We start from the raw sequence: 113,794 nt of genomic DNA on the forward strand, positions 1-113,794 counted from the left end.
CGGGTCAGCCATTTCCGGCCCTCCTTGCGCGTGAGGTGAACAGCAGGTATCCGCCGGTCACGGCCAGCAGGAAGAGCAGCAGCAGGACGGACATGGCGGAGCCGGTGCCGAAGTCCCAGGTGAGGAAGGTGGTCTGGTAGATGTGCACGGAGATGAGGTCGGCGGCCTCGGGTGCCGCGCGGCCGAACAGGACGTAGGGCGTGTTGAAGTCGTTGAACGTCCACAGGAACAGCACCAGGATCAGCACCTGGTTGACCGGGCGCAGGGAGGGCAGGGTGATGCGGCGGATCTGCTGCCACATCCCGGCGCCGTCCAGGGCGGCCGCTTCGTAGAGTTCGCGCGGGATGTTCTGCAGGCCGGCCATCACGATGAGGAAGGCGAACGGCCAGCCCTTCCACACCGAGACGGTGAGCAGGGCGTAGAAGCTGTTGTCGCCGATGAGCCAGAAGGACGGCTTGCCGGTGAGGTGGAGCTGGTCGTGCAGGACGTGGTTCACCAGGCCGTTGTCGTGCTGGAACATGAACACCCAGGTGATGACGGCCGCGTAGACGGGCAGCGCGTACGGCACCAGGAACAGGGCGCGCAGGATGCCGCGGCCCCGGAAGGTGTCCTGCATGAAGATGGCGGCGGCGGTGCCGAGCGCCCAGCACAGGGCGACGGAGAGCAGGGTGAAGCCGACGGTGACGGCGAAGGAGCGCAGCAGCGCCTCGCCGGCCGGGGCGTCGAAGTCCACGGCCACGCGGTAGTTGCGCAGACCGGTCCAGGGGGCGTGGCTCCAGTCGCGCAGGGTGAAGCGGGTGATGGACCGGAAGCTCATCAGGGTGCCGATGACCATCGGGACCAGATGCACGAGGAGTTCGAAGACCAGGGCGGGCAGCAGGAGCAGGTACGGGAGCGCGGTGCGGCGGGACCGCCCGGTGCGGCGCGGGCCGCGCGCCGCACCGGGGGTGTCCTCGCGCACCGGTTCCTTCACAACGGTGGAGGTCATGGACGTCAGGCCGCCGGCATCTGCTGCTGGGCCTTCTCCAGCTTGGCCTTGACGGAGGCGGTGGTGACCGCGCGCCCGGCGGCGGCGTCGGCGAAGAGGTCCTTGACCGCGGTGCCGACGGCGGTCTCGAACTGCGACTCGGTGGCGACCTGCGGCAGTGCGGCGGCGCTCTTGGCGAGGGTGTCCTTCAGCACGGCGGTGGACGGCCCGTCGAACGCGGGGTCTGCTTGCGCGGTCTTCACCGGCGGGATGGAGCTGTACGCCTTGTTGAGGATCTTCTGCTCGGCGTCGCTGGTCATGAACTTCACGAACTCGGTGGCGCCGACGAGGTTGTGGCTGTCCTTGAAGACGGCGATGTTGATGCCCGCGGCCATCGAGTTGACCTGGGCGCCCGGTCCGGGGGTGCCCTTCTGGACGGGTACGGGGGCGACACCGTAGGCGTCGTCCTTCATGCCCTGGGACTTGAGGTTGGCCGCGGCGGACTGCCAGAGCAGCATGGCCTGCTTGCCCTTGGCGAAGTCGCTGACGGACTGGTTCTGCGCGTACTCGGCGTTGCCCGCCGGGATGACCTTGTCCTTGGCCATCAGGTCGACGTACTGCTTGACGGCGTCGACCACCTTGGGGTCGGTGAAGTCGGGCTTGCCGTCGGCGGAGAAGAAGTCGGCGTCGTGCTGCTTGGCGAAGACGAAGACGTGGTGGACGTTCTCGGAGAGGTTCGAGCCCTCGGCGCCGAGCACGGACTTGCCCTTGGCCCTGATCCTGGCGCCGTCCGCGACGAGTTCGTCCCAGGTGGCCGGGGGGCCGTCTATGCCGGCGTCGGCGAAGATCTGCTTGTTGTAGTAGAGGGCGTACGCCATCGAGTACAGCGGTACGGCGGCCGGGTCCTTGCCCTCGGCGCCGGTGGAGGCGAGCGCGGGGTCGACGAAGCGGTCCCGTCCGCCGATTTTGGCGAAGTTCTTGGTGTCCCAGGGCAGCAGCGCGCCGGTCGCCTGGAGGGAGGCGCTCCAGGTGTTGCCGATGTTCAGCACGTCCGGGCCCTGTCCGGAGGTGGTGGCGGTGAGGATGCGGTTGAGCAGGTCGGACCAGGGCACGACCTCGACCTTGACCTTGATGCCGGTCTGCTTCTCGAACTTGTCCAGCTCGGGCTGGAGTACCTGCTTGTCCACGGCGACACTGGCGCCCTGGTTGGAGGCCCAGTAGGTCAGCGTCCTGGACGAGCCACCGGCCCCGTCCCCACTGTCCGTACCTCCTCCGCACGCCGTCGCCGCGAGGGCGAGAGACATGACGACGGCGCCTGTGGCCGCGGCTCGGATGCTGCGCATGGCTCCAGCGGTCCCTTTCCGGGAGAGAGAAACCCCGAAAACCGCGTCGGCTCCTCAGGGCTTAATTTAGGACGTGAGTTAATCCTCCGGCGGGGGGTGCGTCAAGGGATGCGGCACGGGTAAGTGAGCGGGTCTCGCCTTCTGGGAAGATCACCCGCCAACTGTTCTTCACCGGAACGCCTTTCAGGGGGATGTCACGATGCCGGCCGCCCGCAACATGGGGACGCTGCTACTGACCGCCGCGCTGCTGACGGGGTGCGCGTCTGCGGAGCATTCGGCCAAGTCGCCCGCGTCTTCGCGGACTTCGGCACCCGCGTCCCCAGCTCCGGCTGCTCCGTCCGTCTCTCCGCCCGAGGTCCGCGACTCCTTCGCCGCTCCCCTGGCCTGGACGGAGAGGCTCCGCGAGACCGTCGGCGCCACACCGTCGTTCCCCGACCTCAAGCGCCACCAGGAACTCCTGCTGGACACCCGCGACAAGGTCAACACCTGGATGCAGTCGCACCCGGAGGACTATCGCTGAGCGGGCGCGGGGGTCAGCCCAGAGGGTCGGCCAGCTTCCAGCCGGCGGCCAGCAGGCGGTCCACCGCCGTGAGGGCGGTGGTCAGGCGGGTTCGGGGGTCGCCGTGGAGTTCCTGCCAGGGGACGCCGGAGGTGGTGAGGGTCTCGCGGAAGCGGTCGGTCATCCAGCCGCGCAGGTGCTCGCCGTCGCGCAGGCCGTCGTCGTCGAAGGGGACGTCCTTGTCGGAGGTGAGCAGGTACAGCGCGCGTGGGGGCATCGCCCGCGCGAGGTCCCGTACCGGCGCGGTCGTGCGGCCTAGGTAGCGCTCCTGCCAGACGGTGGTGGCCAGGGCGTCGGTGTCGCACACGAGCACCGGGCCACCGGTACGGGCGGCCTGCTGCTCGGTGCGGTTCTGGCGGCGGGCGACGAGTTCGAAGTCGGCGTCGTCCCAGTCGAGGTCCGCCACGGTGGGGCGGGGCGCGTCGGAGGCCGCCAGCGCGCGGGCGCGGGCCAGCTTGGCGATGGTCAGCTCACGGCCGTACTCGGGCACCCAGCGGGTGAGCGCGTGCGGGCCGCCTCGGGCGCGCAGGGCCGTGGCGAGGTCGCGGGAGAGGGTGGTGGTGCCCGTCGACTCCGCGCCGACCACGACGACCCTGCGGGCCAGCCAGGCCCGGACCGGCGGTTCGATCTCCGCCCAGTGGGCGACGGGGTCCGCGCGGACCTTCGTACCGGAGACGGCGAAGGTGCCCCGGTCGAGGTCCAGCAGTACGGGGGCGGCGTCGAAGCGGCGGGCGAGTTCGGTGCCGTAGGGCTCGGAGCTGAACACCGCGTCGACGGCGGGCGCGTGCGGTCCCTGGGCGAGGGCCCGGCGCATCAGGGCGACATGCCCCTCCCAGGCCGCCTCGCTCTCGTAGTCGACCGGCAGATCGTCCACGACACCCACGACCGCGACGTGCGGGTCGCCGGCCCAGTGCTCCCGTATCCAGGCGACGCGTTCCCCCAGCGGGATCGACTCCTGGCCGGCCGCCATCACGACGACCGTGACGGCGTCGCAGGCGTCGGCGGCGGAACGGATCAGGAAGTGGTGGCCGGAGTGCGGCGGGTAGAACTTGCCGATCACCAGGCCGTGGGCGAATCGGGCGCTCACGCGGTCACCGCCCTCGTCGGGGGCGCCGCCGACTCTCGGCGCCAGGACCGCCATCCGACCAGGCACATCGCCAGGAAGAGCACATAGACGATGCCGGTGAGGTCCAGCCCCTTGCTGAAGTACAGCGGGATGTAGACGAGGTCGGCGGCGATCCAGAAGTACCAGTTCTCGATCTGCTTGGCGTTGAGCAGCCACTGCGCGGTCAGCGAGAGCGCGGTGGTCAGGGCGTCCCAGAAGGGCGCGGAGTCGTGCGCGCGGGTCAGCAGCACGGTCAGCCCCCAGGTGACCGGCACCAGCAGGGCCAGCAGGACGTACAGGCTGGACCGGGAGGCGTGCCCCATGCGCCGGCGGGACCGCCGCTCCCCACCCCGCAGCCAGACCGTCCAGCCGTACGCGGCGAGCACCAGGTAGACGACCTGGAGCGTGGCGTCCGCGTACAGCCGCGCGCTCCAGAACAGCACCAGGAAGAACAGGTTGTTGGCGATCCCTACGGGGAAGTTCCACACACTCGCCCGTACGCACAGCCAGACGCACACCGCCCCCGTGGCGAACCCGAGCAACTCGGCCCAGGTGACCGCGTCTCGACCCAGCAGGAACAACTGATGGTTCAGCGGCGCGACCAGGCTGCTGAGCGTGTCCGGGACAGCCATGCCGTCCTCACCCCTCCCCGTTAATGTCGATGTGACGATAACAAGCGAGGGTCGGTTCCACAATCCCCGCCCGGAACATGTGCTCCGCTCCCACCGGACGACTGGATTCGGTCTTCGCCGACGCGCCGCCCGATGCTAGCGTCGGCATGATCCACGAGACGGGGGCGGACTGTGGCGACGGCCGAAGTGATCGACCTGGTGGCGCTGGGCGAGGACTTCGTCCGCGATCCCTATCCGGTGTACGCGGCGCTGCGTGAACGCGGTCCCGTACACAGGGTGCGCATCCCGGAGGGCGCGGAGGCGTGGCTCGTGGTCGGGTACGAGGCCGGGCGGGCCGCGCTCATGGACCCGGCGCTGTCCAAGCAGTGGAAGAACGCCTCGCCCTCGTTCCCGCTCTCCAGCCCGGCGGCGGGACCGCACATGCTCAACCAGGACCCGCCGGACCACGGGCGGCTGCGCAAGCTGGTCGTGCGGGAGTTCACCCCTCGCCGCATCGAGCAACTCGCGCCCCGCATAGCGCAGATCACCGACGAGCTGCTCGACTCGATGACGGCGCTCCCGGACGGGCGGGCCGACCTGGTTGACGCACTCTCCTTCCCCCTGCCGATCTCGGTGATCTGTGAACTGCTCGGGGTCCCCATGCTGGACCGGAACGCGTTCCGCACCTGGACGGCCACGGTCCTCACCGACCCCGACCCGCGGGCACGGGTGGCGGCGACGCACGAGGTGACCGCGTACCTGGCCGACCTGGTGGAGCGCAAGCGGCGGGAGCCGGGCCAGGACCTCATGAGCGGTCTGATCCGCACCACCGACGAGGACGGCGACCGGCTGTCCGCGGCCGAACTGATCGGCACCGCTTGGCTGCTGCTGGTCGCCGGGCACGAGACCACGGTCAACCTGATCTCCAACGGCGTACTGGCACTGCTCACCCACCCCGACCAACTGGCGCTGCTGCGCCAGGACATGACGCTGATGCCCAACGCGGTGGAGGAGATGCTGCGTTACGACGGACCGGTGGAGACGCCGACGTACAGGTTCACCACCGAACCGGTGGAGATCGGCGGGACGGTCATCCCCGGAGACGGTCAGCTCGTCCTGGTGGCCCTGGCCGACGCGGACCACGATCCGGCACGCTTCCCCGACCCCGGCCGCTTCGACATCCAGCGCCCAGCCGGCGGCCACGTCGCCTTCGGCCATGGCATCCACTACTGCCTCGGCGCGCCGCTGGCCCGCCTGGAGGCCCGGATCGCGATCGGCGCCCTGCTGGAGCGCTTCCCCCGGCTCACCCTCGACGCCCATCCGGCCGCCCTGACCTGGCGCGAGGGAATGCTCATCCGCGGCCCCCACAGCCTGCCGGTCCGCTGGGACTCCTAGGAGGCACTCCCGGCCGCCCGCGGGTCGTGCCGGCGCACCGACTCCTCGAGCCGTTCGACCAGTTCCGCAGCCATGGTCTTGATGGTCTCCAGCCCCTCACGTCCCCATGGTTGCGGGTCCTGGTCGACTACGCAGATGGTGCCGAGCACCACCCCGGTGCTGTCTATCAGCGGTGCGCCCAGGTAGGAGTGGATGCCGATCGCGTCGACCACCGGGTTTCCGGCGAACCGCGGGAAATCCCGGATGTCCTCCAGCACCAGCGCCCGGCGACGCTTGACGACGTGCGGGCAGATGCCCATGTCGATGTCGCGGGGCATGACGCGGCCGGGCACCGGGTCCTGAAGCAACGGCGGTCCCGCGTGCACCGGGGTGTCCTGTGCGGCGCTGTACAACCCTGCGAAGTACTGGCGATCGGCGTCGAGGAAGAAGTTGACCCCGGCATAGCAGCCGCCGGTGCGCTGTGCCAGCTCCCGTGCGAAGGTGTCGAGTTCCGTATCCGGACGGGCTTCGATGCCCAGCGCGCGCAGCCGCTCGGATCGAGTACGCACCTGTGGGTCCTCCGGGGGGAGGAGCAGATGGCGCACGGCGATCCCGGACTCAGGCCCGGAGGAGGGGTGGGGCGGTGTCGCTGCCATGGGAACTCCTTGTCGTGATCAGGTGCTGGATCAGTTCGAGCAGAACGCGGATGCCCGAGTTCTGGACGCGGGCGTCGCACAGCGCCACCGGCACGTCCTGTCTGAGGTCGAGCGCGGCCCTCACCTCCTCCGCGTGGTAGCGGTGCGCGCCGTCGAACTCGTTGACGGCGACGACGAAGGGGATGCCGCGCCGCTCGAAGAAGTCCACCGCCGCGAAGGAGTGCTCCAGCCTGCGGGTGTCGGCGAGGACCACCGCGCCGAGGGCCCCCTCGGAGAGTTCGTCCCACATGAACCAGAAGCGCTCCTGTCCGGGTGTGCCGAACAGGTAGAGGACATGGGACGGACTGAGCGTGATCCGACCGAAGTCCAGGGCCACTGTGGTGGTGGCCTTGTTCTCCACTCCGTCCAGTCGGTCCGTGGCCGCGCTGACGGCAGTCAGCATCTCCTCGGTGCTCAGCGGCTCGATCTCGCTCAGCGTGTTGACGAAGGTGGTCTTTCCCACGCCGAACCCGCCGGCGATGAGCACCTTGATTCCCATCGGCAGGGCCTCGGCGGGCAGTGGGTCACAGTCGTTTGAGGAGGGCATCGCGTACCGTTTCCAGAAGGTCTCGATCAGGTCGTGCGTAGTGGTCCGCGGAGGGCGGGGGCGCGTGGCCTGCGACCACCGCGCCACCCTCAGCCAGATCGGACAGCAGCACCTTGACCACGGCGGCCGGCACCTGCATCCGGGCCGCGACCTCGGCGACGCTCACAGGGCTCTCGCACAGCGCCAGCACCTGCGCGTGCTCCAGGCCGAAGGTGCCCTGCGTCTGGGCACCCGTGGCCCGCACCACGGTCACGAGCGTGAAGTGGGACGTGGCCCTGGTCCGGCCGTCACTCACGGTGTAGGGACGGACCAGCCGCCCGACCGCTTCGTTGGTCAACGGTCCGTCAGGGAGGACCGGCGTCATCGGTTACCCCACCACGTGCCGCGGCGGCGTGGCCAGGTGCGGGCGCACGCTCTTCACCATCATGCCCATCTCGTAGCCCAGCACCGCCGCGTCCGCCTCGCGTCCGGCCAGCACCGCCAGCACCGCTCCGTGCCCAGCGGTCGAGACGAAGAGCAACGAGGTGCTGAGCTCCGTCACTATCTGTCGCACGTCGCCGCCGTCGTCGAAGTGCCGGCCCGCGCTGCGCGCCAATGAGTACAGCCCACTGGCCAGCGCGGCCAACTGGTCGGCGGCGTCCGCATCGAGCCCTTCCGCTGCCTTCACCAGTCCGTCCGAGGACAGCAACAAGGCGCTTCGGGTGTGCGGCACCCGGTTCACCAGACCTGTCAACAGCCAGGAAAGGTCTTCGCTCGCCACGATCTGTACTCCTCTTTCGGCAGAAGGAAATGGCTTGTCGGACGGGCCTCTCAATGGAGGCCCTCGGGTGTCAGGGCGTCTCCGCTTCCTCGGCCCTGCGCAGTCCGGTCTGGAACGCGGCCATCAGGCCCGGATCGTGCGCGACGTCCTCGGAACTGCGGGCGCTGGGCACCGGGTGCGGCTGTTGGGCGGCGTGGTCCCGACGTCGCTGAGGCAGCCGCGGACGGTCGTCCTCGCCGTCGGCGGGCATCCGGGCGGGCTGCGGTTCGGAGTCGGACACAAGCGGATCCCCGACGACGGTCATCACTGTCGCCGTGAGGTCCGTCGCCTCGGGCTCCACCGGGTCGTGCGGCACCGCGTCCGGGGTCGCGACAGCGGGATGCCCGTGGGCGGGAGTTGCCGGCTGCGGGCCGAGCAGTGCCGTGGGCAACACCATGACGGCCTGAGTACCGCCGTATACGTTGCTCTGCAACTGCACCGCTATGTCATGCCGCTGGGCCAGGAGCGAGACCACGTACAGGCCGATCCGGCCGTCCTGCAGCAGCTCACCGAGGGCGACCTTGCCGGGTGCACCCAATACCGTGTTCATCTGGTTGCGCTCGGCCGCTGACATGCCCAGGCCTCGGTCCTCGACCTCGATCGCCACCCCGGCAGCGACGGGCTCGACCCGCACGTGCACGGTGGTCTGGGGTGGTGAGAAGACCGTGGCGTTCTCCAGCAGCTCGGCCAGCAAATGGACCACGTCGACCACGGCGTGGCCGCTGACCGTTCCGTCAATGGGTGGGACCAGCTTGACCCGGGCATACTGGTCGATCTCGGCGACGGCGGAACGCAGCACGTCGGTCAGGCCGACGGGACGGGTCCACTGGCGGTGGGTGTTCGCACCGCCGAGCACGGCCAGGTTCTCGGCGTAGCGGCGGATCCGGGTGGACAGATGGTCCACCCGGAACAGACCCTTGAGCAGGTCGGGGTCCTCGACCTCGTTCTCCAGGCTGTCCAGCAGCCCGATCTCGCGGTGCACCAGTGACTCGAGTCGACGCGCCAGGTTGGCGAACACCTCGAACTGCTCCAGCCGGGCACTGTGTTCCGTACCGAGCGCACCGGCGGCGGTCTCCAGCACGGCTGCCTCCGCCTCGTGCCGGGCCGCAGCGATCTCGAATCCGAGTCGGGAGACTTGGTCCGGGCCGGTCTGCGGGGGCAGTTCCGGCTGCCGCCGCACCGGGGGCTCTCCGGCCCTCAGCCGACGGAACAGCGACTGCAATTCGGCTCTGCCCTCGGCTGTGGTCCGAATCAGCTCGGCCATCTCGGCACGGTCCCGGTCGGCCGCACGGGACAGCTCCGTCCAATGCCTGGTGACTGCTCGCGCCTCCGCCGCAGCCCTCACACCCGCGATTCCTGCCGCCATGGCGCCGATGAGCGCGACGCCGCCGGACATCGCCACCTGTTCCGCTCGGTCCAGGTGGCCGTCACTGACCAGCGCGGTGGCCACCGCACCGGCCACGGCGACCACGCCCGGTGGCAGCACGGACCACAGCATCTGACGCCGCCTCAGGGAACCGGCTCGCGACTCGGCCGTCACGCGGGCGGTCACAGGCGCTGCCGGCCGGTCGTCCGGCGGCGTGGAAGGATCGGGCATAACAGTCCCTGGACAGTGCGATGATCAGGCCGGGCGCGCACGTTACCGCGCACCGGGACTCCGGTGTCACCCTCTGGAACGCACAGAGATCGAACCGTTGTCCTTTTCTTCACACCCTGAGCACGGACCCCGGCCCGGCCACCCTCCTGCCCTCCCTCGGCCCGTTCTCTGATCCACGGCGGGCGTGACCGCTTCCGACCGAGCGAGCCGGGCCTTCGGCACCGCCACTCAGCATGCGTTGTCAGTGCGCCTCCATAAGGTGGAGCCATCATCCGGACGGACCAGGGTCGTGCCGGGATTCACCCTCGGCAGGCCATGTCTGCCTGCGGAAAAACGCGTTGGGGGCTCCACCGTGAAAAGGGGATGGACACGATGAGCGCTACGGTGAAGGACCGGCTCAAGAAGCACTTCGTGAACCACGTCGCTCTCGTCATCGACAAGTCCGGCTCGATGCGAGGCCACTCGGAGCAACTCGTCCGCGTGGTGGATGAGTTCGTCAAGGGGTTGAAGGAGGAGTCCGACCGGCTCGGCCACGAGACCCGGATCAGCCTCTACGCCTTCGACCACCTGGTCGAGAACCTGGTGTGGGACATGGACGTCAAGCACCTGCCGTCCATGCGGGGCCTGTACACCGTCGAGAACGGCGCGACGGCACTGATCCAGGCGTCGGTGAAGGCGCTCGACGACCTCGGCCACATATGGGAGGAGTACGGCGAGCACAGCTTCCTCCAGGTCGTCGTCACCGACGGCGAGGAGAACGCCTCCGGCGCCGACACGACGGGCGCGCGCCACGACCACCTTCCCGACGGCCGTGCAGTCCTGGACGAGTGGCGGAGCAGGATCGCGGACAAGATGGACAACCTGCCAGACCACTGGACCTCGGCCATCATGGTGCCGAACTCCCTGGCCAAGCGCACCGCCCAGCAGTACGGCTTCCCGACGGGCAACATCTCGATCTGGGACGCGGACTCGGACCAGGGCGTCGAGGAGGCGATCGGCGTCGTCAAGACGGCCGCCACCAAGTTCCTGCGGGACCGCGAGCAGGGCGTGCGCGGCACCAGGGACCTCTTCGCGATGGGCCAGGACCTCAGCGCGGCGGACGTGAAATCCAGCCTCCGGGCCCTGGACGCCGGCAAGTACGTCCTCATTCCGGTCGACGGGCGGACGTCCATCCGCGACTTCGTCACCAGCGCCGGGCATCCGTACAGGACCGGCTGCGCCTTCTACGAGCTGTCCAAGCGCGAGAAGATCCAGGCCAACAAGCAGATCGCCGTGGCGGAGAAGGACCCCGCCACCGGCCGGACGACCGGGAAGGTGTTCACAGGTCCCGCCGCCCGGCAGCTCCTGGGCCTGCCGTCGACGGAGGTCACGGTGACGCCGGGGAGCAACGCGGCCTACACCGTGTTCGTCCAGTCGACCTCGGTCAACCGGAAGCTGGTCCCGGGGACCAAGCTGCTCGTCCTGCTGTAGCCGCCCCGTTTCATCGGCGAGCACACCTTCAGGAGGTCTCTCACGGTGCTGGAGGGAACGGCCTCCTGAGTTTCACCTCGCCGACGGCTGGGGGGATCGCCATCAGCTACTGAAACGCCACGAGGGCCGCGACCGTAAGGTCGAGGCCCTCGAAAGCGTGTCGTCCAGCTCTTTTCGTGGTGTCCGAGGGGGGACTTGAACCCCCACGCCCGATAAAGGGCACTAGCACCTCAAGCTAGCGCGTCTGCCATTCCGCCACCCGGACAAGGTGTCTGTCACCCGGCCGGGGGTGTTCCCCGCGGCGACATGGACAACAATACCAAGGTTTCGGAGCGCCTTTCACCTGCGTATCTGTGCCTTCGGCCACCCCTGGGTCACGGGCAGCGGATCACCTGGCCGGCGTAGGAGAGGTTGCCGCCGAAGCCGAAGAGGAGGGCCGGGTCGCCGGTGCGGACGCTGCCCTGTTCGATCAGCTTGGAGAGGGCGAGCGGGATGCTCGCGGCGGAGGTGTTGCCGGACTCGGTGACATCGCGGGCGACGACCGCGTTCACCGCGCCGATCTTCTGCGCGAGCGGCTCGATGATCCGCAGGTTGGCCTGGTGCAGGACGACCGCCGCCAGCTCGGCCGGGTCGACGCCCGCCTTCTCGCAGGCCCGCCGGGCGATGGGCGGGAGCTGGGTGGTGGCCCAGCGGTACACGCTCTGCCCCTCCTGCGCGAACCTCGGCGGCGTGCCCTCGATCCGTACCGCGTTGCCCATCTCCGGCACCGAACCCCACAGCACCGGCCCGATCCCCGCCTCCTCGCCCGGCGCGCACGCCTCGACCACCGCCGCGCCCGCGCCGTCGCCGACCAGGACGCAGGTGGTGCGGTCGGTCCAGTCGGTGACCTCGGACATCTTGTCCGCGCCGATCACCAGCGCCCGCGTCGCGGCGCCCGCCCGTACCGTGTGGTCGGCGGTGGCCAGCGCGTGGGTGAAGCCGGCGCACACCACGTTGACGTCCATCGCGGCGGGCTCGGGGATGCCCAGCCGGGCCGCGACCCGCGCGGCGGTGTTCGGGGAGCGGTCGATCGCCGTGGAGGTGGCGACCAGCACCAGGTCGATGTCGCCGGGGGCGAGCCCGGCCGCGGCCAGCGCCTTGGCTGCGGCGTGCGCGGCCAGCTCGTCCACCGGCTCGTCGGGGCCCGCGATGTGCCGGGTACGGATGCCGACCCGGCTGGTGATCCACTCGTCGCTGGTGTCGACCATGCGCGCCAGGTCCTCGTTGGTGAGCACCCTGGCGGGCTGGTAGTGGCCGATCGCGGCGATACGCGAGCCGTGCATGTCGGGGTCCCCTCGTTGCTGCCGTGGGTGGCGGGACCCTCCAGTCTGCGCAGTGACTCACGGGTACGGGGGTACGTGAAGCCACAGGAATCGGGCATCCCAGTTGTCGGCTTCTTGCAGACCCCCGTACACCTGGATTCCGCTCGTACGGACGGTGCCCGGCGCGCAGGCCGGGCACCGGTGGGCTCACCCCGTGAAGAGCTGCGTCGCCTTTCGCACCAGCTCGTACAGCCCGTAGGCGAGCGGCGCGCCCACCCACAGCCAGGACAGGGCGATCAGGGGGCGCCGGTCAGGCGGGCTGCTCTCGCTGGGCATCGGGGGCCTCCTTCGCGGCGGGGACGTGGTGACGGGTGTGGACGGGGCGGATCAGCTCGTTGGCGACAAAGCCGACCAGGAGCAGGCCGATCATGATCGAGAAGGAGAGCCCGTACAGCGCGGGCCCGTCCTTCCCCGCGGCCTCCTGGCGGTCGGCGATCCAGTTGACGATCAGCGGTCCGAGCACGCCCGCCGTGGACCAGGCGGTGAGCAGCCGGCCGTGGATGGCGCCGACCTGGTACGTGCCGAAGAGGTCCTTCAGATACGCGGGGACCGTGGCGAAGCCGCCGCCGTAGAAGGAGAGGACGACCAGCGCGCACAGCACGAACAGCGGCTTGGACGTGTCCCCGAACAGGGCGAGGAGCAGGTACATCAGCGCGCCGACGCCCAGGTAGACGCGGTAGATGTTCTTGCGGCCGATGAGGTCGGAGGTGGACGACCAGCCGATCCGGCCCGCCATGTTGGCCGCCGACAGCAGCGCGACGAAGCCGGCCGCCGCCGAGACGGAGACCGGGGTGGAGCTGTCCGCGAAGAAGTCCGTGATCATCGGGGCGGCCTTCTCCAGGATGCCGATCCCGGCCGTGACGTTGGTGCACAGCACGACCCACAGGAACCAGAACTGCGGGGTGCGCAGCGCGCTGCGGGCCGAGACCTGGACGCCTCCGGCCACGCCCGTACCGCCCTGCGTACGCCCGTCCGGCCGGGGCACCCGGACCAGCAGCACGCCGAGCGACATGAACACGGCATACGCCAGCCCGTGCACCAGGAACGCCACCGCGATCGCGGTGTGGCTGGTGCCGAAGGAGTCCAGCATCTGGGCCGACCACGGCGAGGCGATCAGCGCGCCGCCCCCGAAGCCCATGATGGCGATGCCGGTGGCCATGCCGGGCCGGTCCGGGAACCACTTCATCAGGGTGGAGACGGGCGAGATGTAGCCGATGCCGAGGCCGATGCCGCCGACGAAGCCGTAGCCGAGGACGATCAGCCAGTACTGCTGGGTCTGCGCGCCGAGCGCGGAGATCAGGAACCCGGAGGAGAAGCAGACCAGGGCCACGGTCATCGCCCAGCGCGGGCCGTTGCGCTCGACCAGGGTGCCGCCGAACGCGGCGGACAGCCCGAGCATCACGATCGCCAACTGGAACGGCAGCGCGCTCTGGGTGCCGTCGAGGTGGAGCGCGGATTCCAGGGGTGGCTTGAACACGCTCCAGGCGTACGCCTGGCCGATGGAGAGGTGGACGGAGAGCGCGGCGGGCGGTACGAGCCAGCGGCTCCAGCCCGGGGGCGCGACAGGGGGGCTGCTCATGGGGCCGGACGGTAGGTCGGGGCGGGTGGGTTGAGAAGACGGGGCGCGGCGCGTTTGCGGTGAACGGTCGGCTCCGTGCGTCGGGCGGTCGGTGGGAGGGGCTGTCGGGTGGCCGGAAAGCTCTCAGTCCCGTACGGCTTCGAAGCCCAGCCGTCCGACGGTGGTGACCGTGCCGAGGCGGGGGAAGTCCAGCCGTACCGACGCGTCGTGCTCGGCGGCCGTGAACGCGGCCATCGCGTCCTCCACGAAGACCAGTTCGTAGCCCAGGTCGGCCGCGGCGCGGGCGGTGGACTCGACGCCCAGGTTGGTGACGATGCCGCCGAGGACGAGGGTGTCGATGCCATGGGCCCGCAGGTGCTCGTCCAGTCCGGTGCCCTGGAACGCGCCGATGGTCCGCTTGACCACCTCCAGGTCGCCGTCGTGCCGCAGCCCGGCGACGAGACCGCTGCCGGGCGGCTGTTCGGCGACCGCGGGCCGTTCGACCCGGACGAGTACGACGAGTGCGTTCTCGGCGCGGCAGCGCTTCGCCAACTCCTCGCAGGCGGCGAGCACTTCGGCGCCCTTGCGGGGCTCCAGCGGGAGCGCGACGAGGCGGTCCATGAGGTCGATGAGAACCAGGGCGGTGCGCCGGGGGGCGAGCACGGGAGCTGCGGTCATGACGGAACGTTAGCCCTCGTCGGCTGTCCGTGCCGGAAATCCGGATCAACGGGTCCGTGAACGCGACGCGTTCGGCCGTCTACGGGGCGTTGTCGCCGTCCGGCCGCACGCGCGGGCGGGGCACCTGGGCGGCCGGCTCCGGGGGCTCCTCGGGGTCGTGTGCGCGGCGCTTGGCGATGACCGCGCAGACCATGAGCTGCATCTGGTGGAAGAGCATCAGGGGCAGCACGGCGAGGGAGGCGTGGGCGCCGAACAGGACGCCGGCCATGGGGAGTCCGGCGGCGAGGGACTTCTTCGACCCGGCGAACTGGATGGCGATGCGGTCGCCCCGGCCGAAGCCGAGCGCCCGCGCGCCGTACCAGGTCAGCGCGAGCATCACGGCGAGCAGGGCGGCCTCCACGAGGAGCAGCGCGCCGAGCCTCGGCACGCTCACCTGGTGCCAGATGCCCTGGGCCATGCCCTCGCTGAACGCGGTGTAGACGACCAGCAGGATCGAGCCACGGTCGACCAGTCCGAGCACCTTCTTGTGCTTCGCGACGAAGCCGCCGATCCAGCGCCGCAGGAGCTGCCCGGCGAGGAACGGCACCAGCAGTTGCAGCACGATCTTCAGCAGCGAGTCGGCGGAGAGACCGCCGCCGGAGTTGCCCAGCAGTACGGCGGCGAGCAGCGGGGTGACGACGATGCCGACGAGGGAGGAGAAGGAGCCGGCGCAGATGGCGGCGGGGACGTTGCCGCGCGCGATCGAGGTGAAGGCGATGGAGGACTGGATGGTCGACGGCACCAGGGTGAGGAACAGCAGCCCGTGGTAGAGCGGCTGGGTCAGCAGCACCGGGACCAGTCCGCGCGCGGCCAGCCCGAGCAGCGGGAAGACGACGAAGGTGCAGGCCAGGACGGTGAGGTGGAGCCGCCAGTGGCGCAGCCCGTCCATTGCCTCACGGGTGGAGAGGCGGGCGCCGTAGAGGAAGAAGAGGAAGGCGATGGCAACCGTGGAGGCACCGGAGGCCACGTCGGCGGCGATACCCCGCGCGGGCAGCAGCGCGGCCAGGCCCACCGTGCCGAGGAGCAGCGCGATGTACGGGTCGATGGGCAGCCGGCGTTTCACAGGGCTCCGTAGCGTCTCGGTGAGGCGGACGATCTCCATCGTGCCTGGTCGGCGCCGATCACGGAATCCGGCATACCGCTCTGACTGCGATCGCGGTTCGCGATGACCGGGCTACCCTGGCCTCCATGTACGACCCCACGCACCTGCGGACGTTCCTCGCGGTGGCGCAGACGCTCAGCTTCACGCAGGCCGCGCGGCGGCTGGGGCTGCGGCAGTCGACGGTGAGCCAGCATGTGCGCCGGCTGGAGGAGGCCGCGGGCCGCCAGTTGTTCGTCCGGGACACCCATTCGGTGGAGCTGACCGGCGACGGCGAGGCGATGCTCGGCTTCGCGCGGCGGCTGCTGGAGGTGCAGGAGCAGGCCGCGGCGTACTTCTCCGGCCCGCGCGTACGGGGCCGGCTGCGGTTCGGCGCCTCGGAGGACTTCGTCCTGACCCGCCTCCCGGAGATCCTGGAGGGCTTCCGCTACGACCATCCCGAGGTCGACCTCGAACTCACCGTCGAGCTGTCCGGCACGCTCCACGAGCGCCTGGCCGAGGGCAAACTCGACCTGGTCCTCGCCAAACGCCGCCCCGAGGACCCACGCGGCCGCCTGGTCTGGCGCGACGACCTGGTCTGGATCGCCACGGACCGCCTCCGCCTGGACCCGGACCGACCGGTCCCGCTGATCGTCTATCCCCCACCCGGCATCACCCGCGCCCGAGCCCTGGAAACCCTGGACGCCCACTCCCGCCCCTACCGCGTCGTCTGCACCAGCACCAGCCTCAACGGCCTCATCGCCGCCGCGCGAGCGGGCCTGGGCGTCATGGCCCACTCCCGCCACCTGATCCCCCCGGGCCTGGTCCGACTTCCGGACCGCGCGGGGCTTCCGGACCTCGGCAAGGTCGACTTCACCCTCACCCACGCCCGGGCGCGCGGCGCGACGGAGGACGCGGCGAACGCCCTGGCGGCGGCGATCCTGGCGGGCGGGGAGAGGTTGCGGCGGCGGGGCGGCTGAGGAGATCAGCAGGGGTGACAGCAGTGGTCCCGGGCACCGTCCCTGTCTCACGGAGATCAGCACACCGCTGTACCGGGGAAGGAACCCTGAACGGCAGCGCGAGGACATTCCTGACGTCCTGAACATCCGAGATCCCGACCGTGAACATACCTATGACCATCGCGAGTTGCGTACCCGCGGGCGGGACAGCCAGCCGAACCGACGCAAGTCCAGGCCTCCGGTTCGCGCCATCGCCGACTACCTGGGTCTTGACCAGCCGATCTGCCTGATCTGTTGGCAGTCACCAGTGGAGAGAGCCCACGTAGTCCCTGAGTCCCTCGGCGGTTCCAATGACGTACGGAACTTCGCCCTGCTCTGCCCGCGGCACCACCATGAGGCTCCCGACGTCGCAGACGCCGAGGCGTTCTGGTCCTGGGTCGACTACGCCTGCGGGCGGGACGAACTCGTGCGTCACTACGGCTGGTCTCCGGAGGACTTCATCGGCGGCCCCCATTGGGGAACTCTGATGAACGAGTTCCACACGGTCATGGATGCGGCGACCAGCACCCACTTCAACGTCGCCAAGAAGGCCTCTACAGAGGCATGGGCCTTCGAGGTGGCGCGCAGGCGCCTGAAAGACGGGCCGGTCGAGTCCCAGGCCGCGGGTGAGCCTCCAGCGGTGTCGAGCCATCCGTCGGTGGATTTGGCGGAACGTACGGTGCGGAAGGCGCCCGACAGCGATGACGCGCGGAGCCTGGCCGACGCTGCACGCCAGGCCGACATCGCGATCGCGGCAGCGGCACTCGTGCGGGACATCGTCAGTTCGGACGGGGTGTCCAGCGTCGAAGATGTTCTGCGGGGCCTCAAGGAGGAGGTAGCGGATCGCACCGCTGTGTTCGAGCGCCTGGCTGACGAGTTGACGGCGCACGCAGTCTGCCGGCACTGCGGTCAAGCCATAGCCCGCATCGGCGACGCTTCTTGGCGCCACACCGCTGCCGCGCCGATGTCCCGAGGGTGCCGGGCCGCCAGTTTCGACAGGGATGGGGAGTGGGACGATTCCCTCGACCGAGCCTGGAAGGCGACTCCGCCGAAAACGTATCGGTAAGCCGAAAGCGTGCCACGGGGCCGGAAGCATCCCCAGCCCCCTCTCCACCACGCCCCCCCCCGTGACCGGCCCGTACAGATTCGGTGGAGATTACGACCGGGGTACGTACCGACCCGTCAGTATCGTGTCCGGCCCTTCCGCATGTGCGGGGATTTTCCGGGTGGTGTGCGGGAGATACGTGAGGTTTGGCCGGTTTCCGGACCCCTCCCATCCGGCCATTCGGTGGGGTAGCTTTCACGGCGCTGTGCGGAGCGTCGCGGGTCCGTGACGGAGGAGCGAGCAAGAGCGAGATCGGGGGAGCGAGGTTTGCGCGAGTTCACCAACCCTGTGACGGAGAGGGAGTCGGAGCCGCCGGTGGGCGGTCTGGCCGACGCCGTCTTCGACAACGCGCGCACCGACCCGCTGCACGTCGCCCTCGGCCGCAAGGACGATCAGGGGCAGTGGCGGGACGTGACCGCCGCCGAGTTCCGTGACGAGGTCGTCGCCCTCGCCAAGGGCCTGCTCGCGCAGGGCGTCCGCTTCGGCGACCGGGTCGCCATCATGTCCCGCACCCGCTACGAGTGGACCCTCTTCGACTTCGCGCTGTGGACGATCGGTGCCCAGGTGGTGCCGATCTACCCGACCTCCTCCGCCGAGCAGTGCTTCTGGATGCTGCACGACGCCGAGGTCACCTCCGCCGTGGTGGAGCACGAGGACCACGCGATGACGATCGCCACGGTCATCGGCCGCCTCCCCCGCCTGCGCCGGCTCTGGCAGCTCGACGCGAACTGCGTACGGGAGCTGTACGACGCCGGGGCGCACCTGGACGACGAGGTGGTGCACCGGCACCGCCAGGCGGTCACCCCGGACTCGACCGCCACCGTCATCTACACCTCGGGCACCACGGGCCGCCCCAAGGGCTGCGTCCTCTCGCACGGCAACTTCATGTTCGAGGCGGACACGGTGATCCGCCGCTGGGAGTCGGTGTTCCACTCCAAGAAGGGCGACGAGGCGTCCACCCTGCTGTTCCTGCCGCTGGCCCATGTCTTCGGCCGCATGGTGGAGGTCGCCGCGCTCAGGGGCCGGGTCCGCTTCGGGCACCAGCCGCAGCTCCACGCCGCCGCCCTGCTGCCGGACCTGGCCGCGTTCCGGCCGACGTTCATCCTGGCGGTGCCGTACATCTTCGAGAAGGTGTTCAACTCGGCCCGCCGCAAGGCGGAGAAGGAGGGCAAGGCGACGCCCTTCGAGAAGGCGGTCGAGGTGGCCGTGAAGTACGCCGAGGCGCTGGAGGCGAAGGCGTGGGGCCTCGGCCCCGGCCCCTCGGCGGGCCTGAGAATGCAGCACCAGCTCTTCGACAAGCTGGTGTACTCCAAGGTCCGCGCGGCGATGGGCGGCCGTATCCGCAACGCGATGTCGGGCGGCTCGGCGATGGACCGCCGCCTCGGCCTGTTCTTCGCGGGCGCCGGCGTACAGATCTACGAGGGCTACGGCCTGACCGAGTCGACGGCGGCCGCGACCGCCAACCCGCCCGAGCGCACCCGCTACGGCACCGTCGGCCAGGCCGTCCCCGGTGTGACGGTGCACGTCGCCGACGACGGCGAGATCTGGCTGCACGGCGGGAACGTCTTCCAGGGCTACCTCAACAACCCCAAGGCGACCGACGAGACCCTGCACGACGGCTGGCTGGCCACCGGTGACCTGGGCTCGCTGGACGAGGACGGCTATCTGACCATCACCGGCCGCAAGAAGGAGATCCTGGTGACCTCCGGCGGCAAGAGCGTCTCCCCCGGTGTGCTGGAGGAGCGGGTGCGGGACCATCCGCTGGTCAACCAGTGCATCGTCGTGGGCAACGACCGCCCGTACATCGCGGCGCTGGTCACGCTCGACCAGGACGCCGTCGACCACTGGCTCCAGATGCGCGGCAAGCCCCGTCCGACCCCGGCCGAGCTGGTGCGGGACGCCGATCTGGAGACGGAGGTGCGCCGGGCGGTGGTCGCGGCGAACACGCTGGTCTCGCAGGCCGAGTCGATCCGTACGTTCCGCATCCTGGCCCAGCCGTTCACCGAGGAGCACGGGCTGCTGACGCCGTCGCTGAAGCTGAAGCGCAAGGCGATCGAGAAGGCGTACGAGCGCGAGGTGGAAGCCCTCTACCGGTCCTGATCCGGCCCGTCAGGAATGCATATCGGCCCGTGATCGTTGACGATGGGTGTACCACCTGTCCGCAACCGAAGGATCATAGGCTCGTGAGCAGCAAGGTCCCCCCGATCATCCTCAACAACGGTGTCGAGATGCCCCAGCTCGGCTTCGGCGTCTGGCAGGTCCCGGACAACGAGGCGGAGCGCGCGGTCGCCACGGCGCTGGAGACCGGGTACCGCAGCATCGACACCGCGGCGATCTACGGCAACGAAGAGGGCACCGGCAAGGCCATCGCCGCCTCCGGCATCCCCCGCGAGGATCTCTTCGTCACCACCAAGCTCTGGAACAGCGACCAGGGGTACGACTCCACCCTGCGTGCCTTCGACACGTCGCTGGAGAAGCTCGGTCTCGACTACCTCGACCTCTACCTGATCCACTGGCCGCTGCCCGCGCGGGACAACTACCTCGACACCTACAGGGCGTTCGAGAAGCTGTACTCCGACGGCCGTATCCGCGCGATCGGCGTGTCCAACTTCCTGCCCGAGCACCTGGAGCGGCTGATCGCGGAGACGTCCGTCATTCCGGCGGTCGACCAGATCGAGCTGCACCCGCAGCTCCAGCAGCGCGCGGCGCGGGAGTTCAACGCCGAGCACGGCATCGCCACCGAGGCGTGGTCGCCGCTCGGCCAGGGCAAGGGGCTGCTGGAGGTTCCGGCGATCGTCGCCATCGCCCGGAAGCACGGGCGCACGCCCGCGCAGATCGTGCTCCGCTGGCACATCCAGCTCGGCAACATCGTCATCCCGAAGTCCGTGACGCCGTCGCGGATCAAGGAGAACATCGAGGTGTTCGACTTCAGCCTGGACGACGAGGATCTCGCCGCCATCGGCGCGCTGAACGAGGACAAGCGACTGGGTCCCGACCCGGCCACGTTCGACATGGTCTGACATCTGCGCCCCGCAGAGCCGCCCGCCCCTCACGCGAAGGGGCGGGCGGCGTTCAGGGAAGTCATGACGCGGCGGTCGAGCTGGGGGACCGGCCGGCCCGGCGGTTGCTCGCGGAGAACTGACCTCAGCGGGGGCGTACGGCCGTGTAGACGGTGTACGCGTCCAGCACGAACAGGTCGGACCTGTTGTACAGGCTCTCCGGGTCGGTGCGGTCGAGCAGGCGGTCCAGAGTGGCGCGGTCGTCGGCGTCCAGGGTGTCGCCGAGGCCGTCGCGCACCCGGGTGAAGTAGGCGGCGGCGTAGTCACGGGCGGCCTCGTCGGCGGGGGCGGGCAGGTCCAGCAGGAAGGTGCGGGTGCGGGTGGGCTTCAGGCCGGCCGAGGTGAGCAGGGCGGGCCAGTCCTCGGGCTCGGTGACCGCGCCGGGCAGCTCGGCGCGCATCCGGCTGAACCACTCCTCCTCGGCCGCGTTGAGCCGGGACTGAAGGCCGGGGCGGCCGATGCCGATGTCGCGGGGCAGGTAGCGGGCGGGGAGTCCGCCTTCCAGGAGGGCGAGCGTGCCGCCGGGGGCGAGCCGCTCCGCGAACGCGGCGAGCCCGGCCCGCTGGTCCCCTAGGTGGTGCAGGCTGCGGCTGGCCCACAGCAAGTCGGCCGGGAACTCCAACTCATCTAGTGCGTCCGGGAGTTCCCCGGTGATGACGGAGAAGCGGCCGGCCACGCCGAGGCGGGCGACTCGGTCGCGGGCGCGCTCCAGCAGGGGGCCGCTGCCGTCGACGGCGGTGACCCGCGCGCCGGGAAACTCCTCAGCGAACAGGCAGGCGACGACGCCGGGGCCGCTGCCCGCGTCCACGATCAGCCCCGGCTCGGGGGTCTCCTCGGCCAGCCAGGCCATCGACTCGCGGTACAGCGGGGCGAGCAGTTCCGCCTGGGACTCCAGCACCGGGCCCATCTCGGCCCAGTCGATGTCGGTCTGATGCCCGTGCGTGTGCCCGTGCCCGTGCCCGTGCCCGGCGGGTGCGTGGTGGTCGTGCGCCATGCTGGTCAGCCTCTCTTCCCCGGCCCTCTTCCGGCTGCGCCCAGCGTGCGACGGGGCGGTGCCCGACGGCAAGCACTGTTGCCGATACGGCAAGCTCGCGGCGGGGCGGAACGGTTCGGCACCGGTCCGCGTCCTGGGTCAGCAGGGCGCGAGGGTCGTGCCGGAAGGGGGCTCGGTGTGAACGGTTTCGGCCAGTGGGCGGACGGCTTCGAGGCGGAGCGGATACGGAGGGCCGCGCGGCCCGACCCGGACTGGACGCGTGCCGCGCGCCTCGACCCGGCGGTGTGGGCGAGCATCCAGCGCTTCCAGACCGGCGAGGACGGCGACGGCGCCAACCTCACCGCCAAGGCCGAGGAGGCGGGAGACCCCGAATACGCCCGCGCGGTACGGCTGTTCATCGCCGAGGAGCAGAATCACGCCCGCCTCCTCGCCCTGCTGCTGGCGGCGGGCGGCATGCCGGTACTGGCCCGGCACTGGACCGACACCGCGTTCGTCCGGGTACGCCGGCTGATGGGCCTGCGCCTGGAGCTGCTGGTGCTGATGGTCGCGGAGGTGGTGGCCCTGCGCTACTACCGCGCCCTGCGCGACGGCAGCGGCGACGCCCTGACCTCGGAGGTGGCGGCCCGCATCCTCGCGGACGAGGAGCGCCACGTACCGTTCCACTGCGCCCGGCTGCACGACTCGCTGGCCGAACTGCCGCGTGCGGTACGGCGTCCGCTGCTGTCCCTGTGGCGCGGGCTGCTGGCCGGGGCCTGCGTCATCGTGATCGCGGACCACGGCCGCGCCCTGCGCGCGCTGGGCGTGCGCCGGTCCCGCTTCCTGGCCGACGTTCTGGTGTTGTCCCGCCCCATGGTGGCGGCGATGCTGAACCGGCGCCCGGATGTGTGGCCGGACACCACCCCTACCCGGACCGCCGATAGGCGTGCAGGGTGAACACGGGGTCCGCGCGCGGCCGGTCCTGGTCGGGCAGCCCGGCCAGCCGGGCGGCGAACTCCTCCGTACGCGGCTCACCGGGCGGCAGCAGCGTGAACCACCCGCGCCGGAGATCCCTGATCGTCCGGCGCGGACTGCGCCCCTGCCCGACCCCGGTGAACCGCGCCTGACCGGTCCTGACCAGCCCGGCCTCGGCGGCATACGCGTCCACTGTGGCCGGGTCGTCGGCGGCGGGCCGCCGGGGACGCGGCCCGAGCACGGCGTCTATGTCGCTCCCCACATCGTGCGCCTTCGCCTTGTCGACGGTGGTCACATAGGTCCCACCCGGCCGCAACACCCGCGCACACTCCCCGAGCACGGCCCGCAGATCGGCCGGATCATCCAGCAGATGCAGCAACCACACACTGGTGACGACGTCGAACGCGCCGTCAGAAAAGGGCAGTCGCCGGCTGTCACCCCGCACCACGGCCCCCGGCACCCGCCCGGCCGCCTTTTCCACCATGGCAGGCGTGAGATCCACCCCGGTCATCCGCAGCCCGGGCCGCGCCTCAGCCATCCGGCGGGTGACGATCCCGGTGCCACAGCCGTTGTCCAGCAAGCGCCCTTCGCGGTCCGGAACCAGCCCGAGCACGGCGTCGGCGGCAGCCCGGGCACGGGGCTCACCACCACGGAGACGGTCGTAGGACTCGGCTTCCTTGTCGTAGTCGAGCACAGACTTCAGTGTGCCCGCGCTTGCGAAGACCATGTCCCTTGATTTGAAGGGGAGTTCGGGGCTCCTGATGCAGGGCCCCCGGCCCGGTTCAGCCGGCGTCCAGCCCGTCGACCAGGCGGTTGAGGAAGCGGCTGAAGGTGGCTGCGGGGTCCGTGGGGCGGCGGGGAGCGGAGAGGGCTTCCGCGAGTTCGGGGTGGCGGCCGTCTTGGGCGACCGTGGCGAGATAACGAGCCTCTGCGGCGGCCCGTTCGGGGGATCGAGCGGCCCCGGCACGGGTCAGTTCATGGCTGACGTGTCCGGCGACGAAGGCGGTGAGCTGGGCGAAGATCTCCAGCCGGGCGGCGCCGTCGAGGCCGGAGGGGCGCAGAGCGGCCAGGGCGTGTTCGAGGAAGGCCAGGACATGCGGGCCGGGGGTGCGGTGCGTGGACAGGGCGGCGGGGAGCCAGGGGTGGCGCAGCATGTGGTCGCGCTGGAGGTGGGCGATGACCTTGAGGTCGGCCCGCCAGTCGCCGGTCAGCGGGCCGGTGCTGGGCAGCTCGGCGCTGACGTGGTCGACCATCAGCTCCAGCAGGGTGTCCTTGTCGGGGGCGTAGCTGTAGAGCGACATGACCCCGGCCCCCACCGAGGCCGCCACCCGCCGCATGCTGACCGCGTCGAGCCCCTCGGCGTCCGCCAGCGCGACGGCCGCCTCGGTGATCGCCTCCCGGCTGAAGGAGGGTTTACGGCCCCTGCGGGGTTCGGTCGGATGCAGCCAGAGGCGCGCGGGATCGACACCCGCCCCTGCCTCGCCCTGAGCCACGCTCCAGCACCCCATTTCCTGATCTGTCGGCAGTCGGCCCTTGCCAAGGTCATCCAAGCATCCTCTATTCTCGTACACCGTACGGAATATGGGAGGGGAATCATGTCGTTCCGCAAGCCACCGCTGTCCGCACGTCTGATGCGCGCCACTTGGCGTGGCCTGCCGGCGAAGCGGTACGACATCGGCTGGGAGCCGGGGCTCGCGGTGCCCGGCGCCGATGGCAGCGCGCTGCTCACCGATCACTACTTCCCGCGCGCCGAGGGCGACTTCCCCACGCTGCTGGTCCGCTCCCCCTACGGCCGGGGTCTGCCCTGGTCCCCGATGTACGGTCTGCTCTTCGCCGAGCAGGGCTTCCATGTGGTCCTCCAGAGCTGCCGGGGCACGGGCGGCTCCGGAGGCGCGTTCCACCTGTGGCGCAACGAGGCAGCCGACGGACTGGCCACCGTGGCGTGGCTGCGTGAAAAACCCTGGTTCGACGGCAGGTTGGGCACCATCGGCCCCAGCTACCTGGGCTATGTGCAGTGGGCCCTCGCTCTGGACCCACCGCCGGAGCTGAAGGCGATGGTCGTCCAAGTGGGCCTGCACGACCCGTACACCCTCTTCCACACGGGCGGCGGTGCGCTGCGCCTGGAGAACGCCCTCGTGGTCGGCCTCGGCATGACCCACCAGCACCGGGGCATGGCCCCCTTCGCACGGGCCGCCCTGCGCCTGCGACGCCATCTTCGTACCGTCACCATGGCCGAGCCGCTGAGCGGTGCGTACGCCCCCGGACTCGGCGGTGAAGTGGCCTGGTTGGACGAGGTGTTGGCCCACCCGGACGCCGACGACCCGTACTGGGACGGTGCGTCCATCGCCCCCTCGGAGCGCCACCGCGTGCCCACCAACCTGATCACCGGATGGCACGACGCGCTGGCCGACCAGACCCTTGAGCAGTACGCGCGGCTGCGCCGGGCCGGGTGCGAGACCTCGCTGCTCGTCGGTCCCTGGACCCACGCCTCCGCGCTCCAGCAGGGCTGGCCCGAGGTGTTCGCGGAGAGCCTCGCCTGGCTGCGCACCCACCTGTGCGCCGACCCCACCGGGCTACGCCCCACGGCGGTGCGCGTACACATAGGTGGGGAGCACATGGGCGGAGACCATATGTGGCGAGACCTCACCGACTGGCCGCCGCCCACCGGGGAGCCCACTGCCTGGTACCCCACCGGAGGCGGCCACCTCACCCGGCAGCCACCCACCGACTCCGCCCCGCTGATCACCTTCCACTATGACCCGGCCGACCCCACCCCGACCGTGGGCGGCCCCCTCCTCTCCCCCGGTGCCGGACCGCGCGACAACAGCGCGCTGGAGGCCCGTACCGATGTCGTGACGTTCACCGGACCCCCGCTGACCGAACCCCTCGACGTCCTGGGACCGGTCACCGCCCGGCTGGCCGTCTCCACGGACACCGGCCACGCCGACGTCTTCAGCCGCCTGTGCGACGTGGACCCCGAAGGCCGTTCGGTCAACGTCTGCGACGGCCTGGGCACGCTCAACGCCGCCCCCGATGCCCCCTCACACCTCACCGTCCCCATGAGCACCACCGCTCACCGCTTCGCCCCCGGCCACCGGGTCCGCTGGCAGATCAGCGCCGGAGCGCATCCCCGGTACGCCCGCAACCCCGGCACCGGCGCACCTCCGGCCGAGGCCACCACCTTCGTCCCCGTACGCCTCACCCTGCACGCCGACTCCGCCCTGACCCTTCCCGACTCGGCCAACTCCCCTGTCCCCCATGGCTGATTGATCCCCCCTGTGCGAGGAACCTTCGCGTGGCAGACTGCCCGTACGGATCATTGGGGAGGGGTCGGGTGTGAGTGAGCGGCGGGCCGCTCCCACTGTGGGGCAGGTGGTGCTCGGGCGGCGGTTGCAGGAGCTGCGGGAGTCGACGGGGCTGAGCCGGGACGAGGCGGCGCGGGTGCTGCGGGTGGCTTCGGCGACCGTGCGGCGGATGGAGACGGCCGAGGTCGCGCTGAAGATCCCGTATGTGCAGGCGCTGCTGGCCGCGTACGGGGTGGGCGAGGAGGAGTCCGCCGCGTTCGTGCGGCTGGCCGAGGAGGCCAACCAGCCGGACTGGTGGCAGCGCTTCCACGACGTGCTGCCGGACTGGTTCAGCCTGTACGTGAGCCTGGAGGGCGCCGCCCGTCTCATCCGCTCCTACGAGCCCCACTTCGTCCCCGGCCTGCTCCAGACGGAGGCGTACGCGCGGGCGGTGCTGGAGGCCGGGACCATAGGGCAGCACGGCCCGGAGACGGTGGAGCGGCATGTCGCGCTGCGCCTGGAGCGGCAGCGGCTGCTGGAGCGGGGGGACGCCCCGCACCTGTGGTTCGTGATGGACGAGACGGTGCTGCGGCGGCCGGTGAGCACGCGGTCCGAGGTGATGCGCGACCAGTTGGACCGGCTGCTGGAGTACGCCGACCGGGACCGCATCACCATCCAGCTCGCCGAGTTCGCGGCGGGCCCGCATCCGGGGACGTACGCCCCCTTCACCCTGTTCCGGTTCGCCCAGCGGGAGCTGCCGGACATGGTGTTCACCGAGTATCTGACCGGCGCGCTCTACCTCGACTCGCGCGAGGAGGTGGCCGCGCACCTGGAGGTGCTGGACCACATGACGGCGCGGGCGGCCTCCGCGCAGCGCACCCAGAAGCTGCTGCGGGAGTTCCGCGAGAGCCTGTGACCGGTGCCGCGCCCGTCACGTGGAAGACGCGGCACCGGTCGGCGACGGGCTTCAGGCCAGCTCGGCCGTGAGGCTGATGTCGGTGCCGGTCAGGGCCTGGCTGACCGGGCAGTTCTTCTTGGCGTCCTCGGCGGCCGCGCGGAAGCCGTCCGCGTCCAGGCCGGGGACCTCGCCGCGCACGGTGAGGTGGATGCCGGTGATGCCCTCACCGGGCTGGAAGGTGACGTCGGCCTTGGTCTCCAGCCGGGTGGGCGGGGTGCCGGCGCCGGTCAGGCCGTGCGACAGGGCCATGGAGAAGCAGCTCGAGTGCGCGGCGGCGATCAGCTCCTCGGGGCTGGTGCGGCCGTTCGCCTGCTCGGCGCGCGACGGCCACGACACCGGCTGGGAGCCGATGCCGGAGGAGTCGAACGTGACGGTGCCGCTGCCCGACAGCAGTTCGCCTTCCCAGACCGTGTGTGCGGTGCGCGTGGTAGCCACGGTGGTTCCTTTCGCGTGTGTTTCCGTGTTCCGGGTGCTGGTGCCCCCTGGGGCCCCGTGCACCGGGTGTGCCCCCCATCCGATCACATCCGGGGTCACGGCACCGTGAGGACCGGTCCGCGTACTCAGGCCGCCCGGCGCTCGGGGCCGGCGTCGAGCGGCACCTCGGGGCCGTTCAACTCGCCGAGCCAGCGGCGCAGTACGCCGTGCACGCGTTCGGCGCCGGTCAGAACCTCGCCGTCCGACCCGGGCACGGAGAGGGTGAGCGGCGAGAGCAGGAACGGGCGGGACTGCGCGCCGCCGAGGCCGCCGTGGGAGCCGATCTGCTCCTCGAAGGCGTGGATCTGGCCGGTGGCCGGGTCGTGCCAGGAGTTGACCATGATGTCGGCGGTGTGCGGGAAGGCGTGCGTCCGGCGGACGGCGTCGACGGCGCCGGGGCCGAAGCGGGCCAGTGGCCCCGGCCGCTCGTCCAGTTCGGCCAGCGGGATCTCGGTGCCGCAGGGGCCGAGGACCACCCCGTCGTGCTCGGCGCTGCGGACCAGCAGGAAGCCGATGCCGGGGTGGTTGGCGAGGGTGGGGAGCAGCGCCGGGTGGCGGGCGTCGATCTCCTCCTTGGTCATCCGGTGCGGGACGTCCGGGAAGGAGACCAGGCCGAGGTTGCCGGAGGCGAGGACGACGGGCTCGGAGCGCGGGGCGGGCCCGCTGTCCGAGTCGGCCCGGCCGAGGGCGACGCGTACGGCGGCACGGGCCTCGGCTCCGCTCGGGGTACGCCCGGCGCCGCGCGGGACGGGCAGTCCGCTGCCCGCGCGGACGAGGTCGGTGAGGGTGAGCCCGTAGCGGGAGCGGAAGGTTTCGCCGGGGCTCTGGCCGTGGTCGGAGAGGACGACCAGGCGGTAGGGGCGCGGGGCGTGTTCGGCGGCCTTCTCGATCAGCGCGAGGGAGCGGTCGAGGCGCCTGAGGACCTGGCGGGCGTCGCGGCTCTCCGGGCCGGAGTGGTGGGCGACCTCGTCGTAGGCGACGAGGTCGGCGTAGACGGCGGTGCGGCCGGCAAGCAGGTCGCCCATCACGGCGGCGACCACCACGTCCCGTTCGACGACGGTGGCGAAGGCGCGGACGAACGGGTACAGCCCGCCCCGGCCGACGCGCGGGTGCTGCCCGGCGAACCGGGCGCGGGTGGACTGGACGATCTCGCGGCCGATCTCGGCGAAGAAGGACAGCGCGGTGCGCACCGCGTTGGCCGGGTCGGAGAAGTAGGCGAAGTACCCGGCGCGGGAACGGTTCTCCCGCCCCCGGCGGCGGGTGGCGATGGACAGCACGAGGGCCTGCTCTCCCGCGCCGCCGCTGAACAGGTTGCCCCGGCTGGCACCGTCGACGGCTAGGAGTCCGGCCTCGCCGGTGCGGGCCGTCGCGCGGCGCTGCAACTCGGCGGCGGAGGTGGGCCGGTTGCAGACCATGACCTCGCCGCGGTCCTTCTCGTACCAGCGGAAGGCGGGGACGTCGAAGGTGCTGCCGTGCAGGATGCCGAGCTGGCTGGCGCCGGTCTGGCTGGACCAGTCGGTGCGCCAGGCGGTGAGCCGGTGGGTGGGCGGCATGATGCCGTCGGTGGCGAGCCAGCGGGCGACGGTGGGCATCAGGCCGTCGCGGACGGCGGCGGTGAGCACGTCGTGGCCGACGCCGTCGAGCTGGACGCAGACCAGGCCGGGCGTGCTCGCGCAGGGCAGGGTGGCTCTCCGGCGCCGGTCGGCCAGCCGCAGCAGCCGGCGCCGGTAGGCGTCGTCGTCGCGTACGGCGAGCGCGCCGCCGGTCGCGGAGGCGACGGCGGACATCACGGCGGCGACGATGACGGCGGTCTCGGGCGCCACCTCGCCCCGCCCGGAGGGGTTGACGCGCAGGGCGAGCAGCAGCAGGGAACCGTTGAGGAAGAAGACCAGCAGGCCGAGGAAGAGCGCCGGCACCAGCAGCAGCAGCCGTACCAGCGCCGGCCAGACGAGCGCGGACAGCAGACCGAACGCCCCGGCGCCGCAGGCGGCGGTGACGGCGATACGGGTGGCGCTGTCACCGTCGGGCGACTGGAGCCGGAAGTCGGGGAGGAGTCCGGCGAGCAGCAGCATGGTGAGCGTGGAGACCGCCCACACCGTGACGCTCCGGCCGATCTGACCGGCAACCCGTCGCCACCCCACGCCCCGCGCACCTCACGTTCCGGCCCGCCCCGCGGGGCCTGCCCCCACCTTGTCATACCGGGCGGAGGCGCCGGGACGGCTTATTTGCCGTCGTACCCGGCCGTGGGCATGGAGAGCCGCCGGTGCACACGCGCCTTCATCCGGGCGTCGTACGCGGGTTCGGCGCTGCCGACGGTCTCCACCCGGACCCCGCGCCGGGCGCACTCGGCGGTGAACTCCTCCACCGAGGACAGCGCGCGTTCCAGCACACGGACGCTGGGGGCGACGAACACGTCCACGCCGGGGCGTACGCCGTCCCACAGGGCGCCGTGGTCGAAGCGCAGGCCGCCGACGAGGAGTTCGCGGGTGACCACGAAGCCCTGTTCCTCGGCCCAGCGGGCGCACATGGCGTGCTGGCTGCGGGAGTCGACCAGGAAGGGGTCGGCCTCCAGCTCCTCCAGCGGGATCAGGCTGGCGATGGCGGTGATCCGTACCGTCGCAAGCGCGGCCGGGGCACCCCGTAACGGTCCCATGGCGTCCCCTCACCTCCGGGTTTCGCCGCCGACCCTACCGCTGCCCGTAGGCTTCGGGGGAGTCGCGCGCGGAGGTGAGGGTAGTGCCGGTGGAGGTCACCTGGTGGGGTCACGCCACCTGCACGATCGAGGATTCGGACACCCGGGTGCTCACCGATCCCCTGTTCGCCTCCCGGCTGGCGCACCTGCGCCGCCGCCGGGGCGCGCAGCCGCCCGCCGGGGCCCGCCGGGCCGACGCCGTGCTCGTCTCCCATCTGCACGCCGACCATCTGCACCTGCCGTCGCTGGCGCAGTTGGCGCCGGGCACGCGCGTGCTGGTGCCGCGGGGCGCGCCGCGCGCGGTGCCCGGACTGCGCAGGCTGCGGGGGCTCGACCTCACCGAGGTGGTGCCCGGCGACGAGGTGCGGCTCGGGGAGCTGCGGGTGCGGGTGGTGCCCGCGCTGCACGACGGACGGCGGCTGCCGTTCGGCCCGCACCGCGCCCCCGCGCTGGGTTACGTGGTGGAGGGCGAGGCGCGCACCTACTTCGCTGGGGACACCGCGCTGTTCGACGCGATGGCCGAGGAGGTCGGCCCGGTGGACGTGGCGCTGCTGCCGGTGGGCGGCTGGGGGCCGTACCTCGGTGAGGGGCATCTGGACGCGGGCCGGGCGGCGCGGGCGCTGGCCCGGCTGGCGCCGGGCTGGGCGGTGCCGGTGCACTACGGCACGTACTGGCCGATCGGGATGGACGCGGTGCGCCCGCACGAGTTCCACGCGCCGGGCGAGGAGTTCGTGCGGCTGGCGGCCGAGGCCGCGCCGAAGGTGACCGTGCACCGGCTGGGGCACGGCGAGGGCGTACGGCTGGAGGTCTGCCGGTGAGAGGCGTGGGGGGTGCGGCGGTACTGGCCGCCGCCGCGACGACGGGTGCGCCGCTGGAGTCGACGAGTCGGGCGCTCGGTTATCCGTCGCTGTTCCTGCTGGTGCTGGTGGGGGCGCTGATACCCGTGGTGCCGACGGGGGCGCTGGTCAGCTCGGCGACCGTGGTGGCGCTGCACCGGACGGCGCCGTTCTCGCTGGCGCTGGTCTTCGCGACGGCGGCGCTGGCCGCCTTCCTGGGGGACGCGGCGCTGTACTGGCTGGGGCGGCGCGGTCTCGGCTCGCAGAACGGTTCGCGCTGGCTGGAGGCGCTGCGGTCGCGGGCGCCGGAGGAGCGGCTGAACCAGGCGCGGGGGAAGCTGGCCGAGCACGGGGTGCTGGTGCTGGTGCTGTCCCGGCTGATACCCGCCGGCCGGATTCCGGTGATGCTGGCGTGCCTGCTGGCCGAGTGGCCGCTGCGGCGCTTCGCGCGGGGCAACCTTCCCGCGTGCCTGGCGTGGGCGTTGACGTACCAGGTCATCGGCGTGCTCGGGGGTTCGCTGTTCGCCCGGCCGTGGGAGGGGGTGCTGGCGGTGGTGGTGCTGACCGTGCTGGTCAGCGCGGCTCCGGGGCTGGTGCGCCGGGTGCGGGGCGAGGAGCGGTAGGGGAGGTCTGAAGGACGCGGGAGGCGCCGACCGGCAGGTCCCACAGGTCGGTACGGGCGAGGCCCGCCTGCTCCCAGGCCGCGCGGACGCGGGTGAGGGGCTCCATGACGGGCTCGGCCGAGAGCACGAACGTCCCCCAGTGCATGGGCGCCATCCGGCGGGCGCCGAGATCGAGGGTGGCCCGTACGGCCTCCTCCGGGTCGCAGTGGACGTCGCTGAGCCACCAGCGCGGGTCGTAGGCGCCGATGGGCATCAGCGCGAGGTCGATGCCGGGGTAGCGGCGGCCTATCCGCCCGAACCAGTGGCCGTAGCCGGTGTCGCCCGCGAAGTAGAGGCGCTGCCCGTCCTGCGCGGTCATCACCCAGCCGCCCCACAGGCTGTGGCAGGTGTCGGTCAGGGTGCGCTTGGACCAGTGGTGCGCGGGCACGAAGTCGAAGCGCACACCGGAGAGTCGAGCACCTTCCCACCAGTCCAGCTCGGTGACGCGGCTGAACCTCCGCCGCCGGAACCAGCGTCCGAGCCCGGCGGGGACGAACACCGGTGTGTGGCGCGGGAGTCGGCTCAGGGTGGGGGCGTCCAGGTGGTCGTAGTGGTTGTGGCTGATCACGACCGCGTCGACGGGCGGCAGGCTGTCCCAGGAGACGCCGACCGGGGTGACGCGGGCCGGGGTGCCGAGGATGCGGCGCGACCACACCGGGTCGGTGAGCACGGTCAGCCCGCCGATCCGCACCACCCAACTGGCGTGCCCCGCCCAGGTGACGGCGAGGGCGTCGGCCCCGACGCGCGGCAACGGTCCGGGCTCGTACGGGAGTCGGGGGATGTCGACGAGTCCCTCGGGGTCGGGGCGTACGGCGCCCTCGCGGGCGAAGCGGGCCATGGCGCGCCAGCCGGGCAGCGGTGCGGTGAGCCGGTCGTGGAAGGTGCGCGGCCACACCCGGTGTTCGCCCAGCGGCCGCGGTTCGGCCAGCGGCGGTGACGCGGGCGCGAGCGGGGCACGGACGACCACCTCGGGCGCGGCGGCCGCGGCCTCGACGGGGTCGGGGGCGTCCGGCGCGGGTGTGGTGGCCGTCGTGACGGTGGACCCGGACTCATGCGTCTGCCGCGTCATCGAGGAGACTCCCATCGCACGGTGTCGTCACGGAGTTCGCCGAGCACCGCTCCCAGGGTGAGCAACGCGTCCCGGGTGTACGGCGGTTGCGTCGGGTCGGGCGAGGCGAGCGCGGCCTCGCGCTCCTCGTCGGTGCCGCCCAGCAGGGAGGCGGTGGCCAGCCGTACGCGCAGGGCGCCGAGGTCGTCGCCGAAGCGGTGGCCGCCGGGGGCGGGCATGCCGAGCCGGGCGGTGAGGAAGTCCTCCAGTTCCTGCGCGTCCCGTACACCCCGGGCGGCGAGGGGCTCGCGCAGCGGGCCGAGGTCGGCGTAGACGTAGCGCCCGGCCTGCGGGGGCGGGGCGAGCGCGCCGCCCTTGAGGACCGCGCGGTGCACGGCGGCGGCGAGCCGGGCGTGCAGGGTCACGGCGGCCTCGCGGCGGGCGGTGACCGGCTCGGGTTCGTCCAGCGCGTACCGGGCGGCGGCCGCGACAGGGGCGGCGAGGCGGGCGCCGAGCGCGGTGAGCACGTCCAGCACGCGGGCGTGGGCGTCCTGCCCAGCCCCGGTGTCGGGGAAGCGGGCGACGGCGGCGGGCCAGCCGGCCGGGAGCAGCGATCCGGCGAGGTCGGCGACGACGGTGACGTGGTCGGGCAGTATCCCGGCCGGGCTGACCAGGACCGTCTCGTGCGGGTCGTGCACGGTGTCCCGCCAGGTCTCGTCGCTGATCACGTGCAGCCCCTCGGCGGCGGCCGCCTCCACGGTCTCGTGCAGCAGCTCGGGCAGGGGGACGGCGGCGGTGGGGTCGTCCGCGACGGACAGCACCAGCAGCCGGGGGTCGCCGCCCTCGGCGCGGACCCGGCGGACGGTCTCCAGCAGCGCGTACGGGTCGGGGATGCCGCCGCTGTCCGCCGGGATCGGCACCGGGAAGAGGCGTCTGCCGAGCAGCCGGGCGACGGGTGCCCACCAGGCGGCGCGCGGGCGGGGGGCCAGGATGTCGCCGTGGTCCCCGGCGAGCGCGGCGGTCAGCGCCAGCAGCAGCGGGGGCGCGCCGGAGGCGAGGGTCACCCGGTCGGGGGTGCAGGGCAGTGAGCGCCGGGTCCAGTAGCCGCAGGCGGCCTCCAGCAGGGCCGGATCGCCACCGGCGGGCTGGGCCGCGCCGTGGTGTTCGGCTGCGGCGAGGCGGGCGGCGAGTTCCGCGAGGACGGGCAGGCCGTCGGCGGGGAACGGGGGGCCGTAGCGGACCGGGCCGTGGCCCTGGGGTTCCCTCCGCCGCATGTCCGCCTCCGCACGGTCCGTGTGCCGAATCCCCTGCGCCCCCGATGTCTCCGGTCTCCCGCGCCGTGGGGCGGGTGCGCAGGGGGCCTGCTGGTGGTGCCCTCGGGAAGGTGTGTACCCGCCGAACGGCCCGGCATGGCTCGTGTCCGGCGTCGTCCCGGTCACGGCGGCCTCCGGTGCCCGCCGTCAGCGCCCGGCCGGGCGCCTGCGGCCGTACAGCCGGTACCCGGCTCCGGCGGCCGCCGCGGCGATCAGCGCGCCGCCCGCGGCGAGGGCGGGCACCGAGTCGGAGAAGGTGCCGCCGGCTCCGGCCCGCACGCCGTGCTCCACGGTGGGCGGGTCGTCCTTCGCGGGGCCTGAGTCCCAGTCCTGGCCGTTCTCGTCCCCGTCGTCCCAGGCCGGGTCGTCGCCGCCCTGACCCGCCTTCGCGGCGGAGCCGTCCGCGCAGTCCTTCGTCCCGCCGCCCCATTCCGGGCCACCGGTGGGTGCCGCGCTCAGGTACGGCGCTCCGGGCAGCGGGGCGTCGTAGGACGTGCCGGGCGACTTGGGCGCGGAGGCGGCGGGGCCCTCGCAGGGGGCGCCGGACTCGGCGGACGCGGGACCGGCTACGACGAGCGTGGCGCCGGCCAGGGCGGCGGCGGTGGAGAGGGCGCGTACGGTGCGGCGCATGGGGCGGGCTCCTCGGCGGTACGGCGGTCGGGGCACGCGTTCCGTGCCCTCGCTGCCATCAGAGCCCCCTCGGCGCCGCCCCGCCCGCCGCCGGACCCCATTCGCGGGACACGGACGACACCCAACGGGTGACACCGGCCCCCGGAGCGCGCCCCGGCCTCATGCCTCCCCCGGCTCCCCGCAGCCCCGTTCACGGGCGCCCTCACGGGTGCGGCCCGCGCTGACCAGGCGGCGCGGATTGCGGCGCAGGTACTCGCCCTCCAACTGGGCCATGCGTTCGTTGTGGGCGCGCAGGGCGTCGTTCGAGCCGTACAGCAGGGTGTCGTGGCGTGTGCGGTGGATCGTCTCCAGCTCTTTCATGAGCTGCTGGTCGTCCAGTCGGCTGGGGTCGACTCCGGTCATGGTGGTGCCCCCGCTCGTCGTGTCCGCGGTCCCGAGGTTCACTGGTCTTGAGGTCCACTGGTCTTGAGGTCCACTGGTCCTGGGGTCCACTGTACGAAGATCCCGCTCCCCCGGCCTCCGCGCGCGGGCGGTGCCCGTAACGGGGCGGCGGCACAAGAGCGGCGGCACAAGAAAGGCGCGCTTCGGGGTAGAGGGTCGAACATGAGCGCAGATGTCGACCTCACCGCTGTCCCCACCACCGGCCGCAACGTCCTGCGCCGGCTGCTCACGGCCGACGCCCGGCTCTTCGAGGTGGCCGCCCAGCGGAACTGGCCCGGCGCCCAGAAGGTGCTGCCCCGCCTGAGCCGCAGCGCCAACCACGGCGTGCTGTGGTTCGCGGCGGCCGGCGCGATCGCCGCCACGCGCACCCCGAGGGCGCGCCGGGCGGCCGTGCGAGGGCTGGCCTCGCTGAGCCTGGCGTCGCTGACCGTCAACACCCTCGGCAAGCGGTCGGTGCGCCGCACCCGGCCGGTGCTGGACGCGGTGCCGCTGTCCCGGCGGCTCAAGCGGCAGCCGATCACCACCTCCTTCCCGTCCGGCCACTCCGCCTCCGCCGCCGCCTTCGCGGCCGGGGTGGCGCTGGAGTCCCCGGCGTGGGGCGCGGCGGTGGCGCCGGTGGCCTTCTCGGTGGCGACCTCGCGGGTGTACACCGGTGCGCACTTCCCGAGCGACGTGCTGGCCGGGGCGGCGCTCGGGGTCGGGGCCGCGTTCGTGGTGCGGAAGCTGGTGCCGACGCGGGCGGCGGCCCGCCCGGTGGCCCGGCCGCGCGCGGACGCCCCGGCGCTGCCGGACGGCGCGGGCCTGGTGATGGTCGCCAACCGCGCCTCGGGCACCGCGGACCGGGTGAGCGCGCTGCACGACGCGCTGCCGCTGGCGGAGATCGTGGAGTGCGAGCCGGAGGAGGTCCGGGCCGAGCTGGACAAGGCGGCGGCCCGGGCGCGGGTCCTCGGTGTGTGCGGCGGCGACGGCACGGTGAACGCGGCCGCGGAGGTCGCCCTGCTGCACGGTCTGCCGCTGGCGGTGCTGCCCGGCGGCACCCTGAACCACTTCGCGTACGACCTCGGGGTGGAGGACGCGGCCGGTCTGGCCGCCGCCGTCCGCGCGGGCGAGGCGGTGCAGGTGGACGTCGGCAAGTTCACCGCCGACGACCGCTCCAGCGTCTTCCTGAACACCCTGAGCCTGGGCGTCTACCCGGAGCTGGTGCGCGAGCGCGAGCACTGGTCGCCCCGGATCGGCGGCTGGGCGGCCGGGGTGCTGGGCGCGGTGAAGGTGCTGCGCGCGGACCGGCATCCGCTGGTGGTCGAGGCGGCCGGCAAGCGGCACCCGCTGTGGATGCTGTTCGTCGGCAACGGCGTCTACCGCCGCAGCGGCCTGGGCGCCGGACGCCGTACGGAGCTGTCGGACGGCCCGCTCGACGTCCGTGTGGTGCACGGCAACGGCTGGCCGACGCTGCGTCTGCTGGCGGCCGCCGTGGCGGGCCCGCTGAGCCGGTCCCAGGGTCACGCGGCGGTCCAGCTCGGCCGGCTGCGCCTGTCCGGCCTCGCACCGGGCACCCCGCTGGCGTACGACGGCGAGGTGACCTCGGTGTCCGGCACGGTGACGGTGGAGAAGCTGCCGGAGGTCCTCACGGCGTACAGCCCGCACCCGAACGCTTCCTGACGCACCGTCAGTCCGCATCGCGAAACACCGGTCTCAGCATCCGGGTCGCGGGCGTACCGTGACGTCATGCCGGAGACCCGCGAGACCGCCGTCTACACCCATGGGCACCACGAGTCGGTGCTGCGTTCGCACACCTGGCGCACGGCCGCCAACTCGGCCGCGTACCTGCTCGGTTCGCTCGAACCGGGCATGCGCGTCCTCGACATCGGCTGCGGCCCCGGCACCATCACCGCCGACCTCGCCGCACTGGTCCCCGACGGCCGGGTGACCGGCGCCGACCGGGCTCCCGGCATCCTGGAGCGGGCCCGCGCCACCGCCGGGGAGCGGGGTCTGACGAACGTGGACTTCGAGGTGGCCGACGTGCACGCCCTCGGCCACCCCGACGGCGCCTTCGACGTGGTCCACGCCCATCAGGTGCTCCAGCACGTGGGCGACCCGGTGGGCGCGCTGCGCGAGATGGCCCGGGTGACCCGGCCCGGCGGGCTGATCGCGGTGCGCGACGCGGACTACGCGGCGATGACCTGGTACCCGGCCGTGCCCGGCCTGGACGACTGGCTGGACCTGTACCGGCGCGTCGCGCGGGCCAACGGCGGCGAACCGGACGCCGGCCGGCGGCTGCGGAGCTGGGCGCTGGCGGCGGGGCTGAGCGACATCACCGCCACCTCGGGCACCTGGACGTACGCCACCCCCGAGGAGCGCGACTGGTGGAGCGGTCTGTGGGCGGACCGTACGCTCGCCTCCGCGTACGCCGACCGCGCGGTGGGGGGCGGGCACGCCACACCGGAGGAACTGCGGGCGGTGTCCGACGCGTGGCGGGAGTGGGGGCGGCGGGAGGACGGCTGGTTCGCGGTCCTGCACGGCGAGATCCTGTGCCGCACGCCGGCCTGAACAGCAGGGCGGGCGCCGCCTGAGCGACGCCCGCCGTCGAAGGGTTCCGGTCTAGCTGACCACGGCCTCGCCGACCAGCAGCCGGGCGGTCGCCGCGATGTTCGCGGCGTCGATGCCGGCCGCGTGCAACTGCTCGTCGGGCGCGGCGGAACCCGGCATCATCCGCACCGCGAGGCGGACCAGGCGCGGTACGGGCCGCCCGTCGGTGAAGGCTTCCACGACCGCGTCGCCGATGCCGCCCTCCTCGTGGTGGTCCTCGACCGTCACCAGGCAGCCGGTGTCGTCGGCGGCCCGGCGCAGCGTCTCCACGTCGACGGGCTTGACCGAGTACAGATCGATGACCCGGACCTTGATGCCCTCCTCCGCCAGCTTGTCGGCGGCCGTCAGCGCCTCCTGCACGGTGACCCCGGCCGCGACGACCGTCAGTCGGTCCTCCTCGCTGGAGCGCAGCACCTTGCTGCCGCCGACGGGGAACTCCTCGTCGGCGTCGTAGATGACCGGGCTCTCGCCGCGCGAGGTGCGCAGGTACCGGATGCCGTCCAGGTCGGCCATGGACGCGACCAGGCGGGCGGTCTGGTTGGCGTCGCAGGGGTAGAGCACGGTGGAGCCGTACACGGAGCGGAACATCGCCAGGTCCTCCAGGCCCATCTGCGAAGGCCCGTCCTGCCCGATGGCCACGCCCGCGTGCGAGCCGACCAGGTTGATCGAGGCGTCGCTGATGGAGGCCATGCGCACGAAATCGTAGGCGCGGCTGAAGAAGGCCGCGAAGGTGGACGCGTACGGCACCCAGCCGCGTGCCGACATGCCGACGGCCGAGGCGACCATCTGCTGCTCGGCGATGAAGGACTCGAAGAAGCGCTCGGGGTGCTCCTCGGCGAAGACGCCGGTACGGGTGGAGTCGCCGACCTCGCCGTCCAGGGCGACGACGTCGCCGCGCGCGGTGCCGAGCGCGGCCAGCGCCTTGCCGAAGGCGTCGCGGGTGGCGACCTCCTCGCCCTTGTCGAAGCGGGGCAGACGCAGCGGCTCGTGGGCGAGCTTCTCCGGGGTCGCGGCGGGCGGCTCGCTGACGTGGACGCGCAGGTCGCGGGGGCCGCCCAGCTCCTCGATGGCCTCCTGGGCGTCGGGCAGCGGCTTGCCGTGCTTGCCCTCCTTGTCCTCCACGGCGGCGACGCCCTTGCCCTTGAGGGTGCGGGCGATGATCGCGGTGGGGCGGCCCTTGGTGGACTCGGCCTCGCTGTAGGCGCGGTCGATGGCGGCGACGTCGTGGCCGTCGATCTCGACGGTGTGCCAGCCGAACGCCTGGAAGCGGCGGGCATAGGCGTCCAGGTCGTGGCCGTGCCGGGTCTGGCCGCGCTGACCGAGCCGGTTGACGTCCACGATGACGGTGAGGTTGTCCAGCTTGTCGTACGCGGCGGCCTCGGCGGCCTCCCAGACCGAGCCCTCGGCCATCTCGCTGTCGCCGCACACCACCCAGACGCGGTAGTCGGAGTGGTCCAGCCGCTTGCCCGCGAGCGCGATGCCGACGCCGACCGGGAAGCCCTGGCCCAGGGAGCCGGTGGCCGTCTCCACCCAGGGCAGCCGGCGCGGGGTCGGGTGGCCCTCCAGGCGGCTGCCGAGCTTGCGGAAGGTGAGGAGTTCGGCGTCGTCGATGGCGCCGGCCGCCTTGTAGACCGAGTACATCAGCGGGGACGCGTGTCCCTTGGAGAGGATGAAGCGGTCGTTGGCCGGATGGTCGGGGCGTTCGAAGTCGTAGCGCAGATGGTTGGCGAGCAGCACGGCCATCAGGTCGGCGGCGGACATCGAGGAGGTGGGGTGTCCGGATGCCGCGGCGTCCGCGGCGCGGACGCTGTCCACCCTCAACTGCTGCCCGAGTTCGGCGAGTTCGTCGTTGTTCATGGGTCTCCTTTCCGCGGGTCCGAGGCGACTCGGACGGTCCTCGGCGCACCGGGCGGGCTGCCCGGCCCCCGACGGGCCCCGATCCGTCACGGTGTGTGACCGGTCGCGGGCGCCCCGGTGGTGCGGTTCGTCCGAGGTCTTCCGCGTAACCGGGGTCACGGCACCCAAACCACCTTCACGTCACCCGGCCGCCGCGCACGCCACCGATGCGCGGCGACGGCCTGTGCGCACCCGGCCGCCCCAACTAGGCTCGTGCGCATGGAGATTCTTGGCGCGACACTGCGCATCTGCGTCGACGACCTCGAGACCGCGGTCCCGTTCTACGAGCGGCTGGCGGGCGGTACGGCACTGCGTTTCGAGCGCGGTGGGGTACGGGTCGCCGCGATCGGGTCGTTCCTGCTGATGAGCGGGCCGGAGGCGGAGCTGGAGGTGCTGCGCAAGGTGACGGCGACGATCGCCGTGAAGGACGTCGAGGAGGCGCACCGGCTGCTCACGGACCTGGGCGCGCAGATCATCGCGGGCCCGGTGCCGACGCCGGTGGGCCGGAACCTGCTGGTGATGCACCCCGACGGCACGATCTTCGAGTACGCCGACCAGTCGGGGGCCTGAGCCGGGATTCAGCCCCGCATCTCCACGGTCAGCGCCCAGCGCTCGTGGTCGCGCCACTCCCCGTCGACCTGGATCATGGCGGGCGAGAAGCCCTCCAGCCGGAACCCGGCGCCGCGCGCGAGCGCGATGGACGCGGTGTTGCCGGGCTGCACGTTGATCTCCAGCCGGTGCAGCCCGAGCGGCCCGAAGGCGTACCCGATCACCAGCTCCAGGCCCTCCCGCATCAGCCCCCGCCCGGCCGCGTGCGCGAACGCCCCGTACCCGAGCGCCCCGCACTGGAAGCCGCCCCGGACGATGTTGTTGATGTTGATGAACCCGGCGATGTCCCCGCTGTCCTTCTCACAGACCAGGAACCCGGCCCGCCCCGCGTCCCCGAGCAGCCGCCCGGCGTAGGCGGCGTACGCCTCGTCGCTGTCGGGCACCACCAGCCACGGCCGGTGCAGATCCTTGCTCTCCCTGGCCCGCGCGGTGAACTCACCCCCGTCCTCCATCCGGAACCGACGAAGGGCGACACGGGGGCCCTGGGCGAGGTAGTGGGGTGCGGTGTGCGGCATCGGACCAGGGTACGCCGGGCCCCTGGCCGGAAGTCATCGCAGGGCGGGCTCCTCCAGGGTCAACGTGCCTGCGTCCGCGTCCAGTTCGGCAGCCAGGCCGAAGGGGATCGTCAGGGCGTCCGGGCAGTGGCCGAAGCCTGCGGTCTCCAGTACCGGGACGTTCAGGGGGGCCAGGCGGTCGGTGAGCATCGGGCGGAGGGTGTCATAGGGGTCGCAGTCCTGCCAGGAGCCGAGGAGGACGCCGCGGACCCCGTCCAGCCGGCCGGCGCGGAGGAGCTGGGTGAGGTAGCGGTCCAGGCGGTACGTCTCCTCGCCGACGTCCTCCAGGCAGAGGAGGCCGCCCTCGGCGGAGGGGCGGGCGTGCGGGGTGCCGAGTTCCGCCGCGAGGAGGGAGAGGCAGCCGCCGAGGGTGATGCCCCGGGCGCGGCCGGGGACGAGGGGCTTGCCGTCGGTGGTGATCCGCTGGACCTTCTCCGGGGCGAAGAGAGTGGCGTGGAGATGGTCGCGGGCGCGTGCGCTGCCGATGAAGTCGATCCCGGCAGTCATCGGGCCGTGCAGGGTGACGAGGCCCAGGCGGACGGCGAACGCCTCGTGGAGGGCGGTGATGTCGCTGAAGCCGACGAACACCTTCGGGCCGGCCGCGCGCATCGCGTCCCAGTCGAGCAGGTCGGCCATCCGCTGGGCGCCGTAGCCGCCCCGGGCGCAGAACACCGCGTCGACCGCGGGGTCGCACCAGGCCCGCTGGAGGTCCTCGGCGCGGTCGGCGTCGGTGCCCGCGAGGTAGCCGAACTGGCCGTGCCGGTCCAGCACATGGGGTGCGGCGACCGGATCGAGGCCCCAGCCGCGCAGCACGTCGAGGCCCGCCCGCAGCCGTTCCTCCGGGACCGGCCCGCTGGGCGCGACCACGGCCACGCGGGCGCCGGGGGCGAGACGGGTGGGGCGCTCGAGTTGCTTCACGTGTTCAGCTCCAGTTCCGGGACGCCGGGCAGGTCGAAGCCGAACACCTGGGCGTACAGGGACAGTTCCGCCTCCAGTGCGCGGACCATGGTGTCGGCGCGGCGGAAGCCGTGACCCTCTCCGGCGAAGGCCAGGTAGGCGTGCGGGACGCCCCGGCCCGCGACGCGGTCGAGGAAGTGCTCGCACTGCTCGGGCGCGCAGATCACGTCGTCCAGCCCCTGGAGGAGCAGGAAGGGGGCGGTGAGCCGGTCGGCGCGGTGGGTGGGCGAGCGCTCGGCGTAGCGGTCGGGGACCTCGGCGACGGGGCCGACCAGGGACTCCAGGTAGCGGGACTCGAAGTCGTGGGTGCGGCCCGGCCCCCAGGTGGCGAGGTCGAGGATCGGGTAGCTGATCGTGCCGCAGGCGTAGACCTCGGTGCCGGTCAGCGAGGCCGCGGTGGTCCAGCCGCCCGCGCTGCCGCCCCGGATCGCCAGCCGGTTCCGGTCGGCGGTGCCCTCCTCCGCCAGCGCGAGGGCCACGGCCGCGCAGTCCTCCACGTCGACCACGCCCCACTGGTGCCGCAGCCGCTCGCGGTACTCGCGGCCGTACCCGGTGGAGCCGCCGTAGTCGACCTCGGCGACGCCGATGCCGCGGGAGGTGAAGGCGGCGATGGCGATGTCCAGCACGAGCGGGGCCCGGCCGGTCGGGCCGCCGTGCGCCCAGATCACGTAGGGCGGCAACTCGCCACCGGGGCCGGTGACTTCCGGGTGCCGGGGCGGATAGACGTGCGCGTGCACCTCGCGGCCGCCGGGCCCGGTGAAGGTGCGGACCTCCGGCTCGGGGTAGTACGCGGGGTCGACGGGGTCCCGGTGCCGGGCGCCCACCGTGCGGGCGCGGCCGGTGCCGGTGTCCAGCTCGATCACCTCGTACCCGGTGCGGGGACTCGCGCCGATGGCCGCGACCCGGCTGCCGTGGGCGGCGAGGGAGGAGTCGAACTCGGTCCAGGGCCCGGCCGCGTCGGCGATCTCACCGGTCTCGGGGTCGAGTATCCCGAGGACGGCGGACCCGTGTCCGTGCAGCACCGCGAGCAGCCCGTCCTCCAACGGCGCGAACCAGCGCAGGCCCGGTTTCCACAGCGCCCCGGCGAACTCCTCCTGGCGCGGGCACAGCGGTACGCCGTCCCGGTAGAGGTTCCACCAGCCGCTCCGGTCGCTCGCGTACAGCAGCCGTCCGTCCGGCGCCCACTCCACCTGGGCGATGGCCTCGTCGTCGCCCCCGGCGACCGTGCGCACGTCCCGGAACCGGCCGTCGTCACCGATGTCCGCGACGAGCAGCTCGGTGCCGTCCCAGGGCATGCGCGGATGGTCCCAGGCGAGCCACGCGGCCCGGCGACCGTCCGGGGACACGCGGGCGCCGGTGACGAACCGGTGCCGCTCGTCGGTGAGTTCACGCACCGCGGACCGGTCCCCGGCGGCCGACCCGTCCAGCGGTACGGCGGCCAGTACACGTCGTACGTCGCCGCTGCCCTCGCCGGTGAACTCCTCCAGCACACAGCGGACTTCGCCGCGCCCGGGGTCCAACTCCGGCTCGGCCCAGCGCAGTCCCCCGCCGACCTCGGAGAGCGGGGTCAGCGGGACCGGCTCGCCACCGGGTTCGTAGCGGTAGAGCCGCTGGTCGGCGAAGTGGGTGAAGACGACCAGGGGCCCGTCCGTGCCGGGGGCGGCGGTCCAGGGGCGGCCGCCGTACTCGTGGACGCGGTTGCGCACGTTCCACGGCGGCGGCAGCACCGGCTCCTCGGCACCGGCGGCCGTACGGCGCACCAGGGCACGCCGGCCACCCTCGGCGGGCCGGGGCTCGGTCCACCAGATCTCGTCCCCGACGAACCCCACCCACTCGGGGTGGCCGTCGTGCGCGGCGGCGAGCGCCGCGTCGATGGGCGACGGCCAGGAACCGTACGGCTGGACGCGCATCTCTTCCCCCATGTCGTCAGGCCGTCCGCAGGAAGCGGTCGAGGACGCGGACGCCGAACTGGAGCGCCTCGACAGGCACCCGTTCGTCCACCCCGTGGAACAGCGCCTGGTAGTCGAAGCCTTCGGGCAGCCGCAGCGGGGCGAACCCGTAGCCGGTGATGCCGAGCCGGGAGAACTGCTTGGCGTCGGTGCCCCCGGACATGCAGTACGGGACGACGTGCGCGCCCGGCGCGAACTCCTCCACGGCGGCCCGCATCTTGCCGAACAGCGGTGCGTCCACCGGGGCTTGGAGAGCGACCTCGCGGTGCACGTACTCCCAGTCGACATCGGGTCCGGTGAGCCGGTCCAGGGTGGACTCGAACTCCTCCTCGCCACCCGGCAGGAAGCGTCCGTCGATGTGCGCGTGGGCCTCGCCGGGGATGACGTTGACCTTGTAACCGGCGTCCAGCATGGTCGGGTTGGCGCTGTTGCGGACGGTCGCCCCGACCAGCTCGGCGGCCGGGCCGAGCTTGTCCAGCAGCCGTTCCATGTCGTCGAAGTCGGCCTCCACGCCGTACAGTTCCGCCAGCTCGGTGAGTGCGGCCCGCACGGTCGGGGTGATGCGCAGCGGCCACTGGTGCTCGCCGATGCGGGTGACGGCGGCGGCGAGCCGGGTCACCGCGTTCTCCCGGTTCACCTTGGAGCCGTGCCCGGCGCGCCCGCCCGCGCTGAGCCGCAGCCAGCCGGTGCCCCGCTCCCCCGCCGCGACGGGGTAGATCTCGCGCCCGGTGCCGTCGTGGAAGGTGAAGGCGCCGGACTCCCCGATCGCCTCCGTACAGCCCTCGAACAGCTCGGGGTGCCGGTCGGCGAGGAAGCCGGAGCCGTCCTCGGCGCTGGCCTCCTCGTCGGCGGTGAAGGCGATGACCAGGTCCCGGCGCGGCCGCACGCCCTGCCGGGCCCAGCCGCGCAGCAGGGCCAGGATCATCGCGTCCATGTTCTTCATGTCGACGGCGCCACGCCCCCAGACCACGCCGTCGCGGACCTCGCCGGAGAACGGGTGCACGCTCCAGTCGGCGGCCTCGGCGGGCACCACGTCCAGGTGGCCGTGGACGAGCAGCGCGTCGGCGGACGGGTCGGTACCGGGCACCCGGGCGACGACGTTGCCGCGCCCCGGTGTCCGCTCCAGCAGCAGGGGTTCGAGCCCGGCGCCGGCGAGCCGCTCGGCCGCGTACTCGGCGGCCGGCCGCTCCCGGCAGTCGCCGCCGCCCCGGTTGGTGGTGTCGATCCGGATCAGCTCGGAGGTGAATTCGACCACCTCGTCCAGCGCGCGCTGGTCAGCCATACTGCTCCTCCACGGCGGCCGAGGCGATCGTGGTGACCGCCTTGAACGTGCGAATTGCCTCGTACATCGTGCCGGTGGTGTACGCCACCTTCCGCTCCCCGATCCGCGCGACCCCCGGCACCACGGTGACGGCCATCGCCAGATGCTCGGCGTCGAACTCCACGGCGACGGTGAACGGCCCCTGCTCCGAAGGCTCCTGGCGCACCGCGAGCCGCGCCGCCTCCTTGGCCGCCGCCCGGATGTCGGCGGCGGTGCGGGCGGGCGTACGGCAGACGGCCGCGTACCGCGACACATGGTCCTTGACCGCCACCTTGAGGGCCCCGGGCGCATAGCCGAGCGCGTCCTCGCAGGCCAGGTCGTCCCCGGTGACCAGCACCACGGGCACCCCGTACTCCGCGACGACCCGCGCGTTGAGCAGGCCCTCGCTGGCGCGTACGTCGTTCAGCCAGACCCCGGTGATCTGGTTGGCGAGGTAGGTGTGGGCGAGGACGCCCTCCATGCCGGCGCCCGCGTGGTAGCCGATGAACGCGATGCCGTCGACGTCGCCGTGCTGGACGCCCTCCACCATGGACAGTGCCTTGTGCCGCCCGGTCAGCATCTCGACGCGCTCGTCCAGTTGCTCCAGCAGCAGGTTGCGCATGGTCCAGTGGGCCTCGTTGACGAGCACCTGGTCGGCGCCGCCGTCGAAGAAGCCCTGGGCGGCGGCGTTCACGTCGGAGGTGAACATCCCCCGGCAGCGCTCCCACTGCGGCGTCCCCGGCAGCACGTCGGCGGGCCAGGTGACCCCGGTGGCGCCTTCCATGTCGGCACTGATGAGGATCTTCATGCCGCGCAGGTTACGCGCCCGGCCCGGCGGCGGCTACGACCCGGTCCCCGGCCGCCGCCCGGTCCGGGACGTTCTCACTCCCGCGCCAGCACGAACCACCGGGCGGGCAGGTCGATGCGGGTGCCGTCCGGGAAGTGCTCGGTCTGCGGCAGGACCGTCTCCCCGGTGGCCAGTATCTTCAGGCCCGCCTCGGCCAGCAGGCGGGGTATCTCCTCGTCCCCGGCGTCGGCGGGCTTGAGGTCGTGGTGGAAGACACGGCGCAGCTTCGGCGGCGGCCCGGCCGGGCCCTCGGACGCCCGCTTCAGCACATCACGGGACGCGGAGGTCAGTTCCACGACGAAGGCACGGCCCGCCTCCCCGAGCAGCTCGGCCACGGCGGCGGCGACCAGGGGCCGGGCCGAGGGCTCGCTCTGGTGGATGACGGCGCGCATGTAGACGTTGCTGTCCCCGAGCCGGTCGTGCAGCGCGCGCACGGCGTCGGTGTCGGTCAGGTCGAGCTGCTCGAACTCGGCGGCGGCGCCGGCCGTGGCCCGGCGGGCGTGGTCGATCGCCGCGTCCGAGAGGTCGACGCCGACCGCGCGGGCGAACCGGGTGGCGAGGTAGCGGGTCTGGGTGCCGTTGCCGCAGCCGAGGTCCACGATGACGCGGCCGGCGTCGGCGTGCGGCAGGAGGAGGTCGCTGTGCGGCTCGGCGGTCAGCGCGGGGTCGGAGTCCCAGATCGCGTCCCCCCGCTCGTCGGAGGTCTCCCGCCAGAAACTCTCCCAGTTGGAGCGGTAGTCGTCGGAAACGTTCACTGCGATCTCCCCAGAGTCGGTGCCATGATCGGGATATCGCGCCTAGTGCCCTCCGGCAAGGGGTCCAAGGGCACCTTTACGGGATCAGCGCCTGCTCGAACCACACCGTCTTGCGGTGCCCGCTCGCCGTCGCGCCCCACTCCTTCGCCAGCCGGCTGACCACGCCGAGACCCCGGCCCGCCTCGTCGTCCCGTCCGGCGGTGCGCATGTCCGGCAGCTCCGGCTCGTCGTCCGTGACCTCGAACAGCAGGTCCCCGGCGCGGACCACGCGCAGCCCGACGGAGCCTCCCCCGCCGTGCCGCACCGCGTTGGTGACGACCTCGCTGACCAGCAGCAGCGCGGTGTCCACCGCCTGCGGCAGCCCCCACGTCAGCAGGCGTTCGCGGACCAGGTGCCGGGCGCGGGACACCTCGCGCGGGTCCGACTCCAGGTGCCACTGGGCCACGTGGTCGTCGGGGATACCGTTGAGCCGGGCCATCAACAGGGCCACGTCGTCCTTGCGTCCGCCCCGGGTGTTGAGGGCGCGGATGATGGTGTCGCAGGCGGCGTCCATCGAGGCGGCCGGATGCGCGGCGGACTCGCAGAGCGCGGCCAGCCCCTCCCCGATGTCGGAGCCGCGCACCTCGACCAGGCCGTCCGTGCACAGCACCAGCCGGTCGCCGGGCGCGACCCGTACCGTGGTCGCCTCGAAGGGCACTCCGCCGACGCCGATGGGCGCGCCGGTGGGCAGTTCGAGCAGCTCGCTGCCGCCGTCCGCCGCGCGGACCAGCACGGGCGGGATGTGCCCGGCGTTGGCGACCCGCAGCTCGCCGCGGATCGGGTCGTAGACGGCGTAGAGACAGGTGGCGAGGTAGTTCTCGCCGAGCCTGCGGGCCAAGTCGTCCAGGTTGCGCAGCAGTTGGGCTGGTGGGGTCTCCAGTGCGGCCATGGTCTGGACGGCGGTGCGCAACTGGCCCATCATCGCGGCCGAGTTGAGCCCGTGGCCCATCACGTCACCGACGACCAGCGCGGTGCGGGAGCCGGGCAGTTTGACGGTGTCGAACCAGTCGCCGCCGATCCGGCCGAGCAGGGTGCCGGGCAGATAGCGGGTCGCCACGTCGCACCCGGCCATGCGCGGGGCGACCTGCGGCAGCATGCTGTCCTGGAGGGTCTCCGCGACGTTCTCCTGGTACGTGTACATGCGGGCGTTGTCGAGCACCAGCCCGGCCCGGGCGGCGAGTTCGGCGCCGGTGGTGCGGTCCATGCCGTCGAAGGGCAGCCGGTCCGCCCGGCGCAGCAGCACCATGAAGCCGAGCACCACATTGCGCGCCTTGAGCGGGACGATCAGCAGGGAGCGGCCGTTGATGAGGGGCCTGAGGTCCCGCTTCTCGAACTCGCCGGAGATCCGGTTGCCCAGTTCGTCGCTGATCCTCGGGATGAGGACCGGTTCGCCGGTGACCATGCACTGGTAGAACGGCGTGTGCTCGGGGAAGGCGAACGCCTCGCCGACCGGCACGGTGTCGTCCCAGCGGCCGGGTTCGTCGTTGTGCTCGACCCAGACCCGGTGCATCACGGTGCTGGCGTCGGGCGGCCCGTCGGGGAAGCCCTCGCCGGCGAGGACGGCGGCGCGCAGATGGGTGCCGGCGAAGTCCGCGAACCGGGGTACGGCCGCGCTGGTGACCTCGCGGATCGTCTCCCCGAGGTCGAGGGAGGTGCCGATGGCGGAGCTGACCTCGTTGAGGAACTCCAGCCGCTCCCGTACGGCCGCGTACTCCAGGTCGGCCGGGGCGTCGGCCGGGATCAGGGACTCCGAGCGGAGGTGCGGGACAACGCTGTCAGAGCGGCCGGGGCGCCGGGGCACACCCCAGTACGGGGTGACGGGCACCCGTTCGTACTGGCTGAACTCCAGTACCGGGTAGCCGAGTTCGAGGACCTGGGAGACGATGCGGGCGCTGAGTCCGGGGCCCATGTTGGGCAGGATCTCGGGAAGCCTGCGCTCCAGGTCGGCGGCGGTGGGCAGTTCGGTGTGCCGGGCGAAGCCGGGCGCGATGCGTTCGGCGCTCTCGTCCGGGTGGCCGCGGGCCTCGCGCAGCCGGGTGGCGTCGGCGGCGAGCACCAGCAGCCGGGAGGGGTCCGGCCCGACCAGCGGGTAGGCCCACCACAGCACGTCGGTCCGCTCGTCGTCCCCGCGTCCGGGCGGGGTGAGCCGGGCGCGTCCCGCGGTGGGGTAGCCGGTGTGGGCGCCGAGGGAGGTCTCCAGGTCGGGACCGTCCCCGTCGTCGGGCGTGTCGTCCTGGAGGTCGTCGGGGAGGGCGCCGGAGACGGGCAGCAGGTCCGCGACGGGCTGTCCGACGGCTTCTTCCCGGCCGGGGCCGAACATCCGCCCGGCCCCGCTGCTCCAGTGGGACACCAGGCCCGCGCGGTCGACGATCACCACGGCCAGCGGAATCCGGCCCGCCGCGGAGTTCTCCGCACCGCGGCCGGGAGACGCGTCCCGCTCGCTGCCACGGTCCATGGCCCAGGCCCTCTCTCCCCACGGCTGTACGCGAACGATCAATGCCGCCCGCCACTACCGTACGGGGGAGTCACGTCGCCATGTGTGGCAAACCGTGAATTCCGTCCCCCGAGATCCCCGTTGGGTCGAGAGGGCTGACAACCCTCAGTCCTCGTGCCCCAGTTGCAGGTCACGCTCGGTGCGGCCGCCGCCCGCGACCTGGAGGACGGTGGCGACCGGCGGGTATCCGGCCGCGATGACGGTGTACTCGCCGGAGGAGAGGTCGACGAAGCGGAAGGTGCCGTCGGGGCCCGTGGTGAGGGTGTCGACGACGTTCCCGGCCGCGTCGAGCAGGGTCACCCGCGCGTCCTCCACGGCGCGCCCGCCTCCGGCCCGGACGGTGCCCTTGAGCACGGCTCCGCCCGCGAGTTCGACGTCCTGCCGGGTCTCGCGGGACGCCTGGACGGTGACCGGGAGGGCGGCGGGGCGGAAGGCGGGGGCGCTGGCGGCGAGGGTGTACTCCCCCGCGACCAGCTCGCCGATGACGTACCCGCCCTCACGCCCGCTGCGGGTGGCGGCGACGACCTCGCCGTGCACGTTGGTGAGCGTGACGGTGGCGTCGCGTACGGGGCTGCCGTCGGCGGTGAGCACGGCGCCCGCGAGGCGTCCGGCGCCGCCGAGGACCACGTCCAGTTCGACGGGGCGTTCACCGACGGTGACGGAGACGGCCTGCGGCTGGTGGCCGCCGGCCGCCGCGATGAGCACGTAGGAGCCGGCGCCGGGGGTGGCGAGCGCGTAACGGCCGTCGTCGCCGCTGGCGCCCCGGCCGATCTGCACCCCGCCGACGTCGATGAGGGTGAGCGCGGCGCGGGGCACCACGGTGCCGTCGGGGTGCTGGACGGTGCCGCAGACCGCGATCCCGGCGGTGTGCGGCACGCGGGCCTGGGGCGGTACGGGGATGCCCGGCACGGTGTCCGGGTCGGTGGCGGTGGGGGCGTGCTGGGACACCAGGGGTTTCTCCTTGAGGAAGAAGGCGATGATCAGACCGAGGACGAGCACCGGCACCAGGTACAGGAAGATCCGGGGCATCGCGTCGGCGTAGGCGTGGATGTAGGCGTCCCGCAGCGCCGGGGGCAGCGCGTGCACGAGCTGCGGGGTGATCGCCTCGGGGTCGGGCAGCGCGGCCGAGGCGTCCGGCGGGAGGTCCTCGCGCAGGGCGTCGGTGAGCCGGTCGGCGAAGAGGGTGCCGAAGATGGCGGCGCCGACGCTGCCGCCGATCTGCCGGAAGTAGTTGTTGGCGCTGGTGGCGGTGCCGAGGTCGGCGGGGCGCACGGAGTTCTGCACGGCGAGCACCAGGACCGGCATGACCAGGCCGATGCCGGTGCCGAGGACGGCCATCCAGACGCTGTAGGACAGCCGGGGGGTGTCGACCTCCAGCCGGGACAGCAGCCACATGCCGAGCGCGGCGAGCGCGGCGCCCACCACCGGGTAGACCTTGTAGCGGCCGGTGCGGCTGATGAGCTGGCCGCCGACGATGGAGGCGCCGACGATGCCCGCCATCATGGGCAGCATCAGCAGCCCGGACTCGGTGGCGCTGGCCCCGTCGACCATCTGGAGGAAGGTCGGCAGATAGCTGGCCGCGCCGAACAGGGCGACGCCGATGACCAGTCCGACCAGGCCGGTGATGTTGAAGACGGAGTCCCGGAACAGCCGCAGCGGGATGAGGGGTTCGGCGGCGAACCGTTCAGCCACGACGAAGAGGACCACGGCGGCCAGCGCACCCGCGCCGAGGCCGATGATCTCGCGCGAGCCCCAGGCGTACTCGGTCCCGCCCCAACTGGTCAGCAGCACCAGGCAGGTCGAGGCGGCGGCGAGCAGCAGCGCGCCGGGCACGTCGAGCCGGGCACGCTTCCCGGGCTTGGGCAGCTTCAGCACGGCGGCGACCACGGCGAGGGTGACCAGGCCGAAGGGGACGTTGATGTAGAAGCACCAGCGCCAGGAGAGATGGTCGGTGAAGTAGCCGCCGAGCAGCGGTCCGGCGACGGAGGCGAGGCCGAAGGCGGCGCCGATCAGGCCCATGTAACGGCCGCGCTGCCGGGGCGGCACGATGTCCGCGATGATCGCCTGCACGCCGATCATCAGGCCGCCCGCGCCGATGCCCTGCACCGCGCGGAAGGCGATCATCTGGTCCATGCTCTGCGCCCGCCCGGCGAGGGCGGAGCCGATCACGAAGACCAGGATGGCGAACTGGAAGACGCCCTTGCGGCCGAAGAGATCGCCGAGCTTGCCGTAGAGCGGCAGGCCGATGGTGGAGGTCAGCAGATAGGCGGTGATCGCCCAGGACATCTTGTCCAGGCCGTGCAGCTCGCCGACGATCTTCGGCAGCGCGGTGGCCACGATCATCTGGTCGAGGGCGGCCAGCAGCAGCGCGAGCATCAGCCCGACGAAGACCAACCGCACCTGGCGCGCGCCGAGTTCGGGTTCCGGAGCGGGTGGTGGGTCCAGGTGTTCGACCGGAGCCGGCACCGCCTCGGCGACCGGCTCCTCGCACACCAGCGTCGTTCCGCCCACGTACCGCTCCCCTCGCTCACACCTGTCGCACATCCCGCGTTACGCGACAACTGCGAACACATACGGCGAGTTACGGCATGAATCCGGTCTCGGCGGAGATCACCCGAACCGGTGAGGGGAGCGGTGAAAGGATCAACGCTCCCCGCACCGGCCGGTATTCGGAGCGATCAGCTCTCGACCTGCGCGGCGAGCCGGTCGAGCACCGAGTCGTAGATGCGGCCCAGGCCCTTGGGGGCGAAGGTGCGCTCGAAGAAGCCGCCGATGCCGCCGGCGCCCTTCCAGGTGGTGGTCACCACGACACGGGAGCGGCCCTCGTCGGCAGGGGTGACGCGCCAGGTGGTGACCATGGTGGAGTTCTGGTCCTTCTCGACCAGCTCGCCGGGGGTGGGCTCGCTGACCTCCAGCAGGCAGTCGCGCACGCGCTTGCTGGTGGCCTGCAGCTTCCAGTGGACGAGGGTGCCCGCGCCGTCGCCGCCCTCGCGGACCTCGTACTCGCTGAAGTGCTCGGGGAGCAGCTTCGGGCGGGTGGTCCGGTAGTCGGTCAGCGCGTCGAACACCCTGTCGGCGTTCGCCGCGATGACTCGTTCCGTAGTGGCCTCGACCTGCGCCATCGCTCTCCTCCACGACCAGTTTTCCAGCGTTTCGGATCAGCCAACCACCCCGGCATCCCGGCTCCAAATCGGGGTTCCCCCGATCATGGGAACAGATGTTCTATTCTGGGGAACGAGCTACCGAGGAGGCGTCATGCGCTGGGAGAACCTGACCGACGAGTCCGGTGGTCACGGCCGGACCCCCGACGGCGCGCTGTTCGGCGCGGACGCCGTGGTGACCCGTACCTTCGACACGCCGGAGTTTCGCGGCATCACCTTTCACGAGGTACGGGCGCGGTCGATCCTGAACCGGGTGCCGGGCGCGTCCCGGATGCCGTTCGAATGGACGGTGAACCCCTATCGGGGCTGCTCGCACGCCTGTGTGTACTGCTTCGCCCGCAAGACGCACAGCTATCTCGACCTGGACACCGGACTCGGCTTCGACTCGCAGATCGTGGTCAAGGTCAACGCGCCCGAGGTGCTGCGCCGCCAGTTGGCCTCGCCGCGCTGGGGCGGGGAGCACGTGGCGATGGGCACCAACGTGGACTGCTACCAGCGGGCGGAGGGCCGGTACCGGCTGATGCCGGGGATCATCGACGCCCTCACCGAGCGGGCCAACCCGTTCTCCATCCTCACCAAGGGCACGCTGATCCTGCGCGACCTGGACCGGCTGGTGCGCGCGGCCGAGGTCACCGACGTCGGCATCTCGGTCTCCGTGGGCTTCACCGACCCGGCCCTGTGGCGCACGGTCGAGCCGGGCACCCCGGCGCCCGAGCGGCGGCTGGACGTGGTGCGCACGCTCGGCGAGCACGGCATCGGCTGCGCGGTGCTGATGGCCCCGGTGATCCCCTTCCTCAGCGACCAGCCCGGTCAGCTCCGCGACACCGTCCGCGCGATCGCGGAGTCGGGGGCCACCTCGGTGACCCCACTGGTGCTGCATCTGCGGCCCGGCGCGCGGGAGTGGTTCATGAGCTGGCTCGCCGAGCACCACCCGCACCTGGTGACCCGCTACCAGCGGCTGTACGCGGGCGGCTCCTACGCCCCCACCTGGTACCAGCGCCGGGTCACCCGCCAGGTGCACGAGCTGGCACGGGATTACGGCATCGGGCCGACCCGCGCGGGCGCCGGCCGGCGCATCCGCCCGGCCCGGCCCGACGAGCGGCCGGCGGAGCCGGAGCCGACGCAGCTCACCCTGATGTGAGGGCGTTCGAGGGCATCCGGCGACCCGTTCGGGTCAAGTACGGGGCGAACGCGCCGAAGGGGACGGGGATCGCAGGGACGATGCCGCGAGGACCGCAGCCCCCGCGGTCCGCGCCATCCTCCGTCCCGTGGAGTTGCCACGCATGAGAACACGCGCAGCCGTGCTGGGCGCGACGGCCGTCCTGCTGGCGGCCTCGGCCACCGCCCAGCCCGTCCAGGCCGCCCCCGCCCCTGCCGCGCCGGGCCTGACCTGGAAGGACTGCGGCACCGGCGACTACCCGACCCTCCAGTGCGCCTCCCTGAAGGTCCCGCTGGACCACGCCCGGCCGGCCGGGCGGCAGATCTCCCTCGCCCTGTCCCGCGTCCCGCACACCGCGAAGACCTCCCAGGGCCCCCTGCTGGTCAATCCCGGCGGCCCCGGCGGCAGCGGGCTCACCCTCGCCGGGTACATCGCCTCCGCACTGCCCGCGAAGGTGGCCGGGCAGTACGACGTCATCGGCTTCGACCCGCGCGGCGTCGGCAAGAGCACCCCGGCGCTGAACTGCGCCCCGGACCACTTCGAGCCGGTACGCCCCGACACCGTTCCGGCCACGCCCGAGCTGGAGCGGCGGAACCTGGACCGGGTGCGGTCCTTCGCCGCCGCCTGCGGCAAGGCGCACGCGGACGTGCTGCCGTACATCGACACCGTCTCCGCCGCCCGTGACCTGGAGTCGGTCCGCGCGGCCCTGGGCGCCGACCGCCTCAGCTACCTCGGCTACTCCTACGGCACCTACCTGGGCGCGGTCTACGCCAAGCTCTTCCCGGCGCGGGTGCACCGGCTGGTGCTGGACTCGATCGTGAACCCGACCGGCGTCTGGTACGAGGACAACCTCACCCAGGACCACGCCTTCGACGCCCGTCACAAGGCCCTGATGGCCTGGATCGCCGCGCACGACGAGGCGTACGGCCTGGGCACCGACCCCGCGCGGATCGAGGCCGACTGGTACACGATGCGGGCCGCGCTGGCGAAGGACCCGGCGGGCGGCGAGGTGGGCGCCGCCGAGCTGGAGGACACCTACATGCCGGGCGGCTACTACGACGGCTACTGGCCCTACCTCGCCGAGGCGCTGGCCTCCTGGGTCCACGACAAGGACACCGGGCCGCTGGAGCAGGCGTACGAGAACTTCGCCGCCGTCGACGCGGGCGGTGCCAACAACTACAGCGTCTACACAGCCGTGCAGTGCCGGGACGCGCCCTGGCCGCGCGACTGGCGCCGCTGGTCGCGGGAGACCTGGGCGGCCCACCGCAAGTCGCCCTTCATGACCTGGAACAACGCCTGGTACAACGCACCCTGCGCGTTCTGGCCCACGCCCCCGCGCGAGCCGGTCAACATCGCCAACGGCAAGCTCCCCCCGGCGCTGCTCTTCCAGGCCACGGACGACGCGGCGACCCCGTACTCGGGCGGTGTGATGGCCCACCGGCTCCTGGCCCACTCCAGCCTGGTCGTCGAGCAGGGCGGCGGCAACCACGGCGTCACCCTGACCGGCAACTCCTGTCTGGACGACCACCTCACCGCCTACCTCACCGACGGCACGGTCCCGCGCGGGCGAGGCGAGGTGGACGCGGTCTGCGACAAGTCCCCCGCCCCCAAACCCCTGGCCGCCAAAACGGCCCCGGCCGCCTCAAAGGGCTCAACCCTCCACGGCCTACTGGGCTTCCGCCACTGAGGCCGGGCTCAACTCCGCTGCTGCTGACGGGGGATGCGTCCCAGGGCGGTCACGGCGGCCTTGGCCAGGGGCGGGTGGGCCAGCGCCTCTGTCAGTACCCGCTTCGCGCGCGGGTCGGCCAGGGTGCCGAGGCCCTCCACGCAGGCGAGGGCGACCCGGCGGTAGGGGTCGTGGGGGCGGAGGCGGCGTTCGAGGGTGGTGATGAGTGCGGGAACCGACTCGGGAGCCCGCAACCGGACGAGGAGGCGTACCGGTTGCAGCGCGTAGGCGACCCGTAGTTCGTTGGTGGCGAGCGCGGCGGCCGCCCGCGCGGTACGCGGGTCCCCGAGCACGGCCAGCGCCTCGGCCGCCGCCGCACACCGGGGCGGGTCCCGGTGGTTGAGCAGCAGCACCAACGACTCGAACGCCCGCCGGTCCCCGGCGATTCCCAGCCGGTAGGCGGCCAACTCCCGCGCCCACAACGGCTGTCCGGGCGCGGTCAGCACACCGGCCAGCTCGTCGTGGTCCCCGGTGCCCACCAGCCTCTCGTAGGCGGCGCCGCCCCGCGACTCCCGCCGTAAGCGTTCGGTGAGCACTCGCAACTCTTCGTCCACGTACCCAGCGTAGGCGCGCGATGACGGTGAAGGGAGGTACATCACAAAGCCGAGTTGGCGTCCGCCACTGGCGCGCTCGTTACTCACTGGTTAAGCTCAGACGAGCGAGTTACCCACTCGCGCTTCGGCTGGCGACGGTCTGGTGACGCAACCGTCGAGAGCACGACCCGGCTCCGGGACAGGGCCGGTCGGCAAGTTGGTCCGTCCTGGGCGTGTGCGCGCCCGACAGGACAGCACCGGGCGTGTGCGCTTCGCAGCCCGGCAACACCCGCATCCCCGCGCTTCGGCACGCGTCCTCACGCGTGCGGCGCGTTCCTCGTCGTCACCACTCTTCCTGGAGTTCCGCGATGGCCACTCCCCTGTCCCACACCCCTCCCTCCCCGCTGCGGACGATCGCCGTGGTCGGTCTCGGCACCATGGGCACCGGTCTCACCGAGGTCCTGGCGCGGGCCGGCCGCACCGTGGTCGGCATCGACATCGACGCCGACCAGGCCGCCACGTGCGTCAAGGCGCTGGAGCAGTCCACCGCCCGTGCCGTCGAGCGCGGCCGGCTCACCGAGCCCGAGCGCGCCGCCCTGCTGGACCGGGTCACCACCGGAACCGACCTCGCCGCGGCCGCCGACGCCGACCTGGTGATCGAGGTGGCCCCGGAGTCGTACGAGATCAAGCAGCAGATCTTCGCCGAACTCGACCGCGTGGTGCGGCCGGAGGCGATTCTGGCCACCGGCACCAACGCGCTCTCCGTCACCCGGCTCGCCGCCGGTTCGAAGCGCCCCGAGCGCGTCCTCGGCCTGCACTTCTTCAACCCCGTGCAGGCGATGAAGCTGGTGGAGGTCGTGTCCTCGGTGCTGACCGCGCCGCAGGCGGTCACCGCCGTCACCGACCTCGCGGTCGAACTGGGCAAGGAGCCGGTCGCGGTGGGCGACCGCCCCGGATTCGTCGCGGACGGCCTGCTGTTCGGCTATCTGAACCAGGCCGCCGCGATGTACGAGGCGCGCTACGCCTCCCGCGAGGACATCGACGCCGCGATGCGGCTGGGCTGCGGTCTGCCGATGGGCCCGCTCGCCCTGCTGGACCTGATCGGCGTGGACACCGCCCGCCGCGTCCTGGAGGCGATGTACGCCGAGTCCCGCGACCGGCTGCACGCCCCGGCGCCGATCCTGAAGCAGCTCAGCCAGGCGGGCCTGACCGGCCGCAAGGCGGGCCGCGGCTTCTACACCTACGCGGCCCCGGGCAGCGCCGAGACCGTCCCGGACGCCCTCACCCCGGCGCCCGGCAGCGCCGCCACGGCGGGCCGTGCGGTGCGCTCGGTGGGCGTGGCCGGGTCCGGCACGATGGCGTCCGGCATCGCGGAGGTGTTCGCCAAGGCGGGCTTCGAGGTGATCCTGGCCGCGCGCAGCGAGGAGAAGGCCGAGGCCGCCAAGGCCCGCGTCGGCAAGTCGCTGGACCGCTCGGTCGCCAAGGGCCGCCTGACCGCCGAGTCGGCGGCCGGGATGCTGGAGCGGATCACCCCGGCGGGCGGCTACGAGGCGTTCGCGGACGTCGACCTGGCCGTGGAGGCGGTCGCGGAGGACCTGGACGTCAAGCGGCAGCTCTTCCAGGCGCTGGACAAGGTCTGCAAGCCGGGCGCGGTCCTGGCCACCACCACCTCCTCGCTGCCCGTCGTCGCCTGCGCCCGCGCCACCTCGCGCCCGCAGGACGTGATCGGCATGCACTTCTTCAACCCGGCCCCGGCGATGAAGCTGGTGGAGGTGGTGCGCACGGTGCTCACGGCCGACGACACCCACGCCACGGTCCGCGAGGTCTGCGCCCGACTGGGCAAGCACCCGGTGGACTGCGGCGACCGCGCCGGCTTCATCGTGAACGCGCTGCTGTTCCCGTACCTGAACAACGCGGTCAAGATGGTCGAGGAGCACTACGCGACCCTGGACGACATCGACGCGGCGATGCGGCTGGGCGGCGGCTACCCGATGGGCCCGTTCGAGCTGCTGGACGTGGTCGGTCTGGACGTCTCGCTGGCCATCGAGAAGGTGCTCCACCGCGAGTTCCGCGACCCGGGTCTCGCCCCGGCGCCGCTGCTGGAGCACCTGGTGGCGGCGGGCTGCCTGGGCCGCAAGACCGGCCGGGGCTTCCGCGAGTATGCCCGCCGCTGACGGTGGCGGCCTCCGGGACGGGCCGGAGTGGGGCGGGCTGCTCGAACCGGGCGGCCTGACCCCGCCCGGCCGGGGCCCCGCCCACTTCGGGGGCGGGAGTCCCGGCCTCCCGGCACCCGCGCGTGGCACCGCGTCCATGCAGTACGTTCGGGTCATGTCCCAGCCCGTCAGGTCCTCACGTACATCCGCCGCCTCCGACGCCCCGGAGAGCGCCGCGGGCGGCCGCGCCGCCGCCCAGCGGCTGAAGATGCGCCGGGAACTGGCTGCGGCCGCGATGGAACTCTTCGCGTCCAAGGGGTACGAGGCGACCACCGTGGACGAGATCGCCGCGGCGGCCGGGGTCGCGCGGCGCACGTTCTTCCGCCACTTCCGCTCCAAGGAAGAGGCGATCTTCCCCGACCACGACGACACCCTGATCCGGGCCGAGGCGGTGCTCAACGCGGCCCCGGCGCACGAGCATCCGCTCGACACCGTGTGCCGCGGGATCAAGGAAGTCATGCGGATGTACGCGGCCCAGCCGGAGATCTCGGTGGCCCGCTACCGGCTGACCCGCGAGGTGCCCACGCTGCGGGAGGCGGAGATCGCCTCGGTGGCCCGCTACGAGCGGCTGTTCACCCGCTATCTGCTGGGCCACTTCGACGAGCGGGCGCACGCCGACGACGCCAACGACGATCCGCTGCTGGCCGAGGTCGCCGCGTCCGCCGTGGTCACCGCGCACAACCACGTGCTGCGGCGCTGGCTGCGCGCGGACGGCCAGGGCGACGTGGAGGCGCAGCTCGACCACGCCTTCGCCATCGTCCGCCGGACCTTCGGCACGGGTATCGGGGCCGGCCGGAGCACGACGTCCACGGCCGCCCCGGCGACGGTCTCCGCGCAGGGCGAGGTGCTGGTGACGGTCGCCCGTACCGACGCCCCGCTGGACGAGGTCATGCGCACCATCGAGCAGGCGCTCAAGGAGCGCTGAGCGCGCGCCTGACGCTGTGACGACGGCCACCCCTCGGGGTGGCCGTTTTGCCATGTCCGGGCCTGTTTTCTGGCGCCTTCCGGAGCCCGTTCGATCGATCATCGCTCATTTGTTACGTAAAGATTTCATGTGAGAGGAAGTTCTGGCACTCAGTGCCTTGCCGCCTGACACGCGGTGTCATACGTTGAGAGTGTCCGGACGGCCGGCGCGTAGCGAAATCCCGCGCGTCGGCTGTCCCCGCAAGCCACCCGGCTCGCGCGTCCGGACGCCTGCGTCACAGGCAACCTCCCGCGCCACAAAGCGCCGCCGAAGCACCCGCCGCCCAACCGACGGCACACCCCTCGCACCCCCGAGCGCACTTCCCGCACCGACGAAACCCCAGCGCCCCTCCCTCAAGGGCGTTCACCGCCGGAGGCAATACCGTGACCGTGAAGGACATCCTCGCCGCGATCCAGTCGGACGCCACGTCCGCCGACTTCGCCGCCATCCCGCTGCCCGAGTCGTACCGCGCGATCACCGTGCACAAGGACGAGACGGAGATGTTCGCGGGCCTGGAGACCCGCGACAAGGACCCGCGCAAGTCCACCCACCTCGACGAGGTGCCGCTGCCCGAGCTGGGCCCCGGCGAGGCCCTGGTGGCCGTCATGGCCTCCTCGGTGAACTACAACTCGGTGTGGACCTCGATCTTCGAGCCGCTGTCCACCTTCGGGTTCCTGGAGCGCTACGGCCGCACCAACGAGCTGGCCAAGCGGCACGACCTGCCGTACCACATCATCGGCTCCGACCTCGCGGGCGTGGTCCTGCGCACCGGCCCCGGCGTCAACGCCTGGAAGCCCGGTGACGAGGTCGTCGCGCACTGTCTGTCCGTCGAGATGGAGTCCTCCGACGGCCACAACGACACGATGCTCGACCCCGAGCAGCGCATCTGGGGCTTCGAGACCAACTTCGGCGGGCTGGCGGAGATAGCGCTGGTCAAGTCCAACCAGCTCATGCCGAAGCCCGGCCACCTGAGCTGGGAGGAAGCCGCCGCCCCCGGCCTGGTCAACTCCACCGCCTACCGCCAGCTCGTCTCGCGCAACGGCGCCGGGATGAAGCAGGGCGACAACGTGCTGATCTGGGGCGCGAGCGGCGGACTCGGCTCGTACGCCACCCAGTTCGCCCTCGCCGGCGGCGCCAACCCGATCTGTGTCGTCTCCAGCGACCAGAAGGCCGACATCTGCCGCTCGATGGGCGCCGAGGCGATCATCGACCGCAACGCCGAGGGCTACAAGTTCTGGAAGGACGAGCGGACCCAGGACCCCAAGGAGTGGAAGCGCTTCGGCAAGCGCATCCGCGAGCTGACCGGCGGCGAGGACATCGACATCGTCTTCGAGCACCCCGGCCGCGAGACCTTCGGCGCCAGCGTGTTCGTCACCCGCAAGGGCGGCACCATCACCACCTGCGCCTCGACCTCTGGCTACATGCACGAGTACGACAACCGCTACCTGTGGATGTCGCTCAAGCGCATCATCGGCTCCCACTTCGCCAACTACCGCGAGGCGTGGGAGGCCAACCGCCTGATCGCCAAGGGCAAGATCCACCCGACGCTGTCCAAGGTGTACTCCCTGGAGGACACCGGCCAGGCCGCGTACGACGTGCACCGCAACCTCCACCAGGGCAAGGTCGGCGTGCTGTGCCTGGCCCCCGAGGAGGGCCTCGGCGTGCGCGACGCCGAGCTGCGCGCCGAGCACATCGACGCGATCAACCGCTTCCGGAACGTCTGAGGAGCGAAACGTGACAGAGCGTCAGGCGCCGCAGGCGCGTCAGAAGGACCGTCCGTGGCTCATGCGGACGTACGCCGGGCACTCGACGGCGGAGGCGTCCAACGAGCTGTACCGGCGCAACCTCGCCAAGGGCCAGACCGGTCTGTCGGTGGCGTTCGACCTGCCCACCCAGACCGGCTACGACGCCGACCACATCCTCGCCCGCGGCGAGGTCGGCCGGGTCGGCGTGCCCGTCTCGCATCTGGGTGACATGCGCAGGCTGTTCCAGGACATCCCGCTGGACCAGATGAACACCTCGATGACGATCAACGCGACCGCCATGTGGCTGCTGGCGCTCTATCAGGTCGTCGCCGAGGAGCAGGGTGTGGACATCACCCGGCTCCAGGGCACGACCCAGAACGACATCGTCAAGGAGTACCTCTCGCGCGGGACGCACGTCTTCCCGCCGGGACCCTCGCTCCGGCTGACGACCGACATGATCGCGTACACGGTGTCCCACATCCCCAAGTGGAACCCGATCAACATCTGCAGCTACCACCTCCAGGAGGCCGGCGCCACGCCGGTCCAGGAGATCGCGTACGCCATGTCCACCGCCATCGCGGTGCTGGACGCGGTGCGCGACTCGGGCCAGGTGCCCGAGGAGCGGATGGGCGACGTGGTCGCGCGCATCTCCTTCTTCGTCAACGCGGGCGTCCGCTTCGTCGAGGAGATGTGCAAGATGCGGGCGTTCGGCCGCATCTGGGACCAGGTCACCCGCGAGCGGTACGGCATCGAGAACCCCAAGCAGCGCCGGTTCCGCTACGGCGTCCAGGTCAACTCGCTCGGTCTGACAGAGGCGCAGCCGGAGAACAACGTCCAGCGGATCGTGCTGGAGATGCTGGCCGTGACGCTGTCGAAGGACGCCCGCGCCCGTGCCGTGCAGCTCCCCGCCTGGAACGAGGCGCTGGGGCTGCCCCGCCCCTGGGACCAGCAGTGGTCGCTGCGCATCCAGCAGGTGCTGGCGCACGAGAGCGACCTGCTGGAGTACGAGGACATCTTCGCCGGCAGCCACGTCATCGAGGAGAAGGTCTCCGCCCTGGTGGACGACTCACTTGCCGAGATGGCCCGGATCGAGGAGATGGGCGGCGCGATGGCCGCCGTCGAATCCGGCTACCTCAAGGCCCAGTTGGTGGCCTCGCACGCCGAGCGGCGGGCCCGGATCGAGTCCGGCGACGAGAAGATCATCGGCGTCAACATCTTCGAGACGACCGAGCCCAACCCGCTCACCGCCGATCTGGACACCGCGATCCAGACGGTCGACCCGGCCGTCGAGAACCGGGTGATCGAGGCCCTGGGCACCTGGCGGGACACCCGCTACCAGCCGCCCTTCAACCACCCGCGCCCCTGCAAGGCGCTGGAGAAGCTGAAGGAGGCCGCCAAGGGCACGGACAACCTCATGGAGGCCACCCTGGAGTGCGCCCGCGCCGGTGTCACGACCGGCGAGTGGGCGGGGGCGCTGCGCGAGGTGTTCGGCGAGTACCGGGCACCGACCGGCGTCTCCTCCGCCCCGGTGGCGGTGCCCGCCGAGGCCGGGTCCGCGATGGCCGGGGTGCGGGCGCGGGTGGACGCCACCGCGCGCGACCTGGGCGTGGGCAAGCTGCGCTTCCTGGTGGGCAAGCCGGGTCTGGACGGGCACTCCAACGGCGCCGAGCAGATCGCCGTACGCGCCCGTGACGCCGGGTTCGAGGTGGTCTACCAGGGCATCCGGCTGACCCCGGAGCAGATCGTGGACGCCGCCCTGGCGGAGGACGTGCACGCGGTCGGCCTGTCCATCCTGTCCGGCTCGCACGCCCAGTTGGTGCCGGACGTGCTGGACCGGCTGCGCGAGGCCGGGGCGCACGACATCCCGGTGATCGCGGGCGGGATCATCCCGAACGCCGACGCCGAACTGCTGAAGTCGGCGGGCGTGGCCGCCGTGTTCACCCCGAAGGACTTCGACATCACCGGAATCATCGGCCGTATCGTCGACGAGATCCGCACAGCGAACAAGCTCGACCCCCTGGAGGTCCCCGCATGACCGTCAACCGTCTGCGTCCGCGCCGCTCCTGTCTGGCGGTGCCGGGGAGCAACCCGCGGTTCCTGGAGAAGGCGCAGGGTCTCCCCGCCGACCAGGTCTTCCTGGACCTGGAGGACGCGTGCGCGCCGCTCGCCAAGCCGGAGGCGCGGCACACCATCGTCAAGTTCCTCAACGAGGGCGACTGGACGGGCAAGACGCGGGTCGTACGGGTCAACGACTGGACGACGGAGTGGACGTACCGCGACGTCGTGACGGTGGTCGAGGGCGCCGGCCCCAACCTCGACTGCATCATGCTGCCCAAGGTGCAGAACGCCCAGCAGGTGGTCGCGCTCGACCTGCTGCTGACGCAGATCGAGAAGACGATGGGCTTCGAAGTCGGCCGGATCGGCATCGAGGCCCAGATCGAGAACGCCCAGGGTCTCAACAACGTCAATGAGATCGCGTCGGCCAGTCCGCGTATCGAGACGATCATCTTTGGTCCCGCCGACTTCATGGCGTCGATCAACATGAAGTCGCTCGTCGTGGGTGAGCAGCCGCCCGGCTACCCGGCGGACGCCTACCACTACATCCTGATGAAGATCCTGATGGCCGCCCGCGCCAACGACCTCCAGGCGATCGACGGCCCCTACCTCCAGATCCGCAACGTGGACGGCTTCCGCGAGGTCGCCGGCCGCGCCGCCGCGCTCGGCTTCGACGGCAAGTGGGTGCTGCACCCCGGCCAGGTGGACGCCGCCAACGAGGTCTTCTCCCCCTCGCAGGAGGACTACGACCACGCCGAGCTGATCCTGGACGCCTACGAGTACTGCACCTCCGAGGCGGGCGGCAAGAAGGGCTCGGCGATGCTCGGCGACGAGATGATCGACGAGGCCAGCCGCAAGATGGCCCTGGTCATCGCGGGCAAGGGCCGCGCCGCCGGCATGCAGCGCACCAGCAAGTTCGAGATTCCGGAGGCGTGAGCATGCAGTTCGGGCGCACCTACGAGGAGTTCGAGGTCGGGGCCGTCTACAAGCACTGGCCCGGCAAGACGGTCACCGAGTACGACGACCACCTCTTCTGCCTCCTCACCATGAACCACCACCCGCTCCACATGGACGCCAACTACGCCGAGAGCACCACGGACTTCGGCAAGAACGTGGTGGTCGGCAACTACATCTACTCGCTGCTGCTCGGCATGTCGGTGCCGGACGTGTCCGGCAAGGCGATCGCCAACCTGGAGATCGAGTCGCTGAAGCACGTGGCGCCGACCTTCCACGGCGACACCATCTACGGCGAGACGACCGTGCTCGACAAGTGGCCGTCGAAGTCGAAGAACGACCGCGGGATCGTGCACGTGGAGACCAAGGGCTACAAGCAGGACGGCACCCTGGTGTGCGTCTTCCGCCGCAAGGTCATGGTGCCGACCGAGACGTACATCAAGGAGCGCGGCGGCGAGCAGCCGGGCCGCCCGGAACTCAAGCAGCAGGAGAAGTAGGCCATGGCCCGACTCGCCCAGACCGCCGGCCTGACGGACATCCAGCAGGAGATCCTCTCCACCGTCCGCGACTTCGTGGACAAGGAGATCATCCCGGTCGCCACCGAGCTGGAGCACCGCGACGAGTACCCGCAGCAGATCGTGGACGGCCTGAGGGAACTCGGCCTCTTCGGTCTGATGATCCCCGAGGAGTACGGGGGCCTGGGCGAGTCGCTGCTCACCTACGCGCTGTGCGTGGAAGAGATCGCCCGTGGCTGGATGTCGGTCTCCGGGATCATCAACACGCACTTCATCGTGGCGTACATGCTCAAGCAGCACGGCACGCAAGAGCAGAAGGACCACTTCCTGCCGCGCATGGCGGCGGGCGACATCCGGGGCGCGTTCTCGATGTCGGAGCCGGCGCTCGGCTCGGACGTGTCGGCCATCACCTCTAAGGCGGTGAAGGACGGCGAGGAGTACGTCCTCAACGGCCAGAAGATGTGGCTGACGAACGGCGGAACGTCCTCGCTGGTGGCCGTTCTGGTCCGGAGTGACGAAGGACACCCCGAGGGCACCGCACCGCACAAGTCCATGACGACCTTCCTGGTGGAGAAGGAGCCCGGCTTCGGCGAGGTCCGCCCCGGTCTCACCATCCCCGGCAAGATCGACAAGATGGGGTACAAGGGCGTCGACACCACCGAGCTGATCATGGACGGCCTACGCGTTCCGGCCGACCGCGTGCTCGGCGGCGTCACGGGCCGGGGTTTCTACCAGATGATGGACGGCGTCGAGGTCGGCCGCGTCAACGTCGCGGCGCGCGGCTGCGGTGTCGCCCAGCGCGCCTTCGAGCTGGGTGTTCAGTACGCCCAGCAGCGGCACACCTTCGGCAAGCAGATCGCCCAGCACCAGGCCATTCAGTTCAAGCTGGCCGAGATGGCCACCAAGGTCGAGGCCGCCCATGCGATGATGGTGAACGCCGCGCGCAAAAAGGACTCCGGGGAGCGAAACGACCTGGAGGCCGGAATGGCCAAGTACCTGGCCTCCGAGTACTGCAAGGAGGTCGTCGAGGACGCCTTCCGCATCCACGGCGGCTACGGCTTCTCCAAGGAGTACGAGATCGAGCGCCTGTACCGCGAGGCGCCGATGCTGCTGATCGGCGAGGGTACCGCCGAGATCCAGAAAATGATCATCGGTCGCCGCCTGCTCGAAGAGTATCGGTTCCAGGGCTGATTGTCCGGAGACGGGGTGTTATCGCCGAGAAGAAGATCACACCCCGTCGACGCTCTTCGGCCGCCGACTCGGCTTCCTGGCTTGCCCAGTTGCGCCCCGCGCCCGGTACGATCCCCGGAAAGCCGCCGTCCCCCGTCATTGCGCGGCATCATCCGCTACGAAGGTCATCCATGCCCCACAGCCAAACCTCTGCACCCAGCGACAGCCGAGCCGGCGGCGTACGCCTCGCGCGCGGAGCATCGCCGTGGCTCCTCCCGACCGTCGCCACCGCGGCCCTCAGCCTGGCACGGGCCCGCCGCTCGGGCGTCGCCAAGGCCGTCGCCGTGCCCGCCACCGCTCTCGCGGCGGGCATGCTGTGGTTCTTCCGCGACCCGGAGCGCGAGATCACCGCGGGCCGCGTCATCTCGCCCGCCGACGGTGTGGTGCAGAGCATCATGCCCTGGAAGGACGGCCGCACCCGCGTAGCCATCTTCATGAGCCCGCTCAACGTCCACGTCAACCGCGCGCCGCTGGCGGGCACCGTGACGTCGGTCGAGCACATCCCCGGCGGCTTTGTTCCGGCTTTCAACAAGGAGAGCGAGAACAACGAGCGCGTAGTCTGGCATTTCGACACCGAACTCGGCGACATCGAGATGATCCAGATCGCGGGCGCTGTGGCCCGCCGCATCGTGCCGTACATCCCTGAGGGCACGAAGGTCGAGCAGGGTGACCGCATCGGTCTGATCCGCTTCGGCTCGCGTGTCGACCTCTACCTGCCCGCGGGCGTGGAGGTCGACGTCGAGGTCGGTCAGAAGACCGTGGCTGGGGTGACTCGCATTGACCGTGATTGATCCAGAGACACAGGCGGGCTGGGTGCCCGAGGCCGACGAGGCGGGCGACGAGGAGGAGATGCCCCTCTCTATGCGCCTGTCGATAGCGGACACCCTCACGCTCGGCAACGCGACCTGCGGCTTCATGGCGGTGTACTTCACCACCACCGGCATCCTGATCCCGCACCTCACCGGCAGCCAGGAATCCGGCATGGCCCGCCACAGCGCGGCCACGGCGGTCATCCTCATGCTCTGCGCGGCGGTCTTCGACCTCTTCGACGGGCTGGTGGCGCGCAAGCTGCGCTCCTCCCCGATGGGTGCGGAGCTGGACAACCTCTCCGACCTGATCAGCTTCGGCCTGGCCCCGGCGTACTTCGTCCTGGTCTACGGCATGGTCGCGGACGACGCGCACCAGCGGGTGGCGGCGCTCGGGGCGATCGTGGTGCTGCTCGCCGTCGTACTGCGGCTCGCGCGGTTCTCGTGCGTGACGCTGAAGGACGGCATGTTCCAGGGCATGCCGTCGCCGTTCGGCGCGCTGACGGTCGTCTCCATCGTGCTGCTGGAGCTGCCGTTCCCGGCGACTCTGCTGGCCATCGTGGGCATCGCCTGGCTGATGGTGAGCCGGGTCGAGTACCCCAAGCCGCGCGGCCGTCTCGCCGGCGCGGTGCTGGGCTGGATCGTCCTGTCCATGGGGCTGCTGGCCGCCTGGGCCTTCGACGCGCCGGGCGGGCAGCTCCTGCTCCAGGCGGGGTGCGCGCTCCAGCTCGTCATGGGCGCGGTGATCCCGCTGTTCGCCACGGCCCGCCGGGTGAACAACTTCCGCGACAACCGCCGGGAGGCGCGAGCGGCGCAGTTGCCGTAACGCGCGAGTGCTTGGCTTTGGGGCCCCGGACTTTCATGGTCCGGGGCCCCTTTGCTTTGCCGTCGGCGGTCAGGACGGGGACCGCTCGGTGAGGGCTTCGGGCCGGGCGGCCTCGGGGCGGCAGGGCCGGGTCTTGCCTGCGGTCGGGCGTCCGCGCGGGGCGGCACGGAGCGGGGCGGCACGACGCGGGCGGAGCGGGGCGGCACGACGCGGGCAGGGCCGGGGCGGCACGACGCGGGCAGGGCGGCTCGGCGCGGGCAGGGCGGCTCGGCGCGGGCAGGGCGGCTCGGCGCGGGCAGGGCGGCTCGGCGCGGGCAGGGCGGCTCGGCGCGGGGCCGGGCGGCGCGGGTCGGGCCGAGCGGGGCGGCTCAGCGGGCATCGGGGCGCTCCTGCACTCCGGGGCGTCGGTGGGATGGGGTTCGGCGATGCTGCGGCACCGCTCGGCAATGCCCACGACCGCTTCCGCCGCCCGGTCTCCGGCACCCAGTCGGCGTCAGCCTCGGCACAGGTGCCGCTCAGCAATCCCCCCCACCGCTACCTGGCTGCCCGGCCCCCAGCCAGCATCAGCCCGCTGCAGGCACCGCTCGGCAACGCCCGCCGCCGCTACCCCGCCGCCCCGTCTCCCGGCCCCCGGTCGGCGTCAGCCTCGGCGCAGGTGCCGCCCAGCGATCCCCGCCACCGCTTCCCCGCCGCCCGGTCCCCCGGCCCCCAGCCGACATCAGCCCCGCCGCAGATGCCGCTCCGCGATGTCGGCCGCCAGGGTTTCCAGCAGGGGGGCCGCCTGGGTGATGCAGGTGGCGGGGTCGGGGTTCAGGGCGGTCAGCGGGTAGGCCGCTGTGATGCCGGCCCGGTGGAGGGTCTCGGGGGGCAGGGTGAGGCGGCCGCACACCGCGACGACCTCCTTGCCCGCCGCGCGGGCCGCCGCGGCCACTCCGGCCGGGGCCTTGCCGCGGAGGGTCTGCTCGTCCAGGGCGCCCTCGCCCGTGATGACGAGGTCGGCGCGGGCCAGGGCCTCGGCGAAGCCCAGGACGTCGAGCATGACCTCGATCCCGGCGCGGAAGCGGGCGCCGAGCAGGAGGGCCGCGTAACCGACCCCGCCGGCCGCGCCCGCGCCGGGCCGGTCCGCGAGGTCGGGGGCCAGGGCGGCCGCGAAGCGGGTGAGGGCATCGTCGAGGAGGGTCACGTCGGCCGGGGAGGCGCCCTTCTGCGGGCCGTAGACGGCGGCGGCGCCGTGCGGGCCGGTGAGGGGGTTGTCCACATCGCTCGCCAGGACCAGCTCGACGGAGGCGAGGCGGGGGTCGAGACCGGTCAGGTCGGCCTCGGCGAGGTCGGCGAGGCCGCCGCCGCCCGGCCCGACCGGCTCCCCCCGCTCGTCCAGGAACCGCGCCCCGAGCGCCGTGAGCATCCCGGCTCCGCCGTCGGTCGTGGCGCTGCCGCCGACGCCGAGGACGACGGTGCGGGCGCCCGAGTCCAGCGCGGCCCGCAGCAGCTCGCCGGAGCCATGGGTGGAGGCGGTGAGCGGGGCGAGGGTCCCGGCGGGCAGGCGGCGGAGTCCGCTCGCCTCGGCCATCTCCACGACCGCCGTGTCCGCGCGTATCGCGTAGGCGGCGGTCACCGGGTGCCCGAGGGGACCGGCGACCTTCACCTCCCGGCGCTCGAACCCGGCCGCGACGGCCGCGTCCACGGTCCCGTCCCCGCCGTCGGCCACCGGCAGCGTCTCGACCTGGACGCCGGGTACGGCCCTCCGCAGCCCGGCCGCCACATGCGCGGCCACCTCCGCCGCCGTCAGCGACCCCTTGAACTTGTCCGGGGCGACCAGCACCCCGCGACCCACACCGTCCCTCACTCCGTGTCCCCTCACCGCTCGCTCCACCGCCCTCACGGGTCGGCGCGGCGTCCACCCTAGGGGTTGTGATCCACGCTCCCTGGTTACCCTGCCTGGATGACCGCCTCTGACGAGTTCGCCACGTACATCGCGGGTCTGCCGCGCGTCCTGTCCGCCGCCGCCACCCTGTTCCGGGACGCGGAGGGCCGGGTCCTGCTGGTCGAGCCGAACTACCGGCCGGGGTGGGGCCTGCCGGGCGGCACGATCGAGTCCGACGACGGCGAGACGCCCCGGCTGGGCGCGCGCCGCGAGACGCTGGAGGAGATCGGCCTGGACCGCGCGCCGGGCCGCCTGCTGGCCGTGGACTGGGTCCCGGTCCCCGGCCACATGCCGCTGGTCGCCTACCTCTACGACGGCGGCGTCCTCACCGACGCCGACCTCAAGGCGATCCGCCTCCAGGAGGAGGAACTCCTCTCCTGGCGCCTGGTCCCCCGTACCGACCTCCCCGACTACCTCCCCCCGCCCCTCGGCCGCCGGGTCCTCGCCGCCCTGGACGCCCTGGAGGACGGCAACGGCCCGGCGGAACTGGAGAACGGCCACCGGGCGGTCTGACGATGACGGGTTCCTCCCCCGCGGACGACGACGCGTACGCGGGGATCGTGCCGGCGTGTGTGATGAGTGTCGGGGCGGCCGGGGTGGCAGCGGCGGTGTGGGTGCTGCCGTCGGTGCGGCGGGTGCTGGGGTGTGCGACATCCCGTGGGTTGCTCTGAGCCGTCACGAGTCCTCAACTGCGTGGCCAGGCGGTTCGTCCTCTTTCCCGCAGCAGTTCGCGGGCTGACGTAACTTCGGGATTCCTGAAGCGTTCTCACCGTGTCCGATCGGTTCACGATCTGGCTGAAGGTGAGGAGGCTCGGGTTGACGCTGGCTGCCGTACGGGACCTGCGCGATGTCCGGCCGCCGGCCACGGCGGAGGAACTGGAGCAGTTCGAGACCGACGTGCTGGCGGGGTTCGTGCTGGCGCGGGCCTCGGCGGGGCTGGCGGACGGCACGATCCGCGGAGACGTCGGGCACCTGGAGCAGATGCGGTCCTGGTTCGGTCGGCCGCTGTGGGAGATGGAGCCGCCCGACGCCGACGCGTACTTCGGGAAGGTGCTGCGGGCCTCACCGAGCGGCACCCGGCTGGGGCGCTCGCAGGCGCTGACCACGTACTTCCTGTTCCTGGAGTTGCGGCACAAGGTCGAGATCCACCGGATGACCGGTCGGGTGATCGAGTGCCCGATTGACGAGATGAACCGGCCGCGCGGATCGAAGGATGCGGTACTGCGGATTCCGCCGTCCGGGCCGGAGGTCAAGACGCTGTTCGCCGGGTGGGGTGGCGAGCTGGCGACCTGCCGGAAGTTCGCCCCGACTGCCCGAAACTACACCGCTTCCAAGCTGATGTCCCAGGTCGGGCTGCGGGTCAGCGAGGCGTGCAAGCTCGATCTGGCGGACATCAAGTGGGATCTGGGCCGCTTCGGCAAGCTCCACGTCCGCCACGGCAAGGGCGCCCGGGGCTCGGGTCCGCGTGAGCGGATGGTCCCCTTGATCAACGGCGCCGACCGCACGTTGCGATGGTTCATCGAGGACGTCTGGGGACAGTTCGATGACGACCACACCCGCCCCGGTGCCCCGCTGTTCCCCTCCGAGCGCAGATGCGCCGACGGTTCCTCCGGCCGGGTCGGCGACGATGCCCTGCGCGGCGGTCTCAAGGGCCGCGGCCACAGCACATCTGCCTGGCTGGGGCGACAAGCTCACCCCGCACGTCCTGGGGCATTTCTGTGCGTCCGAGCTCTACCTCGGCGGACTCGACCTGATCGCGATCCAGGAAGTCCTCGGACATTCCTGGATCGCTACGACCATGCGATATGTCCATGTCCAGCAGACCCGGGTCGAGGACGCCTGGGTGGCCGGGCAGCAGCGGGCCGCGAAGCGGCTGGAAGGGCTTCTGCGATGAAGTGGAACCTGCGGCTGACCGCCGCGAATAAGGGGATCTGGAAAGCCTCCGATCTCCAGCGGAGCCTGGCCGAGCACGGCCTAGTCATCTCGGCCGGGAAGATGTCCGGGCTGTGGTCCGGCCAGCCGGTCTCTCTCAAGATGGAGGACCTGGACGTCATCTGCGTCGTCCTCGGCTGCGAGATTGGCGACCTCCTGATCCCCGAGCCGGAGAAGGTACACCGCCCCGGCCAGGAGGAGACGGTCCGGGTCGCTGTCGGCTTGGGGACCGCTGCGCCGAAGGTGATCCCCAAGCGCCGGGACGGCCGGTCGCTGCCCCCGGAGTGAGCCGGTGGCACGCTTCCCGAAGGACTACGTCAAGCCCACCAGCTCCTGCCCTGGTTGCCTGGCCTGGGGCGACTTCCGCGGACGGCTCTGCCACACCTGCTACATGTTCGGCTGCGGGCACGACGCGGCGGAATGCGCCGGCTGCCGTCGCGTCCAGCCGCTGAAGTGGGACTACTGCCGCCTGTGCTGGTGCCAGGCCCGCCTTGGTGCGAAGACAGCCGACGGCCAGGCGGCAGAAGGGCAAGACGTGCGGGAGCGGCTTGCCGCCGTCCGGCACCAGCAGCTGTTCTTCGTGGGGATGCACTACCGCAGAAGGCCAACGCCTCCAGCCCGGCGGAAGGGAGGACGGCGTGGCCCCCCGCGCAAACCGCCTCCCGCGCCGACCTGGCCTCCCGACCCCGGCTGGCGGCAGCCGCCGCTGTTCGAGCAGATCCCCCGGCGCTTCGATCGGCTCGACCCGGCCGACGCCGACCTGGCCAGCCCGTGGCTTGCCTGGGCGAAGTACCCCGCCCACCGGTTCGCCGAGGCACGCGGCTGGGGACGCAACATCCGCTTCGCGGTCAACCGCGGTCTGGCCGTCGTCCTCACCGGTCACGTCGAGGGCGACGTCATCCGGCACACGGAGATCTTCTCCCCGCTGCGGACCCCGGACCTGCCCGTCGGCCACATCGTCACAGTCCTGGAGGAGATGGGGATCTTCGAGGACGACAGCGAGCCGTCCTTCGAGCGCTGGCTCGTCGGACGCCTGGAAGGGCTCGCACCCGGCATCGGTTCGGAAGCCGAGCGCTGGACCCGAGCCCTGCACGACGGCGGCCCTCGCAGCCTCCCGCGCAAGGAGGGCACGGTCTGGCTCTCCCTCAACCAGGTCCGTCCGGCCCTGCTGGAGTGGTCGAACCGCTACGACCACCTACGGGAGGTGACCCGCGACGACGTCCTCGCCCACGTCAAGACGCTGCACGGTCACCAGCGGCGTGACCAGCTCGTCGCCCTGCGGTCCCTGTTCACCTGGGCCAAACGGCAGGGGCTGATCTTCCGGAACCCCGCCAGCCGGATCAAGGTCGGGCAGAACGAATACGCCGTGTTGCAACCGCTCCTCCCCGATCAGGTCGAGCGCTCCGTCGCGGCTGCGATGACGCCAGCGGCGCGGCTCGTCCTCGCCCTCGCGGCCGTCCACGCCGCCCGGGTCGGCCAGATCGCCGCCCTCATGCTCGACGACGTCGATCTCGGCAACCGCCGGCTGACCATCGCCGGACGCGCCCGGCCCCTCGACGACCTCACCCTGAAGCTCCTGACGGACTGGCTCGGCCACCGGTGCCGCCGGTGGCCGAGCACCGCGAACCTCCACCTGCTGATCAACAACCAGACCGCCAACACGACCGGCCGGGCCAGCAACCACTGGATCAGTGCTCCGCTGCGAGGACAGGACGCCACCCTGGAACGGCTCCGCGTTGACTGGTAGCTCGAAGAGGCCCTGACCCACGGGCCTGACCCACTCCATCTCGCGGAGGTCTTCGGGCTCGACGAGAAGACCGCCATGCGCTACGCGGACTCCGCACGAGCCCTGCTGGAACAGGCCGCTGAACAGCACCTTCGCTGAAATGTGCTCGACCGGGACGCACCGTGAAGGGAATCATGTGCGTGTGACGTCGACCGAAGCAGTAGCAATCGCTCTACAGGACCATGCCGCCCTCTGGAGTGTGGGGGAGACCAGTGCGAGCGAGGTGGTCGATTCCGCCTGCGCCGCGCTCGTCGCCGGACTCGACACCCCCAACCTTCGGATCCTCGCCGCCTGCACGCGCGCCGAGGCGGACTACGACGTCCACGACCTGCTCCCCCCGGCACTCGCCGAACTCGGCCTCACCCTCCATCCGGTTGGCAGTGAGGCTGGCCAAGAAGCTGCCGTGCGAGCGCTCGCACGGCGCATGCTCGCCGGCGAGTTGAAACCTTGGGAGCTCACTTTCCGGATTCACCGGCGCTACGGGCACGAGCTGCCCCTGGCTGAGCGGCTCGCCGAGCTCGATGACGAGTACGGCATGCTCGAAGACGGCGACGAAGCAATAGCTCAGGTCGATGCCGAGGTCACGGCGGAAGCCCGCCGCCTCGCGGCCCACCCCACAGTTCCCGCCGAACCCACGACTCCACCCAGTTGATACACACGGACCGACCCGCGAGTTCCCGCTGAATAAGCTTCGGTTTGCCTGAACCCACGGAGCTCCCCGGCCTTGGGGAACATCGGTACAGCCGTTGGCGCTGAGATTGATCATGAGGTCTAGCTGCGGATCTCCGCGTTCGGGTGGGGCTGGGCCTGGAGTCGGTCGCGGAGGTCGATCTCCTCGGGGGTGAGCGGGTCTTCTGGCCGGCGGATGCGGACGGGCTTGGGCCGCAGTGGTGGGCCGTCGTCCGCCGCGGCATCTTCGGCTTCGGCCAGCGCCCGGTAGAGCGAGGCGACCGAGGGGTTCTTGCCTGCGTTCTTCCCGGTCTTGATGACCAGCTTCTTCGCGATCTCGGGGACGGGGACGCCCTTGTCCTTGAGCGCGACGGCGAAGGTGAGCATGTCGTCGTCAATGACCTTCGGCCGTCCGCCGTGATTGCCCTTGGCCGCTGCGGTGACCTGACCTTCGAGGGTCTTCTCCCGGATGTAGTTGCGTTCGATCTGCCTGGCGACGGCGAGCACGGCGAAGAACATGGCGCCCATGCCGTTGGGGTCGTAGATGCCGGTGAGTGGGCCGGTGAGGAGTTCGAGCTGGATGCCGCCGGCTTGGAGTTCGGCGGACAGCGTCATCAGCTCGGCGGCGTTGCGCGCGAGCCGCTTGAGCTCGTGGACGGTGAAGATGACCGGCGTCTCGGGTGCGGCTTCCTTGAACTGGCGGGCCAGCGCAAGCGCCTTCTCCAGCTCGGGCCGCACCTTGACGCGGGTGCTGATCTGCTCCTGGAACACCTTGTGGCACTCTGCGCGGTGGAGGGCTTCGAGCTGGCTCGCCAACTCCTGGCGGGCAGTCGAGGTACGGGCGTACCCGATCCTCACGGGCCGCTCGGTGCGGGGCGCGGGCACGACGGCGAGCGCGGGGCCCTGCTTCCACACGCGGCCGGGGAGGCGGTCGGCGGGGACGGGGATCTCCAGTTCCTCACGGAGCGCGGGAACGAGGACGAAGCGCGGGGTGTGGTACTTCGCGGCAGTCTTCCCGCCCCGGGTGCGGCAGGCGCTTCCAGCGGGCGCGTCACAGTTCGGGCAGTCGTGACGCTCTACCGCCAATGCTGCCTGATCGGGCGTGAGATCCATAGCGGCAGCCTCTCAGAAGTGCCTCGCACAACACGCTGGTTTCGAGAGGACTTTTGCGAACGGTGACCTGCGGAGACGTGATCACTTCCGGGCCTCTCGCAGATCTCTCACAGATGTTCATTTGTGAGAATGCCGAGAAGTCGAACGTGCAACCGATCGGCGCACCTTGCCCGGCGCCACGTCGCGGCGAAGACCGAACTGTGTGCTCAGGCGGGCTGACGGAGCGCGCTGACCAGCGCGCGCGGGTCGTCGGCATGGAAGCGGATGGTGTGGGCCTCTTCCGTTGCGCCGAGCGGGCGGGTGAAGGGGAGCGGCCGGTTCAGCTCCAGGGTCACCGAGGTCTGGCTGCCAACGATCAGGTCGAGGACCCCGTCCTCGGAGAGGGTGATCAGACCGCCCTCGGGATAGCGCCGGTCGACCCGGACCGAAGCGACCGCGTCCGGCGGTACGGCGAGGTCGAACAGGGCTCCGTAGCGGATCCGCAGAGAACCGTCGGGGCGCACAACGTGCGGCCGGGTAACGCAGGCGGCGTGCAGTGCCAGCACAAGGACGACGCCGTACAGGTCGATTACCAGGACCACCCGGTGGACTGCCGGCCAAGGGATGAGGAAGGCCAGGCCCACCGTCTCGATCACCATCACGAAGAGCAGCCCGTACATCATCGCGGTCTGGGGCCCGGTGTACGCGGCAGCGAGGTCCCCGGGGCGCACCCCGTGCGTGCCGCGCCGGATCCACCGCCCCAGGGAGGCGAGGGCGCGCAGTTCGTGGAGGACCAGGCGGCGGACCGTCACCGGCACCGCCTCCCGTACGGCGGCTCGCCGCGCCGCCCGCCGGTCCGCGCCGCGGGCGCGCGCGGCGACGTACAGAGAGCGCAGCACCCAGGCTTCCAGCAGCAGCACTGCGAGCACCAGCGCCTCGGCGCCCGCCAGCGCCCACCCGGGCGGCCGGACCCCCGCCACCAGGCAGGCCGCCAGTGCCAGTTCCCCCGGCAGTACGGCGGCTACCGCGATCCGCGCCGCCCGTACGCCCCTTGCCCGGCCGCTCATCCCCGACCCCTCTCCATGAACGCGTCCATAAGTCGGCCCACGACTTCCGCTTGCGCGGGGGTGTACTCGGCGAGCAGCGCCTCCTTGAACCCGGTCACGACCGCCCCGTCCTCGGGGATTGCGGCGAACAGCTCCTTGGGGACGGCTGCCATCAGGTCAGCTGCCAGGGGCGCGATCCGCGGATCGTCGGTGGGGGCATCGGCGAGCGCGTCAAGGCGCTCATACAGTTCGACGACCGCGGGATCGGCGACCAGTGTTCCGAGCAGCGCGAAAATCTCTTGGTTACCGGTGCTGGTGGCGTCCAGCAGCGTGAGGTACTCGCGGTCCTTGGCCGCGCTCGGCGAGTCTGTTCGGGGGGCCTGTGCCAGCAGTGCGGCGAGGGCGGGTGAGACGGGCCCGGTCGCGCCGGGCGGCTCCGTGAGCAGGGCGCCGAGCCGGCAGCGGCGCTCCCTGATGTCGGCTTCCTGGCGGGCCAGGTCGGCGTCGAGTTCTTCCAATATCTCGGTCAGTTCGCGCCCGGCATCGTCGGCGAGGGCGTCGCGCACTTCATCGAGGCTGAGGCCGAGTTCGGTGAGCCGGCGCACCCGGGCGAGCAGGACGGCGTCGCGGACGCTGTAGACCCGGTAGCCGTTGGGGCGCCGCTCCGGTTCCGGAAGCAGCCCGACGTGGTGGTAGTGCCGGATCGCCCGGGTGGTGAGCCCCACGAGCGCGGCGATCTCTCCGATTCGCATGCTGCCAGTAGAAACCCTGCCGTTGCGTCAAGGTCAAGGGGCGAAAGCATCGTCGGGCGCAAAGCGGGTCAAGCGCGTCTACACACCGGCGTGGTACGGCCTCGCCAGCGCACGTAGGCCAGAGTCCGCTCCCGCTACCCTTCGTCGTCCTCGTCGAGTTCCACTGTGTCGGGGTCACGAAGCGGGCGTAGGGCGCCGCCAGCCGGGGTGGAGGCGGTGAAGCTGTAACGGCCCAGGACGTTGAGGTTGCGGTGCTTGAGTGGGGACAGGCGGGCGATGTCCTCGTCCCGGATCTCGTGGCCCTCGGCACGGAGCCGGGCGACGGCGGCGTCGATGTACCGGGTGGTCCAGAGCACCACGGCGTTGAGGACCAGGCCCAGTGAGCCGAGCTGGTCCTCCATCCCGTCCCGGTACGCCTGGTGGATGGTGCCACGCTTGCCGTGGCACACGTCGCGGGCCAGCTTGTGCCGGGACTCCTGCACGGTGAGCTGGCGGTTCATCTGGCGGCGGTAGGTGTCGTCGACCGGGTCGACGACGCGGAGCAGGTGCTCGGTCTTGGCGATCCGGCCGTACTCGGCGAATGCCTGCCCCAGCGGGGTCGGGTGGCCTTCGCGTCCGAACATCCGCAGCAGGTCGTAGGCGCGAACCTGGTTGGTGACCAGGGAACCGGCGACCCGGAGCATGTCCGGCCAGTGAGTGATCACCTTGTTCAGGTTGACCCGGTTGCGGGCCAGCGGCTCCAGCGGCCCGTACGTGCCGGTCTCTATGCCGGGAAGGGACGCGCGCCAGAACCGTTGGTCGTCCAGGTCCTTGAACCGGGGGCTGAAGTTGTAGCCCAGGATGCGGAAGATGCCGAACACGATGTCGCTGTACGAGGCGTTGTCGGTGGCGACCATCTCCGGCTTCACCCCACCGTCGAGGTTCAGCAGGGCATCCAGGATGTGCAGGGAGTCGCGCGGCGTGCCCGGCACCACCATCTGGCCGATGCCCGCGACCTGGTCGTTGACGGCGTTGAGCCAGGTGATGCCGCGCTTGAACCCGAAGTACTTCGGCGACGGGGCAGCGTTGACGGTGCGGACGGGAACGACGAACCTCAATCCGTCGACCGAGGCCAGCAGCCCGTCTCCCCAGTACCGCACGATCGGCACCTGGCCCTGCGCCTCGATCAGTGCGGCGTTCGCCGCGGCGATGGTGTCGGCCCGCAGGTAGAACTGATCGACGTGCACCAGCCGGGAACGGTGAAGCGCCTCATGCGCGGGGTTGATGACCGGGGTCATACCGATGTCGCACGCCTCCGAGACCAGGAGGGCCACCAGTGAGGTGGTCAGGTCCTTCATGCGGGTCGTGCCGTCGCCCAGGTGCACGAACGCGTCCAGGAACCCGGTCCAGCCGTGCACCTCGAACAACAGCTCCGGCAGGTCGATCTTCGGGAGCATCTTCTCCACCCGCCCCCGCAGCCACGTCAGGGACTTCGGCTCGCCCAGCGCGCCGAGCTTCGACACATTCAGCTTCGCCCGGCCGCCCGGCGGGACCTCGATGGTGACCTTCGTGTCCTGCCCAGCCGTCTCCAGCCGCTCCGCCATCTGCTTCCACGCCGCATCCAGCGCCGTCACCAGCGCGGCCAAGTGCTCCTCGACCGGCATATCCAGGCTCAGACCCGCCAGAACGTCCTCCCGCACGGCCTCCCACTCCGTGCCGTCCAGCAGCCGGGCGCGCGGGTCGGACCAGCGGTGCGAGGGAGAGGCGAACACGTCCCGGCGCTGAAGCGCGCGGTGCAGCTGCTCCAGCACGCACACCACGTATGCGTCCCGGTCCACAGCCCCCGGGGGCAGCTCGGCGTTGGCATACACCGCCTTGCGCCACGCGGCCGGCACCAGCTTGTCATCGACCTCGCGCGGCAGCAGCGGCTTGTCCTTCACCCGCCGCCGCGCCAGAGCGGGCAGTCGCTTCACCCCGGCCAGCACCCGCTTCCCGCCGGTCGCCGCGTCCAGCGCCTTCGACTCGCCCAGCAGCGACGGGAACGGCCGCACCGTGTTGTACCGGGTGGCCAGCGCCGCCCGCATCGCGACGGCCGCCGAGTCCTCGTCCTCCGGCACCAGCGAGACCACCAGCACGGCCTCACTCATCACCGCGGCCCGGGGCGCCACCTCCTCCACCGCCCGCCACAGTGCCGCCGCGTCCAGATCCGTGCCGTGTGCCTCGACCAGCTCCAGCTCCTCGAACAGCACCTTCGCCGCCCGCGCCAGGGTCCGCGACGCCTTCTCCAGCTGCGGCAGCGTCGAGAGCCGGTCCTTGTCCGTCGCCCGCTTCGCCGTGCTGATCAGCCTCGTCGCCATCAGCACCGAGAACAGGTCCAGGGCCTCATCGATCGCTTTGGCCTCAAGGTGGCGCATCACCGCGGTGAGCATCGCCGTGCGCTTGGGCTCCGCGGCCCGCTCCAGGCTCGCAGCCTTGGACCCCAGCCCGTAACGGGCCAGCGCCGCGAGCCGGTTCGGCGGGATCTGCGACAGCTTCAACCGCCCCAGCTGGAACGCACCGATCTCGTCGACCCGCTCCAGCGACCGCGCGAACGCCGTGCCCGTCGTACGCGTCGGCGGCCGGCGCAGCCGCTTCAACTCCGAGTACCGGCCGCCCTCCGGCGTCACCAGCGTGGCCACCAGGTCCGCCGGCAGCGCAGGGTCCGCGCGGTGAGCCGCCCTGGCCACGGTGGCGTGCAGCCGCTTCTCCGCGATCGTGCGAACCTCCGACACCTGCCGGGCCAGCACCGAGACACCCGGCAGCAGCACCCGGTTCCGCCGCAGCCAGCCCACCGCCTGGTTGAACAGCGCGACCGGCCCCTCCGCATGGGTCCACGCCCGGCCGTGCAGGAACGTCCGGAACTTCCGCCCCCACTCCGCATCTTCGTATGGGTGGTAGCCGTAGGCGTCCCGGATCTCCCACGCGTGCTCGTACGCCGTCTTCAGCCGCTCGGTGTACCGCTTCACGCACGACGGGTCCTGAATCCCGAGCTGTACGGCCAAGTGCTCGACCACCGGCCACGGCACCACGAGAGGGTCCTCCAGAAACAGCCCCACGTAGCGGACCGTGCACATCTGGAGGGCGAAGCCCAGCTGATGATGCTTCGTACGCCGCAGCGCGATCAGATCCCGGTCGACATCGTCCAGGAAGAAGAACCGCTCCAACTCGGGTCTCGTCGGCTCCTCGGCGAACTTCCCGTACGCCTCAGCCTGATCATCAGTTAAGAACTCCACCGGCATGACGCGGACCGTAGCCAGGCCCCACCCGTGATCGACGATCTTTCGGCGAACCCCAGTTCTGTAGATGATCGCTGTGCTAGCCGACCATGATCGTTCTCAGCGCCAACGGCTGTACCGATGTTCCGAGTGCCGCCAATTGCATCGGATGCGAACTCGCGATGGTCTGTGATTCGACCTAGCAGGATGCCGGATTCATCGCCGTGACCAGGGTGATTGTGGTCCTGAAGCAGCACCTGACGCTACTGGGGCTCAGCTCGTGGTTGCCAGCTGCGTCACTCGTATGGATGGCTGGCCTGCGGATTTGCTGCCCTCTCGCATCGGATGCGGTTTTCTCGCACCTGATGCGAGTGACGGAGGGTGGCGGAATGGTGGGGTTCAGCGGGCCGGTGCCGGGGGCGGCGGGGCTGCATCTGGTCGACGGAGTGCCTCTGCTGCGGCCGGAGGAACAGGTCTTCGCGGCGATGCTGACCGGCTTCGCCAACCAGCAGCTCGCCCGAAATCTGGCCCGGACAACCGTGGAGGGCCGGGAGAACACGGTGAAGGCATTCGCGGCCTACGTGAACGCCTACCCGTGGCTGTGGACGCCGGCGATGGTCGACGAGTGGCTCGGTGACCTGCGCTCCCTGCGGGATTTGAAGCGCTCGACGATCCGCTCGTACTCCGAGGCCGTGCGGGCTTTCTGCCACTTCATTACCGATCCGCTCTACGAGTGGACGGCGACCTGCGAGGAGCGGTTCGGCACTCATCCGGTGCAGGTGGTACACGAGTGGAACACCGCGGTGCACGTCCAGGACAACGAGGCGGACGCGAAGAAGCGAGCGTTCACCAAGGCTGAGCTGCACGCCTTCTTCGCGCACTGCGACGACGAGGTTGCCCGGATCCGGGCCTTCGGCCGCAAGGGCTGGCTGCCCGCCTTCCGCGACGCGACCCTGTTCAAGACCGCCTACGCCTATGGGACGCGACGCAACGAGACGCGCATGCTCGACGCCGCTGACTTCGGCCGCAACCCGCACGGTGGGGAGTTCGGCCAGTACGGCCGCTGCCAGGTCCGCTTCGGCAAGGCCAAGAAGGGCTCGCCGCCCAAACGCCGCGGGGTGCTGACCGTGTTCGACTGGACTCCGGACGTCCTGGACGAGTGGTTCACCGAGGTCCGCCCGCTGTTCGGCACTGACAACAACCCGGCGGCCTGGCCTTCCGAACGGGGCCTGCGGATCGGATGCCAGCGGCTCAACTCCCGTTTCATCGCCTACCGCAAGGCCCTCGGCCTGGACGGCGGACTCGACTTCCACTCCCTTCGCAGGTCCTACGTCACGCACCTGATCGAGGACGGCTGGGACCCGCGCTTCGTCCAGGAGCAGGTCGGTCACGAGCACGCCAGCACCACCTCGCTCTACACCTGCGTGTCCTCGGACTTCCGCACCCGCACCCTGCGGCGGCACCTGGACTCCACCATCGCCGCGGCCCTTGAAACCCAGGCCGGGAGGCACGCATGAAACGCAAGGTCGGCTACATCTGGCGGCTGCGCGAAGTCATGGCCCAGCACCAGATCTTCACCGCGACCGAGCTGGTGCCACTGCTGCGCGAGCGCGGCATCGACCTGTCCGCCTCCCAGGTCCACCGCCTGGTGTCCGGCACCCCGGAACGCCTGTCGTTGCAGGTCATGGCTGCGCTCTGCGACATCCTCTCCTGCACCCCGGCTGCCCTGGTGGCCACCACCGCCGAGAACGCCGGCGTCCGCAAGACTGCCACCGGCGACCTGCCCGCGCCGCCCGCGAACGTCGCGAAGCTCCGCCCCCGCGCCGCCCGCATCCTGCCCGACGCATGACCCGCCCCTACGCCACCGACGAACAGTACGAGCGCTGGTACATGGCCGAGTGCTGCCGCTGCGGCCGCCGCAGGCACAAGGCCGGCACCTGGCCGGACGGATACGTCTGCCGGACCTGCTCGGACCACGCCGTCCGGACACGCGGCACCTGCCCGGGATGCGGCCAGGACCGGGCCCTTCCAGGGCTCCGCCCCGGTGATGGGGCAGCGATCTGTACCACCTGCGCTGGCTTCTCCCAGACCTTCGACTGCTCACGCTGCGGCTTCGAGGGCAAGCTCCTGCACGGGCGGCTCTGCGAACGTTGCACGCTCACGGACCGCCTCACCGCGCTCCTGGACGACGGCACCGGCCGCATCCGTCGCGCGCTGGTCCCGCTGTTCGACCTGCTGGTGGCGATGGACAAGCCCAGGAGCGGGCTGGCTTGGCTGGAGATGCGCCGCGGCCAGCCGGGGAATGCCTCACAGCTGCTGCGTCGGCTCGGCCTCGGCGAGATCCCACTGACCCACGATGCCTTCCATGAGCTCCAGCCCTGGCGGGCCGCCGCTCACCTGGAAGAACTCTTGATGACGTGCGGAGTCCTTCCTGCGGCCGACAAGTACCTCTGTTCCTTCCAGCGCTGGCTTCCCGGGCATCTGGCCGGCATCGCCGACCCCGAGCACGCCAAGATGATCAAGCTCTACGCGACCTGGCGCGTTCTCCCCCGGCTGCGGGCCCGCGCTGAGCGGAGCCACATCACACCGAGCATCCGCCGGTTCGCCGCCGAGCAGATCAAGTACGCGACCGCCTTCCTCCACTGGCTCGGCAAGCGGCACACCAACCTCGCGTCCTGCGGCCAGCTCGACATCGACGCGTGGTGGGCCGAGAACACCGAACACGGTCGCACCTGCTTGCGAGCCTTCCTCAACTGGGCCATGCAGACCCGCCGCTGCCCAGGCTTCCTCTCCATTCCGGCCATGCAGGTCTCCCGGCGGGCCGCAATGAGCGACGACGAGCGCCTCGACGCCGTCGGCCGGCTGCTGACCGACACGGAGACACCGATGAGACTCCGAGTCGCCGGAGTCATCGTGCTCCTCTACGCGCAGCCCGTGAGCCGCATCGTCCGGCTCACCCTCGACGACGTCATCCGCGACGGCGACACCGTGCTGCTACGGCTCGGGGAGTCACCCTCACCGGTCCCAGAGCCGGTCGCCGACCTGCTGCTGGAACACATCGCACACCGCGACAACATGAACACCGCCACCAACCCCGCGTCCCGCTGGCTCTTCCCTGGCCGCAGGGCCGGCCAGCCGTTCCGCCCCGATCACCTGTCCGCTCTGCTGAACGAGATCGGGATCCCGGCCGCAGCTGCCCGCGGCGCCGCCATCCGCCAGCAGCTCCTCGACATGCCCGCCCCCGTGGTCGCGGACGCGCTCGGCTACCACCACAAGACCACCACCCGGCTCCGCAACGAGACTGGCGGCACATGGAGCCGATACGCCCCAGGAGATCACGGAAGGTCACCAGCGGGCTGGACTCCTCGGGGAACCGGCGACAGTTGATTACGCGAGTCCACCAGTACCAAGGCCGGGGTGGGGGTGGGTGGTGCCGGCGGTGGTGCTGGGGGTGGTCGCGGGGGTGCGGTGGGCGACAGGAGGGTGAGGGAATTTCGCTGGTCCGGTGGGGTGGCACCCGCCTAGCCTCGGGGGCATGAGCAAGCCTCTGGTCGCCGTGCTCAGCGGCGCGGGTATCTCCACCGACTCCGGCATCCCCGACTACCGCGGGCCCGACGGGCTGTGGCGCCGGGACCCCGAGGCGGAGAAGCTCGTCACCTACGGGTACTACATGGGCGACCCCGAGATCCGCCGGCGGTCCTGGCAGATGCGGCGCTCCCAGCAGGCTCTGCGCGCCGAGCCGAACGCGGCGCATACGGCGGTGGCCGAGCTGGAGCGCTCGGGGGTTCCCGTGCGGGTCCTCACCCAGAACGTGGACGGGCTGCACCAGCGGGCCGGGCTGTCCGAGCGCAAGGTGCTGGAGCTGCACGGCAGCGTGCACGGCGTGGTGTGCACGAGGTGCCACGCACGCGGTCCGATGGCGGACGCGCTCGCGCGGGTGGAGGCCGGCGAGGACGACCCGCCGTGCCTGGTGTGCGGCGGCATCCTGAAGTCGGCGACGGTGATGTTCGGTGAGAACCTCGACCCGGTGGTCCTCGGTGAGGCCCTGGCGATCAGCAAGGCGTGCTCGGTGTTCGTCGCCGTGGGCAGCAGCCTCCAGGTGCAGCCCGCCGCCGGGCTGGCCGGGGTCGCGGCCGACCACGGCGCCCGGCTGATCATCGTCAACGCCGAGCCGACCCCGTACGACGACCTCGCGGACGAGGTGGTGCGCGAGCCGATCGGCACGGCGCTGCCCAAGCTGCTGCGGAGCCTCGTACCAACGGACGCGGGCTAGAACAGCACCCCCTCCTCGGCCCGCTCCGAGCCGCGTTCGAAGGCCAGCAGCCGCCGCTTGCGGTCCAGGCCGCCGCCGTAACCGGTGAGGCTGCCGTCGGAGCCGACCACGCGGTGGCAGGGGACGATGATGCCGACCGGATTGCGGCCGTTGGCAAGGCCGACCGCGCGGGAGGCGCCGGGGGTGCCCAGGGCGAGGGCGAGTTGGCCGTAGCTCCGGGTCTCCCCGTAGGGGATCTCGGTGAGCTGTTCCCAGACCCGGCGCTGGAACGGCGTGCCGTGCAGGCCGAGCGGGAGGGTGAACCGCCTGATCTCCCCGGCGAAGTAGGCCGTCAACTGCTCCTTGGTCTCACCGAAGACACGCAGGCTGTCGTCGCGCGGGCCGAAGGTGTCGTCGGCCGGGCGGTGCCGCTGGTCGGTCATGTACAGGCCGCACAGGGCGCCGTCGGCGTCCGCGACGAGGGTCAGCGGCCCGTAGGGGCTGTCGGTCACGGTGTGGTGTCGCACGGGAAGTCCTTCAGGCCGGGAGGAAGTTGATCGGGTGGCTGTCGGTCGCCCACAGGTACTGCACGGCGTAGGCCCGCCAGGGCCGCCATGCCTCCGCGCGGGCGGTGAGCGCGGCCGGGGTGGCGGGCAGTCCCAGGGTCTCGGCGGCGCGCCGGACGCCGAGGTCGGTCGGGAGGAAGGCGTCGGGATCGCCCAGGGCGCGCATGGCGATGACGTCGGCGGTCCAGGGCCCGAAGCCGGGCAGCTCCAGCAGCCGGAGGCGGGTCTCGGCCCGGTCGGCCTCCACGCCCAGGTTCAGGGTGCCGTCCGCGAGCGCGCCGACCAGCGTGGTGAGCGTGGCGCGGCGGCTGCGCGGCATGGCGAGCGTCTCGGGGTCCACGGCGGCCAGTGCGTCGGGGTCGGGGAAGAGATGCGTGAGGCCGCCCTCGGGATCGTCCAGCGGCTTGCCGTGCGCGGTGACCAGCCGGGCGGCGTGCGTACGGGCGGCGGCCGTGGACACCTGCTGTCCGAGCACCGCGCGTACGGCGAACTCCGCCTCGTCGACCGTGCGCGGCACCCGGCGCCCCGGCCCGGCGTCCACCAGCGGGGCGAGCACCGGGTCGGCGCGCAGCCGCTCGTCCACGGCGACCGGGTCCGCGTCGAGGTCGAGCAGTCTGCGGCACCGGCTGATGGCCACGGTGAGGTCGCGCAGGTCGCTGAGCGCGATCCGGCAGCCGATGTGGGTGTCCTCGGGCGTGAGGGCGACGATGCCGTGCCCGTACGGCAGCCGCAGCGTGCGCCGGTAGGCGCCGTCCCGCCACTCCTCCACGCCGGGTACGGCGGTGGCGGCGAGGTGGCCGAAGAGGTTGCTCGGGTTCAGCGGGGCGCGGAACGGCAGCCGGAGCGTGAGGGTGCCCGGGGTTCCGGCCGCTCGGGCGCGGGGTGCGCGGGCGCGCAGGTCGGTCGGGGCGAGGGCGAAGACCTCGCGGACGGTGTCGTTGAAGGTGCGGATGGAGGAGAACCCGGCGGCGAAGGCGACCTCCGCCATGGGCAGCGCGGTGGTCTCGATCAGCAGCCGCGCGGTCTGGGCGCGCTGGGCACGGGCCAGGGAGAGGGGCCCGGCGCCCAGCTCGGCGAGAAGCTGCCGTTCGATCTGACGGGCGGAGTAGCCGAGCCGGGCGGCGAGTCCGGGTACGCCCTCCCGGTCCACGACCCCGTCCGCGATGAGCCGCATGGCGCGGGCGACCAGGTCGGCGCGGTGGTTCCACTCCGGCGAGCCGGGGGTGGCGTCGGGCCGGCAGCGCTTGCAGGCGCGGAACCCGGCGCGCTGGCAGGCGGCGGCGCTCGGGTAGAAGGTCATGTTCTCGGCCTTGGGCGGCACCACCGGGCAGCTCGGGCGGCAGTAGATGCGGGTGGTGAGCACGGCGGTGAAGAACCAGCCGTCGAACCGGGCGTCCTTGGACTGGACGGCGTGCACGCAGTGCTCCCGGTCGAAGGCGGGTGCCTCGGTGCTTCTGGTCGCGTTCGGCATGCCTCAAGCATCGGGCAGTACGGCACCGGTGGCTGGCGAGTTTCCGACATGCACGTCTGAGGCGGCCGGGCGGTCGGTACGGATCACGGCAGGGGGCAGCCGCGCCCAGCGGTGTTCAGCGGGGCTCACCGAGTGCTGCCGCCGGACGCAGGTCCTCCTCGAGTTCCTCGCCCGTGGCCGCGGCGGCCAGGGCCCGGCCCAGCCGTGGCGCCTGCTTGAACAGGTTGTGACCGGCGGCGAAGAAGATCCCTCCGGCTTCCCAGACCGCCATGCCGTCCTCGCTCCACGGCAGGCTCGTCACCCAGCAGTGGAGGTGCTCGACGGGCTCGGGGTCGAGGCCGGGCAATGCGCGGGTGACGTACGCGCGGGCGCGGTCGCTGAGTTCCGCCAGTGCCGCGGGGTCCGCGAAGCTGCCGTCCTCCCGCACCTCGACCGTCTGGCTGAGGCCCACCGCGTACCGGCTGTTGCCCGGATAGGGGACCGCGTAGACGCCGACCTCCCCGAATTCGCCGCTGCTGTCCTGCAGGCAGGCGACCCGCTCCGGGGGCTCTCCTTCGACCTGGAAGGTGAGGCGGACGTGGGCGGCCGGCTGTACGGGGAGCGAAAGCCCGACGGTGCGCGCCAGCCGCGCGGTGCCGAGACCGGCGCAGACCACGGCCGTCGCGTACTCTTCGCGGCCGGCGGCGCTGAGCACCTCCACCGTGCCGTGGTCCGTCGGGTGGAGCGAGATGACCTCGTCGGTGACCACGGAGTCACCCAGCGCGTCGGCCAGCCTCTCGACCGCGAGACGAGTCCGGATGGCGCCGCCGCCCTCGTCGAGCATGGCGGGGCCGTGGTAGTCGGCGAGCAGCGGCATGCGGGCGTGCAGCTCGGCGCTGTCCACACTCCGGACCGGTATGCCACCGGCTTCCCGCAGAATGCGCAGCCTTCCCGGTACGGGGCTGCCCAGGGCGACCACTCCGTCCCCGGAGATCAGTTCGGCGCCCAGCCGGTCGGACCACTCGTCCCAGACGGCGCGGCCCTCGCGGGTCAGCTCGACCATGCGGGGGTCGTCGTGCGCATGGCGGAATATGCGGGACTGGCCACTGGACTGCCCGTGGCCCGGAACGCCGCGTTCGTAGACCCGCGCGGTCACTCCGCGTTCGGCCAGTGCGTAGGCGGTGGAGAGTCCGACGATGCCGGCTCCTATCACGGCCACGTCGGGAGCCTGGTCCATGCGATCGCCTCACTTCGCGTCCCGAAGCCGTTCCCCCGCGGAGCGGGGGCCGGGTGCGTCCGTCGCCGTCGCGGACGGGTGGGTGAGTGGGGCCCACGAGCGGCACTGCCGGGCTCGGCGTGACGCGGCGGCGGCCCGCTTCCCTCACCTCCAAGCCTGCGGCCGTCGGGACATCGCCGCGAGGCGGCGGGGGCGGCGCGATGCGGGGACCCTTCTGCCTCCGGCCCGGCCCTGAGGGGCTCCTAGCCGCGTTCCCTCCGGTACCCGGTGATCCACTCGGCGGTCGGCCGGAGCCCGCCGAAGGTGTAGAAGTGCAGCTTGACGGCGCCGTGGCGCGCCGGGTCGTAGCCGGCGGCCAGGTCGTCCAGGAAGCGGTCGGGGCCTGCCGTGCCCATGAGGTTGGTCAGCGAGAGCCCGTACTTGCGGGCGACCGAGGCACCGGTGCCGACGCCGAACCGTGTCGCGTACCCCAGCAGCCGCCGTACCCCCGCCGGGCCGGGTACGCCGACCCGCACCGGGAGGTGCACCCCGCGCCCGCGCAGGGCCTCCAGCCAGGTGAGGACGGCGTCGGCGTCGAAGCCGAACTGGGTGATGACGTCGCCCGCGAGTCCCGCCGCCTCCAGCGCGGCAGCCTTGCCGGTGAGCGCGGACCACAGCGCGTCGTCACCGATCGCCGGGTGCCCCTCGGGGTAGCCGCAGATGCCGACGTGCCGTACGCCGTAGCGCTGGAGCAGGCCGCTGCGGATCACGGAGAGCGCGTCCTCGTACGGGCCCTCGGGGCGGGCGGGGTCGCCGCCGACCACGAACACGTTCTGCACCGCGCCCGCCTCGGCGAGCCCGGCGAGGAAACGTTCCAGCTCGGTGCTGGAGGGCAGCCGCCGGGCCGACAGGTGCGGCACGGGCACGAACCCGTGCTCCCGCACCGCCCGCGCGGCCGCGAGCCGCATACCGGCGTCCTCACCGGCGAGATAGGTGACGTTGATCCGGGTCCCGCCGTCCATGGAGGCCCGTGCCTCCTCCAGCCGGGGCACGTCCTTGCCGGTCATCTCCAGGGAGACACCGTCGAGCAGCGCGCCGCCCCGGCCGGACACCCCGAGAACCCTCTCCATCACCCTCCGCGACCCTTTCTCCACCGGAACCCCGGCCGATGATGCCATGGTGCCTGGGCGGGCCGGATCACAGGTGCCGCGGCTCGGGGCGGCCGGGCGGATTCGAACGCCCGGGGGGCACGTGACCGGGGGTGGGGCCGGTCGTTGGCTGTTCGTGGGGCCGGGGCGGGCGCGGGTGGCCGGGGTCGTTCCGGTGCCGCGTGTCCCGTCGTGCGAACAGCAGGAGCTGCCACCGTGCCGCTTGCCGGACTCCTCCCGAGAATGTGGACCCGACTACCCGCGCTGTGCGCGATATGCACGCTGTTCACGCTGTTCGCCACGCAGTTGGCCGGCGCGCTGCTGCCGAACGCCCCGCTGCTCGTCGCCTCCGGCGCGGCCGGACTCGCCCTCGACGCCTGCCTGCTGCACCGGCACCCGGCCCTGCTGTCCCCGCTGAGCCGCATCCGACTGGACGTGACCGTACGGCAGTTGCTCCGGGACATGCTGATCGTGGTGGCGCTGCTGCGGATCGACGGGATCGATCCGGAGCGGGAGATGCCCCCGCTGCTCGGCGCGCTGAGCGCGTTCTACGTCCTGCACTTCGCCTGCCAGGCGGTCTCCCTGCTGGTCCGCCGCGCCCGGACCCTGCCGGTCGTGACCCGCAACATCGACGTCTCGGCGCTGAACCCGACCGCCGCTCCGCCGCGCATCCTGGCCCGCCGGGCCGGTCACCGCCTGCTCGCGTTCTCCGTCCCGGCGACCGTGGGCCTGCTGATCACCGCCCTTACCGCGCACGGCCGTTGGGGCGCGATCGGCCTCGCCGCCTCGCTCACCCTGATCGGCATGGGCGTCGTCCGCCTGGCCACCTGGCTGCTGCCGGAGAAGCGGGCCGCGAGCGACGAGCGGGTCATGGAGTGGCTGGACGGCTGGCTGGCCGAGTACCGCCCGACCGTGGCGATGTACTTCTCCGGCGGCGCCTCCTCCGCCTACCAGGCCAACATGTGGCTCTCCACGCTGGCCGGGCTGGAACGGCCGCTGATCGTGCTCCGCGAGCGGTTCATGGTGCAGAAGATCGACGCGACGGACGTACCCGTGCTCTGTCTGCCCAAGGTCAGCACGCTGTTCGCGCTGGAGGACTCGACGCTGAAGGCGATGCTGCACCCGGCCAACTCCGGCAAGACGTCACAGGTGTTACGCATCCCCGCCATCAAGCACGCGTTCGTCAACCACGGGGAGAGCGACAAGCTGTCCTCCTGCAACCCCTACGCCAAGGCGTACGACGAGGTGTGGGTGGCGGGCCCGGCCGCGCGGGAGCGGTACGCGCTCGCGGACGTCGGCGTGGAGGACAAGGACGTGGTGGAGGTCGGGCGCCCCCAACTGGCGTCCGTCCGCCCGTACTCGGGCCCGCCCGCCGGCGCGTACACCACCGTGCTGTATGCACCGACCTGGGAGGGCTGGGACGGCAATCCGGGCAACACCTCGGTCGTCCTCGCGGGCGAGCACATCGTCGCGCAGTTGCTCAACGACCCCCGCGTGCGTGTCCTTTACAAGCCGCACCCGATGACCGGCTCCGTGGACCCGCGTGCGGGTGCGGCCGACGAGCGCATCCGGGCACTGATCCACGAGGCCAACGCGAAGCGCTCCGGTGTCCGGCCCGGCCCGGAGGCGCAAGTCGAACTCCTGCGGCGCACGGTCGAGTTGGAGCACCTGACCTCGACCGCTTTTCGTGGCGCTGCGGACGAGTTGGAGCGGATGATGCTCCAGGGCACCCCGGACGGCGACCGCGAGGCCCGGATCGCGCGGGCCACTGCCGCCTGGGAGCGGGCGTACTGGGCGTCGTTCCCCGAGTGGGAGCACCGAATCGTGTCGGGCCCCCGCCCCGCGCTCTACGCCTGCTTCAACGCGGCCGACCTGCTGATCAGTGATGTGTCCAGCGTGGTCTCGGACTGGCTGAGCAGCGAGAAGCCGTACGCCGTGGCCAACACCTCGGGCCTCACCGAGGACGAGTTCCAGGCTGCCTTCCCCACGGTCTCGGCCGGCACCGTGCTCACCCCGGACGCGAGGGCCGTGCGGTACCTGCTGGACGCGGTGCGCGACCCGCGCCAGGACGGCCACGCGGCCGACCGCGCCAAGCTCAAGGAGCACCTGCTCGGCCCGGCCGACCCGCCCTCCCCCGAGCGATTCGCGGCGGCCGTACGGGAGTTGTGCGCCAGGTCCGACGACCGCCGGACCCGCGCCCACACCCGGCCGTCCCCGGCGATCCCTGCACCCCGCACGGCGGACGACGGGGCGTCGGTGCGCCGGGGGACGGAACCGGACGGGTAGGGGCGTCAGTTGACGGACGCGGCCTCGGCCGGGGTGGGACGGGCGGCCCCGCGCCGGGGGTAGGAGAGAACGCCGGTGAGCGAGATCCGCAGCAGGGCGCGCAGTTCGACGTGGAGCGGGATGCTGTCGTCGGTGCTCTGGCTCCACCGGTAGAGCAGCCCCAGGTAGGCGTCGCGCAGCATGTTGCCCGCCAGCACCGGGTCGATGTCGGGGGCGACCTCCCCCCGCGCCTGCCCGGCGAGGATGGCCCGCACGAAGACGTGCCCGGCGTACTCGGGTTCCTCCTGGAGCGGCTGGCCCGACCTGACCCAGGCGGCCAGCATGACCTGGGTCAGGTTGCGCTCGGCCTCGTTGAAGTCGGCCAGCGCGGACATGCAGCGCTCCAACTGGACGGTGGTGTCGTCCTCCTGGTGGGCGAGGGACTTGTCCATGTAGGTCCGCAGCTTGTCCTGACGCTGCTGGGCCCAGGTGGTGACGAGGTCCTCCTTGCGCTGGAAGTGGTTGAAGAAGGTGCCCCTCGCCACGTCCGCGCGCTCGGTGATCTGGTCGATCGTGGTCCGCTCGTACCCCTGCTCGGCGAACAGTTCCAGGGCGGAGGTGTACAGGCGGTCGTGAATGCGCTGCCTGCTGCGTTCCCGGCGTCCGGGAGGGCGGACCAGCTCGGTTTCCTCGGTCGTCATCGGCTCTCTCTAACTCTCGGCCCCGTTCGAGGCGTCTCCGTGACACCTCCCGCAATCCGGCGGCGGCATGACTGCCACCGCCTCACCAGGCCCGCGTCCACGGCGACGACGTTCTCTATACCGTAGTGCATCGATACATCAGGGTTCCAGAACGGCGTCGTGCGGCCGTTCCCCCGTCAAGGGGCGGCCGCACGTGAGCGGGTGGCGCTGTCAGACTCCTGCCCCGGCCAGCCCGGCCGCGATCGCCGCCGCGCTCTCGTCACCCAGGAGCCGGCTGGTGGGGATCTCCACCCCGAAGTCCTGCTTCAGAATGCGCCGGAGCTGAACCGCCATCAGTGAGTCCAGCCCCAGGTCACGCAGGGGGCGCCGGGGGTCGACCCGGTCGACGGTGGTGCCGAGGACCGTGGCGGTGTGGATGATGAGCCGGTCCGCCGCGGGGTGCGCCTCCGGACGTACGGGCGGCGCAGGGCGTACCGGCGGCGCGGCCCGCGGGACCTCCGCGACGCTCACCGGCGCGCCCCCCGAGCGAAGCAGGGCGACCCCCTCGAAGCCGGCCAGCACCCGGCCGTCGGCGCCCGTGAGGACGACGTCGCACCGCCCGCCCTCCGCGTCGGCGTCCGGCGTGAACCGGGCCGTGCTCCAGAACTCACCGGTGGGTTCGTCGGCCAGCAGGACCCGGTCGAAGGAGAGGGGCAGATAGGTGTCCCGGGCGGCGCCGCCGCCGTGCGGCCAGGAGGCCAGCATGGTCAGAAGGGCGGCCTCCAGGGCGCCCACCGCTCCGGTGTCCGCCGTCGGCAGGTGCAGCCGGGCCACCGCCTCGCCCTCGCGCCGCCACATCTGCCGTACGGCGCGCAGCGGCGGGGCGACGGAGTAGCCGCGGGCCTCGGCCCGGCGGTAGAACTCGGCGCCGGGCACGTACTCGGTGCACCGGGTCAGCGCCGTGTCGAGGGTGACGGCCGCCGACGCGTCCACCTCCGGCCGGGCGAGGGCGCTCCCGGTCACGCAGGACACCGGCTCGGCGGAGCCGTCGGTGAGCGCGGCCACCCTGAACTCGTAGGCGTTGTCCGCCCTTTGGTCCAGCCCGATCACCAGCGTCGTGGCGGCGGCCTCCGCGAGGGACGGCAGGGTCCCGCCGATTCGCACGTCCCGCAGTTCCACCGGGCCCGCGCCGACGAGGTCGCGCAGGGTCTCGGCGACCGCCTGGAGGTACAGCACGGGCGGGACGGGTGAGGCGCCGCGCGCCGTGACTCCCGCGCCCAGCGCGGCGACCCCGAGCCGGGACAGCCGGACCCGGCGTTCACCCGGGCCGGACGGCGGAGCGGGCTCGGGTGCGACGCGGTACTCCTCCGTGTCCCAGGCGTAGGAGGGCAGCGGTACGCGCGGGCCGTCGTCGCCGTACCGGCGCCGCCAGTCGACCGGGGCGCCGAGGGCGTAGGCGCGGCCGAGGGCGCGGGCGGTGGCCGTGGCCTCGCTCTGCTGCCGGACCAGCGTGGTCACGACGGTGGGCGGGGCGCCGGCGTCCAACTGGACGTCCTCGATCGCCCGGCCGAGCAGCGGATGCGGGCTGACCTCCACGAACACCGGCCCGCGCTCCCGGACGACCTGCCGTACGGCGTCCGCGAAGCGCACCGGCTGCCGCAGGTTGTCCGCCCAGTACCCGGCGTCCAGGGCGGCGCCGTCGACAGGGGCGGAGCGGACGGTGGAGAACATCGGGATGTCCGGCGCGGCGGGGGTGACCTCGGTGAGCTGGGTCAGCAGGTCCTCGCGGATCTCGTCCATGAGCGGGGAGTGGGAGGCGACGTTGACCTTGACCGTGCGGCACAGCACCTCGCGGCGCTCCAACTCCCGTGCGATGTCCGCGAGTACGCCGGGGTCACCGGCGAGGACGGTGGCGTTCGGGGAGTTCTCCACGGCGACGCACACCTTGTCGCCGTACGCCGTCACGAGGTCGTGGGCCTGAGCTGGGGAGAGTTCGGTGGCGAGCATCGCGCCGCGTCCGGCGAGGCGCTGCATCAGGTCGCTGCGGCGGCAGATGACGCGCGCGGCGTCCCGTACGGACAGCGCGCCCGCGACGCAGGCGGCGGCCACCTCGCCCATGCTGTGGCCCACGCAGACGTCGGGGTCGACGCCGAGGGCCCGCCAGTGGGCGGCGAGAGCGACCTCCATGGCCCACAGGACGGGCTGCACCAGCTCGACCGCGTCGGTGAGCTGGGCGTTCTCGTCCTGGAGCAGGTCGAGCATCGACCAGCCCGTCTCGGCGCGCACCGCCGCGTCGCACTCGGTCAGGGCGGCGCGGAACGCCTCGGACGTGCGCAGGAGTTCGCGTCCCATGCCGGGCCACTGCGAGCCCTGGCCGGGGAAGACGAAGGCGACCTCGCGGGGGCCGTCGAACCCGGCCTCGTGCAGTCCGCCGTCCGGCGTCGGGCGGCCCTCGGCCAGGGCGCGCAGTACGCCGGCCAGGGCGTCGTGGGTGTCGCCGACGGCCCAGAGGCGGAAGGGGTGGTGGTCGCGGCCGGTGGCGGCGGAGCGGCAGATGTCGTCGAGGGCGTGCCGGCGGCCGGCGCCCTCGGGGCCGAGGTACGCCGCGTGGCGCAGGGCCAGTCGGCGCAGCGCCTCGGGCGTGCGGGCGCTGAGCACGAGCAGGTGCGGGCCCGCTTCGGGGGCCGGTGCGGCGGGGCGCGGCTCGGGCACGAACTCACCGATCACCGCGTGGGCGTTGGTGCCCGAGATGCCGAAGGAGCTGACGCCGAGTACGGCCCGCTCCCCCTTGGGCCGCAGGGGGGTGTTGCGGTCGGCCACGGCCACGGGGGCGCCGGTGAGCCGGTCCTGCGGCGCGGTGAGGTGGAGCGAGGCGGGAATGGTGCGGTGCTCGGCGACGAGTACGGCCTTGATGAGCCCGGCGATCCCGGCGGCGGCCTCGGCATGGCCGATGTTGGTCTTCACGGACCCGACCGGAACGGGCGCACCGGAGTGCCCCTGGCCGTTCAGCACCTCGGCCAGCGCCCGCAGTTCGACCCCGTCCCCGACGGTGGTGCCGGTGCCGTGCGCCTCGACGTAGTCCACGTGGTCAACCCCGGCGCTGCGCCAGGCCGTACGGAGCATCGCGGCCTGGCCGGAGACGGCGGGCTGGAGCAACAGGCCGCTGCCGTCACCGTCGTTGGTGACCGCGCTGCCGAGCAGCAGCGCGCGGACCGGATCGCCGTCCGCGAGGGCGTCGGAGAGCCGCTTGAGGAGGACCACACCCACGCCCTCACTGCGCACGAACCCGTCGGCCGAGCTGTCGCCGAACTTGCAGCGGCCGTCCGGGGACAGCATCCGGCCCTGCGAGTAGGCGACCGCGTCGGTGGGTGACAGCACGGCGTTGACCCCGGCGGCCACGGCGAGGTCGCACTCGCCGGTGAGCAGGCTCTGCCGCGCGGTGTGCACGGCGACCAGGGAGGACGAGCAGGCGGTGTCGAGCACCAGGCTGGGTCCGCGCAGGTCGAAGGCGTAGGAGACCCGGCCGGAGGTGACGGCCCGCAGCCGGCCGCCCGCCATGGCCCGTACGTCGGCGGTGGCGGCCCGCCCGGCGGCGTCGGCGTACTCGGCGGTGGCCTGCCCGACGAACACCCCGCCCGCGCTCCCCCGGACCGAGGACGGCGGCACCCCGGCGTCCTCGAACGCCTCCCAGACGGTGTGCAGCAGCAGCCGTTGCTGCGGGTCCATGGTGCGGGCCTCACGGGGCGAGATGCCGAAGAAGGCGGCGTCGAAGTCGTGCAGCCCGGCCAGGAAACCGCCGTGCCGGGAGACCAGCCGGTCCGGTGTGCCGGGCTCGGGGGCGTACCAGGCGCCCACGTCGAACCGGTCCGCCGGGACCGGGGTCACCGCGTCGGTGTTGCCCTCCAGCAGGGCCCAGAACTCCTCGACCCCGGCCGCCCCCGGAAACCTGCACCCCATGCCGATGATCGCGATCGGTTCCCCAGTGGTCATCGCAACTCTCCTCCCCCAGTCGGTGGTTCAAATCTATACCGAAGAACAAACTTGTGCCGGGGTCTTCATCATGAAGTCGTCGTTACAGCGGCATCACATACCGGCCGCCACCTGCGATCCCCAACTTCCGCAGCTCACACGGGTTTACACATCGGTGACCCGCTCGGCGCACGACGTTCACCCGCCGTACGGCAGCGCGATCACTCGACCACAGTCAGCTATTGAACTCCAGTACATGCATGTGCTTCAGTTGCGTCGCCAGCCGCCGGGAGCGCCTGCCGGCGGGAGATCGCCAGGAGCGAGGAGAAGGCATGCTGAAGACGCGTGAGCTTGGCCGCCGGGGGCTGAAGGTCTCCGAACTGGGCCTGGGCTGCATGGGGATGAGCCAGTGGTACGGCACCCCGGACGACCGGGAGTCGGTGGCCACCATTCACCGGGCACTGGATCTCGGGTACACCCTGTTCGACACGGCCGAGGCGTACGGGCCGTACGACAACGAGGTACTGCTCGGCCAGGCGCTCGCCGGGCGCCGCGAACAGGCCGTGATCGCGACCAAGTTCGGCTTCCCGATGAAGCTCAAGGACGGCACGACCGCCGAGGCCGACAGCCGTCCGGAGCACATCGTCGAGGTGGTCGAGGCGTCCCTGAAACGCCTCGGCACCGACTACATCGACGTCCTCTACCAGCACCGCCTGGACCCGAAGGTGCCCATCGAGGACGTGGTCGGCGCCATGGCCGGCCTGGTGGAGCAGGGCAAGGTCCGCCACCTGGGTCTGTGCGAGGTGGGCGAGCGCACCATCCGCCGCGCCCACGCCGTGCACCCCCTCTCCGTGGTGCAGAGCGAGTACTCGGTGTGGGAGCGGAACCTGGAGGACGGGGTCCTGCCGGTGCTGCGCGAGCTGGGCATCGGCCTGGTCGGCTTCTGTCCGCTGGGCCGGGGCTTCCTCACCGGTGGCGTCCGGCGCGCCGAGGAGTACCCGGAGGACGACTTCCGCCACCACGACCCCCGCCTCCAGGGCGCCAACTACGACCAGAACACGGCGATCGCGCGGAAGATCAGCGAGGTGGCCGCGCGCCACGGCCTGACCCCGGCCCAGCTCGCCATCGCCTGGGTGCTGCACCAGGGCGACGACATCGTGCCGATCCCGGGCACCAAACGGCGCACCTATCTGGAGGAGAACACCCGTGCCGCCGAGGTCCGCCTCGACGCGGACACGCTGGCCGAGATCGAGGTCGCGGTGCGCGCCGACGCGGTCGCGGGACCCCGGTACAACGACCGGATGATGGCGTACATCGACCGCTGACCCTCCTGTCCGGCCCTGTGACCACTTCACCTCTTCAGGCTTCTTCAGGCTTCTTCAGGAGCGACTGTGGACATACCTCACTGGCAGAAACACTGGCAGGCCCGCCGGGACCCGTTCGCGCAGGAGTGCCGCCAGGCGCGGGACGCCCTGCTGACCGACCTCAAGCAGCCGGGTCTCGCCCAGCGCCGGGTGCTGGACGACGTCATCGACATGAGCGCGGGCTCGGTGCACTGGCGGGAGAAGGGCTACTCGGCCGTCGCCGACGACCCGGACCTCTTCCGCTCGCTGCTCCCCGTGATGCGCTACGACGACTTCGTGCCCGAGATCCAGCGGGAGACCCGGACCAAGGGCGGCACCCTGACCTGCAGCCCGGTGCTGCGCTGGCTGAAGACGAGCGGCACCACCGGGGTGCCCAAGCTGGTGCCGTACACCCTGCACTGGCTGCTCACGTACCGCATCCCGGCGATGAAGGCGATGTGGGGGACGTATCTGGAGTACCACCCGGAGCTGCTGGCCCATCCGTACGCGACGCTGGACACGCAGACCGTGCGCGAGGACGTATTCGACTTCGTGCACGGCATCGGCCACCAGGCGATCAGCAACCGGCATCCGCAGATCAACAGCCAGGACTGGAACCCGCCCTGGTACGAGTCCCCGTGGTTCGGGCCCGAGGTGCCGAGCGGGCACGAGGGCCGGATGTACCACCGCATCCGGCACCTGATCGGCAAGGACCTGCACTACATCTCGTCGATCAACCCGAGCACCCTGATCTCGCTGCGCGAGCTGCTGGCCCAGCACGGCGACCGGCTGGTACGGGACGTGCGGGACGGGACACTGGAGGGCCGCCCGTACACCGCGCCGGACGCGGAGGGCGCGCGCAGGCTCGAAAAGGTGCTGCTGGACCGGGACTTCAGCCTCAAGGACGTGTGGCCCTCGCTCACCCTCTACACCTGCTGGCTCTCCGCCTCGGCCGGGCTGTACGCGGCCAAGCTGGAGGCGGTGCTCCCCGGCGTGGCCCGGCTGCCGTTCATGAGCTGCGGCACCGAGGGGGTCACCACCATCCCGGTGGACGACTCGCTGCACAGCCAGCCGCTCGCGGTGGGGCAGGCGTTCTTCGAGTTCGTGCCGGCCGAGGTGCCGCTGGGCGACCTGGTGGCCGCCGGCGAGCGGGTGGAGACGCTGCTGTTCGACGAGGTCGAGCCGGGCCGCGACTACCACCTGATCATGACCCAGGGCAACGGCCTCTACCGGCTGTGGACCGGGGACGTGTACCACGTGGACCGGATCGTGGACGGCACGCCGTGGGTGCACTTCGTCCACCGGGACGGCATCTTCCACTCCTTCACCGGCGAGAAGATCACCGAGTCCCAGGTGACCGGCGCCATCCAGCGCGGTCTCGCCGCCCACGGGCTCGGCACCGGGCTGTTCATGTGCGGACCGCGCTGGGCGGAGCCGCCGTACTACATCGTCGTCGCGGAGGTCCCCGAGCCGTCCGCGGCGCTGGACGCGAAGCTGTCCGGGGCGGTGGACGCCGCGCTGCACGAGATCAACATCGAGTACGCGTCCAAGCGGGACAGCGGACGGCTCGGCGCGCTGGAGGTCGTCACGGTGCCCCACGACGCCATCGCCGCGTACGTCGAGAGCCGCCGCCAGCAGGGCAACGCCACCCAGTACAAGTACAAGCCGTTCCAGCGGGACGTCGACTTCGTCGCCGCGCTCACCCGACGCTGACCGAGGGGAACCGGACGTGATCGAGACCAAGAGGCCACCGCAGAACATCCGCCGTGAGATAGCCGGACTCCCGGTCGACGGCGCCGAGCTGGCCCTGCATCTGTGGCGCCCGCGCGGCCCGGTCAAGGGAGCGGTGTTCTACTTCCACGGGCTCCAGTCGCACGCCGGCTGGCTGTGGGAGGTCGGCCCGCAGTTCGCGGACAACGACATCGCCTTCTACGTGCTGGACCGCCGCGGCTCCGGCATCAGCGGCGGCGACCGCCAGGACCTCCCCGCCGCGGACACTGTGCTGCGGGACTACATCACCGCTGTGGAGCATGTGCGCGCCGCCATAGGCGACGAGGTGCCGCTCTCCCTGTTCGGCCACTGCCTGGGCGGCTCCTTCATGGCGGCGCTCATGCACCACCCGGACTTCACCACCCGCTACGACGCGGCGATCTTCTGCTCGGCCTGGCTGGGCAAGCTGCACGCCACCCTCGACGACGACCAACGGCAGGCCCTGGCGGCGGAGTCGGGGACCGAGCTGTGGGACGCGGGCCTGCGGTCGGAGGATTTCACGGACGAGGTCCGCCACCGGCACTTCATCGACAACGACGATCTCGCGGCCCGCGCCCTGACCCGGCGATCCCGAGGGGTCCTCCTTGCCCTGGAGTCGCTCTACATGCGCTCCGAGCGCCCGCTCCCGCCGGTCCCGGCGGCCTACGTCTCCGGGGTCGCCGACCCGATCGTGGACCTGGACGACGCCCGCGCCACCTTCCGCCGGATGACCGGCTCGCACGGCGCGCTGCTCCAGTTCGCCACCGACAAGCACTACCTCTTCTACACCGACGTCCGGGCCCGGCTGGTCGACTGGGCGTCCACCTTCACCCTGCTCCAAGGGCTGAACCGCGATGCCTGAACCGGCCGGCGCCACGCTGTACCGGGTCGAGCTGCCCATGGCGGTCGGCTTCGACCACCCGGCCAAGCGCCGCTCCGCCTCGGACAGCCTCATACTGCGGCTGACGGTGGACGGCGCGACCGGGCTCGGGGAGTGCGCGCCCCGCGCCTATGTCACCGGCGAGACCAGTGACTCGGTGACGGCGGCGCTGCGGGAGGTGCCGCTGGACGCGGTGTTCGCCCGGCTGCGGTCGGCCGAGCCCTCCGTACTGCTGGCCGAGTTGCTGCGGTCGGGGGTCGCCGGCACGTTCGGCCTGCGGGGCGGGGGCAACCTGCTCTGTCTGCTGGAGACGGCGCTGCTCGACCTGCTGGGACGCCAACTGGGTTCACAGGCGTCTGAGTTGGTGCCGGGCTCGCGCATACCCGCTCCCCCGTCTCTCCCCGTGTCCCAAGTCCTCGATCTCAGTCTCGACGTGGACGAGTTCCTGGACACGCGGGGCCCGTTCCACTTCGTCAAGATCAAGGCGGCCGACGACATCCGGCGCGACGTCCGCACGGTGACCGCGATCCGCGCCCGGCTGGGCGATCTGGTGCCGGTCATGGTGGACGCCAATATGAGCTGGTCGCCGGAGGAGGCTCCGGGCCACATGGAGGCGCTGCACACTGCCGGGGCCGACTGGGTGGAGGAGCCGTTGGCCAAGGGCTCCTGGTCCGAACTCGCCCGGCTGCGCGGCGGTACCGGCCCGCGCGTGATGCTGGACGAGTCGGTGTGCACCCCCGAGGACGCCGGGCGGGCGATCGCGGCCGGGGCGTGCGACGCCTTCAACGTCCGCGTGTCCAAGAACGGCGGCCCGGTGACCGCGGCCCGGCTGATCGGCCTCGCCCGGCGCGCGGGGCTGGCGTTCCAGGTCGGGGTGCAGGTGGCCGAGGTGGGGCCGCTGATCAACGCGGGCCGCGCACTGGCCTTCGCCCATCCGGACGCCCTCACCGTCGAGGCCGGCCAGTCCGACCTGTTCTTCCCCGAGATGGCCGTGGCGCCCCGCCCGGCCGTGGACCGGCGCACCAACACCATCGCCCCGCCGCCCGGCCCCGGCTTCGGCCTCGCCCTCACCGGCCTCGCCGCCCCCTGGGCGACGGCGCACCGCACCGAGGGCGACCCGGTCTGGCGCCCGGTCCCCGCCCGTCCCCATGCGCACGCATGAACCGTACGAAGGATCACGCATGACGACGTCCTACTTCTCCGACCTACTGGTGGAGTTCCTCAACCAGCAGGGCATCGACAAGGTCGCCTTCAACCCCGGCGCGTCCTTCCGCGGTGTCCACGACTCCCTGGTCCACGCATCCGAGGCGCCCGACATCGTGATGGCGTGCCACGAGGAGATCGCGGTGGCGCTGGCGCACGGCTACCACAAGGCGAGCGGCCGGCACATGGCCGTGTTCGTGCACGCCAACGTGGGCCTGCTGCACGCCTCGATGGCCATCTTCAACGCCTGGTGCGACCGGGTCCCGCTGTTCGTGCTCGGGGGCAACGGGCCCGTGGACGCGGGCAAGCGGCGGCCGTGGATCGACTGGATTCACACCTCGCAGAACATCGAGTCCGTCGTCAAGGACTATGTGAAGTGGTGCGACCAGCCCATCGGGCAGCGGGCCACCGTCGAGTCGCTGTACCGCGCCTTCAAGCTGATGAACACCCCTTTGCAGGCACCGGTGTTCGTGGCGCTCGACTTCGACGTCCAGGAACAGGAGCTGGCGGACGGGGTACGGCTGCTGCCCGCGGCCGCCACCGAGCCGACCCTGCTGCCCGCGCTCGGCGGCACCGAGCTGGATCACTTGGTGGGGCGCCTACGGGATGCCCAACTGCCGGTGCTGATCGTCGACTTCTCCGGCCGTGACCCGGAGACGGTCGCGCCGCTGGTCGCCCTCGCCGACGCGCTCGGCCTCGCCGTGGTGGACCGGGGCAACCGGATGAACTTCCCCAACACCCACCAGCTCAACGTCAGCAACACCGGTCTCCTGGACGCGGCCGACCTGGTGATCGCGCTGGAGGTGCAGGACCTCGTGGGCGCGCTCGGCGCCTTCCTCCCGCTGACCGACGAGGGGCTGCCGGCGAACGGCGCCGAGGTCGTCACCCTGGGCTTCAACGAGCTGCTCACCAGCAAGTGGGCGGCCGACTACCAGCAGTTCGTCCCGGTGAGCCTCGCCGTGGCGGCCGACACCGGGCAGTCGGTGGCCGCCCTGCGCGAGGTGGCCGAGGACCCCGAAGGGCCGTTCGCGGCGGCCGAGTTCACCGAGCGCCGGGAGGAGCGGGTCAAGGCTCTCTCCGCCCTGCACACCGAGGCGCGGACCGAGTGGGCCCGCCAGGCGGACGAGGCGCGGGGCCGGGAGCACATCCAGGTCTCGACGGCCGTCCAGGAGATCCACCGCGCGGTGCGGGACGAGGAGTGGGTGCTCACCAACACCGGCAGCCTCACCATCGACGGCTGGGTGAAGAAGCTCTGGCCGCTGGAGCGCCCCGGCAGCTATCTCGGCCTCAACGGCGGCGGCGGACTCGGGTACGGCCTGGGCGCCTCGGTCGGGGCGGCCCTCGCCCACCAGGGCGACGGCACGCTCTGCGTCGACCTCCAGGCGGACGGCGACTTCCTCTACACGCCGAGCGCGCTGTGGACGCTGGCCGCGTACGACGTACCGCTGCTGGTGATCGTCATGAACAACCGGCTCTACCTCAACTCCACCCAGCACGCCGAGCGCATCGCGGACAACCGCGACCGCGACACCGGCCGCGCGCACATCGCCACCAGCTTCTACGACCAGCCGGTCGACTTCGTCACCCTCGCCGAGTCCTACGGCGTGCACGCCCTGCCCCGCGTGGAGCGGATCGAGGCCGTGGAGCCCACGGTGCGGGAGGCCGTCGCCCACATCAAGGAGCACGGCAAGCCCGTCCTCGTCGAAATCCTCATGGACTGACCGTCCCGCCCCTTGTCCGAACCTGGCCCGTACGGGCCGTGACCTCTCAGGAGGGGTCCACCATGACGGTGGTCTTCGAATGCGTCCACGCGGGCGAGCGCCACTTCGGCCTCGGCCTGCCCGAGCCCGAGGCTCCGCTGCGCCTGTACCCGCTGGGCGGTGACACCCTGGCCGCCCTGGCGTCCGCCTCGGACGACACCACCGAGGCCCTGCTCGACCGGCTGACCCAGGGCCGCACCCCGGTCGAGGCGAACCGCGACGAGGTACGCCTGCTGCCCCCGCTGCTGCCCGCGCACCTGGGCGACGCCCTGGTCAGCGGCTTCATGATGACGCACAACGTGAAGGTGGACGCCGAGGTCCCCGACCAGCCCAACTGGTTCGTCAAGGGTCTCGGCGACGCCCTGAAGGTCCCCGGCGAGCCCCTCTCCGTACCCGCGGACGGCGTCCACGTCTGCGAGGAGGCCGAGGTCGTCCTGGTCTATGTCGGAGACAGCGAGGGTGTGCCGAGGTACGCGGGCTACACCTTCGGCAACGATCTCACCGACATAGGCCGCTTCAAGCAGCACGCCGGCCACCTGTCGTACGCCAAGCTGTGCGACGCCGGGGTGGCGCCCTGGCTGCACCTGGGCGAGCCGCCGCGCTCGGTCACCGGGGAGGCGACGATCGAGCGGGACGGCGCCCCGGCGTGGAAGGGCACCTTCACCACCGGCTCCGACGCCCTGCACTACGAGCTGCCGGCCCTGATGTCCCGCCTCTTCGCGTACCGCGCCCTGCACCACCCCGGCCGGGTGCACTACGTCTACCTCGGCGCCGACCGCAGCAGCTTCCACGGCGGCTTCCGCACGGCCGACGGCGACCGGGTCACCCTGGACTTCACCAGCCACGGCGTACGGCTGTCCCACCCGCTGGCGTGGTCGTCGTGAGCCTGGTCCGCGAACTCTCGGACGGGGAGGCGGCGTTCGCGTACACGCATGCGCTGATGGGCGGGACGACCCAGGTCACCACGCAGGTGACGGTGCGCGAGGACATTACACCGGCGCTGCTGCACAGGGCCGTTGAGCAGTGGGCCGGTGAACTCCCGCTGCTTGGGCTGCGCATCGAGGAGCACGCGGACACCCTGTGGTTCGCCCACGGCCCCGGCGTGCTGCCCGACCAGCTCCGTCACACCACGCTGACCTCACCGGACTCCCCCGACGACGTGCTGCGACGTGAGCTGAACGAGGTCCTGGAGACCGGCGGGCCCCTGTGGCGGCTGCACGCCGTCCGCGATCCACAGGCCGGTGCGACGCACCTGTACTTCACCCGCAACCACGCGATCTCCGACGGCCATTCGACGGGTGCGGTGATCCGGGCGCTGCTGGACACGCTGTTCCCTTCCTCGGAGCCCAGCCTGTACGACGTACGAAGGCTGCCGCCGGACGCGGACGGGTTGGTCTACCGGGCGCCGGCCGGCCGGGGCCTGGACCAACCCCCGTCGGAGCGCCTGCCGTTCACGGAGACCCGCCCGTGGTCGGAGCGCGGCGCGGACTTCGTACCGTGCACGCTCACCCGGCCGGAGAGCCTCGCTCTCAAGGCGTGGTGCAGGCAACAGGGCGTGACCGTCAACCAGTTCTTCGCCGCCGCGCTGGCCGAGTCCTACGCGGAGGTCACCGGCCGTGCCGAGGTGGGGCTGTTCACCGCGGTGTCCCTGCGACAGCGGTACGCGGGCCTTCCGGACGTCGGCTGCTTCATCAACGTACTGCGGGTGCCGATGCGACCGGGCCGGACCCAACTGACCGCCCTGGCACGGGAGTACAAGACGTCACTGACGGCAGCGGACGCGGCCTGGCGACCCCCCGTCCGCTCCCACGCCACGATCCGGCGTGGGGTCGAGGAGACGGCGGCCGCCACCTCGGCTCCGGGGATCTGCCTCACGAACGTGGGTGTGGTCGACCCGGCGCTCGGCCCGCACCTGGGCCGGGTCAGCGGCTACCGGACCATCGTCAACCGCACCGGCGCCAACTACGGCCTGGTCCTCCACCTGGGCACGCTGGACGGCACGTTCAGCCCGGCGCTCGCCTTCGGCACACCGGCCGTGGACCGTTCCCTGGCACTGGATGTGGCGAAGGGGCTGCACGACCGGGCCGTGCGCCCTCAGGGGGCGGCGTGACCGAGCACCAGGTCCAGCAGTCCGGGGAACCGGGCGTCGAACTCCGGCTTGCGCAACCGGTTGAGCCGCTTCGCCCCGGCGTCCCGCTGCTCCAGCAGCCCGGCCTCGCGCAGTACGGCGAAGTGGCGGCTCAGGGTGGCCTTGGTGACCGGCACGTCGAAGCTGCCGCAGGACCGCTCCCAGTCCCCGGCGCCGGCCAACTCCCGCACCAGGGTCTGGCGTACGGGGTCGGCGAGGGCGAGCAGGGCCGTCTCCAGCGCGACCTCCTCCGGGGCCGTGTGGACCGGCGGGGTGCGGTGGCTCGCCGCGTCCTGCTGCCGAGGGGTCTGTGCCGCCATGGCTGATCGCTCCGTCCCGTCTCACTCGATCCGTACACACCGGCCGCGTACGGATTGCAGAGTGTTCGATGATCTGCGTACACTCTGACTGTTCGCTCCTCGGCGAACAGTCTACCGGAGCCGGTGGCGTACCGCCCTGCTCCCGCACTCGACCCTCCCCTACGCCCGCCACGGCACGCATGGAAGGAAGACCCGTGCCCCAGACCTCCCCGCACAAGGCCCGGCCAGGACTCACCCTGTTCGCCGCGTGCCTCGGCTTCGTCGTCGTCATCCTCGACGTCAGTGTCGTGAACGTCGCCACCAAGGCCCTCGGCGCCGAGTTCGGCGGCAGCCTCTCCGGCCTGGAGTGGGTGATCAATGGCTACACCCTCACCTTCGCGGCCTTCCTGCTGACGGCCGGCGCCATGGGTGACCGCTACGACCCCAAGCAGATCTTCATCTGGGGCTTCGCGCTCTTCGCCGTGACCTCGCTGATCTGCGGCGCCGCCCCCACGCTCGTCGCACTGATCGCCGCCCGGGTCCTCCAGGGCGTGGGCGCGGCGATGATCGTCCCGTCGTCCCTGTCGATCGTGAACACCAACTTCCCCGACCCCCACGAGCGCACCCGCGCGGTGAGCCTGTGGGCGGCGGCGGGCGGTCTCGCGCTGGCCCTCGGCCCGGTCGTCGGCGGTCTGCTGGTGGACGCGCTGGGCTGGCGCTCGATCTTCTTCGTCAACGTCCCGATCGCCGCGCTCGGCATCATCCTCGTCCGGGCCTACGCCCGTCCCGCGCCCGCCCGTGACGCCTCCGTGGCCCGCTCGCTCGACCTGCCGGGCCAGTTGCTCGCGGTCGTCGGCCTGGGCGCGCTGACCGGCGCGATCGTGGAGGCCAACGCCCAGGGCTGGACCTCGGCCACCGTGCTGACCTGCCTGGTCGTCTTCGTACTCGCCCTGGCCGGCTTCCTCGCCGCCGAGCGCCGTACCCACGACCCGATGCTGCCGCTGCACCTGTTCCGCCGGCACGCGTTCTCCGCCACCTCGCTCATCGGCGTCCTGCTCAACTTCGCCTTCTACGGCCTGATCTTCGTCTTCAGCCTGTTCTTCCAGCAGGTCTGGGACTACTCGCCGATCACCGCGGGCCTGGCGTTCCTGCCGATGACGGCCGCCATCATGGCCGCCAACCTCTCCTGCGGCCCGCTGGTCAAGAAGTACGGCGCCCGTTCGGTGCTGATCACCGGCAATACCCTGGCCGCCGTCGGCTATCTGGCGACGATCCCGGTGGTCGGCTCGGACGCCTACGTGCGGATGGCCGTGCAGTTCGTGGTCGCCGGGTTCGGCATCGGGCTGGTGGTGCCGTCCATGACCAACGCCATGCTCGGCTCGGTGGACCCCGCCAACGCGGGCATCGCCTCCGGAGTCCTCAACGCCTCGCGCCAGTTGGGCGGGCTGATCGGGGTGGCCGTGATGGGGCTGCTCGTGGGGCAGGCGTCCTCGGGGCACTTCCTGACCGGGCTGCGGGCGTCGCTGATCGCGGCGGTGGTCGCGCTGGCGGTGAGCGCGGGGCTGAGCACGTTCGGCCCGCGCAAGCCCCGGCCGGTGCCGGTGCCGGCCTCGGAGGACCTTCAGCCGGCCGAGGCCCACTGACTCGTTGGGAGCGACATGCCTCACCTCGTACTCGAATACTCCGGCAACGTCCGCGACGACCTCGATCCGGCGGCCGTCTTCGGCAAGCTCCACAACTCCCTCGCGGAGGCGGGCGGTTTCCGCCTCCAGGACTTCAAGAGCCGCGCGGTCCGCATGGACGGGTTCTTCATCGGGGACGGCGGCTACGAGCAGTCCTTCGTGAACCTCGACATCAGGACGTTCGCGGGCAAGTCGGAGGAGGCGCGGGCGGCCATCAGCGAGGCGGCCCTCGCGGTACTGACCGAGTTCTTCCCGGCCACGCTGGACGAGACGGCCTGCGACATCTCCGTGCAGGTGACCGAGCTGGACCGCGCGAGCTTCGCCCGCACGCGGTCCGGCGACCAGACCAACCCCCAGGAGCGGAAACAGTCATGAGCGCATACGCGGACCAGCGCGTCCTTGTCGTCGGCGGCACCTCGGGGGTCGGCCTGGCGTCCGCCCGCGAGTTCGCGGCCCAGGGCGCGGACACGGTCATCGTCTCCCGCAACCCCCAGCGGATCGACGAGGCGGTGACGGCCCTGTCCGGGCTCGCCGGCCCGGTCACCGGCCAGACCCTCGACATCCGCTCCGACGACGAGGTCGCCAAGTTCGCCGCCACGGCGGGTTCCTTCGACCACGTCGTGGTCACGGCGGGCGAGACCCCGATGGGCCGCGTCGACACGCTGCCCCTGTCGGAGGCGTACGCGGCGATGGACAGCAAGTTCTGGGGCGCCTACCGCATCGCCCGCGCGCTCCGCCCCACCCGCTCCCTCACCCTCGTCTCCGGCTACCTCTCCCAACGCCCCGGCCGCGCGTCCGCCCTCCAGAGCGCGATCAACGCAGCGCTGGAGGCGCTGGTGCGGGGGCTGGCCCTGGAGATGGCTCCACTGCGGGTGAACGCGGTGTCGCCGGGGCTGCTCCGTACTCCGCTGTGGGACGGGCTCGATGCCGCGGCTCGGGACACGATGTACTCCGCCGCCGTGCAGCGGCTCCCGCTGGGGCGGGTCGGCGAGGCGTCGGATGTGGCGGAGGCGGTGCTGTTCGTGGCGGGGAACGGGTATGCGACGGGGACGACGGTGTTTGTGGATGGTGGGGGGATGATCGCCTGAGGCGGGGGGCGCGGGGTCGCCATGTTGGGGGGCAGCCGGGCTCTTCATCGGGCGAGCAGCAATCGCGTTCCGTGCCGACCGAAGTCCGCGACGCTCGCACGAGAGGCGGTCTACTGGGGCAAGCGTGACGGATTCGAGTCGGGGGGGCCGGTGCTGTGGTCCGGTCAGCTCGGACAGGTCAGGGACCGATGAGGCGGCTGGTGAAACCGGCCCGGACGAGGGATTCGTAGGCGTCCCGCACGTCCTCCGGGACCTCCTGCTCGATGGCGAAGCCGAGCTTCGGGTACTCGATGATCCGCTGGAGGTCGCCGACGAGCATGTCCAGGACGAGCTTCTCGTTGCCGATGGACTTCAGGTAGTCGTCGAACTCCAGCGGCTCCGAGGCGCAGAGGAACTCGACGCCGGGCCACAGCTTGCGGGCGGTCGCGTATGACCGGCGTTCCATGTAGGGCTTGCAAATCAGCATCACCGTGGTCGGGGTGATACCGGCGGCGGCCAGAACCTCGCGGGAGAGGGTGATGTTCTGCCCGGTGTTGCCCGCGTGCGGTTCCAGCAGGATCGCCTCGGCGGGGACACCAAGACCGAGGGCGTGCTCACGGAAGTGGACGGCCTCGCCGCGCGGGAAGACCCCGACGGTGGTGGGGCTGTTGCCCCCGGTGAAGACCAGGGTGGGGAACAGCCCGGCGCGGTACAGCCCGGCGGCGTGGGTGGCGACGCCGAGGTCGTGACTGCCCAGGCCGATTGCCACGTCGGCGGGGCGCGGCTGGTGGTGCATCTGGTGGTAGTCCCAGATCCGCGCGGCCCGGTGCCACTGGTCCTCGGTGATGGTCTGCTGGTTGTCGCTCACGGCTCTCTCCCTGTCACCGTCGCAGAGGGCCGGCCGGCCCCTCGCTCATGGCCCTGACGCCCTCGATGCTGCGCAACTGGTGCACGAGCCCGTACCGCGCGGCCGTGGTGGTGGCCTGATCGAGGACGCGGAGCCCATCATCGCGGGTCGCGGTGTCCGAGAGCAGGATGTGACCGTGGGCAGTGTCCAGCCGGACGCGCTCCATCGGCGAGTCGGTGTTCCCACTGCCACGGGCGATGTCGATGAAGCGCAGAGCTTGGTCGAGGTCGCCGGCGCCACGGCGAGCCAGGGCGATCTTCTGGTGGGCAACCGACCAGTCGTCGGGCTCCGTGAGGTCCTCGAAGTCGCGGATCGCGGCCCGCATGACGCGGGTCGCGTAGTCGTGCCGGCCGTTCTTGCTCAGCGCCGTACCCACCCACAGGCGGGCCCTGGCGCGGTCGCGCCGGGAGAGCCGGTCGTCGACGGCGAGGGTTTCGTAATGGCGGGCGGCGGTCTCCAGCTTGCCGGACATCTCCGTGACCACGGCGAGGGAGAGGTCGAGCTGCGCGACCCGGCGCGGGATACCGAGCTGGACGAAGACCTCTCGAGCCCCGGCGTAGGAATGCTGTGCGGACAGCGGGCCGAGTAAGCAGCCCTGGTCGCGTTTCAAGTCACCGAGCAGCGCGGTCGAGCGGGCGAAGAGGTACAGGCCCTTGTCATCCAGTTCCCGGGCCTGGAAGCGAACCAGCCAACGGTTGAGCAGGCTGTCGGCGAAGGCAAACTTCTGACGGGAGAGCGCGACGCCGACGCGGTCCAGGTCCTCGGCCCACGACTCGTACTCCCAGAGCCGGGGGCCGGTACCGGCGGCGCGCGGGGCGAGCTGCCGCGCCGGACTGGCCATCTCGGACAGGAGCGTCTCGAAGCGCAGGTGGGCAGTGGCGTCCGCGCGTCCCAGGGCGGTGTCGAGCATGGCCTGGGTATCGGGTCTGGGGGCGGTTCCGGCGCGCTTGCTCTCCCACTTCGAGACGGTAGCGATGGCAACGCCGAGGTGCTCGGCGAAGGCCCGCACGCTCAGACGCAGGGCGAGACGGAGCGCCCTGGTCTCCAGGCCGGTCCAGTGGTGCACGGTCGCCACACGTCACTCCCTTCCACCACCATCGAAGCAGAACGGGTGCGGACGGCGGGACGAAAGTGGAACGGAAGTAGAACGGCCGGTGATTGGCCGCAAGGTCGGCGACCTCCATGCTCGGAACCATGTCGCAACCCACCACGCGGCCTCGTCCGACCGGGCACCCCGGTTACAGCGAGACGCTGCCGCGCGCCCCCGAAAGCGCCAGAACTGCCCGCCGATTGGTACACGCCGCCCTCTCCGCGTGGGGGCTGCACGATCTGGCGGACGACAGTCTCCTGATCGTCTCCGAGCTGGTCGCCAACGCCGTACGGCACGCCCGGCGGAACTCGATCCGCGTGATGGTGGAACGCCGCACACCGCGCACGGTCCGCGTTGCTGTGGCGGACTTCTCCCTTGACCGGCCCGAGCCAAGCCCACTGACGGCTGACGCGGAAGACGGACGCGGACTCTTCCTCGTGATGACGCTCGCCACGAACTGGGGCACGGACGAGCGGCGTTGGGGGAAGGTCGTGTGGGCGGAACTGGAAGGACACGGATGACCGACGAGACCCCCACCCGCAGCCTGGCCCGAGCCCACCTGTCCCAGTTGATCGACCTGTTCGGCACGGACGGATGCCTGCGGATCAGGACGGCGTCGGCCTACGACTGGGGCGGCTCGGCTTCGGATGTTGCCGTCGAGTGCGAGGAACCGGGTAACGACGAGCAGACCTAAGGGCTACTTGGACACTGACAGTTGAGGCTGCGCCCGCGAGCGCCGAGCGTCGAGGTTGAACGGGCGCAGCTCCGTCACGGACCGGTTAGGGACCGTACGCCCATCGACACAGCAGGCGCCTTCTAAGCGCTTGGCCGCAGGTTCGAGTCCTGCCGGGGGCGCGTCTTTGGGCCCTTCCTCCGGGAAGGGCTTTTTGCTGGTCAGGCGCCGTTTCAGCAGGCATGCCGAAGCCCCGTCCTCCTCCCTCACGATCATGGGAAGACTCCGGGGCCGTCCGGCTGTCACCGGCTTTTGGCGGGTGGCCGTGTCGAATACGTGTCGAAGTTTTCGGGGTGCCCGTCAGCCGACATCCGGCCGCTCGGGCAGATCTGCGGCAGCCTCCAGTCGCCGTTTGAGATCCGGGAGCTGTCCGTCCACGCACCGGGCGTAGGTGGCCAGAAGCACGGGCACGCTGTTGCCTGCCCAGTCGGCCACCTGTGCGGGCGGGATCCCGTCGTTGAGCCACTTGGTGAGGGGGTGTGGGCAGCTCGAGACGTGAGCAGGCAGTACCGCTCGGCGGGCTCAGCGGATGACAGAACCCGCCCCCAGGACACTCTCACTCATAGGACCCGCTGGCCCTGGAGCGAAGTCTCGTCCTCGATGTGATGCCGCAGGATGCCCGTGGGGACGGGATGTCCCAGAACGATGCGCGTCTTCCCCCCGGCACGACCTCTCGGATCGCTTACGTCTGAGGAAGGCAGCGAGCGCTTGCCCACGGCCCCCGCGGTCAGACTCATGGACGCCAACGGACCCCATGCACGGCTGCCACGACGGCAAGTACCTGATCCCGACGGGATAAGACTTTCTCTACTCCATCAAGGCGGCTCGCTCCGCTCGCCGCGCGCTCCCTGGCTCACCGCCGGGGCCTGACGCTCCTGCCTTCGGCCCGCTCTGGCCCCGGCTACGCCAGCCGCGCAGCTGGAGCGAGCACCTTGGTTGGGAGAAACCCGCTGTGGCTGGGGCGGTCGGCTCCACGGCTTTAGCCACCTCCCTGGTTCGGGTCCCGCGTCGAGCAAGACCAGGGGGCCACTCGTTCAAATTCCGGGCAGGATCACAGCCTGCCCGAGTTGCCGGCCAGCGTACGGCCCCCTGGTCATGCTCGACCCCAAACCGGGCAGGACACCGGCCAAACCCGCTCCGCCGACCCATATTCGAACATTCGGTCGAATTCACTACTCTCGCCGACCATTTTTGACATTTGACGTGCGTTTGGCTGCGGATCGGATCCATAATGCTGCCGAGCATGCCGACTGCGTCGAGGGGGACACGTGGCAGCACCGAGGACTACCGTTTGGCAGCTTGACCCGCACACCAAAGCCAAGCATGACCTCCTGAAGTCGTACCTAGGCGGTTGGTTTCCCGTCCTGTCTTCCTATAACGGCAGGATAGTTTTCCTAGATGGTTTTGCAGGTCCGGGGCGCTATCAATCCGGCGAGCCGGGATCCCCGCTCATCGCACTTGACACGCTGCTTTCTCACAGCTACTTCGACAAGATGAAATGCGAGTTTCTTTTCTTTTTCTGCGAGTCAAAGAAGGATCGGTTCGAGAGCCTCACTCAGCAAGTCGAAGGCTATAAAGAAGCGAACCAACCTTGGCCGAAGAACGTTAAGGTGCAGCTGGTCAACTCGGAGTTTTCCGAGACAGCGACCAATCTGATAGACCACCTTCGAAACCAGAAGCGTCGCCTTGCGCCGACGTTCGCTTTCGTCGACCCGTTCGGCTTCTCCGGACTCCCGATGAGCATCCTTGCAGAGCTGCTCTCATTCGACAGCTGCGAGCTGTTCGTGAACTACATGGTCGATCACGTTAACCGCTTCGCCACCGCAGGAAACGTAGATCACCATCTCGTCGACCTCTTCGGCACGAACGAATACAAGCAGGTAGGAAGCCTCCCACCCGGCGCAAGTCGTCAGCAATTCCTGCACGATCTTTACGAGCGCCAGCTCACAGACGTGTGCAATTTCCCGTACGTGCAGTCATTTGCCATGATCAACAAAACCGGACACATCGGCTACTACCTCTTTCACGGAACTCGCGGCATCAAAGGCGTCGAGTTGATGAAGGAGGCCATGTGGAAGGTCGACCCTGGAGGCGGCTTCAAGTTCTCGGACAGGTTGGCCGGCCAAGACGTGCTGTTCACCGACTCAGCCGTAGACACCGATCCACTGCGACGGGCACTCCTCGCTCAGTACAGCGGACGACGCGTCTCGATCACGGCTCTGGAACAGTTCACTTTGATCCACACGCCGTACAAGAAGACGCACCTGCGTAAGCCCGTCCTAACGCCGTTGGAGAGGGCAGGAGTCATCCAGGTTCAGCGACCAGGCCGAAGCGGCTTCCCCGACGGCACTTGGATCACGTTCCCCTGACCTCATACTCCAGCACGGGACTTGGCTTTCGGGTACTCGTCCCAGGTGCGCCCCTGGAGCAACCTACCTCCAGCCTTGGGAGTCGGTCCTCCCCATTGCTTAAAGAAGAAGGGGACGTCTGCTTCAGAGCACTGATCCCGCAAGGAAGTGACCCAACTTTCCTCAATGGGACGATGCCCCTTTCCCGATTCACCCCCGGCGATGACCCAGCCGATACCATCAAGATCAACCGTGCCGAGTTTTCCGATCAAGGGCTCGCACGAGAGGAAACGGACATACGCCGGAGTGCTCCTCAAATCGTCGATCCTCGTTTTGAATTCAGAAGCTTCGACGGTCACCCCCATCCAGACATTCTCAGGCCAGTCAATTCGATCAGCAACATTCCGCATTCTTCGGGACCGCTTTGTCAGAATCTGATACGTATGCTGCGGAGTTTCGCGCATCACATCAAAGATGTCCTTGATGTAGGAGACCGGCACCCTTGCATGGAAAAGGTCAGACATTGAATTAACGAAAACTACTCTCGGCGATTTCCATGTGTACGGAAGCCTCAATGAGTCTGGATGCATAGCAAGCCCGAAGCCTGGACCCGACGTCCGTGGATCTCCGTCGACCTGGTATTTCGGAGACCCCATCGCCTTCAGTCGCTTCGCTAGCACCAGGGCGTAGCAGTTGTCGCAACCTTTCGAGATGCGGTCACACCCTGTAGTGGGGTTCCATGTCGCCTCAGTCCACTCAATGGTGCTTCGATCTGCCATTTTGGGCTCCATCCCCTAGCGCCTTGGGCTCCGCCCATACTCCCTCATCTTCAACGCTTCTGGAGCGCTTGGGAAACCACTTCATCAGTACGGAACGGCGCAGATTCATGTCGATCGGCCTTGAGTGCCCAGTCTCAACCCGTCGTCAGCCCCCTCAACCCGGTCTTGACCAGTCGCTTTGCCGCGTACGAGCGCGGTCCTTGGCCAGTTCTCGGCATGTGTCCCGAGTCGAGCCAGTGGCAGCCAGCACGCGCGCCGGAGCCATTCCACCCAGTCTGCCCCGACGCCACCACGCGCTCCGCCATCCCGTCAGGGAGGGTCATGCCAGGTCGAGTTGAGTGCCAGCACGGGAGCGATCAGCCACGGGACCCGCTGAGTGTCTAACTGAGTGACAACCCTGACGCACAACGGCAGACGAGCACGGACGCCAGCGAACCGACAATGCAGGTGACGAGCACAGCAGCCCAAGGCCGACCCCGCACTCAAGTTGCTTCGGGACGAAGAGGTCGTGAGCTAAAGGCCGTCGCGCTCGATCAGCGAGCCGTCGGGGCCGAACGTGTACACGCGGGGCGGTCCCGTGGCTTCCACGGCCCTTCGCAGTTGCGCTTCCTGCTCCGCGGGGTCAGGGCCGTGCGGGTCCCGCACCTGGAAGCCGTGCAGTCGGATGTTGTCTGCGTCGACGTCGTCTGGCTCGGGGCGACCCTCCTGGGTGAATCCGCACAGCGCTCGCAGTGCGTCTTCGCCCAG

98 protein-coding genes, 2 tRNA genes and 1 pseudogene (1 of these 101 cut by a window edge) are annotated in these 113,794 nt (G+C 71.4%); 49 read left to right on the plus strand and 52 right to left on the minus strand.

Annotated features, from left to right (window positions below; genetic code table 11):
- Positions 1-4 precede the first annotated feature (4 nt).
- Together ACZ3HQ_RS12960 and ACZ3HQ_RS12965 are read right to left on the minus strand one after the other, a co-directional pair.
- Positions 5-988, minus strand: a complete 984-nt coding sequence (locus ACZ3HQ_RS12960) for a carbohydrate ABC transporter permease (protein ID WP_467510213.1) — start codon at positions 986-988, stop codon at positions 5-7.
- 5 nt (positions 989-993) lie between these two features.
- Positions 994-2,310, minus strand: a complete 1,317-nt coding sequence (locus tag ACZ3HQ_RS12965) for an ABC transporter substrate-binding protein (RefSeq protein WP_467510215.1) — start codon at positions 2,308-2,310, stop codon at positions 994-996.
- Between the two features lie 199 nt (positions 2,311-2,509).
- On the opposite strand from ACZ3HQ_RS12965, the gene ACZ3HQ_RS12970 reads away from it, so the two are divergent.
- Positions 2,510-2,830, plus strand: a complete 321-nt coding sequence (locus tag ACZ3HQ_RS12970) for a hypothetical protein (protein WP_467510217.1) — start codon at positions 2,510-2,512, stop codon at positions 2,828-2,830.
- Positions 2,831-2,843: 13 nt separating this feature from the next.
- Here ACZ3HQ_RS12970 and ACZ3HQ_RS12975 read toward each other — a convergent pair whose 3' ends face one another.
- On the minus strand, positions 2,844-3,956 hold the full coding sequence (locus ACZ3HQ_RS12975) for an AAA family ATPase (protein WP_467510219.1): 1,113 nt from the start codon (positions 3,954-3,956) through the stop codon (positions 2,844-2,846).
- On the minus strand, positions 3,953-4,606 hold the full coding sequence (pnuC, locus tag ACZ3HQ_RS12980; RefSeq protein WP_467510221.1) for a nicotinamide riboside transporter PnuC: 654 nt from the start codon (positions 4,604-4,606) through the stop codon (positions 3,953-3,955). The genes ACZ3HQ_RS12975 and pnuC overlap by 4 nt, the downstream gene beginning before the upstream one ends.
- Before the next feature lie 171 nt (positions 4,607-4,777).
- On the opposite strand from pnuC, the gene ACZ3HQ_RS12985 reads away from it, so the two are divergent.
- The gene (locus ACZ3HQ_RS12985; RefSeq protein ID WP_467510223.1) at positions 4,778-5,980 is read left to right on the plus strand and encodes a cytochrome P450 family protein; all 1,203 of its coding nucleotides are present in this window, start codon (positions 4,778-4,780) and stop codon (positions 5,978-5,980) included.
- Here the strand turns inward: ACZ3HQ_RS12985 and ACZ3HQ_RS12990 are convergent.
- From ACZ3HQ_RS12990 to ACZ3HQ_RS13010, 5 genes are all read right to left on the minus strand, one after another.
- The gene (locus ACZ3HQ_RS12990) at positions 5,977-6,615 is read right to left on the minus strand and encodes a GAF domain-containing protein (protein WP_467510225.1); all 639 of its coding nucleotides are present in this window, start codon (positions 6,613-6,615) and stop codon (positions 5,977-5,979) included. The two genes, ACZ3HQ_RS12985 and ACZ3HQ_RS12990, sit on opposite strands and share 4 nt — an antisense overlap.
- On the minus strand, positions 6,578-7,201 hold the full coding sequence (locus tag ACZ3HQ_RS12995) for a GTP-binding protein (protein WP_467510227.1): 624 nt from the start codon (positions 7,199-7,201) through the stop codon (positions 6,578-6,580). The genes ACZ3HQ_RS12990 and ACZ3HQ_RS12995 overlap by 38 nt, the downstream gene beginning before the upstream one ends.
- Complete coding sequence (locus tag ACZ3HQ_RS13000) at positions 7,179-7,565, minus strand: DUF742 domain-containing protein (protein ID WP_391293153.1); 387 nt, start codon at positions 7,563-7,565, stop codon at positions 7,179-7,181. The genes ACZ3HQ_RS12995 and ACZ3HQ_RS13000 overlap by 23 nt, the downstream gene beginning before the upstream one ends.
- 3 nt (positions 7,566-7,568) lie before the next feature.
- Positions 7,569-7,961 carry a roadblock/LC7 domain-containing protein gene (locus ACZ3HQ_RS13005; protein WP_391293150.1) on the minus strand — a complete coding sequence of 131 codons (393 nt, stop codon included), beginning with the start codon at positions 7,959-7,961 and terminating at the stop codon, positions 7,569-7,571.
- A 70-nt stretch (positions 7,962-8,031) separates the two neighbouring features.
- Positions 8,032-9,498: a sensor histidine kinase gene (locus ACZ3HQ_RS13010; protein ID WP_467510229.1), complete on the minus strand. Its 1,467-nt coding sequence runs from the start codon at positions 9,496-9,498 to the stop codon at positions 8,032-8,034.
- A gap of 462 nt (positions 9,499-9,960) precedes the next feature.
- On the opposite strand from ACZ3HQ_RS13010, the gene ACZ3HQ_RS13015 reads away from it, so the two are divergent.
- Complete coding sequence (locus ACZ3HQ_RS13015) at positions 9,961-11,067, plus strand: vWA domain-containing protein (RefSeq protein WP_467510231.1); 1,107 nt, start codon at positions 9,961-9,963, stop codon at positions 11,065-11,067.
- A gap of 177 nt (positions 11,068-11,244) precedes the next feature.
- On the opposite strand, the gene ACZ3HQ_RS13020 is transcribed toward ACZ3HQ_RS13015, so the two are convergent.
- The 6 genes from ACZ3HQ_RS13020 to ACZ3HQ_RS13045 all read right to left on the minus strand — a co-directional run bounded on the left by ACZ3HQ_RS13020 (position 11,245) and on the right by ACZ3HQ_RS13045 (position 15,805).
- Positions 11,245-11,332, minus strand: a tRNA-Leu gene (locus ACZ3HQ_RS13020).
- 109 nt (positions 11,333-11,441) lie between these two features.
- Positions 11,442-12,389, minus strand: a complete 948-nt coding sequence (locus ACZ3HQ_RS13025) for a beta-ketoacyl-ACP synthase III (RefSeq protein ID WP_467510233.1) — start codon at positions 12,387-12,389, stop codon at positions 11,442-11,444.
- 186 nt (positions 12,390-12,575) lie between these two features.
- Positions 12,576-12,704 carry an MFS transporter small subunit gene (locus ACZ3HQ_RS13030; RefSeq protein WP_267974119.1) on the minus strand — a complete coding sequence of 43 codons (129 nt, stop codon included), beginning with the start codon at positions 12,702-12,704 and terminating at the stop codon, positions 12,576-12,578.
- A complete protein-coding gene (locus ACZ3HQ_RS13035) occupies positions 12,679-14,007 on the minus strand; it encodes an OFA family MFS transporter (RefSeq protein WP_467510235.1) in 1,329 nt (442 codons plus the stop codon). The genes ACZ3HQ_RS13030 and ACZ3HQ_RS13035 overlap by 26 nt, the downstream gene beginning before the upstream one ends.
- A gap of 123 nt (positions 14,008-14,130) precedes the next feature.
- Positions 14,131-14,664, minus strand: coding sequence for an isochorismatase family protein (locus ACZ3HQ_RS13040; protein ID WP_467510237.1), 534 nt, complete (start codon positions 14,662-14,664; stop codon positions 14,131-14,133).
- A gap of 79 nt (positions 14,665-14,743) precedes the next feature.
- Positions 14,744-15,805, minus strand: coding sequence for a bile acid:sodium symporter family protein (locus tag ACZ3HQ_RS13045; RefSeq protein ID WP_467510239.1), 1,062 nt, complete (start codon positions 15,803-15,805; stop codon positions 14,744-14,746).
- An 86-nt stretch (positions 15,806-15,891) separates the two neighbouring features.
- Here ACZ3HQ_RS13045 and ACZ3HQ_RS13050 point away from each other — a divergent pair, with 86 nt between their 5' ends.
- The 4 genes from ACZ3HQ_RS13050 to ACZ3HQ_RS13065 all read left to right on the plus strand — a co-directional run bounded on the left by ACZ3HQ_RS13050 (position 15,892) and on the right by ACZ3HQ_RS13065 (position 20,904).
- Positions 15,892-16,761 (plus strand): LysR substrate-binding domain-containing protein, encoded by an 870-nt coding sequence (locus ACZ3HQ_RS13050; RefSeq protein WP_467510241.1) that lies wholly within the window; start codon positions 15,892-15,894, stop codon positions 16,759-16,761.
- A 505-nt stretch (positions 16,762-17,266) separates the two neighbouring features.
- Complete coding sequence (locus tag ACZ3HQ_RS13055; protein WP_467510243.1) at positions 17,267-17,845, plus strand: hypothetical protein; 579 nt, start codon at positions 17,267-17,269, stop codon at positions 17,843-17,845.
- Positions 17,846-18,151: 306 nt separating this feature from the next.
- A complete protein-coding gene (locus ACZ3HQ_RS13060) occupies positions 18,152-19,984 on the plus strand; it encodes an AMP-dependent synthetase/ligase (protein ID WP_467510245.1) in 1,833 nt (610 codons plus the stop codon).
- An 83-nt stretch (positions 19,985-20,067) separates the two neighbouring features.
- Positions 20,068-20,904 carry an aldo/keto reductase gene (locus ACZ3HQ_RS13065; protein ID WP_467510247.1) on the plus strand — a complete coding sequence of 279 codons (837 nt, stop codon included), beginning with the start codon at positions 20,068-20,070 and terminating at the stop codon, positions 20,902-20,904.
- A gap of 124 nt (positions 20,905-21,028) precedes the next feature.
- On the opposite strand, the gene ACZ3HQ_RS13070 is transcribed toward ACZ3HQ_RS13065, so the two are convergent.
- A complete protein-coding gene (locus ACZ3HQ_RS13070; RefSeq protein WP_467510249.1) occupies positions 21,029-21,937 on the minus strand; it encodes a class I SAM-dependent methyltransferase in 909 nt (302 codons plus the stop codon).
- A gap of 177 nt (positions 21,938-22,114) precedes the next feature.
- Here ACZ3HQ_RS13070 and ACZ3HQ_RS13075 point away from each other — a divergent pair, with 177 nt between their 5' ends.
- Positions 22,115-22,870 (plus strand): ferritin-like domain-containing protein, encoded by a 756-nt coding sequence (locus tag ACZ3HQ_RS13075; protein ID WP_467510251.1) that lies wholly within the window; start codon positions 22,115-22,117, stop codon positions 22,868-22,870.
- On the opposite strand, the gene ACZ3HQ_RS13080 is transcribed toward ACZ3HQ_RS13075, so the two are convergent.
- Positions 22,839-23,582: a class I SAM-dependent methyltransferase gene (locus tag ACZ3HQ_RS13080; protein ID WP_467510253.1), complete on the minus strand. Its 744-nt coding sequence runs from the start codon at positions 23,580-23,582 to the stop codon at positions 22,839-22,841. The two genes, ACZ3HQ_RS13075 and ACZ3HQ_RS13080, sit on opposite strands and share 32 nt — an antisense overlap.
- 88 nt (positions 23,583-23,670) lie before the next feature.
- Positions 23,671-24,381, minus strand: a complete 711-nt coding sequence (locus ACZ3HQ_RS13085) for a TetR/AcrR family transcriptional regulator (RefSeq protein WP_467510255.1) — start codon at positions 24,379-24,381, stop codon at positions 23,671-23,673.
- Positions 24,382-24,483: 102 nt separating this feature from the next.
- Here ACZ3HQ_RS13085 and ACZ3HQ_RS13090 point away from each other — a divergent pair, with 102 nt between their 5' ends.
- Both ACZ3HQ_RS13090 and ACZ3HQ_RS13095 read left to right on the plus strand, forming a co-directional pair.
- Positions 24,484-26,154: a CocE/NonD family hydrolase gene (locus ACZ3HQ_RS13090; RefSeq protein WP_467510257.1), complete on the plus strand. Its 1,671-nt coding sequence runs from the start codon at positions 24,484-24,486 to the stop codon at positions 26,152-26,154.
- 70 nt (positions 26,155-26,224) lie between these two features.
- Positions 26,225-27,088 (plus strand): helix-turn-helix domain-containing protein, encoded by an 864-nt coding sequence (locus ACZ3HQ_RS13095; protein ID WP_467510259.1) that lies wholly within the window; start codon positions 26,225-26,227, stop codon positions 27,086-27,088.
- 51 nt (positions 27,089-27,139) lie between these two features.
- Here the strand turns inward: ACZ3HQ_RS13095 and ACZ3HQ_RS13100 are convergent, their stop codons facing one another.
- The 3 genes from ACZ3HQ_RS13100 to ACZ3HQ_RS13110 all read right to left on the minus strand — a co-directional run bounded on the left by ACZ3HQ_RS13100 (position 27,140) and on the right by ACZ3HQ_RS13110 (position 30,257).
- Entirely contained in the window at positions 27,140-27,565 is a 426-nt protein-coding gene (locus ACZ3HQ_RS13100; RefSeq protein WP_030809452.1) for an OsmC family protein, read from the minus strand.
- Between the two features lie 125 nt (positions 27,566-27,690).
- The gene (locus tag ACZ3HQ_RS13105; RefSeq protein ID WP_467510261.1) at positions 27,691-29,745 is read right to left on the minus strand and encodes a phage holin family protein; all 2,055 of its coding nucleotides are present in this window, start codon (positions 29,743-29,745) and stop codon (positions 27,691-27,693) included.
- Between the two features lie 80 nt (positions 29,746-29,825).
- The gene (locus ACZ3HQ_RS13110; protein ID WP_467510263.1) at positions 29,826-30,257 is read right to left on the minus strand and encodes a hypothetical protein; all 432 of its coding nucleotides are present in this window, start codon (positions 30,255-30,257) and stop codon (positions 29,826-29,828) included.
- An 83-nt stretch (positions 30,258-30,340) separates the two neighbouring features.
- On the opposite strand from ACZ3HQ_RS13110, the gene ACZ3HQ_RS13115 reads away from it, so the two are divergent.
- Both ACZ3HQ_RS13115 and ACZ3HQ_RS13120 read left to right on the plus strand, forming a co-directional pair.
- Entirely contained in the window at positions 30,341-31,114 is a 774-nt protein-coding gene (locus tag ACZ3HQ_RS13115) for an MBL fold metallo-hydrolase (RefSeq protein WP_467511049.1), read from the plus strand.
- On the plus strand, positions 31,111-31,755 hold the full coding sequence (locus ACZ3HQ_RS13120) for a DedA family protein (protein ID WP_467510265.1): 645 nt from the start codon (positions 31,111-31,113) through the stop codon (positions 31,753-31,755). The genes ACZ3HQ_RS13115 and ACZ3HQ_RS13120 overlap by 4 nt, the downstream gene beginning before the upstream one ends.
- Here the strand turns inward: ACZ3HQ_RS13120 and ACZ3HQ_RS13125 are convergent.
- The 4 genes and pseudogenes from ACZ3HQ_RS13125 to ACZ3HQ_RS13140 all read right to left on the minus strand — a co-directional run bounded on the left by ACZ3HQ_RS13125 (position 31,706) and on the right by ACZ3HQ_RS13140 (position 35,245).
- The gene (locus tag ACZ3HQ_RS13125; protein ID WP_467510267.1) at positions 31,706-32,863 is read right to left on the minus strand and encodes an MBL fold metallo-hydrolase; all 1,158 of its coding nucleotides are present in this window, start codon (positions 32,861-32,863) and stop codon (positions 31,706-31,708) included. The genes ACZ3HQ_RS13120 and ACZ3HQ_RS13125 overlap by 50 nt on opposite strands.
- Positions 32,860-34,116 carry an aminotransferase class I/II-fold pyridoxal phosphate-dependent enzyme gene (locus tag ACZ3HQ_RS13130; RefSeq protein ID WP_467510269.1) on the minus strand — a complete coding sequence of 419 codons (1,257 nt, stop codon included), beginning with the start codon at positions 34,114-34,116 and terminating at the stop codon, positions 32,860-32,862. The genes ACZ3HQ_RS13125 and ACZ3HQ_RS13130 overlap by 4 nt, the downstream gene beginning before the upstream one ends.
- A 186-nt stretch (positions 34,117-34,302) precedes the next feature.
- A complete protein-coding gene (locus ACZ3HQ_RS13135; protein WP_467510271.1) occupies positions 34,303-34,785 on the minus strand; it encodes a hypothetical protein in 483 nt (160 codons plus the stop codon).
- Positions 34,786-34,944: 159 nt separating this feature from the next.
- Positions 34,945-35,245 (minus strand): annotated as a pseudogene (locus ACZ3HQ_RS13140) (DUF6158 family protein).
- Between the two features lie 143 nt (positions 35,246-35,388).
- On the opposite strand from ACZ3HQ_RS13140, the gene ACZ3HQ_RS13145 reads away from it, so the two are divergent.
- Together ACZ3HQ_RS13145 and ACZ3HQ_RS13150 are read left to right on the plus strand one after the other, a co-directional pair.
- On the plus strand, positions 35,389-36,885 hold the full coding sequence (locus ACZ3HQ_RS13145) for a phosphatase PAP2 family protein (protein ID WP_467510273.1): 1,497 nt from the start codon (positions 35,389-35,391) through the stop codon (positions 36,883-36,885).
- Positions 36,886-36,951: 66 nt separating this feature from the next.
- Positions 36,952-37,773, plus strand: coding sequence for a methyltransferase domain-containing protein (locus ACZ3HQ_RS13150; protein WP_467510275.1), 822 nt, complete (start codon positions 36,952-36,954; stop codon positions 37,771-37,773).
- Between the two features lie 51 nt (positions 37,774-37,824).
- Here the strand turns inward: ACZ3HQ_RS13150 and ACZ3HQ_RS13155 are convergent, their stop codons facing one another.
- Entirely contained in the window at positions 37,825-39,759 is a 1,935-nt protein-coding gene (locus ACZ3HQ_RS13155) for a transketolase (RefSeq protein ID WP_467511051.1), read from the minus strand.
- 168 nt (positions 39,760-39,927) lie between these two features.
- On the opposite strand from ACZ3HQ_RS13155, the gene ACZ3HQ_RS13160 reads away from it, so the two are divergent.
- The gene (locus ACZ3HQ_RS13160) at positions 39,928-40,278 is read left to right on the plus strand and encodes a VOC family protein (protein ID WP_467510277.1); all 351 of its coding nucleotides are present in this window, start codon (positions 39,928-39,930) and stop codon (positions 40,276-40,278) included.
- An 8-nt stretch (positions 40,279-40,286) separates the two neighbouring features.
- Here the strand turns inward: ACZ3HQ_RS13160 and ACZ3HQ_RS13165 are convergent, their stop codons facing one another.
- The 9 genes from ACZ3HQ_RS13165 to ACZ3HQ_RS13205 all read right to left on the minus strand — a co-directional run bounded on the left by ACZ3HQ_RS13165 (position 40,287) and on the right by ACZ3HQ_RS13205 (position 52,334).
- Positions 40,287-40,832: a GNAT family N-acetyltransferase gene (locus tag ACZ3HQ_RS13165; protein WP_467510279.1), complete on the minus strand. Its 546-nt coding sequence runs from the start codon at positions 40,830-40,832 to the stop codon at positions 40,287-40,289.
- Between the two features lie 33 nt (positions 40,833-40,865).
- Positions 40,866-41,789: a S66 peptidase family protein gene (locus ACZ3HQ_RS13170; RefSeq protein WP_467510281.1), complete on the minus strand. Its 924-nt coding sequence runs from the start codon at positions 41,787-41,789 to the stop codon at positions 40,866-40,868.
- A complete protein-coding gene (locus tag ACZ3HQ_RS13175) occupies positions 41,786-43,750 on the minus strand; it encodes a prolyl oligopeptidase family serine peptidase (protein ID WP_467510283.1) in 1,965 nt (654 codons plus the stop codon). Before ACZ3HQ_RS13175 ends, ACZ3HQ_RS13170 begins: the two co-directional genes overlap by 4 nt.
- Before the next feature lie 4 nt (positions 43,751-43,754).
- A complete protein-coding gene (locus tag ACZ3HQ_RS13180; RefSeq protein WP_467510285.1) occupies positions 43,755-45,059 on the minus strand; it encodes a M20/M25/M40 family metallo-hydrolase in 1,305 nt (434 codons plus the stop codon).
- Entirely contained in the window at positions 45,052-45,885 is an 834-nt protein-coding gene (locus ACZ3HQ_RS13185; RefSeq protein ID WP_467510287.1) for a M55 family metallopeptidase, read from the minus strand. The genes ACZ3HQ_RS13180 and ACZ3HQ_RS13185 overlap by 8 nt, the downstream gene beginning before the upstream one ends.
- Before the next feature lie 74 nt (positions 45,886-45,959).
- Positions 45,960-46,679, minus strand: a complete 720-nt coding sequence (locus ACZ3HQ_RS13190) for a class I SAM-dependent methyltransferase (protein WP_467510289.1) — start codon at positions 46,677-46,679, stop codon at positions 45,960-45,962.
- A gap of 76 nt (positions 46,680-46,755) precedes the next feature.
- The gene (locus ACZ3HQ_RS13195) at positions 46,756-49,173 is read right to left on the minus strand and encodes an ATP-binding SpoIIE family protein phosphatase (RefSeq protein ID WP_467510291.1); all 2,418 of its coding nucleotides are present in this window, start codon (positions 49,171-49,173) and stop codon (positions 46,756-46,758) included.
- Positions 49,174-49,317: 144 nt separating this feature from the next.
- Positions 49,318-51,723: an MFS transporter gene (locus ACZ3HQ_RS13200; protein ID WP_467510293.1), complete on the minus strand. Its 2,406-nt coding sequence runs from the start codon at positions 51,721-51,723 to the stop codon at positions 49,318-49,320.
- 167 nt (positions 51,724-51,890) lie between these two features.
- On the minus strand, positions 51,891-52,334 hold the full coding sequence (locus tag ACZ3HQ_RS13205; RefSeq protein WP_366569835.1) for an SRPBCC family protein: 444 nt from the start codon (positions 52,332-52,334) through the stop codon (positions 51,891-51,893).
- Positions 52,335-52,467: 133 nt separating this feature from the next.
- On the opposite strand from ACZ3HQ_RS13205, the gene ACZ3HQ_RS13210 reads away from it, so the two are divergent.
- Together ACZ3HQ_RS13210 and ACZ3HQ_RS13215 are read left to right on the plus strand one after the other, a co-directional pair.
- Positions 52,468-53,514, plus strand: coding sequence for an Rv2578c family radical SAM protein (locus ACZ3HQ_RS13210; RefSeq protein WP_467510295.1), 1,047 nt, complete (start codon positions 52,468-52,470; stop codon positions 53,512-53,514).
- Between the two features lie 142 nt (positions 53,515-53,656).
- On the plus strand, positions 53,657-55,219 hold the full coding sequence (locus ACZ3HQ_RS13215; protein ID WP_467510297.1) for an alpha/beta hydrolase: 1,563 nt from the start codon (positions 53,657-53,659) through the stop codon (positions 55,217-55,219).
- An 8-nt stretch (positions 55,220-55,227) separates the two neighbouring features.
- Here the strand turns inward: ACZ3HQ_RS13215 and ACZ3HQ_RS13220 are convergent, their stop codons facing one another.
- A complete protein-coding gene (locus ACZ3HQ_RS13220; protein WP_467510299.1) occupies positions 55,228-55,812 on the minus strand; it encodes an adenylosuccinate lyase in 585 nt (194 codons plus the stop codon).
- Between the two features lie 347 nt (positions 55,813-56,159).
- Between ACZ3HQ_RS13220 and ACZ3HQ_RS13225 the strand changes: the two genes are divergently transcribed.
- The 9 genes from ACZ3HQ_RS13225 to pssA all read left to right on the plus strand — a co-directional run bounded on the left by ACZ3HQ_RS13225 (position 56,160) and on the right by pssA (position 67,099).
- A complete protein-coding gene (locus tag ACZ3HQ_RS13225; RefSeq protein WP_467510300.1) occupies positions 56,160-57,965 on the plus strand; it encodes a 3-hydroxyacyl-CoA dehydrogenase family protein in 1,806 nt (601 codons plus the stop codon).
- A gap of 154 nt (positions 57,966-58,119) precedes the next feature.
- Positions 58,120-58,929 (plus strand): TetR family transcriptional regulator, encoded by an 810-nt coding sequence (locus tag ACZ3HQ_RS13230; RefSeq protein ID WP_467510301.1) that lies wholly within the window; start codon positions 58,120-58,122, stop codon positions 58,927-58,929.
- Between the two features lie 422 nt (positions 58,930-59,351).
- The gene (ccrA, locus tag ACZ3HQ_RS13235) at positions 59,352-60,692 is read left to right on the plus strand and encodes a crotonyl-CoA carboxylase/reductase (protein ID WP_037855229.1); all 1,341 of its coding nucleotides are present in this window, start codon (positions 59,352-59,354) and stop codon (positions 60,690-60,692) included.
- Between the two features lie 10 nt (positions 60,693-60,702).
- A complete protein-coding gene (locus ACZ3HQ_RS13240; RefSeq protein ID WP_467510302.1) occupies positions 60,703-62,748 on the plus strand; it encodes a protein meaA in 2,046 nt (681 codons plus the stop codon).
- Positions 62,745-63,704, plus strand: a complete 960-nt coding sequence (locus ACZ3HQ_RS13245) for an HpcH/HpaI aldolase/citrate lyase family protein (RefSeq protein WP_467510304.1) — start codon at positions 62,745-62,747, stop codon at positions 63,702-63,704. Before ACZ3HQ_RS13240 ends, ACZ3HQ_RS13245 begins: the two co-directional genes overlap by 4 nt.
- Positions 63,705-63,706: 2 nt before the next feature.
- Positions 63,707-64,219 carry a MaoC family dehydratase gene (locus ACZ3HQ_RS13250; protein ID WP_361113603.1) on the plus strand — a complete coding sequence of 171 codons (513 nt, stop codon included), beginning with the start codon at positions 63,707-63,709 and terminating at the stop codon, positions 64,217-64,219.
- 3 nt (positions 64,220-64,222) lie between these two features.
- Positions 64,223-65,428 carry an acyl-CoA dehydrogenase family protein gene (locus ACZ3HQ_RS13255; protein WP_467510306.1) on the plus strand — a complete coding sequence of 402 codons (1,206 nt, stop codon included), beginning with the start codon at positions 64,223-64,225 and terminating at the stop codon, positions 65,426-65,428.
- 170 nt (positions 65,429-65,598) lie between these two features.
- On the plus strand, positions 65,599-66,258 hold the full coding sequence (locus tag ACZ3HQ_RS13260; protein ID WP_467510308.1) for a phosphatidylserine decarboxylase: 660 nt from the start codon (positions 65,599-65,601) through the stop codon (positions 66,256-66,258).
- On the plus strand, positions 66,245-67,099 hold the full coding sequence (gene pssA, locus ACZ3HQ_RS13265; protein ID WP_161187438.1) for a CDP-diacylglycerol--serine O-phosphatidyltransferase: 855 nt from the start codon (positions 66,245-66,247) through the stop codon (positions 67,097-67,099). Before ACZ3HQ_RS13260 ends, pssA begins: the two co-directional genes overlap by 14 nt.
- Positions 67,100-67,817: 718 nt before the next feature.
- Here pssA and ACZ3HQ_RS13270 read toward each other — a convergent pair.
- Positions 67,818-68,921 carry a glycerate kinase gene (locus ACZ3HQ_RS13270; RefSeq protein WP_467511053.1) on the minus strand — a complete coding sequence of 368 codons (1,104 nt, stop codon included), beginning with the start codon at positions 68,919-68,921 and terminating at the stop codon, positions 67,818-67,820.
- Between the two features lie 120 nt (positions 68,922-69,041).
- Between ACZ3HQ_RS13270 and ACZ3HQ_RS13275 the strand changes: the two genes are divergently transcribed.
- From ACZ3HQ_RS13275 to ACZ3HQ_RS13290, 4 genes are all read left to right on the plus strand, one after another.
- Positions 69,042-69,536: an NUDIX domain-containing protein gene (locus ACZ3HQ_RS13275; protein WP_467510310.1), complete on the plus strand. Its 495-nt coding sequence runs from the start codon at positions 69,042-69,044 to the stop codon at positions 69,534-69,536.
- A 1,377-nt stretch (positions 69,537-70,913) separates the two neighbouring features.
- Complete coding sequence (locus tag ACZ3HQ_RS13280) at positions 70,914-71,243, plus strand: helix-turn-helix domain-containing protein (RefSeq protein WP_467511055.1); 330 nt, start codon at positions 70,914-70,916, stop codon at positions 71,241-71,243.
- A gap of 4 nt (positions 71,244-71,247) precedes the next feature.
- Complete coding sequence (locus ACZ3HQ_RS13285) at positions 71,248-72,702, plus strand: hypothetical protein (RefSeq protein ID WP_467510312.1); 1,455 nt, start codon at positions 71,248-71,250, stop codon at positions 72,700-72,702.
- Between the two features lie 181 nt (positions 72,703-72,883).
- Positions 72,884-73,393 carry a hypothetical protein gene (locus ACZ3HQ_RS13290; protein WP_467510314.1) on the plus strand — a complete coding sequence of 170 codons (510 nt, stop codon included), beginning with the start codon at positions 72,884-72,886 and terminating at the stop codon, positions 73,391-73,393.
- Positions 73,394-73,512: 119 nt separating this feature from the next.
- On the opposite strand, the gene ACZ3HQ_RS13295 is transcribed toward ACZ3HQ_RS13290, so the two are convergent.
- The 4 genes from ACZ3HQ_RS13295 to ACZ3HQ_RS13310 all read right to left on the minus strand — a co-directional run bounded on the left by ACZ3HQ_RS13295 (position 73,513) and on the right by ACZ3HQ_RS13310 (position 79,557).
- On the minus strand, positions 73,513-74,523 hold the full coding sequence (locus tag ACZ3HQ_RS13295; protein WP_467510316.1) for a recombinase family protein: 1,011 nt from the start codon (positions 74,521-74,523) through the stop codon (positions 73,513-73,515).
- Positions 74,524-74,729: 206 nt separating this feature from the next.
- The gene (locus tag ACZ3HQ_RS13300; RefSeq protein WP_467510318.1) at positions 74,730-75,569 is read right to left on the minus strand and encodes a hypothetical protein; all 840 of its coding nucleotides are present in this window, start codon (positions 75,567-75,569) and stop codon (positions 74,730-74,732) included.
- Entirely contained in the window at positions 75,566-76,300 is a 735-nt protein-coding gene (locus ACZ3HQ_RS13305) for a MerR family transcriptional regulator (protein WP_467510320.1), read from the minus strand. Before ACZ3HQ_RS13305 ends, ACZ3HQ_RS13300 begins: the two co-directional genes overlap by 4 nt.
- A gap of 134 nt (positions 76,301-76,434) precedes the next feature.
- On the minus strand, positions 76,435-79,557 hold the full coding sequence (locus tag ACZ3HQ_RS13310; RefSeq protein WP_467510322.1) for a Tn3 family transposase: 3,123 nt from the start codon (positions 79,555-79,557) through the stop codon (positions 76,435-76,437).
- A gap of 365 nt (positions 79,558-79,922) precedes the next feature.
- Between ACZ3HQ_RS13310 and ACZ3HQ_RS13315 the strand changes: the two genes are divergently transcribed.
- The 4 genes from ACZ3HQ_RS13315 (at position 79,923) to ACZ3HQ_RS13330 (ending at position 83,806) form a co-directional block, all read left to right on the plus strand.
- The gene (locus ACZ3HQ_RS13315) at positions 79,923-81,050 is read left to right on the plus strand and encodes a tyrosine-type recombinase/integrase (RefSeq protein WP_467510324.1); all 1,128 of its coding nucleotides are present in this window, start codon (positions 79,923-79,925) and stop codon (positions 81,048-81,050) included.
- Positions 81,047-81,382, plus strand: coding sequence for a helix-turn-helix domain-containing protein (locus tag ACZ3HQ_RS13320; RefSeq protein ID WP_467510326.1), 336 nt, complete (start codon positions 81,047-81,049; stop codon positions 81,380-81,382). The genes ACZ3HQ_RS13315 and ACZ3HQ_RS13320 overlap by 4 nt, the downstream gene beginning before the upstream one ends.
- Positions 81,379-82,920, plus strand: coding sequence for a hypothetical protein (locus ACZ3HQ_RS13325; protein WP_467510328.1), 1,542 nt, complete (start codon positions 81,379-81,381; stop codon positions 82,918-82,920). The genes ACZ3HQ_RS13320 and ACZ3HQ_RS13325 overlap by 4 nt, the downstream gene beginning before the upstream one ends.
- Positions 82,921-83,068: 148 nt before the next feature.
- On the plus strand, positions 83,069-83,806 hold the full coding sequence (locus ACZ3HQ_RS13330) for an SIR2 family NAD-dependent protein deacylase (RefSeq protein WP_467510330.1): 738 nt from the start codon (positions 83,069-83,071) through the stop codon (positions 83,804-83,806).
- Here ACZ3HQ_RS13330 and ACZ3HQ_RS13335 read toward each other — a convergent pair.
- From ACZ3HQ_RS13335 to ACZ3HQ_RS13350, 4 genes are all read right to left on the minus strand, one after another.
- Entirely contained in the window at positions 83,803-84,312 is a 510-nt protein-coding gene (locus ACZ3HQ_RS13335) for a methylated-DNA--[protein]-cysteine S-methyltransferase (protein WP_467510332.1), read from the minus strand. The two genes, ACZ3HQ_RS13330 and ACZ3HQ_RS13335, sit on opposite strands and share 4 nt — an antisense overlap.
- 10 nt (positions 84,313-84,322) lie before the next feature.
- The gene (locus ACZ3HQ_RS13340) at positions 84,323-85,822 is read right to left on the minus strand and encodes a DNA-3-methyladenine glycosylase 2 family protein (RefSeq protein WP_467510334.1); all 1,500 of its coding nucleotides are present in this window, start codon (positions 85,820-85,822) and stop codon (positions 84,323-84,325) included.
- 115 nt (positions 85,823-85,937) lie between these two features.
- A complete protein-coding gene (locus ACZ3HQ_RS13345; RefSeq protein WP_467510336.1) occupies positions 85,938-87,038 on the minus strand; it encodes an NAD(P)/FAD-dependent oxidoreductase in 1,101 nt (366 codons plus the stop codon).
- Between the two features lie 242 nt (positions 87,039-87,280).
- Positions 87,281-88,147 (minus strand): methylenetetrahydrofolate reductase, encoded by an 867-nt coding sequence (locus ACZ3HQ_RS13350; protein ID WP_467510338.1) that lies wholly within the window; start codon positions 88,145-88,147, stop codon positions 87,281-87,283.
- A gap of 234 nt (positions 88,148-88,381) precedes the next feature.
- On the opposite strand from ACZ3HQ_RS13350, the gene ACZ3HQ_RS13355 reads away from it, so the two are divergent.
- The gene (locus tag ACZ3HQ_RS13355) at positions 88,382-90,451 is read left to right on the plus strand and encodes a hypothetical protein (protein WP_467510340.1); all 2,070 of its coding nucleotides are present in this window, start codon (positions 88,382-88,384) and stop codon (positions 90,449-90,451) included.
- Positions 90,452-90,456: 5 nt separating this feature from the next.
- On the opposite strand, the gene ACZ3HQ_RS13360 is transcribed toward ACZ3HQ_RS13355, so the two are convergent.
- Together ACZ3HQ_RS13360 and ACZ3HQ_RS13365 are read right to left on the minus strand one after the other, a co-directional pair.
- The gene (locus tag ACZ3HQ_RS13360; RefSeq protein WP_467510342.1) at positions 90,457-91,131 is read right to left on the minus strand and encodes a TetR/AcrR family transcriptional regulator; all 675 of its coding nucleotides are present in this window, start codon (positions 91,129-91,131) and stop codon (positions 90,457-90,459) included.
- A gap of 210 nt (positions 91,132-91,341) precedes the next feature.
- Entirely contained in the window at positions 91,342-95,100 is a 3,759-nt protein-coding gene (locus ACZ3HQ_RS13365) for a type I polyketide synthase (protein WP_467510344.1), read from the minus strand.
- A 311-nt stretch (positions 95,101-95,411) separates the two neighbouring features.
- Between ACZ3HQ_RS13365 and ACZ3HQ_RS13370 the strand changes: the two genes are divergently transcribed.
- From ACZ3HQ_RS13370 to ACZ3HQ_RS13400, 7 genes are all read left to right on the plus strand, one after another.
- On the plus strand, positions 95,412-96,404 hold the full coding sequence (locus ACZ3HQ_RS13370; protein ID WP_467510346.1) for an aldo/keto reductase: 993 nt from the start codon (positions 95,412-95,414) through the stop codon (positions 96,402-96,404).
- Between the two features lie 66 nt (positions 96,405-96,470).
- On the plus strand, positions 96,471-98,135 hold the full coding sequence (locus ACZ3HQ_RS13375; protein ID WP_467510348.1) for a GH3 family acyl-acid amido synthetase: 1,665 nt from the start codon (positions 96,471-96,473) through the stop codon (positions 98,133-98,135).
- A 16-nt stretch (positions 98,136-98,151) separates the two neighbouring features.
- Complete coding sequence (locus tag ACZ3HQ_RS13380) at positions 98,152-99,033, plus strand: alpha/beta hydrolase (protein ID WP_467510350.1); 882 nt, start codon at positions 98,152-98,154, stop codon at positions 99,031-99,033.
- Entirely contained in the window at positions 99,026-100,213 is a 1,188-nt protein-coding gene (locus ACZ3HQ_RS13385) for an enolase C-terminal domain-like protein (protein ID WP_467510352.1), read from the plus strand. Before ACZ3HQ_RS13380 ends, ACZ3HQ_RS13385 begins: the two co-directional genes overlap by 8 nt.
- 19 nt (positions 100,214-100,232) lie before the next feature.
- Entirely contained in the window at positions 100,233-101,975 is a 1,743-nt protein-coding gene (locus ACZ3HQ_RS13390; RefSeq protein ID WP_467510354.1) for a thiamine pyrophosphate-binding protein, read from the plus strand.
- Between the two features lie 62 nt (positions 101,976-102,037).
- Entirely contained in the window at positions 102,038-102,898 is an 861-nt protein-coding gene (locus ACZ3HQ_RS13395) for an FAH family protein (protein WP_467510356.1), read from the plus strand.
- A complete protein-coding gene (locus ACZ3HQ_RS13400) occupies positions 102,895-104,124 on the plus strand; it encodes a phthiocerol/phthiodiolone dimycocerosyl transferase family protein (protein WP_467510358.1) in 1,230 nt (409 codons plus the stop codon). The genes ACZ3HQ_RS13395 and ACZ3HQ_RS13400 overlap by 4 nt, the downstream gene beginning before the upstream one ends.
- On the opposite strand, the gene ACZ3HQ_RS13405 is transcribed toward ACZ3HQ_RS13400, so the two are convergent.
- The gene (locus ACZ3HQ_RS13405) at positions 104,109-104,462 is read right to left on the minus strand and encodes an ArsR/SmtB family transcription factor (RefSeq protein ID WP_467510360.1); all 354 of its coding nucleotides are present in this window, start codon (positions 104,460-104,462) and stop codon (positions 104,109-104,111) included. The genes ACZ3HQ_RS13400 and ACZ3HQ_RS13405 overlap by 16 nt on opposite strands.
- Positions 104,463-104,656: 194 nt before the next feature.
- On the opposite strand from ACZ3HQ_RS13405, the gene ACZ3HQ_RS13410 reads away from it, so the two are divergent.
- From ACZ3HQ_RS13410 to ACZ3HQ_RS13420, 3 genes are read left to right on the plus strand one after another with little or no spacing between them, the layout of a single operon-like run.
- Positions 104,657-106,084 (plus strand): MFS transporter, encoded by a 1,428-nt coding sequence (locus ACZ3HQ_RS13410; RefSeq protein WP_467510362.1) that lies wholly within the window; start codon positions 104,657-104,659, stop codon positions 106,082-106,084.
- 15 nt (positions 106,085-106,099) lie between these two features.
- A complete protein-coding gene (locus tag ACZ3HQ_RS13415; protein WP_467510364.1) occupies positions 106,100-106,498 on the plus strand; it encodes a 5-carboxymethyl-2-hydroxymuconate Delta-isomerase in 399 nt (132 codons plus the stop codon).
- The gene (locus ACZ3HQ_RS13420; protein WP_467510365.1) at positions 106,495-107,211 is read left to right on the plus strand and encodes an SDR family oxidoreductase; all 717 of its coding nucleotides are present in this window, start codon (positions 106,495-106,497) and stop codon (positions 107,209-107,211) included. Before ACZ3HQ_RS13415 ends, ACZ3HQ_RS13420 begins: the two co-directional genes overlap by 4 nt.
- A gap of 178 nt (positions 107,212-107,389) precedes the next feature.
- Here the strand turns inward: ACZ3HQ_RS13420 and ACZ3HQ_RS13425 are convergent, their stop codons facing one another.
- Together ACZ3HQ_RS13425 and ACZ3HQ_RS13430 are read right to left on the minus strand one after the other, a co-directional pair.
- The gene (locus tag ACZ3HQ_RS13425) at positions 107,390-108,058 is read right to left on the minus strand and encodes a YdcF family protein (RefSeq protein ID WP_467510367.1); all 669 of its coding nucleotides are present in this window, start codon (positions 108,056-108,058) and stop codon (positions 107,390-107,392) included.
- Positions 108,059-108,071: 13 nt separating this feature from the next.
- A complete protein-coding gene (locus tag ACZ3HQ_RS13430; RefSeq protein ID WP_467510369.1) occupies positions 108,072-109,172 on the minus strand; it encodes a helix-turn-helix domain-containing protein in 1,101 nt (366 codons plus the stop codon).
- A 119-nt stretch (positions 109,173-109,291) separates the two neighbouring features.
- Between ACZ3HQ_RS13430 and ACZ3HQ_RS13435 the strand changes: the two genes are divergently transcribed.
- From ACZ3HQ_RS13435 to ACZ3HQ_RS13450, 4 genes are all read left to right on the plus strand, one after another.
- A complete protein-coding gene (locus tag ACZ3HQ_RS13435; protein ID WP_467510371.1) occupies positions 109,292-109,708 on the plus strand; it encodes an ATP-binding protein in 417 nt (138 codons plus the stop codon).
- Complete coding sequence (locus tag ACZ3HQ_RS13440) at positions 109,705-109,881, plus strand: hypothetical protein (RefSeq protein WP_467510373.1); 177 nt, start codon at positions 109,705-109,707, stop codon at positions 109,879-109,881. The genes ACZ3HQ_RS13435 and ACZ3HQ_RS13440 overlap by 4 nt, the downstream gene beginning before the upstream one ends.
- A gap of 98 nt (positions 109,882-109,979) precedes the next feature.
- Positions 109,980-110,042: transfer RNA gene (locus ACZ3HQ_RS13445), tRNA-Ser, on the plus strand.
- A gap of 1,146 nt (positions 110,043-111,188) precedes the next feature.
- On the plus strand, positions 111,189-112,289 hold the full coding sequence (locus ACZ3HQ_RS13450; RefSeq protein WP_467510375.1) for a three-Cys-motif partner protein TcmP: 1,101 nt from the start codon (positions 111,189-111,191) through the stop codon (positions 112,287-112,289).
- Between the two features lie 2 nt (positions 112,290-112,291).
- Here the strand turns inward: ACZ3HQ_RS13450 and ACZ3HQ_RS13455 are convergent, their stop codons facing one another.
- Both ACZ3HQ_RS13455 and ACZ3HQ_RS13460 read right to left on the minus strand, forming a co-directional pair.
- Positions 112,292-113,059, minus strand: coding sequence for a DUF5131 family protein (locus ACZ3HQ_RS13455; protein ID WP_467510377.1), 768 nt, complete (start codon positions 113,057-113,059; stop codon positions 112,292-112,294).
- Between the two features lie 501 nt (positions 113,060-113,560).
- Positions 113,561-113,794, minus strand: the final stretch of a protein-coding gene (locus ACZ3HQ_RS13460; protein ID WP_467510379.1) for a DUF6928 family protein. It continues 525 nt past the right edge of the window; the window shows 234 of its 759 coding nt (coding positions 526-759); its start codon lies beyond the right edge, outside the window; its stop codon occupies positions 113,561-113,563.

Source organism: Streptomyces sp. NPDC018263 (assembly GCF_055562575.1).

Excerpts from the sequence above, each read along its gene's own strand:
- ACZ3HQ_RS13395 (WP_467510356.1), top strand. The coding sequence starts at position 102,038 with ATGACGGTGGTCTTCGAATGCGTCCACGCGGGCGAGCGCCACTTCGGC.
- ACZ3HQ_RS13300 (WP_467510318.1), bottom strand. The coding sequence starts at position 75,569 with ATGAGCGGCCGGGCAAGGGGCGTACGGGCGGCGCGGATCGCGGTAGCC.
- ACZ3HQ_RS13275 (WP_467510310.1), top strand. The coding sequence starts at position 69,042 with ATGACCGCCTCTGACGAGTTCGCCACGTACATCGCGGGTCTGCCGCGC.
- ACZ3HQ_RS13230 (WP_467510301.1), top strand. The coding sequence starts at position 58,120 with ATGTCCCAGCCCGTCAGGTCCTCACGTACATCCGCCGCCTCCGACGCC.
- ACZ3HQ_RS12965 (WP_467510215.1), bottom strand. The coding sequence starts at position 2,310 with ATGCGCAGCATCCGAGCCGCGGCCACAGGCGCCGTCGTCATGTCTCTC.
- ACZ3HQ_RS13325 (WP_467510328.1), top strand. The coding sequence starts at position 81,379 with ATGACCCGCCCCTACGCCACCGACGAACAGTACGAGCGCTGGTACATG.
- ACZ3HQ_RS13305 (WP_467510320.1), bottom strand. The coding sequence starts at position 76,300 with ATGCGAATCGGAGAGATCGCCGCGCTCGTGGGGCTCACCACCCGGGCG.
- ACZ3HQ_RS13420 (WP_467510365.1), top strand. The coding sequence starts at position 106,495 with ATGAGCGCATACGCGGACCAGCGCGTCCTTGTCGTCGGCGGCACCTCG.
- ACZ3HQ_RS13130 (WP_467510269.1), bottom strand. The coding sequence starts at position 34,116 with ATGCGGCGGAGGGAACCCCAGGGCCACGGCCCGGTCCGCTACGGCCCC.
- ACZ3HQ_RS13345 (WP_467510336.1), bottom strand. The coding sequence starts at position 87,038 with ATGGACCAGGCTCCCGACGTGGCCGTGATAGGAGCCGGCATCGTCGGA.
- ACZ3HQ_RS12970 (WP_467510217.1), top strand. The coding sequence starts at position 2,510 with ATGCCGGCCGCCCGCAACATGGGGACGCTGCTACTGACCGCCGCGCTG.
- ACZ3HQ_RS13295 (WP_467510316.1), bottom strand. The coding sequence starts at position 74,523 with ATGGATCTCACGCCCGATCAGGCAGCATTGGCGGTAGAGCGTCACGAC.
- ACZ3HQ_RS13195 (WP_467510291.1), bottom strand. The coding sequence starts at position 49,173 with ATGGACCGTGGCAGCGAGCGGGACGCGTCTCCCGGCCGCGGTGCGGAG.
- ACZ3HQ_RS13050 (WP_467510241.1), top strand. The coding sequence starts at position 15,892 with ATGTACGACCCCACGCACCTGCGGACGTTCCTCGCGGTGGCGCAGACG.
- ACZ3HQ_RS13390 (WP_467510354.1), top strand. The coding sequence starts at position 100,233 with ATGACGACGTCCTACTTCTCCGACCTACTGGTGGAGTTCCTCAACCAG.
- ACZ3HQ_RS13030 (WP_267974119.1), bottom strand. The coding sequence starts at position 12,704 with ATGCCCAGCGAGAGCAGCCCGCCTGACCGGCGCCCCCTGATCGCCCTG.
- ACZ3HQ_RS13330 (WP_467510330.1), top strand. The coding sequence starts at position 83,069 with ATGAGCAAGCCTCTGGTCGCCGTGCTCAGCGGCGCGGGTATCTCCACC.
- ACZ3HQ_RS13310 (WP_467510322.1), bottom strand. The coding sequence starts at position 79,557 with ATGCCGGTGGAGTTCTTAACTGATGATCAGGCTGAGGCGTACGGGAAG.
- ACZ3HQ_RS13205 (WP_366569835.1), bottom strand. The coding sequence starts at position 52,334 with ATGGCGCAGGTCGAGGCCACTACGGAACGAGTCATCGCGGCGAACGCC.
- ACZ3HQ_RS13210 (WP_467510295.1), top strand. The coding sequence starts at position 52,468 with ATGCGCTGGGAGAACCTGACCGACGAGTCCGGTGGTCACGGCCGGACC.
- ACZ3HQ_RS13145 (WP_467510273.1), top strand. The coding sequence starts at position 35,389 with ATGAGCGCAGATGTCGACCTCACCGCTGTCCCCACCACCGGCCGCAAC.
- ACZ3HQ_RS13415 (WP_467510364.1), top strand. The coding sequence starts at position 106,100 with ATGCCTCACCTCGTACTCGAATACTCCGGCAACGTCCGCGACGACCTC.
- ACZ3HQ_RS13010 (WP_467510229.1), bottom strand. The coding sequence starts at position 9,498 with ATGCTGTGGTCCGTGCTGCCACCGGGCGTGGTCGCCGTGGCCGGTGCG.
- ACZ3HQ_RS13340 (WP_467510334.1), bottom strand. The coding sequence starts at position 85,822 with ATGCCGAACGCGACCAGAAGCACCGAGGCACCCGCCTTCGACCGGGAG.
- ACZ3HQ_RS13435 (WP_467510371.1), top strand. The coding sequence starts at position 109,292 with ATGTCGCAACCCACCACGCGGCCTCGTCCGACCGGGCACCCCGGTTAC.
- ACZ3HQ_RS13110 (WP_467510263.1), bottom strand. The coding sequence starts at position 30,257 with ATGGGACCGTTACGGGGTGCCCCGGCCGCGCTTGCGACGGTACGGATC.
- ACZ3HQ_RS13015 (WP_467510231.1), top strand. The coding sequence starts at position 9,961 with ATGGACACGATGAGCGCTACGGTGAAGGACCGGCTCAAGAAGCACTTC.
- ACZ3HQ_RS13135 (WP_467510271.1), bottom strand. The coding sequence starts at position 34,785 with ATGCGCCGCACCGTACGCGCCCTCTCCACCGCCGCCGCCCTGGCCGGC.
- ACZ3HQ_RS13365 (WP_467510344.1), bottom strand. The coding sequence starts at position 95,100 with ATGACCACTGGGGAACCGATCGCGATCATCGGCATGGGGTGCAGGTTT.
- ACZ3HQ_RS13385 (WP_467510352.1), top strand. The coding sequence starts at position 99,026 with ATGCCTGAACCGGCCGGCGCCACGCTGTACCGGGTCGAGCTGCCCATG.
- ACZ3HQ_RS13215 (WP_467510297.1), top strand. The coding sequence starts at position 53,657 with ATGAGAACACGCGCAGCCGTGCTGGGCGCGACGGCCGTCCTGCTGGCG.
- ACZ3HQ_RS13055 (WP_467510243.1), top strand. The coding sequence starts at position 17,267 with ATGAACGAGTTCCACACGGTCATGGATGCGGCGACCAGCACCCACTTC.
- ACZ3HQ_RS13175 (WP_467510283.1), bottom strand. The coding sequence starts at position 43,750 with ATGGGGGAAGAGATGCGCGTCCAGCCGTACGGTTCCTGGCCGTCGCCC.
- ACZ3HQ_RS13320 (WP_467510326.1), top strand. The coding sequence starts at position 81,047 with ATGAAACGCAAGGTCGGCTACATCTGGCGGCTGCGCGAAGTCATGGCC.
- ACZ3HQ_RS13150 (WP_467510275.1), top strand. The coding sequence starts at position 36,952 with ATGCCGGAGACCCGCGAGACCGCCGTCTACACCCATGGGCACCACGAG.
- ACZ3HQ_RS13035 (WP_467510235.1), bottom strand. The coding sequence starts at position 14,007 with ATGAGCAGCCCCCCTGTCGCGCCCCCGGGCTGGAGCCGCTGGCTCGTA.
- ACZ3HQ_RS13070 (WP_467510249.1), bottom strand. The coding sequence starts at position 21,937 with ATGGCGCACGACCACCACGCACCCGCCGGGCACGGGCACGGGCACGGG.
- ACZ3HQ_RS13370 (WP_467510346.1), top strand. The coding sequence starts at position 95,412 with ATGCTGAAGACGCGTGAGCTTGGCCGCCGGGGGCTGAAGGTCTCCGAA.
- ACZ3HQ_RS13350 (WP_467510338.1), bottom strand. The coding sequence starts at position 88,147 with ATGGAGAGGGTTCTCGGGGTGTCCGGCCGGGGCGGCGCGCTGCTCGAC.
- ACZ3HQ_RS13260 (WP_467510308.1), top strand. The coding sequence starts at position 65,599 with ATGCCCCACAGCCAAACCTCTGCACCCAGCGACAGCCGAGCCGGCGGC.
- ACZ3HQ_RS13165 (WP_467510279.1), bottom strand. The coding sequence starts at position 40,832 with ATGCCGCACACCGCACCCCACTACCTCGCCCAGGGCCCCCGTGTCGCC.
- ACZ3HQ_RS13405 (WP_467510360.1), bottom strand. The coding sequence starts at position 104,462 with ATGGCGGCACAGACCCCTCGGCAGCAGGACGCGGCGAGCCACCGCACC.
- ACZ3HQ_RS13090 (WP_467510257.1), top strand. The coding sequence starts at position 24,484 with ATGTCGTTCCGCAAGCCACCGCTGTCCGCACGTCTGATGCGCGCCACT.
- ACZ3HQ_RS13185 (WP_467510287.1), bottom strand. The coding sequence starts at position 45,885 with ATGAAGATCCTCATCAGTGCCGACATGGAAGGCGCCACCGGGGTCACC.
- pnuC (WP_467510221.1), bottom strand. The coding sequence starts at position 4,606 with ATGGCTGTCCCGGACACGCTCAGCAGCCTGGTCGCGCCGCTGAACCAT.
- ACZ3HQ_RS13250 (WP_361113603.1), top strand. The coding sequence starts at position 63,707 with ATGCAGTTCGGGCGCACCTACGAGGAGTTCGAGGTCGGGGCCGTCTAC.
- ACZ3HQ_RS13440 (WP_467510373.1), top strand. The coding sequence starts at position 109,705 with ATGACCGACGAGACCCCCACCCGCAGCCTGGCCCGAGCCCACCTGTCC.
- ACZ3HQ_RS12960 (WP_467510213.1), bottom strand. The coding sequence starts at position 988 with ATGACCTCCACCGTTGTGAAGGAACCGGTGCGCGAGGACACCCCCGGT.
- ACZ3HQ_RS13255 (WP_467510306.1), top strand. The coding sequence starts at position 64,223 with ATGGCCCGACTCGCCCAGACCGCCGGCCTGACGGACATCCAGCAGGAG.
- ACZ3HQ_RS13040 (WP_467510237.1), bottom strand. The coding sequence starts at position 14,664 with ATGACCGCAGCTCCCGTGCTCGCCCCCCGGCGCACCGCCCTGGTTCTC.
- ACZ3HQ_RS13160 (WP_467510277.1), top strand. The coding sequence starts at position 39,928 with ATGGAGATTCTTGGCGCGACACTGCGCATCTGCGTCGACGACCTCGAG.
- ACZ3HQ_RS13245 (WP_467510304.1), top strand. The coding sequence starts at position 62,745 with ATGACCGTCAACCGTCTGCGTCCGCGCCGCTCCTGTCTGGCGGTGCCG.
- ACZ3HQ_RS13180 (WP_467510285.1), bottom strand. The coding sequence starts at position 45,059 with ATGGCTGACCAGCGCGCGCTGGACGAGGTGGTCGAATTCACCTCCGAG.
- ACZ3HQ_RS13315 (WP_467510324.1), top strand. The coding sequence starts at position 79,923 with ATGGTGGGGTTCAGCGGGCCGGTGCCGGGGGCGGCGGGGCTGCATCTG.
- ACZ3HQ_RS13000 (WP_391293153.1), bottom strand. The coding sequence starts at position 7,565 with ATGACGCCGGTCCTCCCTGACGGACCGTTGACCAACGAAGCGGTCGGG.
- ACZ3HQ_RS13025 (WP_467510233.1), bottom strand. The coding sequence starts at position 12,389 with ATGCACGGCTCGCGTATCGCCGCGATCGGCCACTACCAGCCCGCCAGG.
- ACZ3HQ_RS13125 (WP_467510267.1), bottom strand. The coding sequence starts at position 32,863 with ATGACGCGGCAGACGCATGAGTCCGGGTCCACCGTCACGACGGCCACC.
- ACZ3HQ_RS13225 (WP_467510300.1), top strand. The coding sequence starts at position 56,160 with ATGGCCACTCCCCTGTCCCACACCCCTCCCTCCCCGCTGCGGACGATC.
- ACZ3HQ_RS13360 (WP_467510342.1), bottom strand. The coding sequence starts at position 91,131 with ATGACGACCGAGGAAACCGAGCTGGTCCGCCCTCCCGGACGCCGGGAA.
- ACZ3HQ_RS12995 (WP_467510227.1), bottom strand. The coding sequence starts at position 7,201 with ATGCCCTCCTCAAACGACTGTGACCCACTGCCCGCCGAGGCCCTGCCG.
- ACZ3HQ_RS13045 (WP_467510239.1), bottom strand. The coding sequence starts at position 15,805 with ATGGAGATCGTCCGCCTCACCGAGACGCTACGGAGCCCTGTGAAACGC.
- ACZ3HQ_RS13280 (WP_467511055.1), top strand. The coding sequence starts at position 70,914 with ATGAAGTGGAACCTGCGGCTGACCGCCGCGAATAAGGGGATCTGGAAA.
- ACZ3HQ_RS13455 (WP_467510377.1), bottom strand. The coding sequence starts at position 113,059 with ATGGAGCCCAAAATGGCAGATCGAAGCACCATTGAGTGGACTGAGGCG.
- ACZ3HQ_RS12990 (WP_467510225.1), bottom strand. The coding sequence starts at position 6,615 with ATGGCAGCGACACCGCCCCACCCCTCCTCCGGGCCTGAGTCCGGGATC.